Below are 115,343 nucleotides of genomic sequence, written 5' to 3'. Positions count from 1 at the left end.
GCGACCATTCAAGCAGTCATGATGCCTGGAAAAACACTAGGCGAAGGTCTAGCGTTCTTACAAAATGCCGCCAATGATACTTTGCCTAAAGGTTTTTCCGCTGATTATGGTGGTGAGTCAAGACAGTTTATCCAAGAAGGAAGCGCCCTGCTCTTTGCGTTCGTTTTTGCAATCATCATTATCTTTTTGGTACTTTCAGCTCAATATGAAAGTTTTCGCGATCCTTTAATCGTTTTAATCAGCGTGCCTATGTCCATCTGTGGCGCTTTAATTCCTTTGAATTTGGGCTTGGCAAGTATCAATATTTACACCCAGGTCGGTTTGATTACCCTAATTGGATTAATTTCTAAACATGGTATTTTAATCGTTGATTTTGCCAACCATTTACAACGTGAAAAAAATCTGGATAAACGAGCAGCAGTAGAAGAGGCTGCTGGAATCAGATTAAGACCCATTCTCATGACAACTGCCGCGATGGTATTTGGAGTATTACCTCTCTTGATTGCCAGTGGAGCAGGTGCTGTGAGTCGTTTTGATATTGGACTGGTCATTGCAACTGGCTTGTTAATCGGAACGGGATTCACTCTATTTGTAGTTCCTACTTTGTATACTTACATTGCAGAAGACCATCGCTCAAAAAAATCTGAACCTCAGTTTGATGAAGCAAAAATTCCGGATGTTCAAGTACCTCCTCAAAATCATTAAAAATAGTAACCCTGTGTGAAGCGTATCCAAACCCGGGATAATTTAAACAACCCGAAAACATAGCAACTGTCTCAACATGAAATTCAAGACAGTTGCTACAATATCCCCTTCCTTAATTTAAACACCGAGTATATTGCCCTTATTAATTCAACTTACGCTTGAATTTGTGATAATATTTCGTCTTTTATCAGTACAGGTTTAATCATGGATAAAATCTATTCCCCTGAAGCAATTGAAAAAGCATGCTATAAAAATTGGGAAAATCATCATTATTTCCAACCTCATGGTGACGGTAAAAAATATTGCATCATGCTTCCTCCTCCTAACGTCACGGGTAGTCTGCATATGGGACATGGTTTTCAGCATACGATTATGGATGCTTTGACCCGTTATCATCGAATGTTAGGTGATAGAACTTTATGGCAACCGGGTACTGATCATGCAGGAATTTCAACGCAACTTGTTGTTGAGCGTCAGCTTGAGGCTTCAGGGATTTCTAGAAAAGATCTTAGCCGCGAACAATTTTTAGAGCGCGTTTGGCAATGGAAAAATGAATCAGGTAATACCATCACGCAACAAATGAGACGTTTAGGTGCGTCTGTAGACTGGAGTCGTGAACGATTTACCATGGATGAAGGATTATCAGCTGCTGTACAAAAAGTATTTGTGCAACTCTATGACGAAGGATTGATTTATCGTGGAACCCGTTTAGTGAATTGGGATCCTAAGTTAGGGACTGCAGTATCTGATCTTGAAGTACTTTCTGAAGAGGAAGATGGTTTTCTCTGGCATATTCGCTATCCAGTTGTTAACTCAACTGAATCGCTTATTGTAGCTACGACTCGTCCTGAAACCATGTTAGGAGATACAGCAGTTGCTGTACATCCTGATGATCCACGCTTCCAACATCTTATTGGACAACAGGTCTACCTACCGCTTTGTGATCGGACTATTCCCATAATCGCTGATGAATATGTTGATAAAGAATTTGGCAGTGGCTGCGTTAAAATTACACCTGCCCATGACTTTAATGATCATGAAGTAGGTAAACGTCATACACTTCCTGTTATAAATATCTTAACCAAAAAAGCCTCTATTAATAAGAATGCTCCTTTAAAATATCAGGGTATGGATCGATTTATAGCCCGAGAACAAATTATTAATGATCTGGAGGCAGCAGGCTTATTAATTAAAACCGAACCACATAAGTTAAAAGTACCTCGTGGCGAAAAATCACATGTCATTATAGAACCCCTATTAACTGATCAATGGTATGTAAAAACTCAACCCTTAGCTGAACCAGCAATAGCCGTTGTGAAAAGCGGTGAAATTCGATTTATCCCAGAAACCTGGACCAAAACCTATTTTCAATGGATGGACAATATTGAAGACTGGTGTATTAGCCGTCAATTATGGTGGGGACATCGAATACCTGCATGGTATGACAATAATGGTAATGTTTATGTGGGTTATAGTGAAAACGATGTACGCTTTAAATACAAAATTAAAGATTCAACTGTGCTTAAGCAAGATGAAGACGTCCTAGATACCTGGTTTTCTTCTGCGCTTTGGCCTTTTTCAACTCTAGGCTGGCCTGAACGTACTCCAGAATTAGAACAGTTCTACCCCACTTCAGTACTCGTTACTGGCTTTGATATTATCTTTTTCTGGGTTGCTCGTATGATTATGATGGGCTTAAAATTTACCGGAAAAATTCCTTTTAAAGAAGTATTTATTACCGGATTAATCCGAGATAGTGAAGGACATAAAATGTCCAAATCTAAAGGTAATGTGCTTGATCCGCTGGACATTGTTGATGGAATTGATCTCGAATCACTTATTGCAAAACGAACATCTAATCTAATGTTGCAGTCGGTCCGTGACAAAATAATCAAAAACACACGTAAAGAATTCCCTGAGGGCATTAGTGCCTATGGAACAGATGCCCTTCGCTTTACTTATTGCTCTCTTGCATCTACAGGTCGTAATGTACGCTTTGATATAGGTCGAGTGGAAGGCTATCGCAATTTTTGCAACAAACTGTGGAATGCCGCACGATACGTATTGCTCAATACCGATGAGGAACAGATAGATTTCGATGATGGGGCGTTTCAGTATACCCCTGCAGATCAGTGGATTTTATCCCGTTTGCAACGCACCATAAGCAAAGTACATCATTATTTTGAAACGTATCGATTAGATTTGCTATCAAACACGATTTACGAATTTGTTTGGCACGAATATTGCGATTGGTATCTGGAGTTATCCAAGCCCGTATTACAAGATGAACATGCATTGAGTGCTTTAAAACGAGGCACTCGCAGAACCTTAATTCACGTTCTTGATCGAATTCTTAAAATATTGCACCCTTTAATGCCATTCATTACAGAAGAAATTTGGCAGCGTACTACAAAGTTAACCAGTGATAATGGCACAAGCATTATGACTAGCGCTTACCCTCAAGTGAATCATGAATTCATCAATGATACCATTGAAGAAGAATTGGAATGGCTAAAATCAGCGATTCAAGCCGTACGCACCATCCGTAGTGAAATGTCGATTTCACCGGCTAAGCTTATTCCGCTTTATATTCGTCATATTACACCAGTGCTTAAAGAGAGAGTGGAAAAATATCAGCATACTTTAAAAGCGCTGAGTAAATTAAGTCATATTCATTTTCTTGGAGCAGATGAAAAAGTACCCGTATCTGCAACTGCTGTATTAGGTGAAATTGAATTACTCATTCCAATGGCTGATTTAATTGACAAAGATGCAGAATTGATGCGTTTAACAAAGGAGTTAGCCAAATTAGATAAAGACATTGGACTTGCCGAAGGTAAATTAAACAACCCTAAATTTACTGATAAAGCACCTGCGGAAATTATTGCTAAAGAACGTGAAAAATTGGCGCAGGCACAGCAAACTAAAGAAAAGCTGTTACAACATAAAACCAGGATAGAGTCGCTATAATAATATTTTGTTTTAAAATAATTTTAAAAAAACTTACTTACCGCACGCTTTTATGCGCGCGGTATCCATGGGAGAATCCAATGAAGAGAAAGATCTCTGAAAGTGGGTCAAAGATCTTCTGGATATCGCGCATCAAGCGCTACATCGGCTAATTGGATACATAAGATACAAGTCTGGTTGCTCTTGTAATCATGCACGTATTCCTCATCAATCCTAGCTGCAAACAGCCAGGATTAATAAATTAACCATTACCTGAATCGTTATCTTTATCTTTCCCAACAACCCTATGATTGATCCAGCAAGCAAGTAACAAGGTAGATAAAACTCCCAAATACACACCTATATTTTCCCAGCCTGGACCAACCAATTGCAAAGCATCTGGGCTTTGAAAGATTGAAAAAGGAATAGCAAGCAAGACATCCATAATTGCAGAACCTGCCACCAAACCACAGGCAATAAGAGTCCCTCTTTGTTTGCGGATTGTTGCTTCTTCTTTAATAGGAGTCTTGCGTTTTAAACGTTCTTTAACGAACAATGCAATCATACCGCCAATAAACAGCGGGAATGAAGAAGAAAGTGGTAAATACATTCCTATAGCGATTCCTAAAATGGATAAATTTAAAAAACGCCTTAATTTAAAAATATAATTGAGAAAAATAATAATCAGAATAATTGCAGAACCAATCAACATCATGGTCCATGGTAATGAATTCCTGAAAACAGCTTCCGTAATAGCAGCCATTAAAGCGGCTGTTGGCGCGGGTAAAGATTGACTGATATCCATACCAGGATGAGGCATTACCCCTGCAATCCCATACACATTAAATAGTAACTGCATTACCGGTGGAATTACTAAAGAAGAAATCACCACACCCAACAACAGCATCAATTGTTGTTTCCATGGAGTTGCCCCGACAAGCTGTCCCACTTTGAGATCTTGGGTATTATCATTCGCAATTGCCGCAATGCCGGTAACTACAGCTCCAATAATAATCGTAATTGCTTCAGCTGCCTGGATTTGTTGCGTACTTAAGGGTAATGGCAATAAATGATCAATAGCGACTAACAACAACCATGCTGCAAAAAGCATTCCTGAGATTACAACAGAACTCCCTGGACTTGCTGTAACACCTACCATACCTGAAAAATAGGCAGTAATAACCGAAAAAATAAATCCGATAAATAATACATAAAGAACTGCAAGAAAAACTAGAGTTGGTGAATATTGATTATCCAATCCTACTTGATCTAAAGGCAGAACAAATTGAAAAAAGAGAAACAAGATCGCAGCAAATGTACCAGTACCTATCAAAATATAAGGCAAAGGGATGTCCTTATCAATTCGCAGCAACTGAGTACTAACGCTTCCTTTAGACATATATGTTTGCAGTGAAGTCCCAATGCTTCTCGAGAGCGGTTTAACTAATTTTAAAAAAGTCCATACACCTGCAAACAACATAGCACCTATACCCAAATAGCGCATTTCGCTGTTCCATAAAAATGTTGCAGCTTGTTCAGCAGGATAATGATTTATAAATTCGGGATAAAAGTGGCTGACTGCAGGTAATGCAACCAACCAAGAAATTACTGCTCCCAAATAGATACTGATCGCCATATCATGGCCAACAAGATAACCAGCGCCTATCATCGTAGCGGAAAAACCAGCGCCAAGACCAAATAGTGATCGTTTTATCACAAACCAATAACCCCAACTGTTAGCAATTACTTTAAATCCAGTTTGGAATAATTCAATCAGACCGCCTACTGCTCCTCCAATTAATATGTCTTTAAGGCCTGTTTTTTCCACGGACGACTTTAGTACTTCCGCAATTGCTCTCCCTTCGGGAAATTTTAAAGATTGATCATGGACCAAAATACGACGGAGTGGAATGGAAAATAATACCCCTAGAGCGCCGCCACAAACCGCAATGAAAAAATTAGTGAGGTAATCAAAATGATTCCAAAAACCAATAATAATCAATGCTGGAATGGTATAAACAATCCCTCCTGCTACAGCCTCACCAGCAGATGCTGCGGTTTGCACCGCATTATTTTCAAGAATGGTGGAATTTTTAAAAAAGCGCAAAATGCCCATGGAAATAATTGCTGCCGGAATGGATGCAGAAGTCAAAATCCCCAGCTTCAAGGCAAGATACGCATTGGACATAGCCAACAAAACAGTCAGTATTATTGCAAGAAAAACAACTCGAAAAGAAAGTTCAGCTACTTTTTTATCAGCAGCTATAAAAGGAGTATCAGCCATTAACGACCCCAAACACTATGCATTATTTCAGGATTGAGTAAAGAAGAAATTTGTGACAAAGGTATTTTTACCGTCTGCGGACCATAAACATAAGCAGCAACCTGATATGTATCAAAAATAATATTGATTCCATCTGGAGAAAAAGACCAAATCTTATAATTTTTATCTATAGGCTTAGTACCTTCTTCAATCCATTTCTTATCCGAAAAATTTTTCTCAGTAATTTTTTTGCTGCAGAAACTGGCAATAGGTTTTAAATAATTCACTTCAGGACGAAATAAATCAGATAAACTAACCTGACGGCCATTAATAAAATTTAGTACTGCCACTGTATTTGAGGGATGTGCAGCTCCCCGGTGATTAATCGAAATATTAAAAGACACACTTAAGGCATTTTTGGTTTTATAAGGCAAAGAATAAGTGACATTTAAACCCGATTTTCCTGGTGCATCAGCAGGAATATCCGAATCACCAGCAATTTCTTTAAAAAAATTTTTTTTGGATTTTTCAATGAAATCCTGTACTGCAGCATTGATGCGTGGGTCTTTAAATTCTTGTGGGTATTTGATATCAAGAATATAAACAGGAGTCTCTTTTTTAATCGATATTGGATTTATAGCCCAAGCAGTGAAGGAACTTATGAGAAAACATAAAGAGAAAAGTGTTTTTAGTGGATTCAACATCATTTTATTTCCTAGTAATTATTCTCTGTAGAAACCCATTCCCCTGCAATCATCGTACGATGTGATAAGGGATAGGCAAAATAATAACATAGTGCGGCACTGTCACTAACAGACCACAATACCAAATCAGCTTGCATACCTTGAGCAAGTGTACCCAGCGCTTTTTGCAAACCTAATGCTCTTGCCGCTTGACTTGTAACTGCCGCTAGTACTTCAGGAACAGATAATGAAAAGAATTGGCAGGCCATACTCATCATCAAACGTAATGAGGTAGTTGGCGATGAACCAGGATTACAATCGGTGGCAATTGCCATACCTACTCCAGCTCGTCGCAGTAGCTCTACTGGAGGTTTTTGTTTTTCGCGCAGAAAATAATAAGCACCTGGAAGTAAAACAGCAACTGTGTTTGCCCTTGCCATAGCATATGCCCCTTTCTCGTCCAGAAATTCCAAATGATCACAAGATAAAGCGCCAAACTCTGCCGCAAGCTCGCTTGCACCAAGATTGGATAACTGCTCAGCATGACATTTTATAGGGAGATTTAATTTGCGTGCAGCAGTAAAAACTTGCTCTGTTTGTTTAAGTGAAAAAGCAATGGACTCACAAAATACATCCACAGCATCTGCTAAATTCTCTTCACACAATGCAGGCAGCATTTCTTGACAAAGAACATCGATGTAAGCCTGGCTGTTTTCTTGAAATTCAGGACCTATTGCATGCGCGCCAAGAAATGTTTTTCTAACTCTTAATCCTGTTAACTCACCTAAACGCTTAGCTACTCGCAGCATTTTCAATTCATTAGGCAAATCCAAACCATAACCCGACTTGATCTCGACTGTTGTCACTCCATCTGCACGTAAAGCAAGAATTCTTGGTAAGGATTGTTGGAGCAATTCCTCTTCAGACGCTGCTCGTGTATGGTGCACTGTAGATAAGATTCCACCGCCTGCCTTGGCAATTTCAGCATAACTAACTCCGGCCAGTTTCATTTGAAACTCGGTTGATCGATTTCCCCCATAAACCAAATGAGTATGACAATCGATAAGCCCTGGAGTAACTAATTGCCCCTGACATTCTTCTTTATGTTGCAGTTCATAAAATTGGGAAGGCATTTGTGCTTGCGGTCCACACCATTCAATGAGGCCATTTTTAATCGCAATAGCTTGCTGAGTTAGCTGATTTCCCTGAGCATCAATGGTAGTTGCATTTAATAATAATTTTTCACATGCGGACATTAAAAATCCCAATAAAGAACTTGATGAGGGGGTTTGAGCCATGCTTTATGATGTTCTGTATCATATATATCCCACTCTTTAGATACAAAAGTTTTTTTATCCACTTCCAATAAAAGCCATACCAAGAATTCGGCAACTGTATCCGGTGAAATTAGGCGGTTTGCATCTTTCAATCGCTTATAAAAACTTATCTGCTCATAAGCAGGATTTTCATTACTTCGAGCGATCTCTTGCATTTTTGTGTCAATTATTCCTGGCATAACACTGGCAAACGCAATTGAATCAGACTCCAACTGCCAACATTTAGTTAGCATCGATAATGCTGCTTTAGAGGTACAATACGCACCCCATCCCCTAATTGCAAAATAAGCAGCTCCAGAACTGATATTTAAAACACGGCCATGAGTTAATTTATCATAGATCATTTGTGGGAGAAAAAGAGCAGCATTTAAGTTTGTATTAAATGCATGATACCAGTCTCTAGGCTCAACATCCTTAAGGAGAACCAAGGGGTTTAAAGTTCCTGCATTATTAACTAGAGCACTCACTTGATTCACATTATTGAGACGATTTTTGATTGCCTCTAAACCTTCATGTGTTGAAACATCAGCGCAAATATATTGGATTTTTGAAGAAAAAGCGGCTGTTTCCTGCAATAATTCTTCTTTTCTACCTATGATTAAGATTGATTGATCTCGTTTTGCCAAAGAAAAAGCTAATGATCTTCCTATCCCACTTCCTCCACCGGTAATAACAATCACAGTGTCCTCTTACTCTTTTGATTTGCCATGCGCAGATAATATCAGACATTGAACAAACTTGGCATAATTTTATGCGCATGCATTGCCAGATAAAGGAATTTTATTATAAATTGTAAGCAATAAATCTGTGTTGATCTCGATTTTTACGATCTTAGAAGTTCATAGAGAAAACTACTTTAAGGATTGTATCTATGTATCGATTAAGTACATTACTCAGTAAATCAGCAGAAAAGTTTCCTGATAAAATTGCCTTAGTTATTCATCAAAAGTGTTATACCTATCAGGAACTTTATGAATTAACTCAGCATCTTGCGACTTCTTTTTTAGAAAAAGGTATCTCAAAAGGAGATTGTGTTGCTTTTCTTTTACCAAACAGTATTGAAATTATTTTATGTTACTATGCTTGCTTTATGATAGGAGCTATAGCAGTCCCTGTTAATATTCAATTTAATAATGAGTTAATTCACTACGTACTGAAACACAGTGAAGCACGTATTTTTATAACCACTTCAGATTATTTTAAACAGCTACTTAATGATGAAAAAATATTAAAAGAGATTAATGAATGCTATCTTACTTCAGAAGCAAATCGCTATTCTGGAGTCCTGGACTTTCAAGAATTACTTTTACCCATGAATACGTCCGTTGCAACAACTGAAATTGAATTGGAAAAACCGGCTCTGCTTTTTTTTACATCAGGCACGACAGGATTACCCAAAACTGTTGTACATAGTCATCAAAGCCTCAGTCACGGTACGCACAACCAAATAACGCAAATTCAGATTAATCAAAGCGATCAAACATTAGTAATGTTTCCAGTATGCTATTTGATTGGTCTTGGCTCGCAAATTTTACCTTTTCACGCTGTTGGAGCTACTGTAGTGCTATTACCCAGTTTTGATCCTAAGGAAATATTAGCAAAACTTCACCTACATAGAATTACCAAAATCTATGGATTTCCCAAACTTTACCTTGAGCTCATTCATCATGCTGAGCTTTTAGATTATGAAATCAATACACTCAATTTTTGCTTTTCCGGCGGCGATGCAACACCTGTTTTTCTCCAGGAAAAATTTAACTTACTATTCCACATTGAAATTACTGAAGGATGTGGTATGTCCGAACTTCAGATCTACTCAATGAATCCCCCCTATGGAAAAAAGAAAACTGGTTCGATTGGATTGCCTATAGCAGGCATGGAAATGCAATTAATTGATGAAAAAGAGGAACCTATTTTAAAACCATATAAAACAGGCGAAATCATTGTGCGTGGTGAGAGTATGTGTTCCGGTTATTGGCAAGATACCGCATTGACAACAAAAACTATAAAGAATGGCTGGTTTCATACAGGAGATCTTGCTTATCAAGATGAAGAGGGATATTACTGGTTCGTAAGTCGTAAAGTGGATATCATTCGATGTGGAAGAGAACTTATTTCTCCCATGGAGATTGAAAATATCTTTTATCAACATGATGCGGTTAAAGAAGCTGCTGCAATTGCTTTAGCTAATCCTAATAAAAAAAATAATGATAAAATTATCGTTTATGTAGTGCTTAAAGTTAAGAGTAACCAATTAACCGCTCAGGCATTAATGGATTGGATTAATGAATCGCTCCCGACGAACAAACGTCCTTATCAAATCATTATTATGGATCAATTGCCCTATGGTTTTACAGGAAAAATTGATCGCAAGACATTGAGAGCCTTAGCGAAAAAACAACTGAGCTAGAAAAATAAAGGCAGGGCTAATAGTACTCTTGTATAACCTGTAGATTTTGCTTTAGTGCAAGACATCGCTACTTCGGAGCAGAGTTTACATGCAGTAAATGAACAGTGATAACAAAGCAATAAAGAAAAAGATATAGGTGATGCAAGAATTCTATTGAGATGGCGTCATCATGTTATAATAAATCCAATAAATAATACCTGAGGTAGATTAATGAAAGTTCCTGTTTGTATCAACTTTCTTTGTGGATTAGCTCTTTTATATCACTCAGCATATGCCGGTAAAATACAATGCCCACAGGTCATTCAAACGAATCAATCGTTACAACATGAAATAAAAGATTGGGATGTATTTACAGATAAGTTGAATGGTATTCAGCAATTTGCTCGCATTACTTTTTATTCGGGTCATCCTAAAGAAAATGCAAGTCTTGCACCCGATCATGAAAACTCTAAAGTTAAAAAACTGACTTGGACATTTGGTAAACAAGAGATTTGGGTTGCATGTGACTATACACATACTAAAATTCAATTGATTCGTAAACTTCCTGATGGAGCAAAAAGCTGTACGGTGACTTATAATGCAAATTATTCTAAAGTAGTGGCCATTAATTGCATTTAAACTCAGAATTAGGACTTGATTTTATTTAGAGAATGCAAGAGTGAATTACATAGGGGAGAATTAAATGTTTGAACATCTTTCCAATTACCAACGAGCCAATCCTGCACTTTGGCAAGGTAGAAAAGATACTATCAATGCAGAACGCTTCTTTCAAAAAATTATTTTTCCTGTGGAACAAACCGATCTCATTACCAAAGAGAAAAAAACTGTTTTCCTTGGCTTCGCCAGTGATGCAGGTGTTCGTCGAAATATGGGTAGGCCCGGAGCAAAATTAGGACCCGATCAAATCAAAACGCAATTGGCAAAATTGCCTTGCTTCATAGATAAGCCTCTTTTTGACTTGGGTACCATTTTTTGTGAAGAGAATGAACTGGAAACTGCACAAGCGCAATTTGCCAATTTAATCAGTTTTTGCCATCAACAAGGTCATCAAACTGTTGCCTTTGGTGGAGGACATGAAATTGCGTGGGCACATTATCAAGGCTTGGCACCTCATTATACCAAATTGGGTATTATTAATTTTGATGCCCATTTTGATTTAAGACCTCATCAAAAAAATCAACCAGGCACATCGGGAACTCCCTTCTCGCAAATAGCAGCCTATTGTAAAGAAAATAATCAGCCATTTCATTATTGCTGTATTGGAATCCAAAAAATGGGAAATACCCCCTCCCTTTTTGAGCGAGCTGATGAGCTTAATGTTAATTATCTGACTGCAGAAGAGTTATATGCGAACAGCTTAGCCTGGCATTTAGCTTTTCTTGATGATTTCATGCTCAATCTAGATCATATTTATCTGACTCTATGCTTGGATGTTTTAGCAGAATCATTTGCCCCAGGCGTCAGTGCACCACAACCGTTGGGGCTTAGCCCTTGGCAAATTTTACCGCTCTTGAAATACATTATTCAAAGTGGCAAAGTAGTTAGTTTTGATGTTGCTGAACTGTCACCGCCTTTGGATCACGAACAAAAAACTGCTAGACTGGCGGCCCTTATTATCGCAGAATTGCTACATACTATTTAAGGAGTCAATTTCATGAAGAACACATTACTCTGGGGTACCCTTTTTACTCTGATTGGTACCCAAGTACATGCTGATGTTACTCAGTCAGCAACGACACCTGCTCCTCAAACCCCAGGTGCCATGCAACCAATACCCGCTACACCTACTCCTCCTGGCCAAAATTTACCTTCCGTAAATCCAGCACCAGCACCAGCCGCCCCCATCAATTGTGAGTATAAAATTTCTCCAGATACCAAAACCATTGATCAATCATTGGTTATGAAATGGGCCGAAAAAGCTGTTAGCCAAGCTTTTGACTTTAATCCAAATAATTTAGATTCCCAACTGCAAAAATTACAACCCTGCTTTACTGAGCAAGGATGGACTGGTTTTAATACAGCATTACAAAAATCAGGTAATTTAGAAGCCATTAAATCACAAAAACTGACTGTAAGCAGTCAAGTAATGGGACAAGTTACAATAACAGAAGCAAAAGACAATCAATGGAAAATTAATTTACCACTGCAAGTTGTTTATCAAAATGATCAAGAAAAAGTAACACAATTACTCAGTGTTGATGTAACTATAGGACGTAAGATAACTGGAGATTTGGGAATTACTCAGATGATTGCTGCTCCAAGAGGGACAGTAACTCAAAAACTACCTCCCGATTTTAACCCAAACCCAGCTACGGTCATGAATCCAAACATTGAAACAACAACCCCAGGAACTGCACCAGAAACAACCACACCGACAACAACTGCACCTGCAGCGACTACACCAACAACTCCAGCTACGTCTCCTACTACGTCAACACAGCCAACTTCTGCAAATCCTTCGGCAACCCCAACGCCTGTAACTCCTGGACAGCCTACTTTGCCAGAAAATCGATCTACACAACCCTCACTTCCACCTAATACTCCTTAATTTGGTATAGTCTTTCTTGGTGAGAAAAAATCCTGGGTTAAGTACGCCTAAACCCTATTTGAAGTCAAACAAACCTGGGCTTTGCGACGCTTCACCCAGGTTAGAAAAGATTTGATTAAGATAACTTACCTTAACTTTGCAGATACAACGGGTTTATTGGTTCCGGACTCACTGGGGTATTCTAATACAATGACTTTTGTACCTATTTGGAAAAAGTTTTCACTTAACCACTTGGCAGCACTTGGGAAAATACGCACACAACCATGGCTTGATGGATGTTCAGGAACTTCGTATGCGGCATGGATGGTATATCCTTGATAAAAGTAGGTACAATAAGGCATTCTTGCACCACCTTTAGTATCTACAGGATATTCCCCTGACTTACAATCAACCCCTCTGCGATTATAAACTTTAAAAGTACCGGTAACAGTTCTACATGATTGATTTGAATTTTCGTCACATACATCAATACCTGCTGATCCTCCACCTGTCAGTAAACGATTACCTTCTTCATCATAAGCTGCCCATGCAGAAACCTTCGGATCGAAAATAAAACGTTTCTCACCTGTTGCCTGAATCTTCTGAGGATAATAATCACGACCCCGTTTGTCTTTTGTATAATGAATCGTCCGATGCACATAACCTGCATCATCAGTAATTAAAGTAGATGGATCATTTTCAACACAGGATGTTAACCCACCAATACACAGTAACAAACCTGCCCAAAACAACTTATTCATTAAATTTTATCTCCACTAGAATAATACTTTCTTAAAATCACTTATTTTTCCTTACGCACTGCTCCTTGAACTTGTTCACCAAAATCTACAGCATTCATACAGTCGATTGAAATTTAGGACTCTAATTTTCTGTATTTAATTCGAGATGGTCTATCTGCTGCATCACCCAAACGACGTCTTCGATCCGCTTCATAATCACTGTAATTTCCTTCAATAAAGGTAATTTGGGAATCGCCTTCGAAAGCCATTAGATGAGTACAAATTCTATCTAGAAACCATCGATCATGCGAAATCACAATAACACAACCAGGGAAATTGAGAATTGCATCTTCCAAAGCGCGTAAAGTCTCGACATCCAAATCATTACTGGGCTCGTCAAGCAATAATACATTCCCACCACTTTTCAGTAATTTTGCCAAATGAACACGATTACGCTCCCCTCCAGAAAGTTGAGCCATTTTCTTTTGTTGATCCGCACCCTTAAAGTTGAAACGTCCCACATAAGCACGTGAAGGCATTTGAAAACTTCCTACTTGCATGATGTCATGGCCACCAGAAATTTCTTCCCATACTGTTTTATTGGGATTTAATTCATCACGCATCTGATCTACATAAGATAATTGAACCGTTTCACCAACACGAATCACTCCATCATCAGGCTCTTCCTGACCGGTAATCATTTTCAAGAATGTAGACTTACCTGCCCCGTTAGGACCAATAATCCCTAGGATACCGCCTTTAGGAAGTTTAAAATCTAAATTTTCAATTAAGATTCGATCACCAAATGATTTTGTAATTTTCTCCCCTTCAAGAACCAGTTCACCCAAACGCTCACCAGGTGGGATATATATTTCATTGGTTTCATTACGCTTTTGAAATTCTTTTGAATTCATTTCTTCAAATCGAGCAAGACGTGCCTTATTTTTCGCATGACGTCCTTTAGGTGAAGTACGTACCCACTCTAATTCTGCTTTCATTGCACGCATATGAGCATCTTCTTGTTTTTGCTCCATCTCTAAACGCGCTTCTTTCTGTTCAAGCCATGAAGAGTAATTTCCTTTGTAAGGTATTCCTTCACCACGATCCAGTTCCAATATCCATTCTGCAGCGTTATCCAAGAAATATCGATCGTGGGTAATTGCGACGACTGTTCCTGGAAAACCTTCAAGGTAATGCTCTAACCAAGCTACAGATTCTGCATCCAAATGGTTGGTCGGTTCATCAAGTAACAACATATCCGGATTGGAAAGCAACAAACGACATAATGCTACCCGGCGACGCTCACCTCCAGATAATTTACCTACAACAGCATCCCAATCAGGTAGTCGCAATGCATCGGCAGCAACGTCGAGTTTTCTATCCAAATCCCAACCGCCGCCTGTCTCAATAGCATTTTGCAATTCACCTTGCTCAGCAAGTAAATTGTTCATTTCATCATCGTTCATTGGCTCTGCAAAACGCATGCTGATTTCGTCAAAGCGGGCGAGTTTTTCTTTCATATCTTTTACGCCCTCTTCAACAACTTCTCGTACTGTTTTATCTAGATCCAATTGAGGCTCTTGCTCAAGATAACCGATTTTAATTCCTGGTTGTGGTCTTGCTTCTCCTTCATATTGAGTGTCAACACCCGCCATAATACGTAATAAAGTTGACTTACCCGAACCATTCAATCCTAAAACACCAATTTTAGCGCCAGGAAAAAAACTTAATGAAATATCTTTTAAAATAAACCGCTGATTTTCAACAATTTTGCTGACACGATTCATGGTAAAAATATATTGTGACATAACTGCTCCGCCTTTTTAAAACTGTCTTTATAACCTGGGTGAGGCACAGCCGTAACCCGGGAGAAAAATGATGTTTGATATTTCCGAGTGATAATTGTACTTCAACCCGATTACTTACTTGTTTTCTACCAATCAAGAACTACTTTACCTGATTGACCTGATGCCATAATTTGAAATGCATGTTGGTACTCATCAACTGGGCAATGATGCGTAATGACGGGTGAAATATCCAATCCGCTTTGTAACATGGCAATCATTTTATACCAAGTTTCAAACATTTCACGTCCATAAATACCTTTAATCACGAGGCCTTTAAAAATAACTTGATTCCAATCAATAGCTGTTTCCTGAGGAGGAATACCTAACATAGCCACATGTCCACCATGATTCATTGCTTTCATCATATCATTTAGGGCCATAGGATTTCCTGACATCTCCAAACCTACATCAAAACCTTCGAGCATTCCTAACTCGGAAGTTACATCAGAAAGCTTTTCGTACTTAATATTTACTGCGCGAGTCACGCCCATTTTTCGAGCCAACTCCAAACGATAATCATTCACATCTGTAATAACTACGTGACGCGCTCCTATATGTCTTACAATAGCAGCTGCCATAATACCAATGGGTCCAGCACCAGTAATCAATACATCTTCACCAACGACATCAAAAGCCAAAGCACAGTGAGTAGCATTTCCAAAAGGGTCAAGAATTGAAGCTTGTTCTGCAGTAATATCATCAGGAAGGACAATAACATTACTCGCAGGTATAGATAAATACTCTGCAAAACAGCCTGGTCTATTGACACCCACACCTAAAGTATTGCGACAAAGATGGCGTTTACCTGCGCGGCAATTTCGGCAGAAACCACAGGTTATGTGCCCTTCACCAGAAACGCGCTGTCCTTCATGAAGTCCTTGTACTTCTTGGCCTACGGCAACAATTTCGCCATAAAACTCATGGCCTACCGTCATAGGTACGGGGATAGTTGCTTGTGCCCATTCATCCCAGGAATAAATATGGATGTCAGTACCGCAAATCGCTGTTTTTTTCACTTTAATTAATACATCATTGACGCCATATTCAGGTATAGCTATCTCTTCCATCCAAATTCCAGGTTCCTTTTTCGCCTTGACTAATGATTTCATACAAGTACCTCAAAATAAGATCTTCTCTGTATGATTCAGAAAAGATGACTTTGCTTTAAATAACAGAAAATTCCTTACCTACAGTTTCAAATGCCTCAATCGCTTTATCCAAATGATGTAGCTCATGTGCAGCTGACATTTGAGTGCGAATTCGCGCTAAACCCTTAGGTACTACAGGATAGGAAAAACCAACCACATAGATACCTAACTCTAACAAACGATTCGCAATACGCCCTGCCAAGCTGGCATCACCCAACATCACAGGAATAATTGGATGTTCTCCAGGAATTAATTTAAACCCTAATTGAGCCATAGCTTCGCGAAAATAACGGCTGTTACGTTTTAATTTCTCAGCCCAATGGTTATTTTTCATCAAATTATCCAGAACAACACAAGAAGTATGTGCGATCACTGGAGCTAAGGTATTTGAGAATAAGTAGGGTCTGGAACGTTGGCGCAACCACTCTACTATGGTTTGATTTGATGAAGTATACCCGCCTGAGGCACCGCCTAAAGCTTTACCTAGAGTACCTGTAATAATATCTATACGATCACTGACACCAAAATGCTCTGGAGTTCCACGGCCAGTTTCACCCATAAAACCAACGGCATGGGAATCGTCAACCATCACCATGGCATCATATTTATCGGCTAACTCACAAATTGCAGGAAGATTTGCTAAAACTCCATCCATGGAAAAAACACCGTCTGTAGCAATTAAACGAAATCGTGCATTTTTAGTGGCGATCAATTGCTCTTCCAAAGCGTTCATGTCGTTATTAGCATATCGATAGCGCGCAGCTTTACAGAGTCGAATCCCGTCAATAATACTGGCATGATTTAATGCATCACTAATAATCGCATCTTCTTCACCCAATAAAGTTTCAAAAAGACCTGTGTTCGCATCAAAACATGAAGAATATAATATCGTATCTTCTTTGCTTAAAAATTGACTGATTTTCTGCTCAAGCTGTTTGTGAGGCGTTTGCGTGCCACAAATAAAACGCACGGAAGCCATACCATAGCCGTATTGAACTAGTGCTTTTTGTCCTTCAGCAATAAGTTGAGGATCATTGGCCAAACCCAAATAATTATTAGCACATAGATTGATTACTTCTTCATGATTTACTGTGACAGCGGCTTGTTGCTGACTGGAAATAACCCGCTCTGATTTATATAAGCCTTCATTTTTAAGTGTCGCTATTTCAGTTTGCAAATAATCAGTAAATTGCTCAAGCACTGTATTCTCCTATCATTGAATTATCGTAAACTCCCCAGACTACTCACTTCATTAAGTAATCTACGGAGGTAATCAAAAATCTATTAAAAAAAACCATTAAAAATTGTGGATCATAGCAAACTTTAAACAGAGTCACCACGAAATTCGGGATTCAAGCATTATTTCTTAGCACATACGCTGTTTTTTTGCTAAGATTGTGCCAAAGTTTTTTAAGTGTGTTGACAATTCGCTTCCACAACCTCGTTTCGCAGCATATTTGCGGAATTCTAAAATCCCCAAATATGAAATTACCGCGAACACATCGCAAAAGCGGAGGATTTGTTAAATGAATTGTCAACCTTAACCTAAAACAATCAACACGGTAGAACAAATGAGTTATCAAAGCGCGCGCATTAACATGGTCAAGCAACAACTTCGAACTGGTGATGTTTTAAACGAATCCATACTTCGTTTGTATGATGTAGTACTCAGACACGAATTCGTTCCCGAACAATTTATAAATTTTGCATATTCAGATATGCAGATCCCTCTTAATCATGGTCAACGGATGCTTACTCCTTTAGAAGAAGGACAAATTTTGCAAGCCCTGGATTTACAAGGTCATGAAATAGTTTTAGAGATAGGTACAGGCAGTGGATTTTTTACCACCATGCTGAGTAAATTGTGTAAAAAAGTAATTAGCATAGATTATTATGCGGATTTCACAAACAATGCCGCCCATAAACTAAAAGAGCATCGCTGCGATAATGTTGAGTTAATCACTGGGGATGCCAACCAAGGTTGGTTAGAAGATGCTCCTTATGATGTTGTCATATTCACCGGCGCAATGGAAAAAATAACTGAGACCCAAAGATTACAGATACTCCCCGGCGGAAAATTATTTGTTATTGAAGGAACATCACCTGTAATGCAAGGTCGATTATATGAATTGGATCACCATGAAAATTGGCATAAATCACTGCTTTTTGAAACAAACATTCCTTTATTGATCAATAAATCAAAGCCAAAAGAATTTGTATTTTAGGATTTACTTTAAAATGAAAAAATTGTTGATTTGCTATCTCATGACTTTGGGTCTGATGGTGCAATCATTTGCTGCAACAGACCTAATGGATATCTATCATCAAGCTCTTGAAAATGACCCTATCTTCAAAAATGCCTATGATACTTACATGGCTAATAAAGAAGCTCTGCCTCAAGCCTGGGCTGCATTACTTCCCCAAGCGGGTCTTACGGCACAAACAACCCGCAATTTCCTGCATGTGAATGATGGTTTTTTTTCCATTCAAGACGACTATTACAAGTCCAGAGGATGGCAATTTTCTGCATCACAGACTATTTTCAATTATCAAGCTTGGGCAAAAGTACAACAAGCTAGGGCATCTGTTAAAGCAGCACAAGCCACTTTTAACGATGCAGCTCAGGATTTAATTCTTAGAACAGCTAAAGCCTATTTTGATGTGCTCTTTGCCCAAGATACCTTAAATTTTGCCGAAGCAAAAAAACGCGCAAACATGCGCCAATACGAGCAAGCAAAACAACGCTTTGAAGTAGGCCTTGATCCCATTACCTCGGTTTATGAAGCAAAAGCGGCTTATGATCAGTCAGTAGCTACAGTTATTGCCTCTCGTAACAACCAAATTAATCAAAGTGAAAATTTAAGAAAATTAACCAATCATGTTTATGAGCTCATAGCACCGCTTCGAGATGGGACAATTCCCCTCGTTAAGCCGGAACCTAATGATGTAGATGAGTGGATTGATACAGGTCTTAGGCAAAACTATAAATTATTGTCTTCCAAATACACTCTTGAAGTAGCACGACAAAATATGAAAGCACTGTCTGCAGGAAATTGGCCTACAATAGCTATCCAAGGCAATTCAACAGAAACAACAAATGAAGTCAACACATCCAGCCCTTTCTTACCAGCAAATCAAAAACAATCAAATATTGGTTTAACGCTGAATTTCCCGGCGTTTCAAGGAGGACTGGTGCGCTCGCAAACACGACAAGCACAGCATAATTTTCAGGCGACCAGTGAAAAGGTCGAACAAGCCTATAGAGATGTAGTAGTAAATAGCCGAATCGCGTTTAACACAATTACTGATGGAATTAGCAAAGTAAAGGCAGACAGACAAACTATTATTTCACAAAAAAATTCATTGGAAAGTACAGAAGCTCAATTTGAAGTAGGTACACGTACAATGGTGGATGTGGTAAATGCTCAACAACGCCTGTTTGAAGCTCAAAATCAGCTTGCTAATGACCAATATACTTTAATTAATGCAGTTTTAACTCTAAAATACCTTGCCGGAACATTAAATGTAAATGATCTCGAATTGATCAATTCATGGTTAGAAACAGCCCGAATTAACAGATTACCCCCAGCCGTAAGCAAGGCCACTAAATAACAACTTTTATTCAGGTTTTTAATAATGCCCAATCCCTCTCAAGTTGAAAAGAAATTATTACATTATACAGGTAAAGCCATTGCAGATTTTAACATGATTCAGCGTGGCGATCGGGTTATGGTCTGTTTATCAGGCGGTAAAGACTCTTTTACCCTCTTAACGATTCTGGAGCAGTTGCGCCGTCGCTCCGGGAATAAATTTGAACTTTTTTCCTTTACCCTGGATCAAGCCCAACCTGGTTGGGATGATACTGCAGTTCGTCAATGGCTTGTTGATCGCTCCATCCCTCATGAAATTCTAACTCGGGATACCTACAGTATCGTTAAAGAAAAAATTCCTGAAGGTAAAACGTATTGCTCTTTGTGCTCACGCTTGCGCCGCGGTATTATCTATCGTTATGCCGAAGAACATGGGTTCAACAAAATTGCTCTAGGCCATCATCGTGATGATCTGGTTCGTACATTAATGATGTCGATCCTCTACAATGGTGATATTCGTTCAATGCCACCTAAATTGCTTAGTGACAATAAAAAGCATATAGTTATCCGCCCATTATGTTATGTGCAAGAAAAAGACATTGTCGCGTTTGCTAAGGAACAATCTTATCCTATTATTCCATGTACTCTTTGTGGTTCACAGGAAAATTTAATGCGTAAAAAAGTAACGCATTTAATTAATCAGCTTGCTGAAGAAAATCCCAAAGTTCCAAGCAATATTCTTCATGCACTGCAAAGCATCAAACCCAGTCAACTTATGGATCAAAACATGTGGAATTTTAGAAATCTTGAACATGAACTAATTATGGCTCAGATATCCAATACAGATGAAATCTTTAGCGCAGAAGAATTTGATCCAATTGAAGCATAAGAAATAGAAATAGCCTGGGTGCAATGTAATGAAACCCAGGTTTTCAACGGTAATATCACTCCTGAATTCTCTTTAAGACTATTAAAAATATAAACCTTTTCCTTCCCTTAATCCACAAATTCATTAGTTCATTAGTTCATTTAATGAACATATCAAACCCACGTAATGTATTTATATAAGACAATAAGATAATAAGAACCACAAAACCTTAACTAATCCGTAACAATTTTATAACATTTTTGTTACAATAATGTTTTATTAAATAACAGTAATAATCTAAAATCAAAAAATAATTTATATTAATCAATTAATTATTTTTACTTAGTTCAATAGAGGAACGCAATTCATGTTTACAAATACAACGGTTGACTCGCGTATATTTCGAATTTATGCAAAACGTTATTTTAAATTTGATTTTGTAGCAGCCATAGTCGTATTTCTTGTTGCTATCCCATTATGTTTAGGTATTGCTCTCGCCTCTGACGCCCCGCTTATTTCTGGAATTTTAAGTGGAGTTATTGGAGGAGTTGTTGTCGGTTTTATAAGCGGCTCACATGTTAGTGTCAGTGGACCTGCTGCAGGCATGGCTGCTGTGGTAGTTGCTGCCATAGCTCATATTGGAGATTTCAACTCATTTTTAGTTGCCCTCTTACTTGCTGGTTTACTCCAAATCATAATAGGAAGTTTCCGAGCGGGGTTTGTAGCAGATTACGTCCCCTCTAATGTGGTTCAGGGACTACTCTGTGCAATCGGTATTTTGTTAATAATCAAACAATTACCACTAGCATTTACGCTTTCTGCAGATTTTAATGAACTCAAAAAACATTTATTAGAAACAACTGAAGAAATCACATTGAGCCCTATTCTTGCTCTATACCACCATGTCAATACCGGGGCAATGTTGATTACGGCACTTTCTCTCACTACTTTAATTTATTTTGATTTGACCAAAAATAAGGTACTAAAAGAAATACCAGCACCAATTCTTGTCGTTCTTTTAGGTGTACTGCTAAATGAGTTTTTTTTATGGACTGATTCAGGTCTGGTCCAAAATTCACCACAACTGGTTAACATTCCTAAGAGTAACGGTTTTCATGATCTATTTGGCCAATTGGAATACCCAAATTGGTCTGCCCTGACTAATCCCAAAGTCTATTTATATGCCTTTCTCATTGGCATTGTTGCTTCTCTCGAAACCTTATTGAACCTTAAAGCAGGGGAGAAGCTGGATAAAAAACGTCGTTATTCCTCCTCAAATAGAGAGTTAGTTGCTCAAGGAGTCGGAAACATGACAGCAGGTCTAATTGGAGGAATTCCAATTACCTCTGTAATCGTTAGAACATCTATTAATATCCAGGCCGGATCTAAAAGCAAAATATCTACTATTTTACATGGAATTTTTATTTTCTTTGCAGTAATGTTGATTCCAGGCATGCTAAATAAAATACCTTTATCCTCATTAGCTGCCATTTTGATCTACACAGGTTACAAACTGAATAAACCATCTATTTATCGCTCTATATATGCTCAAGGAAGTGATCGCTTTATTCCATTTTTAGCTACAGTGATTGGTATTATTGCATTTAATCTGCTAATGGGTATTTTAATTGGGCTAGCCGTCAGTTTGTTCTATATCTTAAAGTCAAACAGTCAGGTGCGGATTGATATTCTTAAGGAAATTCATCCTACTGGAGAAGTTAATCGCCTGGTCCTCCCACAGCAAATGACCTTTCTTAATAAAGCAGCACTGGTTGCTGAACTTACGTCCATACCTAGAGAATCGCAATTAATTATTGACGCACGGTATACTCAGTACATTGATAAAGAAATTTCCGAGCTGTTAAAGGAGTTTAAAGAGGAACAAGCTCCGAATAAAAAAATTTCCTTGAATCTGATTGGATTCAAAGAACATTATAAAATTCATAATTATATTGATTTTATCAATGTAACAACGTATGACGTGCAATCACATCTGTCACCAGCGCAAATATTAAAAATTTTGTATGAAGGAAATCAACGTTTCCTCAACGATAACCTGATTCACCGATCGAACCAACTGGATATTAAGTATACCGCCAAAGCACAACATCCAATTGCCATCGTTCTTGGTTGTATTGATTCTAGGGTTCCTGTAGAAACAATTTTTGATATGAGTTTTGGTGATGTTTTTTGTGTGCGAGTAGCAGGGAATGTGGTAAACAATGATATTCTGGCCAGTATTGAATATGCTTGTCATGTTGTTGGCGTCAAACTTATTATTGTTCTCGGTCATACACGTTGTGGAGCCATTCAATCTGCATGTGATGGAGTTGAAAAAGGTCACATTACGGAATTACTTGACAAAATAAAGCCCGCAATCAATGCCGAATGCGAAACGGAAACAAGCCGTCACAGTAAAAATAAAACATTTGTGAATAACGTCACTGAGTTAAACGTAGCCAATACCATACAAAAAATTTATGAGCGCAGCTCTATTCTCCATGAAATGATAGAACAAAATGATATTTCCATGGTTGGAGCCGTTTATAATGTCCAAACAGGTAAAGTTCATTTTAAAAATTATGAGTATGAACTCAGTCAACTGGGTGGAAAAAATTATGAACACCTGGCTTATAAATTAAATGGATTATTAGAAGAAGCCAAGATGAGGGTATAATATCTAAAGCCCCTACCCCATATGCCAAAATAGAACCTTGAATAAGTTTCACTGAAGACCAGCTCTACATTATCAATCGACCTCTTTCCAAACTCTTCTGAGGGGAGCTTGGAAGAGATGTCTGATGTTATCTCATCTGTTTTTGAACGCAAACTTATGTATAATGCTTCAATTAAGAACAATACTATTTCAGGAGTAGAAATGCGTGCGTCTCAATGGTTTTTAGCAACTTTAAAAGAAACTCCAAACGATGCGGAGATAGTCTCCCATCAATTGATGCTGAGAACAGGAATGATTCGTAAACTGGGCTCGGGCCTTTATACGTGGATGCCTCTAGGTTTAAAAGTCTTACGAAAAGTAGAACAAATAGTTCGCGAAGAAATGAATCGCATTCATTCCATGGAGTTGCTCATGCCTGCAGTACAACCTGCTGAACTATGGCAAGAAACTGGGCGTTGGGATACCTTTGGCGGGCTCCTTCTCACCATGAAAGATGCTAATGGAAGAGACTATTGTTTTGGCCCTACTCATGAAGAAGTCATTACTGACATCATGCGTAATGAATTACAATCCTACAAGCAATTGCCAGCAAGTTTCTATCAAATCCAAACTAAATTTCGCGACGAAATCAGACCACGTTTTGGTGTAATGCGTGCCCGTGAATTTATTATGAAAGATGCTTATTCGTTCCATTTAAATTTGGAAAGCCTGCAGATGACCTACAAAGATATGTATCAAGCTTATTGCCGGATCTTTGATCGCCTAGGGCTCAAATATCGTGCAGTTGAAGCAGATACAGGAGCTATTGGCGGCTCTGCATCTCATGAATTCCAGGTGTTGGCTGATTCTGGAGAGGATTTGATTTTCTACAGCGACCAAGGGGATTATGCAGCAAATATCGAGCAAGCTACCAGTCTAAAACCAGAAAAAGCAACCCCTACCAACCAAAAAATGATTTTGGTTGATACTCCAAACAAAAAAACCATAGCAGAAGTGGCAAAATTCCTAGTCGTCGCAAGCAGTCAAACCATCAAGACTTTGATTGTAAAGGGAAGAGAGCATCCTATGGTTGCTTTGGTTTTAAGAGGTGATGATGAGCTGAATGAAGTCAAAGCAATGAAACATCCTTCAGTACATTCCCCCTTACAATTTATAGATGAGGAAAGTGTTTTAAAAACTTTGAAAGCACCAATTGGCTCATTAGGACCGGTCAATTTATCTATTCCAGTAATTGTGGATCATCATGCACTTGCTATGGATTCTTTTATTTGTGGCGCCAATCAGGCAGATAAACACTATCAATATGCTGCTTGGGATAAAGATGTCAGTGAGTACCTTGCTGCTGATTTGCGTAATGTAAAAGAAGGCGATGTCAGTCCAGATGGCAAAGGAATACTTCATTCTTGCCGAGGCATTGAAGTTGGGCATGTCTTTCAATTAGGTGATAAATACGCTAAAGCCATGAATGCCACAGTGATTAATGAGCAAGGCCAATTAGAAACAATGTTAATGGGATGCTATGGCTTAGGTATCACCCGTGTGGTTGCAGCAGCCATTGAACAACATCATGATCAACATGGAATTATCTGGCCTCAAAATATTGCACCCTTCCAGGTAGTCATAATTCCTTTAAATAGTCATCGATCAGAGGTAGTCAAAAAACAAGCCGATGCATTATACGAACGCCTGAAGGAATTAGGAGTCGATGTATTAATTGATGATCGTAATGAGAGAGCGGGCGTATTGTTTGCAGATCACGATTTAATTGGTATTCCACATCGTATCATCATAAGCGAGCGGAACATGGAACAAAATTGTGTGGAATATAAAAGCCGAGCTACCGGAGAAACACAACAATTAAGCTTAGATAAGGCAATTGATGCAATCATGCAATTAATTTCAAAATAAGAACCTTTACCTGTACCTGTAAGCCTGGGCGTGCACCAAAGCGACACCCAGGTTTAACTAAAGTGCATGTGCCAATAGTGCTCTAATACATTCAGTCTACCTATTCAAAGAGTATTATTTTTATCCCTATTACCTTGAGTATTCAAATAAGTCGCTTTTTGTTCATTAATGATTTTTTAAATTCTCCAAGTGTCATAGTCATAAGATGATACCATTCAACTTCACTTACTTGAAAATAGTACCGGATACATAGCACCTTCGACCACCCATCCTGTAATTTTTGTTAAAGTTTTGAACATCATCTATAATGTAAAAGATAACTTTTTGAGAGATGAGTTATGTATTTGTATAAAGTTATGTATCCACTTAGTAATCCACCAAATAAATATGCACAAGACGAAGGGGTTAAATTAGGTTTAAGCCGTGAACAAGTAACCGCACGAAACTTTGGTTACCATACAATTAATGCCATTAGAACAGAGATCGAAAAAGGGACATCGCTAGAGGATGCTTTTGTAAAATATCGTGATCTGAACCTGCCCCAAATTGAAGCTATGACTGTACTAGGATTTAGTCGTGAACAAGTAACCGCACCAAACTTTGGCAACCATACTATAAGGGCAATTAGTGATATTCAAAAAAGAACCGAAGAGCTCTCCTCTAGTGATGCATTTGAAATGGTCAAAGGAAAATCATATAAAGACACACAAGAGTTCGTTGAGTCTTATCTAAAAGCTACAAAAAAGGCACAAAAACCTCTTAATGAAATGACTTTGATAAGAGTGGTAGTAAATACCGGAAGAGGTTTTGGTCACCAACGTGCCTCTATTACTTTAATGCAAAAATTGCGCGAGATGGGATTTAAAGGAATCTTTGATATTCAATGTGATGACCGGCTTGGTGCAACCCTCATGAACACTAAAACCAGAAAAATATACAGAAATGAAGAACCTTTAGTCAGCCGCCAATTAATTGGTATGATTTCGCGATTTGAATCAGCAAATCCTAACAGAGAAGGAGTCAGAATCGTTACTGGGTTGGGCGCAGTAAAAATATCATCTTTGCCTCATGATTATACTAGTAGAGACAATCTTGAATTGCCAGAAGTTGATCTTGCTGTTTGTGCTGCAGAAGATAAAAGCATTCAAGAAGAAGATAAGAAAACAAAAATGTTTAATGCAGCATCTTACATTGGGTTAGAACCAACTGACTGGCATCAAGGCTCATGCTTTGTAACAGATCAGGATGGTATTGTCACAGAACTTCCTCCTGCATCAGCTATGCGCTTGTCATCAGCAGCCGCATCTCAATTACCAGACATATCTTCTATCACCTTATCAGCAATAGAGCAAAGAATTATAGATATTACCAGTAATACTGGGATTAATAGCCAACTTGTTTACGGTTTGTATCCTGAAAAACATTACAGTACTGAATCTGGTGGTATAAAAGAGACTGGCAATTTAGATGAAGTTACAGAAATGCAGCGAATCGTAGATGCCAATCTTTTACTTAGCCAGAAAACAGGTCAACCTTCTATATTATTACTTCCACAAAAAATTGCATTGGATGCTGATTTTATAGGAATAGTAAAAGGTAAAAACGATAATATTCATCTTGTTGATCTTACAAAAGATGATTTAGACATAGGTGTATTCAAAGCTGGTGATGTTGTAGTGGCTCATACCGGACTCCTTCAACAGACAGTGTTCGATCATCTTATGTTACAGGGAACGACTTTACCCCCTGTCATTGAGGGATGTAATTCCAGAGAGTCATGTGAGTCATTTGGTAGACCTTTCATTCATGGATCAGGAAAACATGATCCTTTAAAGCAGTATGAAGTTGAAGCAGGTGATAAATTGCAACTCCATACTAAGGCTTCTCTGTGTCTGGAACAAGGTGATCCGAAATATGTGCCACAACTTGTTCAGTATATGGAAGAGAGTGTGGCGTCTAATCGTGAGTTAATGGCGTATCATGCACAACGTAGAGAAGCTTTCTTTAAAAGGCCCGACGCGTGTGAGGTTGCATTTAATGCGTTAGGTATCAAATACGAAATAGAATTTCAGAAACCTGCCAAGTTGAGGTGTGGAGCAATGTTCTTTTCTCATAAACAATCTGCCGAAGATCACGATAGTCCAAAAGCTCAACAAGAAAACGACGCTCAGCAGTTGGGATTAAAAAAATAAAAACCTTTCATTATTTTGATCAAAGCATAGAATAACTCAACCTCCAAAAGCACTATTTCTTAGCTTTTCTGGTATTTGTACTCGTCTCATGTGATACAGCATCCTTTCCGATTACTTAGTATTTAGAGGAATCTTCCATTGTAGGCTTGTTTTGTTAATCTCATTCACGGAGAATGATTATGTCAAGCATGATCGAGGGAAGAGCTCTTTTTGTCCAACAGCTGTTTTTATTTAAGGATGGCATTTTCCGCTGCTTTAATTTTTTTACCTTTATTTATAGAAAATATTTTCGTGATCTCTACACCTATAAAAAAAATTTGGGATGAATAATACACCCAAATTAAAATAATAATTAAAGAGCTTGCGGCGCCAAATATAGAATATCTAGAAAATTGCATAAGGTAGAATTCAATGAGCATTTTTCCGAAGGTAAATAACAAAGAAGTAATTAATGCCCCTAACCACACATCGCGCCAATTTAATACTACGTCCGGTAGAAACTTAAATATCATCGCAAATAATACAGTGAGAACAAAAAAAGAGATTAAGTGATTTATTATTAAATCCATTAAAATATTTGCACTAATCATATAATTTAAATAATTACTTAAGAGAGTAAAACCCGTACTTAAAATTAATGAGACTAATAATAAAAAAGCAATTCCTAAAACAATTACAAAAGAAAAAAAACGACTTTTTAATTTTGCAAACCATCCTGTATCAGGATTTGTTTTGACACCCCATATCTCATTTAATCCCACTTGAATTTCAATAAAAACTCCTGAGGCCGTAAACAAAAGAACTATAAAGCTGATTATTCTTGTTAAAGAAGAGGGGGTTGGATGAGCTCTATTTTGAATTATTTCTTTAAGTTGTAAAGCAGGCTCTTTTCCTATTAAATTGCTTGCCTGGGCTAAAATTTGATTGCGCGAAGCTTCTTCACCAAATATTGTTCCTACGATGAAAATACAAATTAATAAAATTGGAGCAAGGGAAAATAATGTATAATAAGCAAGCGCTGCGGCTTTACTTGAAACTCTATCTCGGCTCCAATTATTAAATAGTTCTTTTAAGAAACTCCAAAAGTTCATTAAAATCATTTTTTGTCCTTATAATAGGAGCTCTTTTTATAGGGAGGTACGAAATGCCTGCGTGCATCCTGGCCTACTTTTTCAGTAAGTGCTTTAAGAAAGCCACGTGTTTGTTTGCCGTTACATATTTAAATCTATTTTTAATTTTAATACTACAGATAGTGAGGGTAAGCCAAATATTTTTATTCTTTCTAAAGTACTTCCTTGAGCTGTAGTAATTCTATTGTTTACAGCAAGCGCACTTCAAAGAAAAATAGTTCAAGCTTTATTCATAGTGCGAAGTGCCCTGTTTTCACCAAGCTCTATTCCAGCGAGGGTTTCTGAAAATATATCGAAATTTTGGGAGTGTGAATTAGTATTAATTATGGGAAACATGATATGTTGGAAAAAGTGAGCTCTTTTTTCAATTTCTTCAGCATAGACTTTTGCTACAAGTTTGGGATCATTTTTAAATGCACCACACCCCCATGCACCGAGGATCGCATAAGATTGTTCCTCAAGAATTAATGTGTCCATTTGTGCTGCAATTCGTCGACGCAAATTATCTTCATATGCTTTTAACACCTTAGGCTCTTGTGATTGTGATTCAAAAACGCGTTCAGGAGCAGCCGATCTTAATTCATGAAAAGGAAAAATACTTGATGCAGGAAGAAACAAGTAACTTATATCAGGATTAGACTCATATTCACTCGACATATACTCATCTGATGACGCGACAAAATGCAGCTCCTCGCCTCTGAAGCACACTCTGGGTTCTTTACTAAAGAAGACTTTGTAACGCTCATCAGAAGAAAAGGCTGCAGGACAACGTTCTTTTAGAATATCGATTTCTACATCAGTCATTTTCTTCCTTGCCTCAAGCAGCTTTCTTCCTTCCTCAGTATATAAAAATAATTTGGTATTTTTATCAAATTCGACCCATTCATCCATCAATGAAAGTGCACACGTGGTTCGATGCCACATATTTTCTTCTTGCGCACTTCCTCCTTCTAATACAGACCCGCCGGGGTAGAGCGAGTTCGCCATATTCAATACAGAATAAAGTTCACCATGCTCTCGCGTTGCCTCGAGAGTTGCAGTTCCCCAATCTTTAGGTACAACCTCAACTTTCAAAGGGGCCCTAGATTTTTTTTTTGCCCAGCGATTTAAATTTTCTGTTGCTTGTTCTTGTAGCCTTTTTTGTTCTTCAGGAGTTGTTATCAGCTCTATGGTTTTTTCCATGCTTTTGTAGCGCCAACTATTACCTGAAAAAGCTCCGCTTATTAAACCTGGTTTTTGTGCTCTGTACGCTTCTTTGATAACGGAATAATGTGCATGATTTGAGGAAACTCGTCCGAAAAATCTAGCTCTCATAATTTAAATCCTAAATATATTTTACACTGCGTTCATTTCCGTGCTTCAATGATTATTGTTTATCTGCGATATCAAATAAGTGTGTTTTTCAATTTTCCTTATAGAAAAATTTTCCTTTCATCATGGATAATGCTTAGAGCAAACAAATTTTGTTCACAAATAAACCTATTAGGTTATACATTGATCATAGTGTATATAAATTTTAATTCAAGGAGATGCTGAAACACCCTTTTTTATATGTTGGAAAGATAGGAGTATTTTGACTTTTTAGTGTCCCAATTTTAGCCGCTTGATGCTAAGAATTCTTTTATTAAGAACAGTGGATTCGTAAAAATAACATTAGGAATTGCATCACTTATCTCAGCTTTCCTTTTCCTGTGAAGGAACTACAATTGCAAAGGGTTCGCTTGAACTACCATCTATGATTTTATTCAATAACTTAACACTTATTAAAACCCTCATCGTTTTGCTCTCCTCAGAGCATTTTATTTCCTGCAGCTCACGCTTACAATTTGCAACTTGGTGTACTGTGTCTATAGGGCTAGTATCGCTATCAATCACTTTTTGATGTTCTAAATCGATAAGAGTTAACTCCAGATGACTGAGCGCCCATTCGTTTCCTTCAGAAGTGTATCCCACACGTCGTTCATGAACTAAGGTAACCTTTTCTCCTCTTTTAAGTATGGTTTGATATTCCCAGATTGGGTTTTCTACAGTTAACTCACTTTCAATAATATTGTTTCTTTGTTGAAATGCTTTTTCCATATTGAGGTAACCCCAGCCATAAGTTCTACTCCAAGCTGAACCCATAATTTCAGAATGACCGGAATCTGCTGTACCTGCATCTGTCCAGGTATCAGCACTATTAATGAGTAACGCTTTAATGGCCATAGGATTATGAATCCCTGCATCTTGTAATAACAATGCAGAAGCACCTACATGCGGGGCTGCAGAACTGGTACCCCCCATAAGACGATATCCATCGTTGTAGTTCATTGCATTGGAGTAGATAAAGCCATACACTTTGGGGTCGGGAGCACAAGTCATTGTATCATGGCCAGGCGCAGTTAAATCCGGTTTGCGTCTACCAAAAGGTGTAGGACCTCGGCTGCTGGTATTCTTAATGCGATGTTTACTTCTATCTGCAGTTTTTACGACGGTTTCATTTTCAGAAACAAGCGTATTCATATTGGCAACAGTAATCCCATTATAATTATCGCCAGGAACAGTTAGGGTGGAGGCAAAGGTAAATTGATGTGCAGGCTCTATATATCCTGCATTCCCGGCTGATTTTACCCAGAGAATTTTTTGAGTATTCACCACATAGTCTATAACTTTTGCAAGCCCACTCCAGTCAGGACACGCAGGACAAGTTAAATCCAGCCTACCATTCCCCATACTGTAATTAATAAGCGTAGGTTTAAGTTCAGAACGGTGCAACATCCAATCCATAGTTCCCATAGTACGCATGATACTTGAAGGTTCGGCTGTTTCTTCTCCTGCTAGTCCAGAAATAATTGTAGAAGCGCCATAAGCCATACCTTTGTATTTTTCATGATTACTGGCATAAATACAGGCAACACCGGTTGCATGAGGCTCTTTTACTCCATTAATGAGATTAGAATAGCCAGAATCGATCTCTTGATGCACTATTAATCGCTTATTGGATAAAGCGGGGTGCAAAGGATCTACTCCTGTATCGATTATGCCGATAATCCCTTTTTGACCGGTATAACCATGATCCCACCAATTACTTACATTAGGATAAAAAGATGAAGGTGTCAGTTTTAAAACTTGAGCGGTCACTTCCAGCTCTGATTGAGCAGCAAAATACGAAGAAATTTGTGCTGCAGCATCAAAATTAGCAATTTGATAAAGTAAGTTACGATTCCTGGGAACTTGGATTGCTACTGCGGGCATGAAGCCTAAATCTTGAATGTGCACATCCTGAATTTTTTTTATTTCCTCTATAAACGATTCTTTTTCTGAAAGATTATGCAAAAAAACCAGAAGTGATAAAGGAGTTTGAGTAGAAGTTTTGGAATGTTTTAAAGTTTGGAAAACATCAGCATCAATAATAGCCCTGGCCGAAAGAATAGGACTTGCCGTGAGTAAAATTATCGCAAGATAAAATCTTTTGAGTTTACGCCACATAGTACCTCATGTATGGGTCAATATTTTCAGGATAATTTTAAGGCAAGGAATTAAAAGAAGAAAGCTGTCCGTGTAAAAAATTGCTTAATATGAATTCGACCTAACTGGCCAAATAACAGCCATGATCGTTTTTCTATACTAGATGGTTTCTTAGGTTTTTAAAAATAGGCAGCCAATCCTTACCAATAAATTGACCATAAAATTTAAGACAGAACGATGTCTTGAATGTTCAATGTTAGAACTATTTTTAAGCTGATCGCAATATATTATCTTCTTTAGAGCAATCCTTATACAGTTATATCGAATTCTCGTGATATTAGCTCTTAACTACGCATAATCAAGGTAGGGAGGGTACAATCTTCACTTTTCATTTGATCCAATTTTTCTTTATAAAGTCTAGAGTTTGAGAGATTCCCGTTAGGAATAGGTGAACAACTACAAATAGTTAAGTAGGCTACAGCTAAACCAGAATCTTTTAAAAGCGTCAACATTTTTGTGGATGTTTGAAATAAAAAATTATAATTAGTATGGCTATCATCAACTTGCTTGAACCTAATCGGATACTCACTTTGAGTCTCAAGTTGAGTTTGTATAGGCTCAGACTTAATATTCTTAAGGACTTCAGCAAATTTATTAATATCTGGGAATTCCCCTTCCATTAGATGGTCTGATAATGCCTTTGCTTGATCATTGAGTTTCAAAACCAATTCATTAAGATTTTTAGGATTATTTTTAGTTAATTCAATATGTTTTTTAAGCAGTAAAATCCCGCATTGGCTCATATCTGCCGAACCTTCTGAAAATAAGGATGAAATGAATGTTAATTGGGTATCCTTTTGTTTGCTGAAATCAATTATATTTTCACTGTTATTTTCCCGTTCCCAATGTCCCCCGGCTTCCGCTCCTGTAATACCACCCTGGTGAAAAATATCAATTGAAGAAATAGAATATTCAGCGGGGAGAGATTGGGGACTGCCATGTTGAGAGTGGTAAGTAAGACTTATACCTAAAGGGTTACCAATGAAAACAGCTATTTCATCAGGGGATAGGCTATCATATCTTCCAGTAGAAGCATCAATTTCGGTTTTTAGCTTTATATATTCTTGAGGTGAAACATCTATGCTTATGGCAAACAACTCAACAATATCTTCTTTTGTCATTGTTGTTTTTATATATTGCCTTAATACTGGGCCTAATAATAATTGGCAGTCATGAAGGTTATAATTCTCTAAGATATTTGAAAATTGGGCATAAGTGAATTCCTCAGGAGAGAACCCATAAAATTTGGCAAATATGTTCTTTAAAACATCGTATTGATCATTATGATTATTATTATAGGACTTATTGGCTGCAAATTTTTCAATTTCTGCTTTAATTTCAGGAGTAAATAAATGCAAAGCACAATTATTTAAAACAGCCGATATTTTTGGTTGCATCACTTTATTCTCATTTTAATTAAAATACCAACATATGGTTGATATATAACTATATATTAGAATGTTTAATCATACTGTTTATAATATGTTCAATAATTTCTTGTGTCAAGGCGAATCGTAAATGCGAGAGAAGTGCTTATTTCATATGCCCATTTTATTTAATACCTATTAAAGCTAAAACGCGCAATGACCAAAGTCGAAAAACGACGGTATGTTTACATCACCAATAAACAAGTTGCATCTGCTTTATTAGAATACATTCATTACGTCCGACAAAAAGAAAAGGAACTTTTTAATTTCAATGCTCCTTTATTTAAAACACAAAGAGGTAGCGGCTTAATCCCGATGTGTGCAAAAATGGTTTCTCAAAATTTATGATAAAGCTGGTTTAGTTGGTGTAAGTTCAATACTGGAAGAAGAGCCTTCATTACACGCCTTATTGAACAAGGTGCGGATATTAAAGCAGTCTCTCGATTAGCGGGGCATGGCCATATTGCCACAACATCTGAGTATATAGAAGATAATCCTAACCGGTTAAAACGAATTTCCAGTATAGCTATTGTATAATGTTATTTTTATTTAACATTTTTGGGTTTTCAATTAATAGAGCTTAAAAAAATCCATTTTATTATGCTCGGTTTGAAAAAGGAAATCGATACTGTGATTTCGCTTGTCTCAGGATTTATTCGGGGATTGGGTTATTATATTAATGTGAATTCGATATAACTGTATAAGGATTGCTCTAAAGAAGATAATATATTGCGATCAGCTTAAAAATAGTTCCAACATTGAACATTCAAGACATCGTTCTGTCTTAAATTTTATGGTCAATTTATTGGTAGGATTGACTGCCTATTTTTTAAAACCTAAGAAACCATCTAGTATAGAAAAACGATCATGGCTGTTATTTGGCCAGTTAGGTCGAATTACGTTTAATACAATAACGTAGACTCATTTCCCCTTTTGAGCAGAATCATTGAAGAATTTTCTAAATAAAGCTTCAGGTTCTTAAAAAACCAGTAACAAAAATGGATAATATATAACTTCCCTATTTGCCAGGAATAGCTTGTTTTAAAACAAAAAAACGTGTGAGTAAGAAGCCAATAATAATTCCTGCAAAGTTTATCCAATAAAACGGCCAGGAGAAAATTCCAAGCCCTACAACATTCGGGCCTGGGCAAATTCCAGTAATTCCCCAGCCCACACCAAAAGCTGTTGCGCCAAGAATAAGTTGCCAATCAATTTTTTCTTTTGTAGGTAACTCATAACAATTGCTTAGTAAGGGCTTAGTCAACCATTTGCGCAACTGGAACAAAAGAAAAGTAACCAATAAAGCCATAAAAAAAGTAACATATAAGTTAATCTTAAATGTATCAGCCCCAATTTTTAGACCCGCAATAATAATATCTGGACTATACATGCCCGTTAAAATTAAACCTAAACCAAATATTAAGCCGGCGATTAATGAGATCAGAGAGTTCATATTTTAACCTTTAGTGTATTAGCCAGGAAGTGATTATTGCAACAGGGAAAAAGATACTCACAGCAATTATTGAGCGTTTGCGTAAGAGTGCTATTCCACATAGCCCATGTCCACTGGTACAACCTTTACCAAGATAGGTCCCTCCACCAACTAATACTCCCCCAAGAATCAGTAGCTCATAATTCGTTTTAAAAACAGTGGCAGGATTGGGAACTGTTTGAAGAAAATTAAAGAGAACCCCACTTAAAAATAATCCTGAAATAAATGAAATATTATCAATACTTGGCCGATAAGTTGTAAAATCCCATGCGCGAAAAAGTATACCACTGCAACCAAGAATTCTACCGCGAACCAACAGCATTATTCCCGCAGCAATTCCAAGAAGGATCCCTCCTAGAATAACATTTATTTCAATTATCATTATGACAATCTCCTTTATATAAATAAGATAATTTTTTTATAATACATAGAAAATATTTCTTTGACTTTAACATGATTATTATTTTGCGCACATCTATATTATAAGCTAATCTCCAAATACTCCTTTGACCTAAAATTCCATAATAAATAAACCCAGAATCTGCACACCTAAAGAATTAAATTGACACAATGGAGTTTAATTTGATATGTTATTTTATGTAGATAAAGTTACAATCAAAACAAATATTAATATGAATCATCGCAATACGAAAAAAAGCACTAATTTTTCTGCAGTGTTTACTGCAAAGTTGCTGCTATGCCATGATTCTTTACCTACAGCAAGCTCTTCAGTAGATATTATTATTTTGCCCTCTTTACCCTAGAGCGGTCAGCTATTTCTTACTCCCGAACCTCTCTAGGGGGAACATCGGGTGTTTGGAATAACTGAATATTAATGCTGGAGGGTATCGTGACTCAAACAAACTCTTTTAACCTAAAAAGCAATTGCTTGCCCTTTGTTATGTGGTTTTTTCCACTATCGTTTTTTGCGCTTCAATTTATATTGCGTCTATGGCCAGGATTGATGATGCAAGAAATAATGACTCGATTTTCAATCGATGCAGCCAGTTTTGGACTCTTAGCTGCATTTTATTATTATGGATATGCAGGAATGCAAATTCCTATGGCATTATTGCTCGAAAAATTTGGAGCCAAAAAAGTAGTTTTTATCTTTGCACTACTTTGTGGTTTAAGCGCCCTGCTCTTTACCTCTACTCAGAATTTTTATCTGGCCTTATTCAGCAGATTTTTAATCGGGGTCAGTTCGGCTGTTGGTTTTTTGGGCGTATCCAAAGTTATTTCTGAATGGTTTCGTAGCACTCAATACTCCCAAATGGTTGGACTTTCTTTTAGTGTTGGTCTTTTAGGAGCGGTCTATGGCGGTAAACCATTAGCTCAATTACTTTCGACCTACGGCAGTCAACAGATAGGATTAGTGCTTGCACTATGCTCCATAAGTATAGGCGTATTCGCTTATTTGGTCTTGCGTACACCTAGGAATTTTAAAGCAACAATATCGAATGAGTTACACCTATCTCATTTATCTATTTTGTTCACCTCAAAAATATTATGGACTCTTGCCCTTGCTAATTTGTTAATGGTAGGTGCACTTGAAGGGTTTGCTGATGTTTGGGGAGTATCTTTTTTAACTACCGCCTATGGATTTACGAAATCGGATGCAGCCCTACTTACCTCTTTGATTTTTGTAGGTATGTTATTTGGAGGGCCATTGCTTGCGTTTCTTAGTAAAAAAATAGGAAACTATTCAGTTATAGGGTTATGTGGAATTGGATTGACCTTAGCTTTTATAATGATTCTCTCTGGAAGTATAAGCAATTGGTGGCTCCTTAGTACTTTATTTTTCACTATTGGGCTTATGTGTTGCTATCAAGTAATTGTATTTGCGGCAGGCTCCACTCTTGTTTCCAACAAACATTTAGGAATAACCATAGCCTTTTTGAATTGCATTAATATGCTTGGCGGGTCATTTTTTCATACTTTAATAGGTAAAATAATGGATTGGTACTGGGAGGGGAATCTAACTGCAAATGGACTAAAACAATACAGCCTTTCCTCCTACCTCCATGCCTTAATGGTAATACCAGCCTGTGCCCTTTTGGGAACGACACTCATTTATTTGATTCATAAACAGATTAAAGATCAGGTGAATCTAAAGCCGGCTGAGCCTGCTGTGGTTTCTGAAGCTTCATTTTGAAAATATTTTGCAAGTTAACTAGAGCACCCCATTAAATTAATGAGTAGGGTCTGTTGAAAATTCACTGGATTGAGCCAAAATGGTAGAATAGTCAGCAGTCCCTAATTGATTTGAGTTGAGTTGAGTTGCATTATAAAATCTTCTTCAATTTTATAATGAAGGCAATTGTTTTTTATTTTTTCAATATAACCCAATTCTTCCAATCTATTTAGAGCAGGGAGAAGATCTGTAGACAATTCATAGCGAAACCTAGGCACAAACGAATTCAATATAGCCTCTTTTTCAACCACGAGAAACTCTCTTATATTCTTATTATTAGGGTTAGTCACATCATTTTTAATGATATTCATAAAATGAGAATAATCATTAAAAAGTTTATCCAAACCCAATATTTTTTTATTTTTTATATTTTTAGTATTTTTTCTATTATTTATGAATTTTTGTACGTGCCATCCAGCTAGAGCAGTAGTAAGACAACCCGTTAAAAATCCAAATAAAAATGAGGTATCCATAGACATTATTTCAATTAAAATTTTGATGGTACAAAAACAGGATTATCGATGCAATCATAAGTTGGTTAATTATATAACAAAAAATAATTAAAAGTAACAACACTTTTTTAGATCCCAAACCAGGGTCCTAACGTTTGCAAATAGGTACCCAGCTTGCTTTTTCAATTGGGCATGAATAAAATACACTTAATTTGTTCTGTTTGACACTAGTCTGCATACATCACGACCACTATGCCAGAACTATTGCTTCACATAACTCATCAAAAGAGGATAATATGCTAAAAAAATTCTTCACTCTTTCAATTATAGTTCTAGTTGGCATGTTAACTGCCTGTGGTCCTATCTATAATACTGAATACAGTTTTGTTCCGCCAAAATCTGATATTGCAAAAATGTGCACAGCCCAGTGTATTCAAAGTAAAAATAATTGCGAACAAAGTTGTCGCGTGGACAATGACAATTGCCGTATGAGAGCACACCAAAACGCGATGTTTGAATACAAACAATATAAAAAAGATCGAAAAAGAATGGATTTACCGATTAATAAATCAGTGAATGATTTTGATCGAAGCAGCAGTTGTACCAGCTCGTGCCAATGTGAGTCAACCTATAGAGCATGTTATTCAGCTTGTGGCGGTGAAGTCAGAGAACATAAAGTATGCGTCGCTTTCTGTGACAAGCATCAATAAAAAATAAGAATTCTCAGACTTTAGGTAAAACCATTTAGGCAAACCAGCAATTTTTAATTCAACAATTGCTGGTTTTTTACTTCTTTACTGGATCTTCGAGCTTAATATGAATAGCATTAAATGAATCATTGCTTGGTAGTCCAAAATGTTTGAAAAACTATCTCTAGCGAAGCAAAAAATTCTTGAACACCTAAAAACTGATTATCACATCGATACACTCACCCTTACCTATCTCCCAATCGGTGCAGATATGAATGCTTCAGTTTACAAAGCGGATACAAAAAATCAGTCTTATTTTGTCAAAATAAAAAAAGGTTATCATCATGATGTAGCGATTGATATTTTGGAGTTTTTACACGATAACGGAATTCAGCAAATTATAAAACCCATTAACACTGCTGCAAATCAATCCATTTTATATGCTGATGGATTTAGCCTCATCGTTTATCCCTTTATTCACGGACATAATGGCTTTAATCAGGCCTTAACAAAAGAACAATGGATTACGCTTGGGACCACTTTAAAGCAAATTCATGAAATCGATGTACCGGTATTCATTCAACAACGACTTCGACACGAATCGTATGCATCGACATGGAGAAAGAGTGTACGAGCACTTTGGGAGCATATTGAAAAATCATCTGCTGTGGATGAGTACGCGCTAAAACTGATCACATTCATGAGAAAAAACCGTGAAGTGATTGTCAACTTAGTAGAACGCGCGGAACATCTCGCCCTAAAGATACAAAACGATTCGCCTCAATTGGTCTTATGTCATTCTGATATCCATGCTGGCAACATATTAATAAGTCCTCATCATTCTATCTACATTGTAGATTGGGATGATCCAATAATGGCGCCAAAAGAACGCGATCTGATGTTTATAGGGGGCGGAGTTGCCAATGTTTGGAATGAACCTTATCAAGAAGCTCTTTTCTATAAAGGCTATGGCAAAACCGAAATTAATAAAGCACTTTTAGCCTATTACCGATATGAACGCATCGTAGAGGATATCGCTGTTTATACTGAAGAGATTCTTTCTGTCACATCAGATCATGGAAATAAAGCTCAAGCTTATAAACATTTTATCAGTATGTTTGCTACAAATGGAGTAATTGATATCGCCTTAAACACTGCAGAAATATGACGTCAACAGAACAGTATATTTATTTTACAATTTAAAGAACCTTTGCCACACTTTATATGACTATTCTTGTGAGAGCAAAATAATAATGAAGAAAATCATCCTTTATTTTTTAGCATTCATTGGCACCATAGCCCTATTATTTCTTATCTCCGAATGGTTTGGCAGAAGCGGGAAAACAATGTATACAGGAAGTCCCATGTCAATGAAAGCGGCAGTTGGAAAACCTGATTACGCTGTTGGCTCGATGGCAATGCACGTTAAAAACCAGTCTAATGCAAGCCAGCCTACAGAAAATGTAATGCGCGGCATGATTATTCGTAATGCAAATATTTCCTTGCAAGTTAATAACATTAATTCAGCAATGGAGAAAATCTCTCAATTAGCGGAAAGCTCAGGAGGCTACGTTGTAAACTCCAATTTAATGCAAGATAATAATGATGTAAGCAATACCACTGCAAATATCAGCATAAGAGTACCTGCTCAAGGCTTAAATAATGCATTAAGTGCATTGAAATTATTAGCAACACAAGTAACCCAAGAATCAATAACAGGCGAAGACATTACGCAACAATTTGTCGATTTACAAAGCCAGCTTAACAACTTACAAACTGCTAAAGAGCAGCTATCCAAGATTATGGCCAAAGCAAAAGAAACATCAGATGTTCTTAGTGTGTTTAAACAATTAAGTGATATACAGGGACAAATTGATGTAATTCAAGGACAGATTAAATATTACAAAGAATCGGTGGCTTATTCATTAATCAATATTAACTTGAGTATGAATCCAATAATTCAAACAGGGCAACAAAAACAATGGAAAATAACAGAAGCATTTATTAATTCCTACCATGCCTTAGTAGATCAATTACGTCATTTTACATACGGTTTGATTGAATTTTTTGTGTATTTTTTACCGTTAATTTTGTTATGGATTTGTATCTGCCTCATTATTTTTTGGATAGGAAAAAAAGTTTGGAATAATTTAAAAAAAAACTAGCATCACCCACATAATCTATTGTTTTATATAAGAAAAAATCAGGTTTCCTTCACTAACTCACTATAGGGCCTATCCCAAAAAAGGAACAAATACAGGCTATTATTTTTTAATACATAAGATAAAACTAAAGGAGAGATTACTCTGTGTTCTATTATTTTAAATCAAAACAATTTATTGCTTTTTTAATGGCAGGAGCAATAGCAGTTACCGTAAACTTTTGTAGCAGAATCATCTATAGTTATTCATTCAGTTATTCAACATCCATTATTTTAGCCTACATTACTGGAATGGTTGTATCGTTTATTCTTGCCAAACTGTATGTATTTAAAACAAGCGGGCAAACATTTACTCGATCCATTATTTTTTTTATTCTGATTAATTTAATTGGTATGTCGCAAACCTTGCTTATAAGTTTATTATTTGCCTATTATCTTTTGCCCGCTATGGATATTAAATCTTTAGAAATTGCGCACGCAATTGGACTCGCCTCTCCTACATTTACCACTTATCTGGGACATAAGTTTTTAACTTTTCGAGAAAAAATTTAGGCATTTCGGCTTAAGCGAAACAAAACCTAATTGCTTTAATCATTTGGATAATAAACTCTATAATTTAATTTGAGCAATCTATTTCACTGGATTCCTATTACATACAATTTATTTCATGACCTATACTTATTTAATAGTAATACTGAACCTTTGTGAGACTGAAAAATGGAAAACTCATGGAAAGATCAGTTGGATCAAGAACTAATAAGACAATTAGGCCGTAAAAAAGGAAAGAAATTTGTCGAAAAATACCTCCCGTCATTATCAATGAGTTATTGTGAACAACATACTGTTGAGGAAGCAATCACCGATCTCTTGCAAATTGATAAACTATCTCTGCAGGAACCATTAACGATTGTTTTTTTTGAATCACCACGGGGTGAATATACATTACATATTAAATTGTATCGATATGGCACACCCATCGCTCTCTCCGATATCCTACCTATGATTGAAAATATGGGTCTAAGAACTTACACGGAAAGACCGTATAAAATTTCTATTGCACCCAATCAATTTGTTTGGATCAGTGATTTTAATGTTACCTATGCCCATTCCAACCTCCTCACCCTCGACCAGGTAAAAAATATTTTTAATGAAGCCCTAATAAAAATAAGTGTTGGAATTTGTGAGAATGATGGTTTTAATAAATTAGTTTTAGGCGCAGGATTATCCTGGCGAGAGATTGTTATTATTCGCGCTTATGCCAAATACATGCAACAAATTGGATTTCGCTTTAGCCAACAGTATATTGAAAAAACCATTGCCACTTATGCTGCAATTGTCAAAAAACTAGTTCAACTTTTTTATTTAAAATTTGGTCTGAAGCAAAATACTACAAATAAAAATAAAAAGACCGAACTGGAAAAAGAAATTCGAACCGATATTGATGCCATTACCAGCTTAGATGAAGACCACATCATCCGTTTTTTCTGGTCTTTAATTAAAGCGACCCTTCGGACCAACTATTTTCAGTTAGGTTCCGATGGCCAGCCTAAAGACTATTTGTCATTTAAAATCAACTCAGCCAAAGTACCTGATTTACCTCCCGGACAACCCATGTATGAGATTTTTGTTTATTCAACACGATTTGAGGGCATACATTTACGCAGTGCTAAAGTAGCACGTGGGGGTCTCCGCTGGTCTGACCGTCCAGAGGATTTTCGTACTGAAGTTCTCGGTTTGATGAAAGCTCAAAAAGTAAAAAACTCAGTGATCGTGCCTTCTGGAGCTAAAGGAGGTTTTATTTTAAAAAAATCAATCAACATGCTCGATCGCGACCAGATAAAACAAGAAGTCATTTACTGTTATAAATCATTTATACGAGGACTACTTGATCTGACTGATAATCTTGAAGATGACCGAGTTATTTCACCCCAAAATACCGTTTGTTATGACGAGGCTGATCCTTATCTTGTTGTAGCAGCAGACAAAGGAACGTCAACTTTTTCTGATATTGCAAATGGTATTGCTAAAGAATACAACTTCTGGCTTGGCGACGCTTTTGCTTCCGGGGGATCTGCGGGCTATGATCATAAAAAAATGGGAATTACTGCTCGCGGTGCATGGGAATCAGTTAAACGGCATTTCCGCGAATTGGATATTAACATCGAGGAGCAGGATTTTACTGTTGTGGGTATTGGTGACATGAGTGGTGATGTATTTGGGAATGGGCTTATCTATACCAGTCATTCTCTTTTGCTTGCAGCATTTGATCATCGTCATATATTTCTTGATCCTAATCCTAACGGCCCCAAAACCTTTGCAGAACGTCAACGCTTATTTAATTTGGCTACTTCATCATGGGAAGACTTCAATCCTCGATTAATTTCCAAAGGTGGAGGAGTTTACCCTCGTTCAAGCAAATCCATTACCATCACCCCTGAAGTGAAAAAAGCACTTTCGATTACAGCCGATTCATTGACACCCAATGAATTGATCCGCGAAATCTTAAAAGCACCGGTTGATTTATTATTTAATGGGGGTATTGGTACCTATGTTAAAGCATCAACTCAATCACATGCTGATGTTGGCGATAAAACGAATGAGTTTTGTCGGGTTAATGGCAATGAATTACGTTGCAAAATTGTAGGTGAAGGAGGTAATCTCGGTTTTACTCAACTTGGAAGAGTTGAGTTTGCGCTTCAAGGCGGTTTAATTAATACTGATTCAATTGATAACTCCGCAGGAGTAAATTGCTCTGACCATGAAGTGAATATCAAAATCCTTCTGAATAAGGAAATGATCCAGGGAAAACTTACGGAGAAAAAGCGCAATCAATTACTAACAAAAATGACTGAAGAGGTTGCTCAGCTCGTTTTAAATGATAATTACAATCAAGCATTGGTTTTGAGCTTTTCTGCTACAAATGCCTTAGCTTATAGCGGTTTATACCAAGCATATATTAAAGAACTGGAAGGATCGGTGCACTTAGACCGAAGCGTTGAATTCCTTCCTGATGAGAAGCATCTTCTGGAACGTAAAGCTGCAGGCCAAGCACTGACGCGTCCCGAATTATCCATTATTATGGCCTATACAAAGATTTATATTACAGGTGAATTATTAAAATCTGACTTACCTGACGATCCCTATTTTGCAACCATACTCGAGACGGGATTTCCTTCAATGTTAATCAAATTGTATGCCAAATCCATGCAAACACATCGTTTGCGACGTGAGATTATTGCAACGCAACTCAGTAATCAAATTGTTAACAGTATGGGTATTACCTTCATGTACCGACTGCAGATGGAAACTGGACAAACAATAGCAGATATTGCTCGTGCTTATCTTATTGCAGCGAAAGCCTATCGAATAGATGATTTATATCGATTGATTGATTCGCTTAATTATAAAGTGACAATACACACTCAATATGAGTTACTTCACCACGTCAGGCAATTAATGAATTTAGCAACTCGGTGGTTTTTACATCATAAACGTCTTGCCGGTGAAATTACCAATAATATTGCTCATTACAGTCAATCTATAGCTAAACTTGAAAAATCGATTCCTGATTTAATGGCGGGGGTCACTAAAGAATATCTTAATCAAATTGTTATTCAGTTTGTAGATATTGGTTTGCCCGAAGAGGCTGCGAAAAAAATTGCTACTACCCGAGCTATGTATACCGTACTAAATGTAGTGGAGGTAGCAACACAAAATAAATTTGACTTAGGAAAAACCGCCGAAGTTTATTTTAAAGTAGGCAGTAAATTTAGTCTGGTCTGGTTTCGTGATCAAATTGGTAATGACTCTCGTGAAGGCCACTGGAATAGTCTGGCACGATTGTCTTTACGTGATGAACTTGATAACTTGCAACGTCGTTTGACTATTGTCATTTTAATGAATAATCAAAAAGCACTTAACTCGGATGAGCTCATTGCCTATTGGTTCGAAAAAAATCCTTTCATTCACCAGCGATGGGAAAAACTGCTGGAGATGCTGCTTGGTAGTTCAAGTATTGATTACACAATTTTCTTTATTGCTCTTCGCGAATTATCAACCCTAATCACAGTAGAGTAAAAAGAAAAACAACATACAAAAATCATAACCCGAGCCCGCATGGGAGCTCGGGAATTTCTTTTGACAACAACTCAAATTCATTCACATACTCCCATTTTTAAATACAAAGAGTACTCATTGTTTTTTTATATCTGTTAATGATACGGTGATGGTGAAGTCAATTAATGAAATTAATGGAGAGCTTAAATTATGGACGAAGAATACCGCAAACATGCCAAATCAAAAATTACAAATGCTAAATATCTAGAACGTAAACATGCTGCAAAAAAAATAATAATCGATGAATACACACAAGGTATCAATTCATTTTTACGGATCATCAATAAAACAGCGGTTGACTTTCATGATCTTGCCGATGCCTATTATGATCTGGCTACCTTTTATTTTAATATAACGGAATACGTAAAAGCAGGCCAATGTTATCTGGATGCCATAAAACAACTCCTGCAAACTGAGTTAGATGATGAAAGTTATAGAAAATTAGTAGAACTGTATATTGATTTAGCCGATGCGTGTTATGAGTCGTTCAATCAACCTGCAGGAGATGAAGCAATGTCAAATGCCATAAAAGCATTTGGTCTGATTAAAAATAAAACTGTTGCGGAACAGAAAATCGGTGATCCAGTAGCAAATTTCAGGAAATTTCATGAGCATTATGAAAGAACACTTTCAACAGACTCATATATCGGGTCATCCAAATTTGCAAATCATGAGCTTTTACTGGGTGAAGGACAAGCTACAAGACAACAAGAACAAGCTCTTTTCACACAATTTGAAGCCATATCAATTAGTGAAATTCAACAAATTGATCTCAGTATAGAGAACATGTTAAGCCAATTGTCTCTATCTGCTGAGAAGCCTTTATTTAACCCTGTTGTAATCAATGAAACACCAAGCGATGGTGTATGTCGTAATATGGCAATGCAGCTTTTAGCACTGGCCAAATCTCATATTCAAAACAAATTAATACCAGAAACCATTGCGACTTATAGACAAACCATTAAATCACTTCAAATGATCAAAACCCCACAACAAAGTGACTATCAGATAATCCAGCACTTGGAGGGACAGATAAAGTATTTGCAAAGAAAGAAAAGTGTCCCAGAAACACAATCTTATTTTACATCCCCCTCCATGCCCCTAGAGAGTCAAAGATCTGTTTCAGTTACTCAGTCAGGGAGAGGTTTCTTTGCTGAATCGTTACAGGAGGAAACAAAGGAAGAGTTTTCTATGGATTTTGAGAAGGATGTTGAAATGTTTGATGAAACTAATGGCAATGGAATGAATATGTATTCTTAACTCTGTTTTTTTACACTGATACTATTTAAATGTGATTTTAAATTAAGCCTGTTACAGGCTTAATTTATATCTCTGTACTATTACGATTACTCACGTGTCTGTTGGGTTCAAAGCTTCTACTTCAAGTACCAAAGCTCTTATTAACTCATTTGCACTCGTATTTCTGCATAATTGCGCAGATTGACCGGCCCACATTGACATAAACTCAATGTTGTTTTGTTCCTTTGCTTTCTTTCGCATCATGCTTGTTAAGGTATTTTGAATGGGGTAGTCAAGAATATTTATTATTCTTGACTCCATGCGTTCAATAAATTGATTGCGTATTCCTCGGGCTAATTTTCCAGAGAAAGCCCGTGCAAGCACAGTATTATCGTGTTGCTGTGTCAGTAAAACCTGTTTATATGCATCTGGAATACCGGATTCAAAACAACTGAGAAAAGCAGTTCCCATTTGTATTCCTTCAGCACCTAAATAAGTCGCGGCAATGATTCCTCTTCCATCCATAATTCCACCCGCCGCAATAATAGGAATTTTGATTTGATCCACGAATTGAGGTATTAGGCTAAACAAGCCAATTAATCCATCTTCCGCTTTACCGATAAAAGTCCCCCTGTGTCCACCTGCTTCACTTCCTTGAGCAACAATTGCATCAATGCCGCTTTCTTCAAGCATCCGTGCTTCAGTTAAGGTTGTCGCTGTACCGATTAAAATGGTATGACTTTTCTTTAATTTTGATATCCATTCAGAATCCAACAAACCAAATGCATAGCTAAAAACAGGAATTTTTTCTTCGAGAATTATATTGATTTGTTCCTCAAAAGATTGTGCATAAGGTTTTGTAACTGGCTCAATCTCTATTTTTAATTCAGGGCAGGACTGTTTAATATCCGCACAGGACTTTTGAATTTGCTCTTCAGAAGCATAATGCGCTTCTGGAATAAAAAGATTAACTGCAAAAGGTTTATTCGTTAATTTACGAATTGTTTTTAGAGCATGTCTTATCTCAGCAGGAGTCATATATCCTGCACCTAACGAGCCTAGACCTCCTGAATTACTTACAGCAGCAACTAACTCAGGAGTAGTAGCACCACCTGCCATAGGGGCCTGTATAATTGGAAACTTTAAACCAATTTTTTCAGTCAATCGAGTCCGCCGCATGGATTGCATCCTTTTTAAATTTCCTAATCATAAACTTGATGTTTAACGAATACTATAGTGCAATTAAGCACAATTGTTCTAATCGTTCACTGCTAATTTATCCATGTTATTTAGTTGCCGAAACTTAAAATGGTATTGAACAATAGATTTGGAAATGGATTATTGCCTCGAAAAATCAATCAGATAATCAACAGTTACTGGAAAATGTTCTGCGATTTTTTTAGAATGTTATTTCTTACATGAAGATGAATTTATTCTCTTCACAATTTTTAATAAAAATTTCTGGTGCATCAAGTTAGGAGAACGCTATGAAAGCACAAGCTATATCATCTTTTGGTGATTCTTCAGTTTTTGAAACAATTGAACTTCCCAAACCAAAAATTAAACCTGGCTATGTGCTCATTCGCGTTGTCGCAACGAGTGTTAATCCTGTTGACTGTAAAGTTCGCTCGGGTAAATACAGTCAGATTTCACCTCAATTCCCAGCAGTCCTGCATAGTGACGTAGCAGGTATCGTTGACGAAGTGGGTGAAGGAGTTATTGAGTTTACAGCTGGCGATGAGGTTTATGGATGTGCAGGTGGTTTCCTCAATGAAAGTGGAGCTTTGGCTGAATTTATGCTTGCTGATGCGAAGTTAATTGCAAAAAAACCAAAGAAACTGAGTATGGTTGAGGCCGCTGCATTACCTCTGGTGTCAATCACTGCCTGGGAAGCATTATTTGAAAAGATTAAAATTAAATCTGGACAAAAAGTGCTAATTCATGCAGGTACAGGCGGGGTTGGGCATATTGCAATTCAGCTGGCAAAATGGGCTGGAGCAGAAGTATACACCACTGTATCTTCTTCAGATAAAGCAGATATCGCAAAATCGCTTGGAGCCAAAGAAGTGATCAACTACCGGATTGATTCAGTTCAAGATTATGTGAACCGCTTTACCAATGGTGCTGGATTTGATGTAGTATTTGATACAATTGGCGGGGAAAATCTTGATAAATCATTGGCTGCTGTTGCCATGTATGGAAACGTAATCAGCATTCAAGCAGCGTCTCAGCACGATCTTTCACCTTTACATAGCAAATCAGCCAGTCTGCATGCTGTTTTAATGTTATTGCCATTATTACATAATGTACAACGCGATCGGCACGGCAGAATTTTAAAAGAAATCGCAAGCTTGGTAGAGGATGGTCATTTAAATCCGCTCATTGACCCTCATCTTTTTTACTTCGAGAATATTGATAAAGCCCATTCGCTCCTCGAGTCGGGGAAAGCAGTAGGAAAAATTGTAGTCCAAGCTTATTAATTTCTTGGGTTGTCGCACATACAGTACAGAGAAACCCAGGTTTAACTAATACCACCCTGGCAGCCTCTGTACTCCACTTTTTCCACAATATTTATAGTATTCTTTGTAAACGCCCCTAATTTATACGTTTAAGGGTTTCAGTAAGTGTTTATTGAGTTCACAGCAAAGCATAGTACCTCCTATAACTGCTGCAGGCAAGGTCAATATATTTAAGATGGGTATAAAACTGACTAGATTTATAGAAAAGCCTAATCCAAGTGAATGCATTTTGCTGCTGGCGACTTTCTTACGTGTTTCTTTGAAGCTAATAAGATTATTATCCATAGCAAAATCTTGATATTGAATACTCAGTATCCATGCATTAAATAGAAACCATAAAAAAGGATAAATAGGCTGTAGAAAAGGTATAAAAAATAAACCTCCTATTACTAAAAAACGGGGTAAAAAATAACTAAGAAATTCAATTTGACGTTTTATGCTACGAAGCACAATTTTATAAAATGGTAAAGATGGAATTGCACTTCCAAAAAAAATATTTTGTGTTTTCTCAGCCAAGAGTCCATTTAGAGGTGCAGCGATTAAATTAAAAAATACCGTAAAAAGTGACAAAAACATTAAGAAAAAGCTTAGGATAAAAATGATAAAAAAGATATTGCTGAGAAAGCTTAACCAAGAAGGAAGTTGATTGATATAGTGATAAGCATAGGGCAACAAATAATGATAAATAAGATAAAATAAGCCCGCAAACATTATAAAATTAATTACTAAAGGCAATAGAACAAAACGTTTCAATCCTCGAGTAAAAAGATGACGAACTCCACGTAGCATATAGCTCATACCATGAAAAAAATCCTTCATTTTTCTCTCCAATCTTGAGTTCGTACTCGACGTTCATAATGTTGAATCCAATCATATAACTTAAGATACATTAGAGCATCATATATTTATTTAATTTTCTTTTTAAATTTTGAACAAAACAATGACACAATAACTTATTAATATATAATGGGAATTTCTCAGTTAAAGATAAGGTACGATAGATGTTTGGAAATAAAGCGCAACCAAAACAAGTCCCCAAATTAATCACTCTGGCAGCAGAAACAATCAAAAAAACAAACCCTCATCTTTTTTTTACTTTATACAAGAATAAAACACTTTCCCACGAAATCGAAAATAAATATGTCAATCCTCCTGTACAGGAATTAGTTAAGCAACATGAACAGATTTATTTGACTAATGTAGAAGAACGTAATGAAAACGTTAAATACTGCTCTTCCCGTATTGAAGCGGATTGTTGTTTTAAAAAATGCGCAAGTCTTACAATGATGGCCTTAGGTGGCGGCATACATCTTGGTATCTATTTCATACTACGTTCAAGTGGTGTACCTTATTCAACAACATTAACATATCTTGCAACCTTACCTGTCACTCTATGCGTTACAGCGTGTTTTAGTCCCTGTGCTGCTATTTTGTTAGCAAAAGGGATTGCACATTGTGTCACTCCTGACGTTCCCGAAGAGACTGTCGATTTAAATGAAATAGTAACTAACATGGCCAATCTTGAAGAAGAAAAACGACAAATGGCAATGACGTTCTCTTAAAATACTGTTATACATAGTACCTGGTGCAACAATGTCAACAAGTAATGATTTATGTACATTTCCTAGCTTCCTCTACACTGCACCAGACTACAGTATATTTTATATCCCTTTGTAACAACCTTGTTACAATTACAGTGTGCCTTGTTATATCCCTGTTACATTTGTTATTTAGACTAGTCTTCAGATAACAATCTACAAGGGGAATACAAGATGATTAAAAAATTATTGCTGTGCGGGATATTAAGCGCAGCTACTTTATTTTCCACTACAACGGCCTTCGCTTATCATCATTCACATCATCATGATTATCCACGATTTAAGTTCTTTCATCGTCACCATCATCATTCAAGATGGAAAAACGCTTATCGATGGTCACCACCACCAAGCGTTATAGTGGAAAACAATGCTCCATATCCGCGATATCATCAACACTACTGATTTTAAAGACAGTTCTTAAGATTGGGCCAATCCGGCCCATTTACATGATTAAGTAATAAGATTTTTGCTTGTTCTTTCAATTCAACAGCCATACAATGATGATAAAATTTTTCAGGGACTGACCCTATTATTTAATTGTATTTAGAGTACTTCATGAAACTTCTCATGCAAACAGGTATTTTTGCTTTACTCACATTCATTATTGTTTATTCTTTTCTTGCTCTTTATATTATGAAAAATGCAGAAAAAGATGAAAAAAAAAAGGCAGATGTTATTTTAGTCCTTGGAGCAAAGGCTTATCGTAATAACTCATACAATCTTTGTCTTGTAGCTCGCATAAAACATGCAGTGGATTTATATAAGGCCAACTATGCACCTAAGCTTCTTTTCACGGGAGGTACTGACATCGAAGACGGAGCCAACGAAGCACAAACCATGAAAAAAATTGCACTCTCTTTGGGCGTACCCTCCAAAGACATCCTGCTGGAGCCCGCCTCAACGTCTACTTATGAAAATTTTCTTTTTTCCCAAAAGATACTGCAAACGAATCAATTTAAAACCATTATATTAGTAACTGAACCTTTTCACTCACCCAGAGCCATTCTAGTCGCGCAAAAGCTGGGGATTAAAGTGATCAGCTCGCCCGCAGTAAAAAGCACATGTTGGACAAAGAACAAATATCTCTCACATTATTTTCTCAAAGAACCCCTTGCCATTCTTTATTATAAAATGAGAAATAGATTATGAATTCTGTTTCTTCACATAATAAGGGGGTTATACTTGATGGTAACCCCCTTTTATTTTGCGGATTATGAAAAAACTTAATTACTTGCTTCGAATACACGTCTCTGAGCCAACTTGATTGTCTGTTTGTACTACCCAATTGGATTGTAATGAACCATCTGGCTTGATTTCAATCATTTGAACACCAATTGTATCCGGCTTTCTAGGATCCCAAAATGAAGTAGCAACAACATTAGTCATATTGGGATGCATAACTCCTGTGCCATAAAGAACCGGATCTCCATTACTATTTTCCCATTGTAAGGTATAAGTATCCCCTGATTTTGAAACTGTAAGAGGATAAGAGTCTGTTTTATTTGAGGGATCAACACGTTGACATTGATAATCACCCAAAAAAGAAGAGGCACTAACGCCAGTATTGCTTATCGAATTAGTAGTATCACTTGTTGCAGTACCAGTGTTCGTTGTCGGAGTATTGGTATTGCTTGTACTGGCGTTATCTGCATAGGCTGTTAATGTGGGTAGAGATAATGCAGCAACTAAATAAACACTTTTAATCACGGTTTTCATAATAAAATTCCTTTTCTCATCATCATCTTATGCGAATAACTCTCTATTATTGTTGTGCTGATTTAGTACATGTTTCAGTACCACTCTTGTCTTTATTACTTTCTGCAAAAACACCATCCAAAGAACCATCAGGTTTAATTGTAAACAGTTGGATCGTTGTTACGGATGGAGATTTTGGTTGCCAAAAGATATAGCCAATCGCATTACCTACATTTTTATTAAATATGCCTTTACCAACATAATATGGAAATACACTTCCTGTAGGAATTCCTGAAATTTTATAAACATCTCCATTTTTTTTGAACACTACAGTTTCGGTTCCATCATTTGGAGTAGTAAAGGGATCATGATATGAACATTTATATGATCCAGAAATATCAGGGATGTCCGCAGAGTAAACACTAGGTGAAACTGACAAAATACCTAACACTGTTGCTAGTGAAAGCTTATTAATCACGCGCATAAGAACTCCTTTTCTAAATAACTTAAAAATGATTTTAAGGTACTGAAGCTAATAATAAATATATGTTACACACTATTGAAAAGCAAATTTCAAATGGAAAAATTTTTATATAAAACAGTTATCTTAATCGGATTTATTAATTATGTATTTAACTCATGCCGAGCTCATTTTAATTAAGCCAGGAAATAGGATCTGTATGATTTTCTAAATCTGGCACCTGATCTACTTCAAGAAAATCAACCAATTTTTTCAAACGTCCTTGATTTATAGCTAAAGTTTCAAAAAAACCAAGTTTGACAGGACTCCCAAGAATAGCCAACTTTCTTTTTTCAGCGGCATGGCATTTTGTCTCTCCAGAGAGCGATAAAAAAGAATGTTTGTCCCCGCGCGGATCTTCTTCACGATGTTTTATGTATTTGTTAAGACAAAATAAATAAACTGCAGAATGAACAAGCTTTGTCTCCTCATGTGTTAAGATACCTGCTTGTCTTTTGACTGCAGCGGTAAAACTCAAGGCACCTGTAAAAGATTGATCTTTTCGAGTCACAAAATCTGCTTCTAATAAATGAAGTGTTTTATTTATTAAATCATCTCCGGTATCTATTTGAGTAAACCTGACCTGCTGAATAAAAGGATAAATCCAACGATTTCGGTTTGTAGCACTTAGAAAATCCGAACGATTCGTGGGCATCCAAGTAGATACATCCCGCAAGGCTTCAATTAGAGTGATTGAGCGGGTATCAATGTATTCATCATAAGTATTAAAAAACTCGATGCAACCTGCTGTATTTTGGGTTAAATAATCAAAAATCGCGAATTCAGAACGCCGCTCTTCATCTGTGGTAGGATTTCGAAAATAAATCAGAAAAGGCATTAACTTTAATTGCTCCACAGTGCAGTATTTATAAATTAAATAAAAAGCTGCTCTCAGCAAAAACATGATATCTTTTATTTTTGTAATTTCTTGTGGCATGTGTGCAGTGATTCGTGCATCTAATTTTACAAAAGGATAACCATCCTCAGTGGGCATCATATAACCAAGCATTCGACTGGCACGAATCAGTAAAGGCATAAGCTCCGTTATTTTCAAGCGATTTTCTGCCAGGTGATTAAACTGATTTTTAAGTGCTTCATATAAAATAGGATGATGAAAATCAGCAACTAATAAACTCTCTTTAACTAAAAGCTGTTGTAAAGAAAGCCAAGAAGTGGCATAAGTTCCCTCTTTCCATTGATCATACGGTATATTACATATAGCCCAATGCCAAAATTGCTCAATGAGCTCTCTAACAGGAGACAGCATCCCAGAATTAACATCATCCACATCATCAAATGGTTCAAGTACCTTAACTAATTTCGAGATGAGGTCAATGATTTCTTTGGGGACTTTTAATGGATCAATCTTGCTTTTGAGCAGTTGCTCAATGTGTATTCTTAACTCATAGACTTTCATCCTTTTCACTCCATGTCTTAGTGAGTAGGTAATTACAAAAATTATGAACAGAAAAAACTAAAGCATGACAAATTCTAGTCAACAATCAATGCAAATTATTGACATTTTTTCTAAAAATATAACAAAACAACTATTTTAAATCTAGAACAACATACCGCCATCACATTATTCTTATTAATACTTCCTGAGTGTATTTCACCAATTATTATGGCAATATAACGGGCTTTGCTATTATCTAGAATTTTATTGTCGCAAAACAAGGACACTTACTCAAATGTTTGATTTCACAGGAAGTTATACTGATCAATATCAACTAACTATGGCACAGGTTTATTTTTTGAAAGGACACCAAAATAATACCGCTGTGTTTGATTATTTTTTCAGAAAACTTCCATTTGGTTCGGGATATGCCGTTTTTGCTGGCTTAGAAGACTTATTGGAACTATTGGAAAACTATCATTTCAACGAACGTGATATTCGTTTTTTACAAAGTAAAGGAATGCATCCTGACTTTCTCGAGTATCTGAAAAACTTTCGCTTCAAAGGAACTGTTTATGCTCCATTTGAAGGAGATTTAGTGTTCCCCACATGTCCCGTAGTCACTGTTGAAGCGAGTATGATTGAAGCACAGCTCATCGAAACAATTCTGCTGAACATACTTAATTTTCAAACGCTGATTGCAACAAAAGCAAGTCGTATTCGCCACGTTGCAGGTGATTGCCAATTAGTTGATTTTGGTTTGCGCAGAGCTCAAGGTCCGGGAGGCTATTATGCCAGTCGTGCTGCAATTATTGGTGGGTTTGATGCAACAAGCAATGTATGTGCAGGGCGTGATTATGGTATCCCTATCTCCGGAACTATGGCACATTCATTTATCCAAAGTTACGATAGTGAATTAGCTGCATTTCGTGATTTTGCTGAAATCTGGCCTGATAATTGTACTCTTCTGGTTGATACGTACAGCACTCTGGAAAGCGGTGTACCTAATGCAATTCGTGTAGGCAAAGAAATGGAACAGTGCGGTCATCGATTGCACGCCATACGATTAGACAGTGGAGATTTGGAGGATTTGGCAAAAAAAACACGCCAATTGTTGGATGAAGCAGATTTACATTATGTAAAAATTGTAGCCTCCAATCAATTGGATGAAAAGAAAATAAAAACCCTTCGTGATCAGAAAACACCTATTGATATTTTTGGGGTTGGCACAAATTTAGTTGTTGGCGCTCCGGATGCTGCTTTGGATGGCGTATATAAATTGGCTTTTGCTAATAACAAACCCCGGCTTAAACTGTCTGAATCAAAAAATAAAATCACCTTGCCTTATAAAAAACAGGTTTTCAGGTTATTACATGAAAACACTTTTTTAGGTTTTGATGTTGTTGGCTTAATGAATGAGACGAATTTAGATGAAGTTTATGCTCCTTTTGAAACCGAAAAGCTATTGTCGCTTGATCATGATCAGCAAGAGCCTTTATTGCAAAAAGTCATGGAAAACGGCAAACGATTAATGCCATCGAAAACACTGGAACAAATTGCAGAATACAGCAGAAAAAGGTTAAGTCAGCTTCCTGAAGAGTACAAACGGTTTGAAAAACCAAGTTCCTATCAGGTAGGCTTAAGCAAGCAGCTTAAAATAAAACGAAATGAGTTAATTAAAAGATATAGAAAATAACATGCATATGAACACCTTAATTATTCTGGATGTACAAAATGATTTTATGCCGGGTGGCTCCCTAGCAGTTCCACACGCGGACTCTATTGTTCCAGTAATTAATCAGCTACTTCCTAAGTTCGACTTGATTGTTGCCACTCAGGATTGGCATCCGCAAAATCATAAAAGTTTTGCTTCCGTTTATCCTGGAAAAAAACCCTTTGAAAAAATTATGTTGCACGGAGTAGAGCAAATACTATGGCCTGATCATTGTGTCCAGGGAACCTTTGGTGCAGAATTTTATCCTACACTTGATACACGGCCTGTAGCTGCTATTTTTCGAAAAGCCATGGATCCTGAAATCGACAGTTACAGCGGTTTTTATGACAATGACCATAAAAGAGACATTGGCTTAGGTGGTTATCTTCACGCAAAAGGTATCAAAAAACTCTATTTTTGTGGTTTATGCGCCGATATTTGTGTTTACTTCACGATAAAAGATGCACTTCAGAAAGGTTTTACATGTTATTTAATTGAAGATGCTACCAAACCCCTAAATGAAAATGATTTTAAAAAAATAAAATCCGAACTTTTACATAAGGGGGTCACATTCTTACATAGCCATGAAATTAAATCATGAAATATGTAATGCGGCTTGGATACTACACGTGTCAAGCAACTTGCCCTCCAATTAATCGTATCTCCGATTTTATCGCTGCAGAAACTCGCTCGCCTGGCAATACAATTCCTACTAAGTTCAAAGGATCCACAGATGAAATAGTTTGTGGTATCGCCTCAAGCTCCTCATTCCGCATAGCTCGTAAGGAATCCACAGCATAAGGTAGTGCAAATTGTTCGCCTAAAAATCCATCAATAAAACGACCGCCACGCACTTCACCACGTAATTCAAGACGTCGCAAGAAAATCAATAAATCTCGCCAACGCGGAATATTTTTTTCACGCGCAAGTAAATCACGAAATACTACACCGTAGCGTTTCAGCAGCATCCAGCACGCAGCTTCCACTCGTTTTTCATGGTCAGCTTGTGCATGTACATGCAATAAAGACCAACGGCCTGTACTGAGTGGAAAAAGTGGTCTGCGTCGATGACGGCTGTGGTATTTACGTTTTGTACTCATTAGGGTACGTACATTATCAAAACTATCTGCTGTGACCATACCCGCTGCAACCAATTCCCATAAGCCATTTTCCACTTCAACTTTTAGATTGCCCGTACCGCGAACGATGTCTGCATAAAATGAAGCCCCATATTTTTGTAAGAATTGATAAATATTACGTGCAGGATGGCTTAAACTATTCACCCCCTCGATATTATCCACTAGTGCATGCGGTGGGATCCACTCGGATTCCTCGCGGACGAAAAACGTAATCGGTGCACTCCGCGTTGGTGATAGGCGTCTTGATTTTTTCACCTCCTCTTCGATTACAACTACAGAGGGATGAGGAGATATGCGTCCCCAACCTACAAGACCACTCATACACAGTTTATCAAGCATCAACAAATCATAATCTTGGACACGCGCAGGAAAAATATCAGACTCCCATGCATTTGCAGCAAGTTCAAAACCTTGAAGTTGCTTGATTACCTCCAACAACCCGCTCTCGCCACGCATCTGATTTCCTTTTGCTACATGTTGCCACTTGAGTAGCCAAACCATAAATTGTGCTCGAGTCACGGGTTTGATTTGTTTACGTAAAGATTCTGTAGTGTAACGATGGATACGTGCCAGCAAACGACGTTCACACCATTCGATTTCACCAGCATACTCTGCCCGAAAATTTCCGCGCAATAAATAACCACTGGCTTCCAATTTTAATAAAGCATGTTCCACATCCAGTGAAGAAAGTTGCAAACATTCAACAAGTATCTTTTGGGTGACTGGACCTGTATGCAAAAGCCAACCACGTAAAGTTTTCAGAATGACCTCATCTTGTGAACTTGACTCTTCCTCAATAACAACCATCTCATTAGCAAATGTTGCTTGCGGAAAAATACTGCAAAAAGTCTTCTTTTTTTCAGCAGATACATAATAATTCTTTCCTGTAACCGTGGCTAATGCCGCTCTTCCTGCGTGCTGTAATTCGATAAAATACTGTTTCCATATTGGTGAAGTATACTGATACTCTGACAAATGAATTGTTTCAGGAAAAACAATCACAGTGTGTAAGACATCATGTAACTCATCTGCGGAGCGAATATCTGGCCAGGCTTGCTCTTGAACCTCGATTACTGCTTTGGGATCCAGCTTCCCCACCTCTTCCAACAAAGCCTCAGGGAGTACACGCCGCATTTCAACTGCTCTCGATCGCCGCTCTTCTAAAGGAGCATCGTCCAAAAATGCATAGGGGTTGGCATTTAAAATTTCATGAGAAAATACCGAAGGTACTGGAGTATCTACTGCCAGACACGTAATGTGCTTAGATTCAATAGCATGAATCACCGCAGCAAATCCATCAATGTCTAAAGCCTCGGTAAGAATATCTTTCATTGTCTCTTCGATGAGTGGGTGCTCAGGCAATATGACATCACGGCCACCCAAATTATCCTGGCACGCTGCGGCATCCGGGAAAACAGCTGCCAATAAATCATCTGCAAGCATACGTTGAATGTTTGGAGGAATTTTTTTGCCGCCGCGAAAACGTAATAAAGACAAGGAGCGTGCGGCCACTGCGCGAAATCGCACACCTAATAAAGGAGATTGCAATACTGCTTGGGTCACAACCTCTTTTAACGTGTTTGTATGCAAAAAATGAAACACATCAGACAAAGGAAAACTGTGTTGCTCTGCCAAAGCGATATTTAGCCCGTTATCGGTAGCTGCAGCTTGTAATTCAAAATTAAATGATCGACAAAATTTCTTACGTAAAGCCAATCCCCAAGCCTTATTAATACGAGCACCAAAAGGTGCATGAATTATTAACTGCATCCCACCGCTTTCATCAAAGAAACGTTCGGCAATGATTGTTTTTTGTGTAGGAACCGCCCCTAGAATTTGTTTCCCCAAACGGACATACTCCAGTATCTGCTCTGCAGCAGAATGATCCAGGCCACAATGACTCATCAACCATTGAATGGCTTCCTTAACTTCGGGGGAATGTTTTATATCAACAACTTGTGGACTTTTTTCCGGCAACAATTCATCTATTTTTTCGCGCAACTGCGAAACCTGTAATGATAACTCAATGCTTCGCGCAGGCGCTTCTCCTAACCAAAAAGGTACGCTAGGTGGAGCACCATGTGCGTCCTCCACAAGCACGCGCCCATTTTCAATGCGAAGTATTTTCCAAGAGTTTGTCCCCAATAAAAAAATGTCGCCGCGATTACTTTCTACTGCGAAATCCTCATCCAAAGTACCTACCATGGCATTGTCAGGCAGTGCAATAACCGTAAACAATCCATTGTCTGGGATGGCTCCTCCACTTGTAATCGCCGCAAGACGGCTGCCACGTCGTGCTTTTATAACATGATTTACCTGATCTCTATGAATATACACCCCGTAACGCCCCCGCGAACCAGCAATTCCTTCGGATAACATCGTAAGAATTTCATCAAACTTTTCTCGGGTTAAATGCTGATATGGATAAGCGTTTTTAAAATAGCGAAAGAGTGCATTCTCTTCCCAATCCTCAGTAGCACATGCAGCCACAATTTGTTGTGCCAAAATATCCAGAGGCTCTTTGGGAACAATTAACTGATCCAAATCCCCGTCACGTATTGCATAAACCAATGCAGCGCACTCTAACAACTCATCACGCGTAGTCGCAAAAATACGTCCTTTAGAAATTGCCGCATGCCAGTGTCCTGCTCGACCGATTCGTTGCAATGTCGTAGCAATGGCACGCGGTGATCCTATTTGGCATACCAGATCGATACTTCCTATATCGATGCCTAATTCTAAAGATGCGGTAGCAACTAATACTTGCAACTCACCTTTTTTTAATTTTGTCTCTGCTTCAAGCCTCAATTTTCGCGATAGGCTTCCATGATGAGCTAAAACCTTGTGCTCACCTAAACGTTGTTCCAAATGATGGGCTAAGCGTTCTGCTAATTTTCGTGTATTAACAAATACCAAGGTAGAGCGATTTTCCCGTGCAAAAGCAGCAATTTTTTCATAAATTTCATCCCACATTTCATTGGAAGCAACGGCAGTTAACTCACTGTCTGGCACAATAACCTGCAAATCAAGTTGGCGTGCATGTCCTATATTGACCAATTTTACTTTGGTTTTTTTAGCACCTGTTAAGAAATGTGCCACTTTTTCCAAAGGCTTTTGGGTCGCTGATAATCCAATGCGAATAAACGGTTTTAAAGTGAGTACTTCCAAACGCTCAAGAGATAAAGCTAAATGCGTTCCTCGTTTGTTATTTGCTAAAGCATGAATTTCATCAACGATCACCGTATGGATGTTTACCAAATTGATGCGGCTTTTTTCAGCGGTTAATAAAATATAAAAGGATTCAGGAGTGGTAATTAAAATATGTGGCGGCTGTTTCAGCATTTTTTGGCGCTCACCAGTAGGTGTATCTCCTGTCCTCACTGCCACTCGAATTTCTGGCAAATGCATACCGCGTTCCCTGGCTAATTCAGTAATTTCCTCCAGCGGCATAAGTAAATTTTTTTGCACATCATTACTGAGCGCTTTAAGCGGTGAAACATACAAGACCTCCGTTATATCCTGTAAATTGCCGGATTCAGCTTTACGAACTAATCCATCCAAGCACGCTAAAAATGCAGCCAGAGTTTTCCCTGAACCCGTTGGTGAGGAAATAAGCGTATCATGACCTGCTAAAATAAATGGCCATCCTTGCTTCTGGGGTTCAGTAGGGTTACCTACTTTCTGGATAAACCAATCTTGTACAAGCGGATGGGCCCAACTCAGGCTTTGATAAATTGGTGAATTCATAAGATAAGTGATAAATGAGTAAATTCAATACATAGTATAGGCAATATTACTCGGAGCTATAGACCAATCGCATCTTTCATTTTATCGAGCTAATATTCATTATTCAGCGTCTATAAGAATTTGCTCAATTTCACTATTTTTAAATACAACATGTTGATGCAAACCTATAGCGATTACTCCTGGAGCTAACTCTTGCATAGCCCTCATTGCTTCCTGCTTTTGCTTTTTCGTACTGTCTTGTTTTTCAAAAATCGCAACATTAGCTAAAAAAGCAGCAATTGTACCTTTTCTTACTATTTTGCCATTAATGGATGTGCAATCAACTCCCTCGGGCAATATATCTTCAGGACGAATCGAACTATAATATGACATACTTTTTTCCTTTTATTCTATGTAATAGCCAGCTGTTTATCTATCTCTTCAAACTCATGCCATTAGATATTTCGGACTCATCAGGTTTGGGCTGTTCTGTTGCCATCTTTTCCCGTAACTCCACCATTAATTTATTTTGCTTGACGGCCCACAATGAGGATGAGGTATAAATTTTAGTGTACTCGGAAATGATTTCCTTAACTTTTTCTTTTGTTTGTTGTACTAAAGTAGAATCACTTTTTCCTTCATTTGCTTGTTTCACCAACTTTATTCCTGCATCTAATGTTTCTTCTGCTCTTTTAAAATCGATACCTTTATGCAAATATTTTTCTAACACCAACATCACTCTGTTCCTTTGTTGATTAAATAAATAACGGCATACTTTAGCATCATTTGAGCATTAATTAAAAACAACTTATCGTTAAGTAGAACGTTCATGTCCCATGGCTTTACGCTAGCATTAAAAATTTGGCATTCCAAAAAAACCAATCTCATTTTCCATCGCAATTGCCCAACCCGAACGTGTCGGAAAAATAATTTTTCTTGATATTTTGGGACCAACAGTCAATTTGATAGAACAGGCCACAATAAACCTCCCTCGAGATGTGGCGACCTATTTATCTTATAATCAATACCAACGCACTCTATTTGATAATCGCATCGCTGCAATCCATGATCGTATGAAAATCGGACCGATTAGTTATCAAGCAGCTGAAGCTTTAGTTTATCGATGTACCGTAAAAAGTAAGGAATGATGGCATTGGACTTTTGATAAACGATTACGCTGTGTTGGTTTTACACTTCCTTATGAAGACGAAATAAGTGTGATGTTTCGTACCCTAGAAATCCCTACCTGTCTTATCCGCGCCAAGCAAGAAGTGCCTTATCCTGAAAACATCTTTCAAGATAGAATGTAATCAATAAAAAATTTGACTCTTCATGAGATCCAAGGCGGTAATCATGTACATATGGATAGTCCTGAACTTATAGCAGATATTGTTTTTCAATTTCTGAACAATTAGATTATTAATAAATCAACAAATGATTTTATTATGACTTTGACTATCATTTTATAACCTATTTGGCTAAAATTAGTTAGCTTTCTGCGCTTTGCGGAAAGTAAAAAAGAAATAGAATTCTAAAGAGGGTAACTAAAATGGGGTTTAATTTTTTTAAAAGATATTATGATAAAGCAAACACTGCATTCGATGAGAAGGCGACCAACAACCCGCCAATTTACTCTACAGTTCGAAAGTTAATTGATGAATTAGCCAACGTAGAAAGATTAGCTAAGGATCATGAAGAACCACTTCATCCAGACATCTTAAATGCGGTACAGCAATTAAAAGCCCAATTAAATGAAAGCAAAAGACAGTTTGACAACGATTTTAAAAAAGGGATACCGCTGTTTCTATTCCAACGCCGCGTTCGAGATTTTGCTAATGAATGTCGTTCAGCAATCTATAGATACGAGCCAACATTAATAGCTGCTCCTGGATTTTTGAATAAAGTTAAAGCATACTTCAATGCTTTTCTGGAAGAGTATTTTGCAGTTTCATATTTTAACACAGAGAAAAATGCTCTTGGCTTGAACACGGAGTTCAGTAAAAATTATAACAACAGAAAAAGTGAACTCACCCAAGAAGTTTTTCAAAGTGATGGTTCTGAGGATACTTGCGGTCTAGGACTTTTCTGATAGAACAAATTCCAAACAGCTCCCGGGTTTCGCTATGATGCGCCCGGGACTCTATAAATCTTCAGACGCATTTGAAAATCAACCCTTTAATCTTTATTTTTAAATTCTTATCCCGCCTAATCAATGCTAATATCAGTGAATAAATAATCCAAAAGGAATTGTCTCATGCGCCGAAATGAACCCAGAATAATCAACGTCATTCAGCTCAACCAACTCATTTTTTAGGAGTTAACATTATGAGCCAAACTCTTATCTTTACATCGGGATTAATCATTATTTGGTTAGTGGGTTACCTTCTAATTGTAGGAAGCCATGTGCTGATCCCTTTTGTGCTTGCAGTTTTTATTTGGCATCTTCTTAATACAATAAGTAACAACATTCAACGAATACCCAAAGTAGGTGCCTATCTTCCCAATTGGCTAAGTATGATTTTCGCTTTTGTAATAGTAGCCGTATTTATTTTTATTTTTATTTTTATCATTACGGATAATGTCAATGATGTCATTGCAGCATCCAGCCGCTATCAAGAAAATTTATTAAAAATTTTCAATAATATTGATCAAAAATTTAATATAAAAGTATTGGCAAGTATGAATAGCATAATCAAAAGCCTGAACCTCCAAACGATTTTTGTTAACGTTTATGGGGTGTTTACGACACTAATGGGCTCAACGGTACTTATTTTATTGTATGTTGTCTTTTTATTTGTTGAACAACACTTTTTTCTAAAAAAAATTGATGCCTTATTTCCTACTTTGGAAAGCCGTATGCTTATGAATAACATCATTAGTCATATCGTAAATAACACACAGACTTATCTGGGACTTAAATCCATTTTAAGTATTTGCACCGCGATTTCCAGCTGGGTAGTCATGAAGTGGGTAGGATTAGATTTCGCAAAGTTTTGGGCGCTGCTTATCTTTTTCCTTAATTTTATCCCTAATATAGGCGCGATTATTGCCATCGCTTTTCCAACCGCTTTGGCAGCCTTACAATTTACCGGTTGGATTCCTTTTATTGAAGTTATCCTAGGTCTGGGAGCAATTCAATTTATTATAGGGAATCTGATTGAGCCGCGCTTCTTAAGTAATTCATTGAACTTAAGTCCATTAGTCATTTTAATTTCATTAGCCGTTTGGGGAGCAATATGGGGGATATTAGGAATGTTCCTCGCAGTGCCAATCACAGTCATGATGATGATTATTTTTGCTCATTTTGAAAAAACCAGGTCTATAGCAATTCTTTTATCTCAGGATGGGGATGTTTTCAAAACGTACGAACTGTTACCCATGGAAAATCTACCTGAACAAGATTGGGTTCAATATTAGGGATCCTAAGAATTATCTGTACTTTTAAATATCTTTAACTCTAAGGACTTTAAGAATGGATTTTATAAAAAAAACTATCGAATTAGCTAAAGAGAATGTAAAACAAGGAGGAAGACCCTTTGCCTGTTTAATCGTAGAAAGCGGTAAAATCATTGCTGAGGGCACTAATTTGGTAGCTCAAACCAATGACCCTACTGCGCATGCAGAAATTGTGGCTATAAGAAAAGCTACTGCGAAACTGCATACAGAACATCTTCTTAATTGTGAGTTTTATATTTTAGCTCATCCGTGCCCCATGTGTTTGGCCGCGATGTATTATTGCAGTCCGCTAAAGGTAACATTTATTACTTTAAGAGATGATTATAAAAAATATTATATTGACGATCGCAAATATTTCACACTGGATAATTTTTATGATGAATTTGCTAAATCCTGGCAGGAAAGAAATTTGCCAATGACTTATCACACACACCCTGAAGCAATCGAAATATATAAGCTTTGGCAAGAACTCAATCAAAAAAATAAAAGTTAGGAGCAAAAAATTACTGGATGAAGCGAATCCTGAGTTGTTATGTCATCAACGACAGGATTCGCTTCATTCACTGCTTTATTATTTTGATTCCCAAAATGCAATATGGGCCCCAGTAGGATCTTTAATAATCGCAAAAAGCCCCATATCTCCAGCATGGGTAACTCCTTTTATTTCTTGAGCTCCATTTTGTTTTGCTTTTGCTAAAGTATCAGCAGCATCATTCACTAAAATATAAGCCATCCAATGGGGTGGAATTTCATTTTGTTGATCTGTAGGGATTTGCCATATACCTGCAAATTCTTTATCATTAGCTTGGATTAGTGTGTATGTCATTTCACCAGAATGGATTTCTTTAAATTGCCAACCTAATACTTTACTGTAAAATTCTTTAGCTTTTTTCACATCCGCAGTAGCTAATTCATTCCAACAGAATTGGCCTATAGAATTTTGTGACATGATAATCTCCTTATTTATTTTGGGTTTTTGAATAATAGCCTATAATTCCATGAGATGTTAGAAAAATTTACCATTACAATTAAAGAATTTATTAATAATCAATTAACTGCAACAATCCATCTCGAAGTCGCGCGCCTGTCTAGAGTGGAACTTATTTGAAATCATGTTAATAGGAAAATTGTAAAGAAGATTCCTCTAAATACTCCGGATTTAAAAGACGATAAACATCTTGAGAAATGCTTTCCTGATTATGCAGTTGCTTTTGATACGCATCGTTTAATCGATAAGCCACATAAACAAGTGTTAAACCCACAACAAGAGGCCATGAAGCTACGGCTGCAGTTATAATAAATGCAACTCCGCCCACATTGAATGCCAAACTTTTCCAAAATTCACAGTAATTTTTGTTGCACTCTTCATTGAGTTTTCTTAAGAGTTGGTGATGATGCTCGTCATTCAGAATATGGCCATTTGCTAATTCACGTCGCACGGTAATAGAGGATTTCTGATATTTTTTATATTCTTCTGAAGTATTATACAATGCATTACCCAGCATACTAAATAACGCAAGTCCAGCTAAAGTAAGTGGACCGGTACAAAAGAGACTGATTGCAAAGCAGGTAGCAATTATATTTGCTCCCAAAACGTTAATTGCAAAATAGGTACATTGAGTCTCCCATTCATCACTTAGTATATCAATTTGGCGCTGAATAACCGCTCGCTCCCAGACTGTTGCATTTTTTAATTGCCCCTGCAATTCATACATATGATCATGATATTGACTCGCTTCAAAAATCCATTGGGCTAAAAGTAAAAGTGTATCAAACGTCAAAAAAGCAAGCGTAATGAGTGGAACAACTGTCTCTGAAATATGAAAAAAATTATTATATGTCGTCAATAAACCCACTATAGCCCAAACTAAATCATTAGCCATCATAAAACCACGCTTTTCCATTTCTTGCCTCAGCACTTTTCTTACTGATAACTCATCACTTATTGCTGACTCGACGATATGTTTGATCATAAGTATTAAATTGATGAAAAAGCGAAGTGCATAAAGCAAAATACCCAAATCAGTAATGGCTTCTCGCGATTTGTTTAAAAGATTAATGCCCTCTACAAAACTGTACTGATTACCAAAAAATTTATTAATCTCTTGAATCAACTCAGAAATAGAACTCTTTTGCAGGTAAATAATTGCATAATTTGCTAAACCACGACTGTAGGCAAATTGAGAACGCTTGGTATTTATAGTACCAACATATTGACGTAGCTTAGAAATACTAATCAATGAAGACAGAAAATCCAGGATGCTCTTTTGTACTTCCTCTCGTATAAATTCAGAAAAGCCCTCAATCGATTTTTGCTTTTCTCGTACGTGGTCTATTTTATAAAATACTTCTATTTTTTTGCGGAATTGTTTTAATTTTTCCAGATCAGAACCGACATAATCCAAATGATAATAAGAAATCAGTAAATCACACAAAAAGTACAAATAAAGAACTATGAAACTCTCTTCTGTCCAATGCGACTTATTAGAAACAAATACTTGATATAAAGACGAAAACTCATATTTTAATTGGTCTAAACAAAACTCTTTTTCTTTAAAAGAAAAATCGATTTTTTTAAATGAATTGTTAAAAAAAGAATGTTTTATGAGACCAATTTTTGATTTTCCCATAAAAAACTTATTGAGATGAATTGAGAGAAATTATTGAATTGTACTATGGATTACCAATAACAGATTAAAACAATAGTGTTAATTTTTTGCAAAAAAATAGTTAAAAATAACCGAACTCAACATAAGAAAGAATCTATATTGATGAAAGATTGTTGGGTTACTTCGTCAAGATTCACATAACGAATACGAGTACATCAAAAGTTGCTACTTATGCAAAAAATACGTAGTTCCGCAAAACAAATCATAATCTTTATTGATTATTATTTGGACACCTAGGAATATATTTATACTGATGTGGAAGGAACGCGATGGAGTAATCGCTTACAGGAGTATCACCTTGTGTTTTGTTCACGAACTTTTAGTTTATTTATTAAACTTAAAAATTTATTAGATATGGGAGATTTAAAATGAGAACTAAAGTAATACTTAGAGGAGGAGCTAGGGGGCCGAGGCAGGCAGAGCCAAGAAAACCATCCAGCCCAAAAGAACGAAGCGAAGCAAACAGAGTACGCTTCTATTCAACTGGGCGGGATTGTCGCAGTAATAGCTAACATCTGAAGCATATAAGGTATCGGGGGTTGTCGTTATGTTACTGAAAATCTGCGTGGCAAATAAATCATTTTTAAAGAAAACATCGAGCAGCCACTTATCAGACATCAATTGCAGACAACGTCCATTCAAATCATAGTAGAAATAGCCCCAGGTAGAGATGGGAGTATTTGTAAAAATATGCTGGTAGAGGCCTTCTAAATAAGAAGTATACATTTTCATATTCTTAAAAACCTTCATAGAGATATCCCATTTAAAAACAAAAGCTGGCTTATTTATTAGTATAGACTCCACTCGATGTTCTAGGCTCGATTACATCGAGTGGATGTTAAAAATAGAAAAAATGATTAAAATCAAAAGTAGGAGTTCAGAACAGAAATACCCTCTTTTTTTTCTAAAAACTAATTGATACACTCATTGCCTCAAATATCCATAAATCCGAGATAAAAAGTTGATTTTTGATGCAAATAATCCCCCTGATTCCATGGAAAAGAATTCATCAGGAAAAGAGAAAGTAGTTATTATCATTCCGACGCATAATGAGGCGTCAGTCATTCAAACAACAATAGAACAAGTTTTTACATCAGTAGCACTCATTGAGCAATATGACATACATATTTTAATTTTTGACAGTGCCTCTACGGACAATACGCAACAAATCGTTACTTCATTACAGAAAAATTACTCGAAATTACACTTGCAAAATGAACCCTCAAAATCTGGACTTGGTTCTGCTTATTTGCAAGCCATGAATTATGCGTTAGTTTCTTTGAATGCGGACATTATCTTTGAATTTGATGCAGATCTTTCCCATCAACCCAAATATATTCTTCCGATGTTAGAAATGTTGCAAACCTGTGATTGTGTGCTGGGAAGCCGTTATGTAGATGGAGGAAGTATTCCAAGAAACTGGGAATTTCATCGGAAATTATTCTCTATTTTGGGTAACTATGTTGCCAGAGCGGCGCTTACCCCCAAATATAAGGATTTTACCAGCGGTTTTCGTGCTACTCGCCGCCAACAACTTATAAAAATTCTACCTCATCGATTTCTTACGAATCACTATGCATATAAAATGCAGTTACTTTGGCTTTTACATAAAAATAAAGCAAAGATTCGTGAGTATCCCATTGATTTCATCGACCGAAATGCTGGATACAGCAAGCTACCTAAAAACAGTATTGTCGATTCATTACGCGTTGTTTTTACTTTGCGTTATCATGAAATCAAACGTTATTTAAAGATGTGTCTGATTGGCTCTCTGGGTATTTTTGTACAATTTATTACCTACAATGTATTGCGCGAATATTTTCATTTTTCACCTTTTGATGCCTCGCAAATTGCAGTATGTACAGCAATTATTAATAATTTCATTTTAAATAGCAGGCTTACTTTTAGTGTCAAGCATAAGTCATCTTGGTCTTTAAAAATAAAACGCCTCATCCTTTTCGCTATTTATTCAGTGTTTATAATTAATTTGCAAAGTTATTGGTTGCGACTTGGAGTCCTTTGCTTTGGCAGTGGGGCATTACGCGAAAATATAATCATGGGTATCGGCATAGGTTTAATCTCACTTTTAAATTACTATACTTATTCTCGTCATATCTGGGCAGAAAAACTTGTCCCTAGTAATTAAAGGCAGACTTGCTCATGATAAAGAACCTGAAGAAAATTATTTCACCTTTAGGTATCCAACTGGGTAATAGAGGTACACCCAAGAAGCGGCTAAATAGCGAGGTTATTTCATGGAAGTTTTTTAATTCTCGTAGTATTTACCTGTACTTAACCCTCTATTTTGTCATCCTGCTATCGATTGCACCCATTAACATATTGTCTTTTGATACTTACTATTATTGGGACTGGAGCCGTCATTTGGCGTTATCCTATTATGATGGATCACCCATGATTGCTTATTTTATTAGGCTTGCAACTTCGTTGTTTGGAAATAACCTGTTTGCCTTGAGTTGTGTAGGCATCACAGTAATTGTACTTAGCAGTTGGTTTATTTATAAAAGTGCCCGATTTTTTTTATCCCAGGAGGCAAGTTTTATTGCCATGTTATCATGGCTATTTTCTCCGCTTGTCACCTTAGATATTTTACAACAAACCACCTATGACACACCCCTTACTTTATTTTGGGCATCAACTTTGTATTTCACTATAAAATTTATCCAAACGAATAGAGTAAGAGATATCTATTTAATCGGGATCAGTGCCGGATTTATGATGTTATCCAAATACTCCGGTATTGTTTTAATTCTTTCCTTGCTTATTTTTTTAATTTTCACTTACCGATCAATTTTTAAAACAAAACATTTTTATTTTGCTACTCTGCTGGCCATTATTATTTTTAGTCCAGTTATTTTCTGGAATTATCAAAATCATTGGCAATCATTTATCTATCAGTTAACAACTCATAAACTCCACCATGAGGTAAACCCCTTTTATCATGCGATAAAAGCATTTTTTACCCTGTTTTTGCCCTCGCTCAATATAATGCTTCTCCCTCCCTTTTTAGTACGAAACCATATAATGGAGGAGAAAAGTGCATTAATTGTGACCTTGTGCCGTATCATTTGTATTACTATTCTTTGTTTTTACTTATACACAGCCAGTAAAGCTGAGATCCGAGAATTCTGGCTGACACCGTATCTAATGAGCAGTGCTATTTTATTGGGATATTGGGCCACCACAGCCCATAAGCGTAGACTCGCCATTTTATTGATTATTTCTTATGCCATAATTAGCCTCCTCGTTTTAATTGATAACACAAGCAAATTTAATTTTGTCAAATCAAAAAAACTTATTTTGTATCATTTAATCCAAAGATTTAATGCTACATACCCTCAAGTACCCGACACGATTTTTACATCAGGCTGGTTTGAAGCACGCATGCTTTTTTTCCTCCCAAATAAACCTACCATTTATACTTTGGGTTGTGGCACAGCTCAAAATCAATATGCTTTATGGGGCACCGACATCAATAAAAAAATTGCCAATAAAACATTAAAAGAAGCATTGTATGTCGATCGATACGACAGGCAGAGCTGCCTAGAACAATATTTTGATCACTGTCAAAAAATACCTACTCATACGTACCCTTTTAGACATAAGGAATACGCACTTAATGTTTATAAATGTCAGAATTTTTAAAAACTCATTGACGATACATTCACACATGAATGCAAAGTTATGCCCAATCATTTAACTCATTGCATTATAAAATTTTCAGTTAACCAATCTTCTTTTTAACGTATTCATCGAATTATGTTACCATCCTGTTACTAGAATTTGATAAGGACCATCGATGCTTAAATTACTCTTTGTTTTTATTGCATTGTTTTCTTCAGTTTGTTTTGCTGATGAAAAAGAAATTGCAATTACTATAGATGATTTGCCTCTTGTTGCATCAAGAATGAATACCCCAGGAAATCGGGAGCGTTCAACAGAGCGTTTTACGCAAATTGTGCAAACATTCCAAAAATATAAAGTTCCAGTCACAGGTTTTGTGATTGCAGGGGCTATAGAAAAAGGTCAATGGGATTTTCTTGAGCAATTTCGACAAGCAGGCTTTATGTTAGGCAATCATACTTACTCACATTATAATCTGAATCAAATAAGTGCCGAAAAATACATTGCCGATTTGGAGCGTGCCGATAAAATTCTTACCCCAATCATGACCCAGCCAAAATATTTTCGCTATCCCTATCTTGCAGAGGGAAATAAAGGAAAAAAGCAAGAAGTATTTGACTACCTAAAAGAGCATAATTACACTATTGCACCAGTAACCATTGATAGTAAAGATTTTGACTTTAATGCAATGCTTTATAAAGTTCCATATCGCTCTCGAGTAGAGTATGTTCAGAAATTAAAACCCCGCTATTTGGCTTATATATGGCAGCAAACATTAAAAGCCGAAAAACGCGCTAAAGGAAAGAATGCCAAACAAATATTATTAATTCATGCAAATCTTCTAAATAGTTATTTATTAGGTGATGTTTTGGAAATGTATCAAAAAAATGGATATAAATTTATCAGTTTGACTGAAGCACTGAAAAACCCTGCTCCAATCATCAATTTCTCTCCTTCTCTGAAAAAAGATACTTTGGGTGAAAAGTTAGAAAACGAGCTTTTAAATCTCCCTAAGTCAAAAGAAAATTATGTGACACCCGATTAAAACCAACCGTATTTTGTAGCCTGGGTGCAGCGAAGCGGAAACCAGGTATTTCTGAACCGCAGTGTTCCCGGGTTCCGCTTCGCTGCACCCAGGCTAGAATGTTATGAGATATGATTTTTTAAACAGGAGGTTGTAATGTTAATACTCGCTATTGTTTTATTTCTTGCTGCAGTGGGCTGTGGTTTTTTTCTTTTGACCGCGATATTGCAAGATAGGCCTGTTAATCAAAAAATAAAGGCTCTTCACGGAGTTTTTGCAGGATTAGGGCTACTTATTATGATTGTATACATGCTTACATTTATGTCAGGTCAGCCCTCCTTCCTTATTGCAAGCCTAGTTATCTTGATTGTCGCTGCATTAGGTGGATTAACTTTGGTTACGCTTGCCAGGAAGGGGAAACCGCTCCCCAAATTAGCAGTCATAGTTCATCCAATCATTGCCATTGCCGGTTTAATTGCTTTGATAATCTATGTCATGCCCTAAATTATTCCGGTTCAAACCTATTTTTTAACAAGCGTTCACGAAGAGATTGAACCAGTGCTTCTGGTGCTTTCTCTGGTGACCCAGAATTAAAAGGTGGTTCAGGATCATACTCCAAGCCAAGTTGTAAACTTTGCGCTACGTTTTCATTAGTAAGTTTTGCTGCGAGATAAAAAGCCATATCAATACCTGCTGAAACACCAGCTGCGGTAATGATTTTACCCTCTTCAACAAATCGCTTGTGAGTCGGTATTGCCCCCCAATTTTTCAATCGATCCATTACTGCCCAATGGGTTGTCGCATGCACTCCCGATAAAATCCCTGCCGCGCCTAAGATCAAACTTCCAGTACAGACTGAGGTAGTCCATAGCGTATGTTCATGAATTGTTTTAACCCATGCAAGAATTTCAGGAAATTCACGCAATGCGGTTGCATTACCGGCCCCAGGAACCAACAGAACATCGCTATGTGAAATATCGGTCAACGCATGCTCAGCAATCAGCGTCACCCCGGAGCATGTACGTACTGGTCCGCAATTTAGACTAACCCTCTGTACCGCAACTTCTGGCAAACGACTTAGTACTTCATAAGGACCAATTGAATCCAGAACAGTCATTCCATCATAAAATAAAAAAGTAATGTGCAGTGGTTTAGGCATCACCATCTATCCCTTCTTAACAAATTGAGATTTTAATTTCATAGCGCCAATTCCATCAATTTTACAATCAATATCATGATCGCCATCAACCAAACGAATGTTTTTTACTTTAGTACCCACTTTTACTACTTGTGATGACCCTTTTATCTTTAAATCTTTAATTACTGTCACTGTATCCCCATCTTGGAGAATCTGACCATGCGCGTCTTTGATAATACGTTGCTCATTTACGTGCTCCTCTATTCCATCTTTTGCCCATTCATAAGAACATTCCGGACAAATGAATTGACTACCATCTTCATAAGTATATTCTGAATTACATTTTGGGCATTGAGGTATCTGAGGCATATTTTTTCCAATTCAAAAAAATTAATAGTTAGGGCTGTTGGCATACATAAAGCGTGTGAGTTCGGAACACATTAAAAGCACACCATTTTGACCAAACATAGTAGAGTCGTCTACAGAACCCTAATAGTATACCAAAAACGTTTTTTTAGTCTCCTACAACAGTAGTAACCAGATGACGTTTTTGTGATTGATAGCGATGTTCGTAAAGATAAATTCCTTGCCATGTCCCCAATGCTAATTTCCCATTTTGGATGGGGATGGTTAAGCTTGTTTGAGTTAAGACGGTACGAACATGTGCTGGCATATCATCCTTACCTTCAATCACATGTTTAAAAAGAGGGTCACCATCAGGAACTAATCGAACCAAAAAATGTTCCAAATCCATACGAACCTGAGGATCATAATTTTCACAAAGCATCAAAGAAGCACTAGTATGTTTGAGAAACAAATGGCATAAACCCTGTTGTATTGTGACTTTTGATAGGATATTTTTTATTTCATCTGTTACATCCTGCGTACCTCGGCCTGAGGTATTAAAGGAGATGGGGAACTGTTCAATTTTCATAGAATTCAAATGATTAAGTGTTATCCTTACTATCGCAAAATTCACGCTTCGATTCAAAACAAATCATCAGGTGCTACCTTACTGCAGATAACCCTAAGTATTTTATGTCTTGATTTATCCCCACGCTGTAACTCAACTTTTCTTATGGGTACCTTAAATATTTGCGCAATATACTTCAACAATGCTTTATTGGCACGACCGTCAATGGGTGGGGTATTTAAGCGAATTTTAAGTTCACCCTCATGAATCCCGACAATCTCTGTTTTTTTGGCTCCTGGCTGAACATATAAATGAATGATTAAGCCTTCAGCATCATGTTGATACCACACAGTATAATTATCCCTGGAATTTTTTTAATAGAGCAAATTAAATGATTTATTGATGGCTTAAGAGATAAATTAGAATGAAGAAGTGTAGCAATTCCTAGCCATTGTTTTCACTTCGCGTCATTAGGCTAGTTCTGCTCCCACAACGTGTTCCTGAGATATCATTAAAAAGCTATAAGCAATCTACCTACCTACGTGCCGCACATAAAGCGCGGTACGTAGACATTTATTAAATACATCTCTATTTTGTAACTAACTTTCGATCCCGCAGACAAGCCCTTAGACCGTAGAGGCATTCGTGAACTTACTTAACTTCGCGCACTCACCCAGGTTATATTAAATTAATTTAATTTGAGAGACTAATAGTGTTCACAACCTTTTCCATACTTTCTAAGGTACTCGTATAAGTCTGATCGAGCAATTTGGTATCATCTTCCAATTTACGACGGTTCAGTTCATCCATTTGTTCTTTTGTTTTTTGCATTTCATAAGTATGAGAAAAAAATGAATCAACACGCATCGTAATACTCGTCCCATCTTTTCCAATTTGAGATTGAAACCATGATTTCACTCTAGGAGCAGGATTCTCTTTAGTGATTAAACGTACGGGTAGTTTTCCATCGCTCAACGTTTCGGACAGATTATCTCCTGCTTTTTCTAACCGCTCGAGTAAGCTGGGGTCATCGGTTGCAATGGCATGACGTATGGTCGCATCACGAATGATGGTAAGCATTTTTTTGTAGTTTTCTACCTTGCCTTTTGCTGCACTTTCCAAATTTTTCTTAGCTATTGTGTAGGCTAATTTATCACCATCAAAAATAATGCGTGCATCTTTAGCAAAAATGTCCAATATATCAGAGCGTCCTGTAGATAGAATTGCTCCAACAGTTGTTTGGGTAGTCTCAGGACTTTTATTTTCAAAACTAAGCTCAGGATGTTTTGCAATAAATTGAATTAGGTCTAACGGTGGAACGAGAGCAAGAACAACTCTCATAAGCAGAGTTCTGCCATTGGTATTTACTGCATTCACCAACTCTGGATGGTCTTTAATCAGTGTTTTAACTTTTTCATATTCTTTTTTACTTACAGCTTCCCATAATGCATCTTCATCAATTGACGGCATTTATTATCTCCCTATCATAAAAAATTGGTCACATTATACAAAAAAAAGGGCATGCTGTCATATAATATTCCGATGATTAGTCAAAATTACTACATTCCCGCACTGTTTTGATGGTTATTTTGGAAATGAAACATTGAGGCAAGATTGTCTTTTACATGACTTAAAGGTTCATAATCAATGCCTAAATCACATGCATCACAAATTTTTTGAATATGTGATGGACTTGCCTTATCAAATCCCATTGATTTTGCATCTTTAATAAGAATTTCGATTTTTTTTATTTTTTCTGAAATTTCTGGCTCGACTTCTTCATTCAAGTCGCTTAAAACACTGGATAACTCTTTTAGTGCCGACGCATAATTGCGTTGTTTCTCCGAATCAAACTCTATAAGCTCAGTCCCATCTCTTATAGAGTTCATAAAAAATCGATATCGTCCAACCTCTGAATTTTCCGGATCTTCGGACCCATGCTGTTTCGTACGTGTAAACTCAATAGTAGGTTTACTTGATCCTGCCTCAATTTTTTGCTTTTCGAATAAATGAATCGTTTCAGGTTTTTCGTCCTCAGAAAACTCTGGTTGATGCTGTTCTATCGCCACACGCTCAATAGCAGGTGTACTTGATTTTACATCAATGGATTGTGCTTCAAGCGAAGTATCAGTAACGTTGGGTTTAGGCAAAGACTCAGCCCCCCTATCTAGAGTTTCTTGTAATAAATTATCTGGAGTCGGAATCAAATGCTCAACACTATCTTGTGGTGCAACAAACATTTGTTTCATTAGGCTTATATTGAGATCAAAACACTTTTGGGCTTCTTCTGATAATACAGGTCTAATAATACTTGCTATTGTTTCTAAGTCTTTATTGCATGCGCTTAACAAAATTTGGGTAGACTCATAACACTCAACTGTTTTTAGTTTCTCTTTATACTCTTGTAATTGAATCAACGTAACATCCAATCTGTTTATTTGTTCTTCATTCAGTTCATCAACAGGGCATTTTTTTAATTCATCAATGATGAAACTCAAACTACTGTCTATATCTTCTAAAGCATGAGCACGTGCTTTTTCATATTGAGTAGATAGCGTCTCCATCTCTTGCTTCCACTCAACTTGAATTGCCTGGCTCTCTTTTTCGAAGTTTCTGACAATTTCTTGATGTTCCTCATAAATTATTTGCAATTGCGGCGCTTCGTGACGAACCTCTTCAAAAAAAACCTTGAGAGCCTCCTGAGCTTCTTTAAGTTTTTCTTGTTTCACTTGGTACTGTTTCTCAATGACCTCTATTTCTGAGACTGCATCCAATAGAGTCACTTGAGGATACTCCATTTCCATTTCATTTTTTATTGCAATTAACTTATTATAAAGTGTTTTCGCCTTCTGTTTTGTTTCTTCAGGAATATTTTCATCTTGGGAAACAAAGTTTAATGCCTTTTGCATCAAGGTAATATGTTCCTCATAAGATGTATCAATGAGTTTAATTTGTTTTATGTGATGAATGTAAGTAATTCGTTTCATTTCTTCTTCATAATATTGATACAAACTCATATTCGTTATGCCATAAAGCGATTTTTCCCATTCAGATGTAAGAAGATGTAGTGGTTTAGGTACTTCAGATTGGAGTATTGATGATTCTTTTTTTCTGGGGATAAACACAAAATTTTGTAGATTTGCTGCTGCGGCTTGAGCTTGCTCTTTTTCAATTTCCTCAAGCAATGCAACTTCTTTTGCCAATAAATCTTTATCTTTGAAAAGCTCGCGAATGATATCAAAACGACCACTAACAGTCAGAAAAAAGAGTAAATTATGTTCGCACAAGTACATGAACTCATTTAAAAATTGTTCATTTTGACGAATTACATCATTTTTATTTTGCATCACATTTAGTCTTCTGAGCCATCCTAAATAAGAAACCAAAAGAGGATAAGTAGCCTCAGATAACTCACGTTGTTTTAGGATTAAATCACTTGGATTGCCCATTACCCGTTTTAAATGTTCATCTGGTGATATATGAAGGCTTCCCATCATCCACTACCTGATTTGTGATTATATTTTATAAAAGTATAGTATTTTTTATATTTACTGCATTTATTTTGACAAGAATGTAATGTATTTGATAAAAAGATAAGAGGTGGACATATAAAAATTAAGAGCAACTGAGGTTCAGTGCCGTACGTTTTTGGGCAGGTAATTCATCACGCAGTAACTCAAACATTTAGCATTGGTAATTTCAAGATCACGAAAATAGGTAATTTCTTTTAAATAAAAATCGAAAGTTTCCTGAATTGCTTCAAAATATCCTTTAATTACCACTGAATAGCGCATTTTTGCTGTATAGTGTATTTTGAGCAATTTAGAGTATAAGAAAGTAATTTCATAAGCACATTGTGTATGTGCTGTTAGAGCAATATCAAAACAATTTGCTTCAAGTAATTTATTTTTTAGCTTATTTATGTTGCCAAGCATATTGGAAATGTAAAAGTTAATTTTTTCCATTTCTTCTTTATAAACTGCACCTAATACATCAGGTACTGAATGGACCATTTCACGTAAAAAATCTAAATCCGCAATGTAATTTCCTAACACATTGCTTTTCTTCATTTCTATAAATCGTGCTTGCCATTCTACTAAGTGCATCACGGTACGTTTATATGCAATCAGTTCTTTTTCTTTGGAGTTATCCGCGGTAGAGATTTGACTGTTGGCTTTCAAATGTTCTATCTGTCCCATCACCGTAAAACACGCATTTTTAATATCTTCAAAAGTTAATGATTCAAAATTATTTGTTTCAATTTTTTTACTAATGGTATCAATAACCTTTACTACCTCTGGAGATAACATTGCAGTTCCAAAGTTCAACATCACCTGATCTGATTATAGTTCAATATTTGAACAAAAAGAAACTCGGGTTTTGAATGATTTGTGATAATTAATACATGGATCGTTTCTGTGACTTAAGTAGCGCTTTTACTCTGCGCTACAAAATTTATTACATAACAAATTCCACTTTGTTTACGTCATCAGATCGATCAACTTGCGGATGCATGATTTCTGAAGATTTCGGATCTATTTGGAAAAAAGGTTTCGCTTCTTGTTTCATTTTAATGGTCGATAGTTGCTTCTCAAACTCCAAAAGCTCATATGGGTTAGTAATCCGCATCATATAAACCCCACCTTTTTTTACTTCCTCATCAATTTTCTCATTGAGAAATGCAACTTGTTGTTTCAACGACTCAACTTGTTCTGCTGTTTGTTGATGCAATTTACCAAGCTGAGTGGCCAATATACTTTGTTTATTTTCAATATCCGGACCGAAGGTATCGGTCAAATTTCTTTCCGGTCTTCTTAGCAAGTCATTAAAATCCAAACGCCAGTCTTCCATATCTTCTGGAGTAAAAACATAGCTTGCGATATAAGAAGAAACACTACCCCAAACAGTTTTTGGTTTCATTCCATCAACCATTCGCTCATGCAAATCTCTAAATCCGATTTTTAATATGATATCCTGAATTTTATCGATTTCTTCTGCTTGCAAATCAGGAAATTTAAAGGTTTTAATTAACTCTCTATCGAGAAAACTATTGCGGATTTTTTCAGAAAAAGAACTTAAATCTGTAGGCTTTTTCTCTGCTACCCATTCTTTTAAAATCAGAATTTCATTGACCTGATCCTGAAATTGATTAGGGAATTGCTCCGTATCCGGCTTATCTTTTGCGCTAAATTGAAGGAGAGGTAATTGCTCTTTTATCAATCGCTCCGAAGTTAAAAGTTGCTCATTAGCTTGAACTAGTCTTAATTTCAAAGCTTCTCGCTCTTCGGTTAGCTCGTGAGCGCGCGAATTATATTGGGTAAAACTATGGAGTAAAGGGTGTGAACCAGCACCTTTGATCACTAAATCAAAATAATCACTAAAACCATTATGCCCTTCTTTGAGCGTAACCTCTTTCACAGTAAATCCATTTAATCTATTAAGTTTTTCTTTAAGATTATCTGCCTTACATGTCAAAAACTTAGTCGTATTAAGAAGTTCTTTATGATCCTGGCTAATTTTTTCACAAATATTACGAGCCTCTCCTCGCAGACGAACTCCAAACTCTTGAAACTTGGAACCTTTTCTCGCCAACTCTTCTACTTTATTCGCGAGAAAATAATACATTTCATAAAAACAATAAAGCGTGTTGTTTTCAGCCTGCATGCCAATTAATGCGTTTTTAATCGATTTCCATTCATTATTTCTTTGTAAATGAGGCTCTTCCTCCTCAATAACTTGAATCGCAGAATCCAGTTCTCCTTTCATTACTTCATAAAAAGACGCCTCTTTACAATCATGTACGAAATCAGCATCCAGTTCATTTTCATTTGAACTCATCGCCGCCAATCCATCAAGTGTAGCCAAAGTTTCTTTAATTAAAGTACGTGTATTCTTATGACCCAAAGAGAATATCCATAAACCTTCCAGTCGCGCTTCATGCATTGTCAATACTTGATACAAATTCTTAATTGCAATTTGCCGATCAGGTAACGTTTTAGCACTTTTTAAAATGTGGGCAGCATTCAATATAGCATCAGCAGCAGCTGTAACAGCAGAACGCTCAAGTAAATATCCCAAGCCGCGCTGTTCTTTCATTGCCCAAGATAGGGTGTTTTCCAAATCATCAGCAATTTCAGCGGCTACTTGATCCAAATAAATTGTTTTTAATTCCTTCAACTCTGTTGTTTCTTCAAGACCGGCTTGTTGATACACCCATAACAATTCTTGAATTATTGGCTGCATGGCATATTTTTCAGCGAATCGATCTTCAGGAAGATAGTTAGCATAATCAACCAAAAGGTCAACGAGAATATCTAAATTGGTTGCACGCTCAATTTGCTTAACCAATAATGATCGCGTGATTTTATTTAAATAAAAATTATTTTTTATAATACGACAAATGTCTGCAGCAAATAATTTTACTTGGCTTTTAACAAAATCATCGCGATAGACCTCTACATCACCATCAGCAAACCGCAGCATCGCTCCGTTTACTTCCAATCCAGATTCAACATATCGACGCGTCTTTTTCTTCTGAACAAGCAGTTCTTTTTGGCTTTCATGTTCTGCCAATCGACGAAGCCGCAATTGTTCACTTAATGATACTCCATCCAGATAATGAAAACGCAGCGCATTGACAGAGCCTTCTGCAATGAAAGGCATAACTTTTCCTTTAAAAAATGCGCGTTGCTGATTCCAAATCGAATTTACAGCAACTTCATAGGAAGCCACTGCTTCATCCAGTTCTATAGTGCGTAACTCTCTATTTGCATTTCGACGTACATATGGATTGAGGTATTTTTTTTGCGGGTCAGAATGCGCAAGACATTCACCCCATTGTTCGTTCAAAGTAAGAATTAAAGCATCTCTTTGGATTAATAACTCAGCATCCAATGTTCTCCATGCAGATTTTGGATAAACAAGATGCAAAAACTCTTTCCATTCCTGGAATTGCTGTAGAACAACTTGTTGTATACTAGAAATGGATTGAATGTAATGACGCTCAATCGCAATATCCTCATTTCGCTTTCTTCTTAAATGAACTTCTTTATTTGCAGTTTCTTTTGCAGCTAATTCTTTACGTTTATTTTTTTGATGAGGTGGTATTTGGCACGCAACATTCATATCAAACTTGCTGCATTGTTCGACTAATTCATCGTGTCTTTCTAAAGCTCTGGAAATACTAATAATACGCCCTTGTTTTTTATAATCATCAATGAAATCTTTAATTGAAACAGAATCAACAAAACGCATCTCTGAGGCAATAACGAATTCCCACTCGGGATGTGCTACTTGTAACCGCGCATGCAAAAATTGATGCTCCATAAAGGTTAAACCGCTTTGGAGTGTTTTTTGATTTATGGGAATAGCAAAATGCCGTGCTGTTTCAGAAGGTGGAATAACAAAATCTTCGCCTTCAACAAAACGTTGAGCTGCTATAGCTGAATTAATCCATAAGTTAAATTTATCCTTTGGTACAGTATTTAACTGTGCTTTATGCAAACCTGTAGGAGCATTTCTGTACAAAAATTCTTTTAACAGCGCGACATCCTGATCTTCGCTCCAACCATTATTCATGTGTAGAGTTTTAAATTGTTCCTGAGTAATAAATTCATTAACTAAAAGATAGATCCATGCATAAGGGTTACTCGCATTACCTTCATCATCTTCGGCCCTGATAGCAAGATTAAATAAAATCCTTTCATCTAATTCTGAAAAATCAGATCCATAAAGAATTAAGTTACTTGATGCAACATGACCATCCTTGTAAGCAATCAAGTTTTCATTCTCAGCTTTTGCCCGAGAACGATATAACGCCAAGTCACCTATAGTAGAATAGTTTATCCCGCCCACTTTATAGGTCCCTTTGGGGGCATCTATCTCAATACTACTCGAGGCAATGCCCAAGGAGGCAAAAAAATCTTTGGCATGATCTTTATAACTTTGGGCCATCAAATCACGACTGGGAGCACACACATCAACTGTTCCCCCATCAACCTCAACCCATTGCATTACTGCAAATAAGGCAGCTGCAATACTATTATCTTTCTTATTATCAATTTCCATCAGCATATTGCTTTGCTGATTTTTTAGTGACATTAAAATGCCAATAAGCTGTGTGGTGTCAACAAATTTTCCTGTAGCCCGAAAATATTGTTCACGCAATACAGCAAGCAATCTTAATTGGATTTTGAGTTTTGCATGAGTCTCAAGATCCGGTTTTCTTAGTGCAGCAATCAATGTATCTGATAATTCACGTAACTCCACACGACTGACTTGAGTTAAATTTTTATAGGCTTTTATTTGTTTCGTCGTAGGCTCATCACCTACAACCAAAGTTAAAGGTTTATCTCTCCCTATTGCATTGATATAGGTAATTTGTTGGGCTAAATCATATTGCTCCTGACTACTTAAAGAAGTTCCTGCAAAAATATTTTTAATGTCGGTAATGACTCGCTTCACTTGTGAGGTCTCAAATTGCTCATCAAGAACTTGGCCAGAGTCTTTTAGAGCGACATCAAATACATTTTTTTGAGGAGCACGTCCTGATTTTGGATCTTTATCAAATGCATCAACATAATCTCCGAGATCCTTAACGTACCCATTTAATATTTTGATAAATGAGTCTATCTCTGGGTAAGGAGGATAATCAAATAATGCAGTAATTTCCTGTAGATATTGGTGATTTAATTCAAGCCCTACTAGCACGTCCAATAGGCGATGAATGTTTTTATCGGTTACACGCTCACCCAATATAAGCAATATTTTTACCCAATTATTTAAGTCTGAATCTTCTGTAGCCTCCAACTTATTGACTACGGTATAAAAGCGGGTTAATTCAGCCTTGTTGCATTGGGTACACGTTTTCATTAATAAAGTAAGCAATGGCACCAACGACTGTACTGTTGTTTTTGTTTGGGTAATTGAGGTGATTTTGTCAATGATTTTTTGAAGTATTTCCGCATCAACATCTAAATCCGCTTTTTTTATTACCTGAATCAGTGCTGCGAATAAAGCTTCGGAATGTTTTTCATCTACATCAGTTAAGGACTTCAATCCCATCATTTCTTTTAATGGAAATAAGGATTTCTGGGTTAAATTATGAGTGAATGAACAACGTAATAAGTTTTCATACGCCTCTTGCCCAAGATCTTCTTGGTATTTTGTTAAATAAGTAACCGTGTTCAAAGCATCACGTAACTGCTCCGCTGTATACCTTGGCGTTTCTTTTAATATTTTACATAAAATAGCTAAGGGCGATGTAACTGAAAGTGTTTTTCCTTGACTTAAAGTATCCAGCAAATCCTTCATCTGAAGTGCAGTTAAAAAAGTTTTTTCAGGTGCTATAGACTTAACTCCATCAGTTAATAATGAAATGCAACGGTGAAATTCAATGTTATTTTGGTTTTTAATGCGAGTTAAGGAATTAATTAAACCATTTACCACATCTAATTGCTGTCCTAATTCTTGCAGTGCCTCGTCGATAGGCCGATCGGTATTTAATTCTTTAATTTGCTTCAATAGGAAATTATCAAAATCCTGATTTATTTGTAATGGTTTTAAAGCAGCAATTAAGCTGGATTGAAAACTCGCTTCAATTTTAGGTTTCAACACAGACAGGTAGGATTTCTTTGTAAAAAATTCGCCCCCGAGCACTTGAGTCATTTGTGCTCTTTCTTGAGGAAATCCAGATAAAGTCCAAGCAAACCATCTACTACCCGACAAATTTTTAACTTCCTGCTCTTCTTCAGCCAAAAACTCGAAGACCATTCCGGTGTTAACTGGTTTTTTCAAATAATACAGCACTACTTGATGAGCATCCATCCAAGATTCAAAATATCCTTTTAGTTTTTCTGGTAAATCCGCAAGCTTACTTTCAAGTTGCCATTCCTCATAACTTTGCCTCAGCATACTGAAAAGATTAATCGCTGTTTCGTTAACTGGATCTTCCCCTACTTTTAGATCCGGTAATTCAGCGCGAACAATTTCAAGAATACCTGCTTTTTGATTTTCAACCATTGGCAGCACACCTAATTTTTCTTCCGCCTTGGTAACTGAATCAACAGTTTTTATCAGTTGCTCCAGTGAAGGTAAACGATAAGAAGCTTCTATATTAATATCAGCGAGAATTGATAATAACTGTCCCCTACGTTCGGGCTGCATGTGATATACAGCTTGTGCTAGATTTTTTATTTTTGTCTCAAATTCGCTATCGTCTTGCTCATGGCCTGTACCTTTCGGTATTTCATCATTAAATAATGAAAGGAGTACCACAAACTGAGAGAGTGACTCGGGTTGATCGTGAAAAAGATCCGGTAGAAATTGATTCAGTTTAGAAGGAGTAACCAAATGCTTTAACAAAATTGACAAAGAAAATTTCTGAATAGGAACAGTATTTGTCTGCTCTATGGCAAAACGTCTTTGATAATTATCGATAACTATTGATGCCGCATTGTTATATTCACCCATTAGCTTCAAAGCAAGTGGACCCATTTCCAGAAAATCATGACGTGCTACATCTGAGACTTTTGCTTTTTGCATAGGTAATAAGATTGCAATAAGCTTATTCAACTCATCAGCAGTGGGCATTGATTCCCAACTGCAATGCTCCAGTTCTCCCAAAAAAGCAAGAAGTACTGTCGACAATTGACTGTTCAAGTGCTCGTTAAAATCTTCAGTTATTGTAATCAATTGATTCAGCAAATTCTTAACCTGGGTACAGGGATCTTCGGTTTTAGTGCAAGCCCGTTGTCCCGTAGTTACCAAAGCAACCATACTGAGTAATAATATTTTATTCTGCTTATTCAGCTTTTGATTGTTACTAATTTCCTGTTCGATTTTTTGATATACATCCAGTGTAAATGCCCATTCCTGCCCACCAATAAAACGATAAAACCGTGATATAACCTCCCCGTATGACTCATCCAAGCGAGTTAACCATGCATACATTTCATTCGGCATCGCAGGGACCGTATAATCAAGAACCGCTTCATGAACGTTCGGTCTTAAATTCATATACCGTGATAGCAACTTATACCCGTCATAACGACTGGCATAATAAGCGCCATAGATGCCACAATCCAATCCATCAAGACAAGTAAGCTGCTCTTCTGGATCGCTGCTGTTGTTGATGATAAACAATAAGCGATCTAATGCTGGTTTCATGTGTCTAATATTTTTTAAAGCACATGCTAAAGGTAACTGCAACTTCTTATTTTCCAGCTGTCTCAGAAAATAGTCATAAGCAGCAAATAGCTCATTAAACTCAGTACGGGCCCCTGCTGCTTTATGTTGCTCAACTAAAGAATTCCACCAAATCCGCTGTTCGCTGTTTAATTCACTCAACTTTTTAAGGTTTGCAAAACCTTGAGATGACATTAATGCAAGGTAATTCTCTGGTTTATCCAGGAACATCTTGTTAAAATCTTTAAAAAGATCCTTATCCTGTAAAGTCTTAAATTGTTGCAATAAAAGTATAACACCATCAGCCCCAGTATGAATTAACACTTGTGCCAAACCACGATAGTTAAGATCAGATAAGGGTAAAGTTTGTAATAATCTTTTTACGCGTTTCAATTTTGGCGCATCATTTTCTGTCAATTCATACAAGAAAAAAACAAAAGCTTCTTCGCGTCGTTTTGGAGTGCATTTTCTACTCAATAGATAATCAAATTCAGCTTGATAACGCCCCACATTTTTAGAATCTTTTTCTAAGACACTAAATTGGCGGTAAGAACCAACAATATTGCGGGCATTTATTGGAGAAAGTTCAGGGACGAGTGTCAGAGGGGTTATTTGTTCGAGATGTTGATATTCTGGTGCTTCACTAAAGCACAATACGTTTTTGCCATCCTGAGTTTGTTGCAGATAAAATCCTGAAGGTAAATTTTCAAAAAACAAGCCGTAAGAAAACTCAGGAAAATTTCGGATAATTTTCTCCATGGCAGCCGCCTGCACATGAGTGATTTTCCTATCCAGCGCTTTAACTTGATTGGCCCCCTTACCTACCAGCCTATCCCATATGGAAAGTAATAGTTTATCTGATATGGAGAGTTGGTTTGGATTCAATTGCTTTTTTAGAAAATCCAGCCACTTCCTACTATCTAAACTGGCGCGATCAACTAACTCGCCCAAGTCTTCCGAGTCTACCTTTTCTGCTTCAACAACAGCACCTGCTGCCAGGTTCTCTTTTCGTTTTCTCTGAGTTGCCTTTTGGAGTCGTTCTTGTTGAGAGTGCTCTTGCTGGGATTGAATCTGATATTGCAGTTGCAGACTAATACGAGGACCTTTTGTCCCCTCAATCCAATTCTTTTTTGTTTTTCGTATCTTATGGATGGGTGATTGAAAAGAAATTGATGAGTCAGCTAACTCTGCCACCTGATTTCGGAATTCAAGAGAAAATTTTTGTCGTTTATTCATTAGATATACATTATCAAAAGGCAATTGATAGTGACTCTGCTGAGGAGGAAATTCGAATTTATAAAGTCTGGGGCGCTCAGGTTTTAAAAGAAAATCGGCCAAATCATTGAGCTCTTCTTGGATTAATTCATCACATTCCAAAGACAAAGTAACTTCTCCAAAAGCCAACTTATCTTGCTCAAAAGTGGTTTCCAAATAAGTGATAAAATCTTTGACATTATTAAAATTATCTTTGCCCACAGTGATTTTCATACAACCATGTCCCCCAAAAAATCCTAGAAAAGTAGTTGAGGCCGTAGCGAGCAGAGCAAAGGTGCTGAAGATGTTGGATTTGAGCTTTTTCGCAAAACAGCAACAACACTAGGTGAGTGAAAAAATTCAAAAAAATCCGGCAGATTCGGAACCTTTAGTTTGCGCAATAGGCTTCAACTGCTTTTTTCTAGGATAATAATACTTAAGACTTTATTATCCAAATAGTGCGCAAATATATCACATTTTTTATGAATAAAATATGAAAAAGATAAATCGCGGTGACTTGAAAATTTGATTAAAAAACATCTAAAACAGCATTTAAAAGCTGCTGTGTATACACTTCTTTAGGATTTTTAAAAAGAGATTTACAACTTCCAAACTCAACCGCTACACCATTCTTCATGACTAATACTTCATCAGCAATATAGGAGACTACGCCCATGTTATGGGTAATAAATAAATAAGAAATACCCGTTTCCTGCTGTAATTCCTTTAATAAATTGAGGATTTGTGCCTGCACAGAAACATCTAAAGCACTGGTTGGTTCATCACAAATCAAAACATCCGGTCCTGTTGCCAAAGCACGCGCAATACAAATTCGTTGTCTTTGGCCACCAGAAAATTGATGTGGATAACGCTGCAAACTACTACTAGGCAAGTTGACCTGGTTTAACAATTCCTTTTGCCTTATGTTAATTACGGAACGCTTCATCCCTTGGGCATGCATGCCCTCGGCTATTATTTCACCTACCGTCATTCGTGGATTCATAGATGAAAAAGGATCTTGGAAAATAATTTGTACTTTTTTTCTGTACTCTCTTAATGAACGTCCCTTTAATGCCAGTACATCGTTTTCTTTATAATGTATTTCGCCTCCAGAAATATGCAATAAACGTAACAGAGCACGACTGGCCGTAGTTTTTCCACATCCAGACTCACCTACTAAAGCTAATGTTTTTCCTTGCAGCAAACGAAATGAAAGACCATCAACCGCTTTAAATATAACTTTATGACGGCTAAATACTCCTTGTTTCTGGACAAAACCAACAGATAAATCATTCACTGTGAGTATTGTTTTTGCTTCAGAGGCGGCAACATTCCAGGCTATTTTATTTTTCTGCAAAGGAGGTAATTCATCTAAATCAGGATATAAATGACATCGTACCAATCGGCCATCTTGTTCTTGTAATTGCGGCTCTTCTACTGAACAACGCTCAAATGCATACATACACCGCGGGTGAAAACGACAACCTGAAGGCATTTCCTCTAAAGCAGGTACAAATCCACGAATTACTGACAATCGTTCCTCACGTTTTGCGAAAGAAGGAACAGAAGCCAACAACTGCTGCACATAAGGATGTTGCTTTATTCGTGAAAAAAAATCATCTACAGAAGATTGCGCCACCACTTGCCCAGCATACATCACACATACTCGCGATGCCATAGCTCGAAGTACTCCCAGATCATGGGTAATTAGCAGTAAACTCATCTGATGGTTTACTTGTACTTTTTTTAGTAATGCAAGGATTTGCGCCTGGATTGTAACATCCAAAGCTGTCGTTGGTTCATCAGCAACTAAAATATCGGGTTTACAAGCCAAAGCCATAGCAATGACCACGCGTTGTTTCTGTCCACCGGACAATTGATGTGGATATTGATGGATTTTAACCTCTGGCTGAGGCATTTCCACCTCATAAAGTAAGGATAATAATGCCTCTTGCAATTCCTGTTTGGTAAAGGAATTACATTTTATCAAAGCTTCTGTTAACTGTTCACCTATAGTCATCACCGGATTTAGTGCCGTCATTGGCTCTTGGAAAATCATTGCAATCTTGCGGCCTCTCAATTGCCGCATCATCTGTTCCGGTAAATCGAGAATGTCTTGTCCATCCATATGAATTAAACTATCAATCCCATAGACACCGGATTTTGGTAACAAACGCATTAACGCCAAAGAAGTTAAGGATTTCCCACAGCCAGACTCTCCCAATAAAACCAAAGTTTCACCAGGATGTAAATTAAAACTGACCTTATCCAAAGCAGATATCGTTTTATGGTGATTTTGAAAAGCTACGGACAATTGATGAATTTCAACACTATTTTTTTGCATATGTTTTCTGTTTCGCTTGAATTAAGCAATACGTAATCCAGAAAGCGTTTTTATTCATTTCCTAGACTAAGCCCCATTGCCATTAAGTTAAGTTGATGCCTATGTAAAATTTTCATCCCCGCATAGCTGCGATCCAACTCTAATCGAACACCAAAACCAAACTCAGAGATGGATTCCCTACGCGAAAACGACAAAACTCCTTAACTTAATGGCAGTGAGAAAGCCCCTCAAATCCAGGGGGCAGTGACGACCTTCTGATCTTCTTCCGCTTGCAGAGCAGGGGATCTTTATAATAGATTACAAAAGGAATATTCGTCTTTCCACTACTGTATCATAATATATGGTAAAATAAACCTAACTTTTATTTGAGAAATACCATGTCAGAAAACTATACTGCCCAAGCAATTGAAGTCTTAAGTGGATTGGAACCTGTTCAACGGCGCCCCGGCATGTATACCGATACAATGCGCCCTAACCATTTGGCCCAAGAGGTGATTGATAACAGTGTGGATGAAGTATTAGCAGGCTTTGCAAGCAATATCCGCGTCACACTTCATGAAGATGGCTCTATTGAAGTAGAGGATGATGGTCGCGGTATGCCAGTGGATTTGCATCCACAATTAGGCTTAAGTGGTGTTGAAGTCATTATGACTCGCTTGCATGCCGGAGGTAAGTTTTCTGATAAAAGTTACAGCTTTTCTGGTGGACTACATGGAGTAGGTGTTTCTGTAGTGAATGCCCTTTCCGAGCGTCTTGATGTCACGATTAAACGCAACGGAATTATTTATCAAATGTCGTTCGCCAATGGCGATAAATTATGCGAATTAAATGAAGCAGGCCTTACTAAAAAAAGGGATACAGGTACAATTATCCGTTTTTGGCCCAATCCTAAGTATTTTGATACCACACGTATTTCAGTAAAACATCTTACTCACGTGCTTAGAGCCAAAGCTGTGCTTTGCACTGGCCTATCCATGACTTTTGTCAATAAGGCAAGCAATGAAGAAATTCATTGGTGCTATGAGCAAGGGCTTATTGATTATTTAAACCAATCATTACCTGATGGCGATTACCTACCTGAGGAACCCTTTACAGGTGAATTCAAAAGTGATGAAGCAACTGTTGACTGGGCTTTGGTTTGGTCTAATGGGGCAAACAGCGGTTTTAATGAAAGTTATGTGAATTTAATTCCAACTGTTCAGGGCGGTACCCACGTTAACGGTTTACGGTCCGGTTTATTTGATGCCATGGCTGAATTTTGTGAACTAAGAAATTTACTGCCTCGAGGAGTGAAACTTACCGCAGATGACCTGTGGGAACCTTGCCAGTATGTATTATCAGTTAAAATGAAAGAACCACAATTCGCAGGCCAAACTAAAGAGCGCTTAAGTTCACGCCAAATTTCAGCATTTGTCAGTAATGTGGTTAAAGATGCTTTTGCATTGTGGCTCAATCAACATCGCAACCAAGGTGAAACGATTGCCTCTTTGGCAATAGATCGTGCACAAAAACGCTTAAGACAAGCCAAGCAAGTAGCACGCAAACGAGTAAGTCAAGGACCTGCTCTCCCAGGTAAATTGGCTGACTGCTTGCTCACTGACTTAAACCAAGCTGAATTATTTTTAGTAGAAGGTGATTCAGCAGGTGGATCAGCAAAGCAAGCACGTAATAAAGACTTCCAAGCAATTTTGCCCTTGCGTGGAAAGATTCTTAATTCCTGGGAAGTGGATTCATCACAGGTCTTAGCATCTCAGGAAATTCATGATATTTCCGTAGCGATCGGGGTAGATCCCGGTTCTTCTGATCTGAGTGGACTTCGATACGGTAAATTATGCATTCTCGCAGATGCAGATTCCGATGGCGCACACATTGCAACGTTGATTTGTGCCTTATTTTTACGCCATTTTAAACCACTGGTTCAGGCAGGACATGTATTTGTTGCTATGCCCCCACTTTATCGAATTGATGCTGGCAAAGAGGTTTATTATGCTCTGGATGATGAAGAAAAAAATCGTATCCTCAACCACTTGGCACAAACAACTCGAGCTAAAGCCAACGTTCAACGCTTCAAAGGTTTAGGAGAAATGAATCCTATACAATTACGTGAAACCACTATGGATCCAAATACCAGACGCCTGGTTCAATTAACCATGGATGATGAAGAAGGAGCTGAGGCTGTTATGGATATGATGTTAAATAAAAAACGGGCAGGCGACAGAAAAGTCTGGTTGGAGACTAAAGGAAACTTAGCCGAAATATAGAGTCTGTTTACATTTCGCTAGCTTGAGTCAAAATCGTTTGATTTTCGAGCACTGAAGTATGTAAGCATCGGAGCACAGAAAATCAAACGATTTTAGCCAAGATAGTAGAAATGCAAACAGACCCTAATTACCACTTGAATAATGGGATCAAGTTAGAATAATCATCAGTCCATAAGAATTGTTCGCCACTTTCATTAAACTGCCAATTTGTCCCTCTTATCAATTGCGAAGCCAGATTTGCATTAGAAGTCAAAAAGGCCCACTCTGAATTAAACTGGCCCTGCGCCAGAACACCTTTATTATTTACATAAAGCACCATCAATTTCAAAGACCTGCCAGCAGCATTGACGACCGGCAATAATTGTAAATGTCGATTACTTAAATGAATCAGTATGCCGCCATCTTCGGTAATTTTCTGTTTATATAGAGTAAATGCCTCTAGAGTTAATAAATGGGTAGGAATTGCATCTGAAGTGAAAGCATCTATAACTAATAAATTTTGTGAGTGATCAGGTAATTGTTCCGCAGCTAATCTTCCATCATTTCTCATAATGGTCACACGCGGAGGACAATCACGTAAGTAGCTAAATAATTGCGGATTTTTTGCAAGATCAATAACCTGGTTATCAATTTCAACTACATTCACTTGATCTTCATTTCTAAATTGACAGAGCATTGTACCAATGCCTAATCCAATGATTGTTACTGACAACGAACTCCATTTTTGTTGCATTACGGCAACCACCGTCTTACTTACCCCATAATAAGTAGTCAATCCATTAGGTTTTGTCTCCCCCCTAATTTGCAAGCCATGCACAGTAGACTGATTGATTAGGACATGTATTCCTTGTTTATCTACTACTTTTTTTACCCCATAAAAATCACGTACTTGCACTAAAATTGTATCATCTTGTAATAATGGAAAGAAAATAAACCCAAATAAAATCGATAAAGATAAAATCAAACTGGTTTTACTTTTTTGCCAAACAACGATAATAATTAATGCCAAGATAGCGCACACTTGAAAAGATGAAAAACCTCCAGGCCAATGAATACCGAGAAAAGTGTAATGAAGAAGCATAAGAATCAGCACAAGCATAGGGACCCACCAACCGTAATTTCTTGACAATTGAGGCAAAGCAAAAAGACTTAGTAAGATTGCTATAGGATATTCATAAATCTGGTTGAACCAACGTGGAGCCAAAATTCCATTGAACACTCCTGCAAGCACCCCCCCAAGAGCCAAGCAAAAATAAAATAACGTAAGTGACTGTGGTTTCGGCCTGCTTAAAAATAACTGACTATGACAAAGCAATGCTAACATGAAGAAACTCAACAAATGAAACAAGATATTTTGCCAAGCCTTTATTTGCCCTGCATTTAAAATAAAGCTAATAATCGGAAAAATGAGAAAAAATACACTATTTCGTGCTACCCATGAAAATGAAATCAAGGGTTTGTTAGTGAATACAAGCACAAAAGTAAGCAGATACAAAGCCAAAGGCAATACCCAAAATAAAGGTGTTGCTGCAATATCTGTAGTAATATACAAAGTCACTCCCAGCATTAAACTGCACGGAACAAAACTTAAAAAAATCCAATACAGTATTTTCCCCCAAGGCCAGAATGCAGCTATTTCATTTTGTTTTTCCAACGGTTGATAGCGATTAGCAATGAGAATAAAAAACAACAGAGCTACATAGATTACATAACCTATGTTCCATAAATAAAATTGATTTTTTAACCCAATAAAACGTTCTATTACCCAAGGATAGAGTAATAAAGACAAGAGACTACCCATGTTAGAAGCTGCATACAAAAAATAAGGATCGGCATAGCCTTTTTCCTTAGTCTGACTGTACGCAAATTGCAATAAAGGTGCTGAGGCACCAATAACAAGTAAGGGCAATCCCAATTGTATAAATAAATTAGATAAAATACTCCATTCAGGAGATTCATGAAGAATCAAGGGCTGAAATGCCAGAGGTAACGCAATAAAGCTCAAGAAAACGAGTGCAATGTGTGTCACTCGCCATACACTCGGTTTATTAAAAAAACCAAGCACCACAGCATAGCCATAAGCAAACAGCAAAACAACCTGAAAAAAAAGCATGCATACGGTCCAAACTGCCGGCGTCCCTCCATAAACTGGCAATAAAGATTTAGCAACCATAGGTTGAATGCTAAATAAAAGAATAGCACTTAAGAACAAACCGATAGGGAATAAAAAACGCACAAACCATCCTTGGCTAGAAAACTCCACCCATAAAAATCCATTGTAAGATTACCGAAATGGTTATTCAACTTATTGTGACTGATTAGAGTCTGTTCCCATTTCGCCATTTTGTAGTCAAGATAGTAGAAATGGGGACAGACTCTACTTTTAAAAGCTGGAAGCAAAGGTTATATTTGCCATTATTTTCCTTTATCCTGGAAGTAGCTATGGAAGGTTTTCCTCATGTAGATGTAAATGGTTATGAACAAATAAGAGGTACAATCAAAACAGGAGATCTTCTATTTGCTTCAGGAAACTCCTTAATGTCTACCATGATTAAAGGGGCAACAAATAGTGTGTGGAGTCATGTCGCATTTATTGTACGCCTGGAAGCCATTGGTCGAGTCATGGTTATGGAAAGTGTTGAAACCCTTGGGGTACGTACCGTTCCCTTAAGCAATTATGTACGTAATTATAATGGAAGTGGTCAGGGATATCCTGGAAGGTTAATGCTGGCTCGTCATCAGGATTTTCCTACGGACTCTCATACAAATCTCTCAAAACAAGCAGTTGATTTGCTTGGATATCCTTATGATACGGAGGAAATACTCAAAATTGCCGCTCTGACCATTTTATCAATAGCCGTGAGTTGTTACATTGTATCGTTACACTGACCAACTTGATTCATTCCTTGAATGACTCACCAATTCGTTTAAAATCTTTTTCACCAAAAATGGCTGAACCAAATTGATAATATTTAAATTCCAACAAATTATTACTGGGATCCTTCAAAAAAAAGGATTGATGTTCTATTCGAGTGTCTTTAAATCGTGTTTTTAGAGCAATCTCAAATGAAATTTGCTCCTTTTTAATTTTTGCTAAAAAGGCATCAAATTCATGTCGCTCGAGAAAAATTAAGCCAAAATGTCTTGGATAAATACCTTCTTGTAAAGGAAGAATTGTATCAACTTTATGTGCCACAATTTGATGATTGCCAAACTCTAAAATCAATGCATGCTCAGATTCACGTCCTAATGAAAAACCCAATTTATGGTGATAAAAATCTTTTGCCAGGGCAAGATCATGTACCGGAAATGCAAGATGAAATAAAGTATTCATGACTTAATTTCTTAATCGTTTTTTGTTTTCCCATCTTCCATTCTTCTGAGTCATATGTGTTCCTTGTATTGGTCTATTTTATAAAGATAGCAAAAGCAGGCACGCTGAAGATATAAAATTTATATTAATTAAGAACTAAGTATGTAAGAATATTTACCTTTATTTAACTCAATTTCAATATAAAATGCTTTTAAACACTATTTTTGATTATATTATTCATATTGATGTTTATCTAAATACCATTGTTTCAACTTATGGATTCTGGACTTATTTGCTTTTATTTGCAGTGATTTTCTGCGAAACAGGGCTTATTGTGATGCCTTTTTTACCAGGAGACTCTTTACTTTTTGCTGCAGGTAGTATCGCGGCACAACCTGGGAATCCATTAAATATTTCAATTTTGCTGTTGTTGCTTTTTCTCGCCTCAGTTTTGGGAAACCAGATCAATTTCCTGGTTGGTCGACTGTTAGGCCCTCGTATTTTTTCTACCGATAAATCCTGGCTGCTTAATAAAAAACACTTACAGGAAACTCATGCATTTTATGAAAAACATGGAGGTAAAACGATAATTTTTGCGCGTTTTCTTCCAATCATACGTACTTTTGCACCTTTTGTTGCAGGTATAGGGACAATGCGAATTTTCCATTTTTCGTTGTATAATTTGATCAGTGCTTTAATATGGATTGCCAGTCTATTGAGCTTAGGCTATTTTCTTGGCTCAATTCCATTAGTAAAAGAAAATTTCTCTTTAGTAATTTACGGCATCATTTTTATTTCCGTATTACCACCTCTGCTTGCTTTATTAAGTCGAAAACGAACCTACTCAGATGAATAAAAATGTACTCGGATTTCCCTAGTTGTATTGACAATTCAGGTATGTTTAAATAAATGTGAATACAGTTTCTAAGTAATTTTAACTGGCTTAAACAATTACCAGTTCATCAGCAATTAACTCCTCTCGAAACTCCTCCAAAAGCGTCAAATAGTTTTTAGAAATATATTTTAAATCCTTTTTATTATGCGACTCATTTGCAGCTAATAACCCTTGTAATAACATAGTTCTGAATGAATGGGGGTGAGTATTGCCGTTTTTACTATCTTCTAGAAAATCCATTAACATATTCTTGGCTTGCTCAAGGTCTTCAACTAAAGAAAACTGCTCATCAAACATACTCGCTCTTATCCTACCGGATTCACCATGTCTGTGAAAAAGTGAAAAAATAATTCCATCACTATAAGTACAATACGCTATTACTGCACGATGGACTATATGAATTAATCGATTTAATTCTTTTTGATCTGTCTTTGAACTCATTAACGTTAAAGGTATCGCATCACTTTGATTAAAAAGAGTTTGTTTTTTGAGGAAGTGAAGTTGTGTATTCGTCTTTTCTAAATTCATTACTTCAGGCTGAGTTTTCTTTTGTTTACCTACTTCCCTTTTTGAAAAATATTGCTCTTGAATAGGTAATTTTTTTGTAACAGTATCTTCATCTTTTACTTGTTGCTTTTTAGGAAGAGTCCTGGTTTCAAACGCTGCTCTTTTACTGCTTGAGCCAAACTCAGAATGACTTATTGGAGCTAAAGTTTTTGACACTTTTTTTGCCATTATTACCCTTGTAGTCCAATGAATATTGGACTGATTATCTATGGTAATTGTATTTCGATAAGGTAAGTCATGGAATTCATAAGGATTAACCCCATTCTTCAGTACATGCAGATTAACCTCAAATTCATTAGCTAAATAATCCAGCTCCAAGTGAGTCGCCCAAACAAAATCTTGAGTAATATTTTGCAATGCCTGAATTACAGGTGAGTCCAATTTGGGTTTGGTCAGTACGTTAATGGTTTCTAGAGCTCCCTCACCATAAATTAACGACATAAATAATGGGGCTAGCACTAGAGCCTCATGCCCAGGTCTAATTACATGAGGATCAATTTTAGCAAGAGCGGTTTTAATGGCAGGAGAGGAAACAAATTGGTTAAAATGGGGGTCTACATTTGTGCCATAATACATTTCAGCAAATTTTTTATAAGTGCTGGTTGCTACCAATGCTCTATATTCATTTTTTTTCTGGGCAGATGTGCATGCCCAACGTAACTCCTCAACCTGCGCATTATAAGTAATTAATCTTAATGATCTTTGCAATACTTCGAGTAAGTCGTTATTAGGTTTGTCAAAGTCAAAATTGCAAATAGCATCATAATAACCAATTATAGAAGGATCCAAATGAACCCATTTCCCAAAAGTTGCTCCAGTTCCTTCTTGCTGAATAATATTAATTAATCCAATTGCAAAGGCATAGTAACCACAATTCCCTTTGGCTGGATTATCGACAGTCCTTTCTTGTAACTCTAAAGTTAGCGTTTCATCCAGAACTTCGGAGTGTGGATGAGTCTTAGATCGTTCCGTGCCAATTTCAATTTTGGTTCCAGACATTAATATGCTCCCCCGGTTGCACTCTATAGAATACCAAAAATGTTCACATATTATGCTACGAGAGAATTTAACTCGCAATAGAAAGTATCTATTTGAAATAAGTGGTTAATCTACAATCAATAATTGCGATAGCATGCCATTTTGAATCCAACCCTTCAGAAAAGAAGCAGCCTTCATACCCACCTCTTCTGGCTTTATCCACTGGCAAAGCCCTTCACAAAGTGCGCCAAAAGAGAATCTTTGTGATATTCGGTCTAAAGCCCAAGCTTCTTCGTCAGACAAGCTATAAAATTGAATTATGTATTCTGGTGAGCGCCATAAAACCCAGGATGTAGGTGCTGGGTTTTGTTGCAATTCAGGCAGTTCCCAATCACGAGTTAAAGCTTGCCAAAGAGGAACTGTATTTCCTGAATAATTAGCTCGCTGCAGAGATGGATGGAGAACAAATTGAAGATTGGGCCATGCCTCTGCTGGAATAACCGCCATATCTTCAACTCGTACTACCTGCTCATCGGCAGCATCAAACGCCAAACCCATTTTCCACTCAAAATCAGCAAGCTCAGATAAATGAGGATAGTGCGGATAATTATGCTTAATGAAATCTGCCAATACATCACCAAACCAACGAATAGAGCGATAATAAGAAGGATGGGCATCAATATAATAAGTTGATAACTTATTAAATTCTTCGGTTCCCAAATAAGCATACAAGGCAGGAAAGTTAGTACTCAAACTTTCAATAAGCCGAAGTTTATACGCATCACGATAAATACCTAAACGAGTATCCACTGATACCAAATCAGTTTGAACTATGGAACCATGAATCTCAGCATGCCCTAATAATAGAAATTTTTGAAACTGACCTTGTAACTGAGGAAGCTCGGTCATACAAGTACCTCTTCAACCAAAATTGATTCCGCAATCCGTCGTGCCTGATTGATTTCTGCGAGCAACTCTGCCAAAGGAGGCATATTGTCATCCCGTTCAATCATAGATGATATCGGACCCAAACGTTGTAATGCCGCCGCGTATAGATCCCAAACAGGTTGAATTACGGGTGCATCATGCGTATCAATAATGTAATTACCGTGATTTGAGTGGCCAGCTAAATGAATTTGAGCTACACGTTCAGCAGGCATAGCCAAAATATAATCTATAGGATTAAACTGATGATTTACAGAACTCACATAAATATTATTTATATCTAATAAAATATAACAATCCGCTTGCTTTACAATTTCCCGGATAAATTCCCACTCGGTCATTTCAGACTGTTTGTAAGTAAGATAACTGGAAACGTTTTCGATTAAGATGGGGCGTCCTAAAAAATCCTGTACTTGCTGAATTCGTGATGCAATGTGGTTTACTGTTTCACGTGTATAGGGGACAGGTAACAAATCATGGACATTAATCCCATTAACCCCTGTCCAGCATAAATGATCAGATACCCATACTGGTTCAACACGAGTTATTAACGCTTTCAATTGATTTAAATAGTCACAATCCAGCGGGTCTGTACTTCCTAATGAAAGAGATACTCCATGCATCACTACAGGATAGTGAGCTCGTATTTGATCAAGATAATAAAGTGGCTTGCCACCCAGAACCATATAATTTTCGGTGAGTATCTCAAACCAATCCAAGTTGGGTTTTTGTTCTAAGATTTCTTCATAATAATCAGGTCGTAATCCCAATCCAAAACCTAAAAAAGGCATTTTTTCAGTTGCTTTATACTTTGGGATATCCATATTCAGTCCGGAAATGATGTAAAACCAGGCATGCAAAAACATGCCTGGATTAATACAAAACTCAAATTGAAACTATTGAACAACAGTACCACCAGCTTTATCGCAGTCTTCTTGAGACATTTCAGCTATGCCTTTGCCTTTACAAGCGTTTTGGCCTTTGCAAGCGTTATCAGCAGTTTTGCAAGAACCTTGACCTTTACATGCATTACCGCCTTGGCATTTTACCATACCCTCTGAAGTATCAGCAGCAAAAGCAGGGGTTAAAGCAAACATAGAAGCAGCACCCATTGCAAGAGCAACGCCTGTTAATTGTAATTTGTTCATTACTTAAATTCCTTTTAGAGTTAGTTAAATAAAGCTATAAGGCAAAATATAATTTAGCCATTTGCATTTTAGAAAGCTATATTTAATTTTGTCAAGTTCACCTTTGAAAACAATGGCTTTCCTTAGTATTAGTCCAAATATCACCAATAAAATAGCAAGATGAGCGTACCCCTCTCATCACCTAACTTTCGAAAACAAAGTCTATAATTAAGAATAATTGATTTAATTTCAAAGTAACAATAAAGACATGGATCAACCATTACTTACACACAAAGAAATTTTTGAATTCATTAAACAACATGAACCTTTTAGTTGTATGAGTGATGCATGTCTTTCAAAACTTTCTCGTGTTTTGGAAATAGAATCTCGAGCCAGTGATTCTCTTTTGATTAAAAAAGGGGAAAATATGAATGACCTTTACATTTTAATCAAAGGTCGTCTTTACTATCAAATAACCGATACAGAAGGCAATGTGACGTTTCAAGGTGAGTTACATGAAGGGTCAATTATAGGTGAAATGGCGCTTTTATCTGATTTACCACGCTCTGCGAATGTCTATACCTTGCGTGACAGCATTATCTTGAAATTATCGAAAAAATATTTTTTGAAATTATGCAGAACATTTCCTGAACTGCTGAATAAAATAACCCAATTCACCATTCAGCGACTAACCAATTCACTGCAGGGAATTCATGGACCTTCCACACGTGATAAATCCATTGCTCTAATCCCTATAAGACCAATACAAGGCCTCGAATTTCAATTGCAAGAAATGATTTCCCGCTTCTCTTATGGAGAAAAAATTCTTTTATTAAACAGCAGTTATCTGGAAAAAAGAAAAAATCTACTGGATGCGAATGGAAATATGAGTAATGAAGGGATTTTATGGATTAACCAACTAGAAAAAGAGTACTCGTTTATTTTCTATCTAGCCGATGAAACAATAACAAACTGGACTAAATTTTGTGTGCGTCAAGCAGATTCACTCGCATTTTTAGCGCTTGCTGAAGAACATGATCCTGCTTTATCCGAAGTAGAGAATTACGTCTTAACGATACAAAGCAATTTTATTAAACGAAACGTATTAGTACTTCTTCATCAAACGGCAAACCCGCCAAAAAATACTCAAAGCTGGTTAGAAAAACGTTCTGTCAACAGTCATTTTCATGTTCGAAGCAATACAGAGGAAGGTACTTCTCGAATGATGCGTATCTTTACTGACAATACCATTTCCTTAGTATTCAGTGGCGGTGGAGCACGAGGTCTTGCTCATATAGGTGTTTATCGCTTATTAGAAGAAAGAGGAATACCTGTAGATTACATTGCCGGAACAAGTATGGGAGCCATGCTCGCGGCTGTTTTTGCTATGGGATACTCCTCTAGTGATGTTTTGAACTATGTGGAAGAGTATCTAATCAAAGGGGCCAAAATTGATTTTACCTTCCCCTATATCGCAATTGCTACAGGCAGAAGAGCCACAGACAGTCTTATTGAGCTCTATGGTGAAAAGAGTCAAATCGAAGATTTATGGCTTAACTATTTTTGCGTATCAACGGATTTAATCAGCAAAAATTTATATGTCCATGACAGAGGACTATTATGGGAATCCATTCGCTCTAGCATATCCCTACCTTTTATTTATCCACCTGTATCTTTTAATGACAAGCTTCTAATTGATGGTGGAATACTCAATAATATACCCACTAATGTCATGAGGCAGTACTCACATTGCAGTAAAATTATTGCTTCCAATATTAATACTAACAATGTATTTAAATTATCACCAATACCCTATTCGCTTTCTGGTTGGAAACTGCTTTACAATAAATTTATGGGGAAAGAGTCGATATTACCCATTAACTTAGGTGAATTGGTGTTGAGACTATTAACAATCAGTTCCCATCAAAATACCTCGAAAATGATGGCCATGGCAGATTATGGCATTACTTTAAAAACAGACCAATACGGCATTCTGGATTTCAAAAAATACAAAGAAATTGCTGAAACAGGTTATGAACAAGCAAAAGCTCAGTTTACCGCTCAAAATTTAACTGAGCTATTAAAAAACGCTCCTCAATATAATTCTGACGAAATAATATAAATTTAATTTTTAACTCAAGGTTATTTTTTGGTCTTTCGTGCAATAACCTGATCAAAAAGCGCTCTTTTCTCTGGGGGTAAAGATTCTCGCCGCAAAGCCATCATTTCCTCTACTGAACCTTGTATACACTCTGGAGTAAGTCGGTCGAGAATTAAAAAACCATTTAAATGATCAATTTCATGTTGTAAAACCCGAGCATAAAATCCCTCTTCAATTTGTTGATGAAAATGACCTGACTCATCATAATAACTTGTACTGATTTGCTCATAACGAGGAACCTTCCCGGATTTGCTGGAAACAGAATAGCAACTTTCAAAATCCTGACGCATTTCAGAGCCTGCTATCGGTTCGTAACTTGGATTAATCATAATATGCATGGGATAGAATTTTTTAACATTATCTCGCAATAAGGCCGCTTCTTCGGGAATATAGACTGCGATTATTTTTTTTGCACAGTTTACCTGAGGTGCAGCCAAGCCAACTCCGCCCAATCCAAGCAATTTAGTCTTCATTGCAGCAATTAATTCTTTATCTTCCTGGCTTAAAGGAAACTGGACTTCTTGAGCTTTACTCATGAGAACCTGACGGTATTCAGGTTGTTCTACAGTTACTATATCCATAGCCATACTCGCGGTACTCCCTAGTAATAAAAAGTATAATGTGAGCCCCAAAAACACTCTATCCATAGACTTAATTCATTTTCTTCATGTGTGCTGTTTGAACTGCAAAATAATCTTGAGCCTGATAAATATGCATTCACCCAAGCTATATAAATACACATTACCAAACCCTAGCCAATAACTGTCTATACCCTGTAACGACATTGTCCGCAATTAAAAATTGATGTTTGTCATAGCTCGTCGTCAAACCAATTACTTGCATCCCTGCCGCTTTAGCTGCTTTGACTCCATGCAAAGTATCTTCAATGACCACACAACGTCCAGGAGCAACATTTAAACGTTTTGCAGCGAGTAAATAACCTTCAGGAGATGGTTTTCCGCTCTGCACATCTTCTGTTGTAACAATGGTATCAAAATAAGCGTGTAATTTTCCCTGTCTTACTTTAGAGAGTACTGCAATGATTTCGCTGCGGCTGGATCCACTACAAATGGCAATTTTATTAATTTTAGGAGCAATTTTAAAAATAAATTGCTCAAAATCTACAATCAGAGGTAAGGGGTTTTGATTACTAATAATATGGATGTAGGCTCTGGTTTTTTGTTGAATCAAGTGTTTGATTTCCCTATCGGAATAACTCAATCCCTCATTGAGCAATAACCTAGGGAACATGTCTTTGTCAGAAAAACCCAAGTATTTTTTCATATATTCAGAATAGCTTATCGTTATCCCTAATGACTTAAGTACGTGACAGCATGCTTCATAGTGAATGGGTTCGCTGTCTAAAATAACTCCATCAAAATCAAAGATTATCGCATCATACATAGTATTTCGGATCCATTTTATCTCGTTGTACTTCATAGGGGATGTTCATTTTTTTATTACATTTAACCCTTAAATTTAAAAAATAAATGCCCTCATTTGGTAATAAATGAATTATAAACTAGTCACTAGACATTGATCTGCATGTAAAAGAACCTCTTTACCAGTAGACTCCCGCCAAAATGTTACTTTACAATTATCTTATTTATTCTAAATAACCCCAAAATAATACTTTGTTTTCTTCAAGCAATCGAGAGCCTGATTTGATAAACTTGACAAAGTGAGAAGATGAACCAAAATTTAAGAACCATAAAAGGAATTATTTTGATGTTATGAAGAAACATCCATGTCTGACAGAAATTTATCATCTACAAACAATTCATGGCTCCTGGAAAAGGAGTTCTCCTGGTTGCCAAAAAACAAGCAAAACAAACTCCCAGAAATCGCCGCATTTAAAAAACTGTTATTTTTCCCGCGATTATATAGATCACGGGGTTTAAATGGAGAAAATTATGGCTACTTCAAAAAAAACCAAGGAAGAAAAAGCCCTAATGCATGAAATTGAAATAATTTATAAACGCCGATCAATACGTAATTACACGTCACAAAAACTTGATCGGACAACTATCAATTCATTACTTGATGCCGCAGTTCAAGCACCTACTGCCATGCATGAAGAACCATGGTCTTTTGCTGTAATTCAAGATCAGGACACACTCGATCGCTTATCAGATAGTGTGAAAGCGCTGGTTTACACAGAAACCCTTAATTATTCAAAAATACAGATGAGATATCTGCAAGAACTTATAAATGATCCTGATTTTCATGCGTTTTATAATGCAAGCACCCTCATCATTATTTACAGCAAATATCATGGCTATTTTGTAACTGCAGATTGTTGGTTAGCCGCTGAAAACTTAATACTTGCTGCTTGTGCTCAAGGGCTGGGTACTTGTGTTATCGGCCTTGCGGTTTCGGCATTGAATACTCCTGAATGGAAGACAAAACTAAATATTCCCTCTGATATAACAGCAATTGCTCCCATTATTGTAGGGGTTCCGGCTGCCACGCAACCGATAGTGCCTCGTAAATCACCAGAAATTCTCGTATGGAAATAAAAACATAAATAAGGAACACAAAAAACATGAAAAAAAATCTATTTATACTTTTATTATTGACATTTACTTTCCCCATAAGTGCTAAAACCTCCGATTTTACCCTGTGTAAAAGCAAATTTGCTTTATGTACTACAGCACCATGTAAACCAATGCCCGGAAAAAAAAGTTGGGTATCGTGTCATTGCAGTGTACACAATGGATATTCCGTCGGTACAAAACCATGTTCTAGCGTAAAGAAAACTAATAAAGGAAAAGTCATTCAATCGCGCTATTATCCTATTAAATCCTATGCAATTTGTAAAAATGATCGTCCTTGGGCGTGGTGTTTGGATAGCCCATGTGTCATTGATAAAAAAGACCCTGCAAAAGCAAAATGTCTCTGCTCCGTGGTACGCAATAAAGGGCCCTATATGATTGTTACCGACAAGTATACTAAAAATACATGTACTACTGGGCTGTATTCATCTGCAACAGTTAAAGATGGAGAGCAAGTAACAGACTTTTTAAAAGCCCATAAGGAACTGCCTCCGCTTCCTATTAAAGTGCTTAATGAGTAAACCTTAAGGCTCATCATATTAAAGTTCTTAAGAAAGATGATGAAAAACTATTGGATTTATTTTATTAATTCCTAAAGCATTCATTTTTTACCCATTGATTCATAGGGAAAGATCACCCTTTTATATTGTTCTTCTGGAATAAATCAGACATAATTTCATCAATCAATTATCAAAGAGTAATGATTTAATTATGCCAAATAAATACACAAAAAAGAATAATCGAGCTCTGCCACAGTACAACAGCGAGTCCTGAAAAATTCGCTTAATTCTGTACATTTCAGTTCAGTAGGCAATAGTAACAAGAGAAGGGTTTAGAAAGGACAACTTTTTTATGCAATGGAAAGGAATACTGCATTTTTGTTTTAGCTTAACATTCGTATCGGCCGCTTCATCAGTGCTGGCTTATGATCAACCAGTTGTTAATCTGGGTTATACCAGTTTTTATGATGGAAGCCCTCCTTCTGGCCCAGGTTTTTATTTTCAAGACTATTTTCAGTACTACACTTCCAATCGCTTTAATGATAACAAAGGCAATAAGCTTCCTTTACCACGTACTGAACTCGATGTTGTTGCAAATGTGACGCAGTTTATCTATGTAACGACAAAAAAAATTTTCGGGGCTAATTTAGGTTTTTCCACGCTTTTACCCTGGGTAGTTAATGCTCGTGTGGACGACGGATTGGGAAATGCCGTGTTAAAAGCTGAAAATGGACCTGGCGATTTGTGGGTCGGGCCTGCACTGCAATTTGACCCAATTATGCGCAAAGATGGAAAAGGACCTTTATTTGTCTCTCGTATTGAACTGGATATAATTGCTCCAATAGGACGATACAGCAGGATCAACGCAATTAATGCCAGCAGCAACTTTTGGTCTTTAAATCCCTATTGGGCCTTCACGTTTTGGATGACTCCTAAATGGTCCACTGCTGCACGACTGCATTATCTGTGGAATGGTGTCAATCATAGCCCTAGTGTTTCCTTTGGCCCCAATGTTCACACCATTCAAGCAGGACAAGCTATTTTTGCGGATATTGCTGTAGGTTATGCAATCATTGAAAAGCTTACAGTGGGTGTAAATGGCTATTTTTTCAACCAAATAACCGATACTCTGGTAAATGGAGTTGCAGCCCCGGATCGCAGAGAAAGTATATGGGCGATTGGTCCAGGGATGGTATACAGTCTTAGCAAAAATCACTTTATCTTTTTAAACGTGTACTCTGAGCAAGATGCCAGAAATCGCCCCCAAGGTACCAACGGAGTACTGCGCTTTGTGGCTCATTTTTAATAGATTCTTTTCAAGCCACCTATTAAAGAGACATGTCGAAGAAAAAAAAATCTCTTTCAAACTCGCCAAGGAGAGTAAAGTGCGAGGAGGAGCAGAGAACCGGAGTGTACACACAGTCACATGTGGATGCGAACAACCGCATCGATGAAACAATTCGCCTTCTCAGTTGAGTTTGGAAAGAGATTTACTGCAGTTTGGTTATGGTTTACCAAATCCACCACCCCCAGGTGTTTCAATAATGAAAACATCACCAGGATGCATTTCCACACGTGCACAGCCCCCTAATTCTTCTATTTGACCATTTGCACGTTGAACCCAATTGTGCCCAGGCTTACCCGAAGCCCCTCCTTGCACTCCATATGGAGGGATGACACGATGACTGGAAATAATATTTACGATCATATTCTCTAAAAAACGAATCCGTCGAACGACACCATCCCCGCCACAATGTAAACCTACCCCCCCGCTTCCTTTGCGAATGGAAAATTCCTCGAGCAGTATTGGAAAACGTAATTCTAGAATTTCTGGATCGGTAAGATACGTATTAGTCATATGAGTATGAACTGCTGAAGCTCCATCAAAATCAGCTCCAGCTCCAGCACCACCACAAATCGTTTCATAATATTGATACTTTTTATTGCCAAAAGTGAAATTATTACACGTTCCTTGGGATGCAGCGACCACTCCTAATGCACCAAACAAGGCATCAACAATGCATTGGGAAGTTTCAACGTTACCTGCAACAACCGCAGCAGGATAACTTGGATTTAAAATGCTTTTTTCAGGGATAAGTAGCTCAATCGGTACAAAGCAGCCACTATTTAACGGAATATTTTCAGCAATCAGACAGCGCAGAACATATAAAACAGCAGCCTTACAAATCGCTGTGGGTGCATTAAAGTTACCCGGGTGTTGTTTGCAACTTCCGGTAAAATCAATGTGCATCCGTTTTGTTTGTTGATTAATACTCAATGCAACCTTAATTTGGCTGCCATCATCTAATGCATAAGCAAAATGACCATTACTCAGTTTACCCAATAAACGTTCTACCGATGAAGTCGCATTAGCACGTACGTGCTTCATATAAGCATGTACTACATCCAAACCAAATTGCGCAACTAGATCCAATAAACTCTGCACACCGGAGGCATTTGCTGCAATTTGTGCTTTGAAATCCTCTAAATTTTGATGGGGGTTACGCGCTGGATATTTCGCTTTGGTGAGTAAGTTTAATGTCGACTTTTCTAAAAAACGACCTTGATCCATGATTTTAAAATTATTGATCAATACCCCTTCTTCCTCGACAACCTTGCTTTCTGCAGGGATAGATCCCGGAGTAATCCCTCCAATATCCGCATGATGTCCGCGTGAACCAACCAGAAATAACAAATTATTTCCTTGCTTATCAAAAACTGGGGAGATCAAAGTGATATCCGGCAAATGGGTTCCACCATTGTAGGGCGCATTTAAGGCATAGACATCATGAGGATGAATCTGGGAGTTGTTTTTTAATATAGATTTTACGCTTTCACTCATTGAGCCTAGATGCACCGGAATATGAGGTGCATTGGCAACGAGCTCGCCCTGCTCATCAAAAATAGCGCAGGAAAAATCGAGGCGTTCTTTGATATTAACCGAACTTGCTGTTTTTCGCAGAACTTCCCCCATTTGCTCCGCGATACTCATGAAACGATTCTTAAATATCTCCAACATGGCAGGATCAATTTGAGTAGTTACTTTTTTGGTAGTCAGGGTTTGATATCGTGTTAATAATAAGTATTTTTGCGCAGTTACCTCTGCTTGCCAACCTGGTTCCACAATGGTGGTCGCATTAGCATCGATAATTACGGCACAACCTTGAATGCAATCCCCAGGAATTAATTCACCTCGATCATATACTGGCGCTTTCTGATAAGAACCCTGAGTAAAAATTTTAACTGTTTCACGTCGTGGGATTTCAGGACGGTGTTGGAGGGGGGCTTCCGTTAATTCAATAGAAGTTTTACTGGGAATGGCACATTCTATAGAAATTGCTTCAACAGTCAGCGCCTTTCTGGATGAGGCGAATCCAAAAGTTTTACGATGTTGCTTTATAAATGTCTGCCGCATGGATTTAATGGTTGCAAATGCAACTGGTAATGTAGTATCTGAGCCTTCATAACGTAAGTGCACTTGCCGTTTGCATGTTACAGTCTTATTGGTTAATCCCTGGAATTTTAATGCTTTATGTGCCTTTTGCTCAATTTTCTCAAATTTTGGACGCAAAAAAGAAAGAATGCCGCGCTGCAATGCTTGTTCAATTGCTTGCTCATGCATTGCGCTAATTTCCGCCAATCCCATTCCGTATGCAGAAAGCACTCCTGCTAAGGGATGAATTAATATCTTCTTGATTCCTAAGTTATCAGCAACCATGCACGCATGCTGTCCTGCAGCCCCACCAAAACAATTTAAGACATACTGCCTCACATCATAACCACGTTGTATGGAAATTTTTTTTATCGCATTCGCCATATTTTCCACTGCGATGTTGAGATAACCTTCTGCAACTTCTTCAACCGTTTTTTTACTTCCTATTTCTTTTTGAATTTTTTCTGCTAAAGCCTGAAAATGCTCATTCACTACGAGCGTATCAATTTCTTGATTGGCTTCAGAACCAAAGATTTTAGGGAAAAACTGGGGTTGTATTTTACCAAGCATCACATTGCAATCGGTTATAGTGAGTGGACCGCCTCGACGATAACAGGCAGGCCCTGGATTTGCCCCTGCTGATTGAGGTCCTACTGTATAACGTTGATTATCAAAATTAAGAATTGACCCTCCTCCCGCTGCTATAGTATGGATCAACATCATTGGCGTTCGGATATGTGCTCCACTAAACTCATAATCATAACTACGTTCGTATTCGCCTGCGAAATGAGAAACATCGGTTGATGTTCCCCCCATATCAAAGCCAATAACCTGATTAAAACCAGCGAATTGACTGGTTTTAATCATACCAATCACTCCTCCTGCTGGACCTGAAAAAAGGCTGTCTTTCCCCCGAAAAAGCTTTGCATTCACCAATCCCCCATTAGATTGCATAAAAAACAACGGGATTTTTCCTAATTTATTTTGCAGACTTTGAATGTAGCGTTGTAACACTGGAGAAAGATAAGCATCAACAACAGTAGTCTCACCGCGACTTACCAATTTCATGATAGGTGTCACTTCATGACTTACCGAAATTTGTGTGAATCCTATTTTCTCGGCAATTTTCTTTAATTTTTTTTCATGCTGATTAAAGTGATAGGCATGCATCAATACAATAGCAAGTGTGCGATATCCTTGAGCATAGGCTTGCTCCATTTTTTTTCGCGACGCTTCTACATCTAAGACGTGTAAAACTGTGCCTTTTGCATCAACTCGCTCCTTAATTTCAATCACTTCTTCATAAAGTAAGGTAGGTAATCTAATATTTAGCGCAAAAAGTTCAGGACGATTTTGATACCCAATTCGCAATGCATCAGCATAACCTTGAGTAATTGCTAAAAGCACCTTCGCTCCTTTTCGCTCAAGTAAGGTATTCGTTGCTACTGTTGTTCCCATTTTAATAAATGCAATTTCATCTGCTGGAATGGAAGTACATTTGAGAATATCTTGAATACCTTGGATAGCCGCATCTGGATAGCGTTCAGGATTTTCAGATAGTAATTTATGGCTGCTTACGCGCCCTTCGGGACTGAATGCGACAACATCAGTAAACGTGCCGCCTCTATCAATCCAAAACTCCCATTTATTTTTTTCCATCATGCCTAAGTCCATGGCCACTCATTGTTATTAATTATACTACACAACAACCTACACCAAATTGTAGCTGAATCTCATACTCCTAGGTCAGAGACGTGCTCAAGCTCTATACAAACCATGTGAGATATAACCCGGATAACATGAGTAGGAATGAATAAAAAAGTAATTATTTGAGTGTTTATTTTGGACATCTCCGTTTTCCCCTCCTAAAATTACAATGATTGGATCGTTTTAAGCCTCGACAAGGACAAAATTATGTGTCGATTTGTAGCTTATATAGGAAAAGAAAATATTTTATTAGCGGATCTTTTAATTAAACCTAATAATTCGCTTATAAAACAAAGCCTCCTTGCTCGTGAATCTCGTACCCTGACCAATGGGGATGGATTTGGCTTAGGATGGTACACTTCTTTCGATAAAATGCCTGCTTTATTCACTTCACTTTTTCCCGCATGGAATGATCAAAACTTTTCCTATTTGGCAAAGAAAACCATGGCCCCACTTTTTTTTGCTCATATACGCGCAGCAAGTACTGGAGGGGTTTCTCATTTTAATTGCCATCCTTTTATATATAAAAACTGGCTGTTTATGCATAATGGATGGATTCCTTACTTCAAAAAAATTAAACGCCAAATTCATAATTTATTGGATGATGATATTTATAATTGGGTTAAAGGAAGTACTGACTCAGAATTGATTTTTGCATTATTTTTACAACTAGCAAAAAATTCAAAAATTAAGAACTCTTATGATATATATAATATTTTACTGAAAACATTAAAAATAATTGATGAATTAGTAAAAAAACATCATAAAAAAGGTGTGAGCTACTTTAATATTTGCGCTACAGATGGAAAGCGTATCGTTGCATTTCGTTATTGTACTTCTTCACGAAGCAAACCTGAAACAATGTATTTCTCTTTAGGTGAAAATATTGTACAAAGCACAACAAAAGAAACCATTTACAAATATGTAATTATTGCTTCTGAAAAATTATCAACCAATGGATTTAAATGGCAAATCATTCCAGTGAACCATTGTTTCATGATTGAATCAAATTTAAGTATTTCATTAAAAAAGCTTTAGTTGTAATACCAAGGACTAGGTAATGCGCATTAAAAAAATTGAAAACTATAAAATTGATTGTGAATTATTTAAAAGAAATTTAATTGCCGAAACCCAGATTTTAGAAAAATGGTTTACAAAAAATTATTTTAAATCGGAACTTATGAATGCAGGTGCTGAAATTGAATTTCTAATTTTGGATGAAGAATATCAATTAACGCCTCATAACATTTTTTTTACTAAAAAATTAAAAAATCAAGAATTGGTAGGAGAAGCAGGAGGGACTCAACTGGAAATTAATACTCCAGTTTTTCCTTTAAAAGATAATTTTTTATCTCTTCTGCATCAAAATATTTTAACGAACTGGAATAAATGTTGTGACATGGCGCTTAACACCCAACATCACTTGGCATTGATAGGCTCAATACCGCAAGCAGACCCCACTCTTTTTAAATCTTCCTATATTACACCTAAAAATGCTTTTCTTTTAATGAATGAGTTCGTAACCAACTATCGCCAAGAAGAGCCTTTATTTATTCATATAAAAGGAAAAAGAGAAAATCTTCTGTTATCTCCAGAATCTTTAGCTATAGAAGGTTTAATATGCGCTTTGCAACTTCATATAGAAGTTCCTCAGCATCAAGCAGCTCTTTATTTTAATATTATTCAAGTATTATCAGCGCCCTTATTAGCCCTTAGTAGTAATTCACCTTACTTTTGCGGAAAAAATTTATGGAGCGAAACACGAATTAGTATTTTTGAACAACTTTATACATTTCCTCATCCATTGCAGCAAACCGTTTTTTTTGAGCCTAAGTATATGCAAGAAACTCTATTTCCCATTTTTGAAAATAATTTAAAAAACTTTCCTTATCTCTTGCCTCTGGCAGCTTATGAAGAACCGATTCACCATATGTTCCATGTTCGATGTCAAAATAGCTGCATTTTTCGTTGGAACAGGCCTATTTTAGATTTTAACAAACAGAATGAACCTTATCTGAGAATAGAGCACCGCGCATTATCTACGGGCCCCACTGTCATCGATATGATAGCAAATGCTGCATTTTTTTATGGCATAACTTATTATTATGCAAACACATCCCCTTCTTTAACTTCTTTAATAACTCAAGAATCTACTTTAAAAAATTTTTATGAGTCAGCTCGTTATGGATTAGAAGCAAGATTAAATTGGAGTACCGGCAAGATTAAGGCAAGAACTCTTTTAAAAAACTTATTACCTCTCGCTTTAAAAGGACTTGAGGATTTGGGAATAAACTCTGTTGATGCTCATTTTTATTTAGATATCATTAAAACCAGGCTTTATAAAAATCAAAATGGAAGTATCTGGCAAAAGAAACATCTTACGAAACACAAAGATTTTAATTATATGCTGGAGCAGTATATTAAAAATCAATATTCAGAAACTCCGGTTGCTGATTGGAGCTTTAATTAATTTGAAATAAATACCTCAGAACAGAGATAAGTAAAAACCCTATTTTCCTTTTCGCAAAATTATGGCAAAACATAAGAACGTATTGTTCTTTTGAGAATCGAATGACTTTTCCATTTAAGATCATTGACATGACCCATACACTTTCGCCTGTAAGCCCCTCCTGGGATATAGGCTGTGGTTTTAGTCATAAAACAATCCTAAATTATGACGAGTGTTCTACTGCAGTACAATTTAAAGTGCAAGAAATGAGCATGCCAGCAGGAATTGGCACCCATATCGACGCTCCAGCTCATTGCATCAAAAATGGGCTTCATGTTGTGGAGCTTGATCTTATTGCTCATCATTTAATTACGCAATGTGTGGTTATTGATGTAAGTCATCAGTCTCATGAGCGCTACAGTATTACCAGAAAAGATATCCTTGATTTCGAGAAAAAACATCAAACAATTGCTGAACATTCGTTTGTTATTTTTTATACTGGCTGGGAAAGATATTGGCACGATGCCCAAAAATATAGAAATAATTTGGTTTTTCCCTGTATTAGTGAAGAAGCTGCTCAATTAATCCTGGATCGAAATTGCGCAGGTATCGGGATCGATACCTTGTCTCCGGATAGACCGGAAAATGACTATATCGTTCACCAATTGATGCTCGAAAACAAGAAATATATTGTTGAAAATGTTTTTAATGGAACAAAGTTACCTGCGTTAGGTGCCTACAGCATGATTTTACCCATGAAAATTGCTGATTTAACCGAAGCCCCTGTGCGTTTAATTGGTCTTTATTGATTTTGTTTTGTTACTTTATATAATCCATCGTATTCATTCAATTTCCTGCAAGGAATTATATTGAAAATTGCTATTATTGGAGGCTCTATAGCAGGTTGTACTCTAGGCTTATTATTGAAAGACCAGTTTCCAGTTACAGTTTTTGAGCGAGTACCTGATTTAAAATCTCGTGGGGCGGGTATTACCCTCTCTATTGAATTACTGAACACCTTAATCGCCCAAAATATTATTGATCCAGATACGTTGGCCCATACATTCACCACTCGCAGTTTTTATTGCCAAGCAGATAATGAGCCGGTTTATGGACGATGTTTATGGAAACAGGGAATTTCCATGGCAAGTCTCCACTGGGATACTTTATTCACTAACTTAAGAAAAAGAATACCAAACTCGATATATCATCATGGAATTAAAGTCGTTGACGTACAGCTCCATGATGAAGACCCTGGCCAAGTCACTTTAGAGTCTGGAGAAACACTGCTCTTTGATCTAATTGTTTTTGCTGACGGCGTTCAATCTCTGGGAAGAAAATTGATATCCAATGTACAGCCGGAATATTCGGGTTATGTTGCATGGCGTGGAACACTGGAATTTGAAAGGATAAAAAATAAAACTCTTTTCAATGATCAGGGGCTTTATTACTGTTATAACAAAGGACATTTATTAACTTATCCGGTATATCATCATCAAACGAATAAGTTAAATTGGGTTTTTTATGAAAAATTAGTGCTTGAAGACTTAGAGGATTTAGGCCCTACCTCTTTAACCGACTTTTCTGCAAAAGCAAAAGAACATCTACACCAATTAGCACGTGAAAAATTACCTGGGGTTGCGGCACAAATAATCCTCGATACCCCTTCTCCTTTCATGCAGAAAATTGTTGATGTTTGCGTCAATCGTCTTGTGACTCAGGGGGCTCTTTTATTGGGTGATGCAAGTGCAGTATTACGTCCTCATGTGGGAAATGGTGCTTCTTTAGCCATTCAGGATGCACTAAGCCTCAGTGAGTATCTCAAGAACTATGATGATTTCCATAACGCAATTTCCTCATGGGAGAAAGACTCTCTTCCTAAACGACTTGCCATGTATGATTTATCAAAACGAATGGCCGATGCTTTAGTGCTGCATCCTGTTGAGTGGAAGGAAATGACTGAGTCCAAAATGCCTGGCTGGTGGGAGCAAATCATTCTTGGAGAAAAATGGTATACAACTACCACACAAAAAAATCTTTAAGGAGTTCACTATGAACGTGGATGAGATGCTGATTGATTTAATTAATATCATCAAGCAAATGATTTACAGAAAACATGGTTGCAAACAATCAGGCTCCATTAAACTTCTTCGTTTTTTTTGTGAATCAGTCCTCTTAGACCCCAAAGTAATATGCCGCAGACACTAACCATTGCAAGCGACAAAGAAATTAATCCCAATTTAATGAGTACTTCTTGCCAGCCTACTCCATAAAAATTACCTCCAGCAATTGGCATCATTTCTGCACCAACGCCCCAAATCCCTGCTAAAAAAGTGGTTGTCCAATTAGTATAGGTACCAAATAGAGAAAGAACGAACACCCAACTAAGTGTACGTGTTGATAAATTTAATTGAGGCCATATTAATCCTAAAAGAACTAAGAACATGCCATTGAGTATTCCTTCAAGATGGCTGGAGAGACCCATTCTAGGATTATGCATTAGAGGTAATATAAAGCCGGTTATTAATCCTAATAAAAATAGAAAAACACCATATCTTATCAATTTGCGACTGAATTTTATTCCGGCATTATTGTTCAATATTATCCTCTCAGATATAAGATCACTCTTTATTTATAGTCCAACTATCACGCCAAATTAGGTTTTCTTTAAGGAAATCCTTATACCATCATCCATTCTTATAGAAACCTTGAGGGGAAAAGACTCCTAAAAAAATCCCCTCTCCCATTTTTAAAGAAGAATCAAGCTTTAACAAAATCTGTAGAATTGCTCGCGCTCCATCGACTCCATGTACCTTGGTACCCCTTCAAAAACTGCTGAGCAAACTGATAAAAATGAGAAAGAAAAAGAAGCCTTTGTTCATAATAAGGAGTAAGAAACGGATCGGCTCGATTCACTTCAAACAAATTATAATATGGCGGTATTGACGCATGCCGTGCAATAATTTCTTCGAAACTCACTTTATCTGCATTTTTTAACATGTCATACATTACAAAGAAGCTTGTTGTGCGGCCTTTTCCTCCCCTGCAATGTATATGAAACCACGTATCTTTAGGCGCATTTTTTATTATAGTTAAAAACGCATCAACTTCTGAATCAAAGGGCGCTGCATGATCGGTAACATAGAGTCGATGATATTCAAAACCTAATCCAGAAACCAAATCCTTTTCATTTTTTACCACTTTAACAGAAACGGTTCTACCATTGGAATACTCCTTGGCTGCGAACTGTTGTGAGGATAAAACTCCCCTTATCTTTTTCTGAACTCTTAATGACTTAAGCCAATTTTCTTGATCTGTAAGACTTTGGTTATTGCCTTTTCCTTTATTTATCCAATCGTATTCACTCACTAACGTAATCGCTTTGCCATTAAGATAACCATGACTCTCTTGGCGCAAGTCCAGTACCAAGACGGGCTGACTCCTCGAGCTCTTATGCCTGGAAATATAATCAGAAATATCTTTCCATCCCTTTTCACTCGGTTCCTCACTACCTGAAATGGCAAGCTCTTTAATACCTACTGTATTCCCTTGGTATGCATCGGCAATCATGGAGGAATCACGCAATACCTTTAAGGGAGAAGAAGAATACTCTGTATCCTGCACAATACAAGGATTATGGATGCTGGCATCGCATATCTGAGTTCCTGTATTTGCTTTTGCTAAAACTAATCTCGGAGCCAACGATAGAATGATGGAAATAAATACAATACGCTTCAAATAGGTCATCCATAACCCCTGAACAAGAAACATAATGCATTCTATGTTAATTTTTTTTCCTACCGCAATACTGTTGGCTCAAAAAAATTACCAAAATTTTAATCATGAATAGTCCGCTAATGCCCTCAGGTTTTTTCGTAGAAATAAAAATTTAATGCGTCATTGTTTCTGAATTTCCATCCGTTTTCTGTACAATCGTTGCCAAGCATCTTTATTTTCGGGATTGACCCAATTATATCCTATTAATTTCCAATCCTGATCCTCGGAATTAAAGCCAAGATTACGGATATAGTCTGCATCACAAATAAAAAATTGATTTTTAAATGACAATAAAAAACCACCTGAAATCCTCCGCGAATAAAGGGCAATTGGCATTTTAATCCGTTTGTAACCTGGATTTTCACCTTGTTTCACCCAGAGGGCTACAAGGATATTACTTATTTTGTGTTCACCTTAAACTCAGGCCCACAATAAGTATTAATAAAATGAATAATTATCTGAGCAAAATGTTCATCCCATAAGTTATGATGTC

Annotated in this window: 94 protein-coding genes and 3 pseudogenes (2 of these 97 only partly in view); 48 read left to right on the top strand and 49 right to left on the bottom strand. The window is 37.0% G+C overall.

The genetic code is table 11. From position 1 onward, the window contains the following. Both Ltuc_RS02915 and Ltuc_RS02910 read left to right on the top strand, forming a co-directional pair. Window positions 1-705 carry the final stretch of an efflux RND transporter permease subunit gene (locus Ltuc_RS02915; protein WP_058519846.1) on the top strand. Its footprint begins 2,385 nt before the window's first position, so the window shows 705 of its 3,090 coding nt (coding positions 2,386-3,090); its start codon lies off the left edge, out of view; it ends in the stop codon at window positions 703-705. A gap of 204 nt (window positions 706-909) precedes the next feature. Then, on the top strand, window positions 910-3,675 hold the full coding sequence (locus tag Ltuc_RS02910) for a valine--tRNA ligase (protein WP_058519845.1): 2,766 nt from the start codon (window positions 910-912) through the stop codon (window positions 3,673-3,675). Between the two features lie 241 nt (window positions 3,676-3,916). On the opposite strand, the gene Ltuc_RS02905 is transcribed toward Ltuc_RS02910, so the two are convergent. Genes Ltuc_RS02905 through Ltuc_RS02890 form a run of 4 tightly spaced genes read right to left on the bottom strand, consistent with a single transcriptional unit; the run spans window position 3,917 to window position 8,617 of the window. Continuing rightward, window positions 3,917-5,938, bottom strand: a complete 2,022-nt coding sequence (locus Ltuc_RS02905; protein WP_058519844.1) for an OPT family oligopeptide transporter — start codon at window positions 5,936-5,938, stop codon at window positions 3,917-3,919. Next, window positions 5,938-6,621, bottom strand: coding sequence for a DUF3298 and DUF4163 domain-containing protein (locus Ltuc_RS02900; protein WP_058521583.1), 684 nt, complete (start codon window positions 6,619-6,621; stop codon window positions 5,938-5,940). The genes Ltuc_RS02905 and Ltuc_RS02900 overlap by 1 nt, the downstream gene beginning before the upstream one ends. Window positions 6,622-6,632: 11 nt before the next feature. Continuing rightward, window positions 6,633-7,856 (bottom strand): imidazolonepropionase, encoded by a 1,224-nt coding sequence (hutI, locus tag Ltuc_RS02895; RefSeq protein ID WP_058521582.1) that lies wholly within the window; start codon window positions 7,854-7,856, stop codon window positions 6,633-6,635. After that, the gene (locus tag Ltuc_RS02890; RefSeq protein ID WP_058519843.1) at window positions 7,856-8,617 is read right to left on the bottom strand and encodes an SDR family NAD(P)-dependent oxidoreductase; all 762 of its coding nucleotides are present in this window, start codon (window positions 8,615-8,617) and stop codon (window positions 7,856-7,858) included. The genes hutI and Ltuc_RS02890 overlap by 1 nt, the downstream gene beginning before the upstream one ends. 191 nt (window positions 8,618-8,808) lie before the next feature. Between Ltuc_RS02890 and Ltuc_RS02885 the strand changes: the two genes are divergently transcribed. The 4 genes from Ltuc_RS02885 to Ltuc_RS02870 all read left to right on the top strand — a co-directional run bounded on the left by Ltuc_RS02885 (window position 8,809) and on the right by Ltuc_RS02870 (window position 12,895). Then, window positions 8,809-10,347: a class I adenylate-forming enzyme family protein gene (locus tag Ltuc_RS02885; protein ID WP_058519842.1), complete on the top strand. Its 1,539-nt coding sequence runs from the start codon at window positions 8,809-8,811 to the stop codon at window positions 10,345-10,347. 210 nt (window positions 10,348-10,557) lie between these two features. Beyond that, window positions 10,558-10,965: an STY0301 family protein gene (locus Ltuc_RS02880; RefSeq protein WP_058519841.1), complete on the top strand. Its 408-nt coding sequence runs from the start codon at window positions 10,558-10,560 to the stop codon at window positions 10,963-10,965. Between the two features lie 64 nt (window positions 10,966-11,029). Continuing rightward, complete coding sequence (gene hutG / locus Ltuc_RS02875) at window positions 11,030-11,989, top strand: formimidoylglutamase (protein WP_058519840.1); 960 nt, start codon at window positions 11,030-11,032, stop codon at window positions 11,987-11,989. Window positions 11,990-12,001: 12 nt separating this feature from the next. Continuing rightward, entirely contained in the window at window positions 12,002-12,895 is an 894-nt protein-coding gene (locus tag Ltuc_RS02870; RefSeq protein WP_058519839.1) for a DotI/IcmL family type IV secretion protein, read from the top strand. A 125-nt stretch (window positions 12,896-13,020) separates the two neighbouring features. Here Ltuc_RS02870 and Ltuc_RS02865 read toward each other — a convergent pair whose 3' ends face one another. The 4 genes from Ltuc_RS02865 to Ltuc_RS02850 form a co-directional block, all read right to left on the bottom strand. Further along, the gene (locus Ltuc_RS02865; protein WP_058519838.1) at window positions 13,021-13,635 is read right to left on the bottom strand and encodes a L,D-transpeptidase; all 615 of its coding nucleotides are present in this window, start codon (window positions 13,633-13,635) and stop codon (window positions 13,021-13,023) included. Between the two features lie 113 nt (window positions 13,636-13,748). Further along, on the bottom strand, window positions 13,749-15,422 hold the full coding sequence (ettA, locus tag Ltuc_RS02860; protein WP_058519837.1) for an energy-dependent translational throttle protein EttA: 1,674 nt from the start codon (window positions 15,420-15,422) through the stop codon (window positions 13,749-13,751). Window positions 15,423-15,547: 125 nt separating this feature from the next. Further along, on the bottom strand, window positions 15,548-16,570 hold the full coding sequence (gene tdh, locus Ltuc_RS02855) for an L-threonine 3-dehydrogenase (protein WP_058519836.1): 1,023 nt from the start codon (window positions 16,568-16,570) through the stop codon (window positions 15,548-15,550). Between the two features lie 55 nt (window positions 16,571-16,625). After that, window positions 16,626-17,810 carry a glycine C-acetyltransferase gene (locus Ltuc_RS02850; RefSeq protein WP_058519835.1) on the bottom strand — a complete coding sequence of 395 codons (1,185 nt, stop codon included), beginning with the start codon at window positions 17,808-17,810 and terminating at the stop codon, window positions 16,626-16,628. Between the two features lie 370 nt (window positions 17,811-18,180). Here Ltuc_RS02850 and Ltuc_RS02845 point away from each other — a divergent pair, with 370 nt between their 5' ends. The 6 genes from Ltuc_RS02845 (at window position 18,181) to Ltuc_RS02820 (ending at window position 27,844) form a co-directional block, all read left to right on the top strand. After that, window positions 18,181-18,834 carry a protein-L-isoaspartate O-methyltransferase family protein gene (locus Ltuc_RS02845; protein ID WP_058519834.1) on the top strand — a complete coding sequence of 218 codons (654 nt, stop codon included), beginning with the start codon at window positions 18,181-18,183 and terminating at the stop codon, window positions 18,832-18,834. Between the two features lie 13 nt (window positions 18,835-18,847). After that, a complete protein-coding gene (locus Ltuc_RS02840) occupies window positions 18,848-20,221 on the top strand; it encodes a TolC family outer membrane protein (protein WP_058519833.1) in 1,374 nt (457 codons plus the stop codon). A 24-nt stretch (window positions 20,222-20,245) separates the two neighbouring features. Continuing rightward, the gene (gene ttcA / locus Ltuc_RS02835; protein WP_058519832.1) at window positions 20,246-21,088 is read left to right on the top strand and encodes a tRNA 2-thiocytidine(32) synthetase TtcA; all 843 of its coding nucleotides are present in this window, start codon (window positions 20,246-20,248) and stop codon (window positions 21,086-21,088) included. 346 nt (window positions 21,089-21,434) lie between these two features. Continuing rightward, entirely contained in the window at window positions 21,435-23,744 is a 2,310-nt protein-coding gene (locus Ltuc_RS02830) for a bifunctional SulP family inorganic anion transporter/carbonic anhydrase (protein ID WP_058519831.1), read from the top strand. A gap of 201 nt (window positions 23,745-23,945) precedes the next feature. Then, window positions 23,946-25,652: a proline--tRNA ligase gene (locus tag Ltuc_RS02825; RefSeq protein WP_058521581.1), complete on the top strand. Its 1,707-nt coding sequence runs from the start codon at window positions 23,946-23,948 to the stop codon at window positions 25,650-25,652. A gap of 338 nt (window positions 25,653-25,990) precedes the next feature. Then, on the top strand, window positions 25,991-27,844 hold the full coding sequence (locus Ltuc_RS02820) for a hypothetical protein (protein WP_058519830.1): 1,854 nt from the start codon (window positions 25,991-25,993) through the stop codon (window positions 27,842-27,844). Between the two features lie 227 nt (window positions 27,845-28,071). Here Ltuc_RS02820 and Ltuc_RS02815 read toward each other — a convergent pair whose 3' ends face one another. The 5 genes and pseudogenes from Ltuc_RS02815 to Ltuc_RS02800 form a co-directional block, all read right to left on the bottom strand. After that, complete coding sequence (locus tag Ltuc_RS02815) at window positions 28,072-28,944, bottom strand: YihY/virulence factor BrkB family protein (RefSeq protein ID WP_065236204.1); 873 nt, start codon at window positions 28,942-28,944, stop codon at window positions 28,072-28,074. 249 nt (window positions 28,945-29,193) lie between these two features. Continuing rightward, window positions 29,194-30,288 carry a poly(ADP-ribose) glycohydrolase domain-containing protein gene (locus tag Ltuc_RS02810; RefSeq protein WP_058519829.1) on the bottom strand — a complete coding sequence of 365 codons (1,095 nt, stop codon included), beginning with the start codon at window positions 30,286-30,288 and terminating at the stop codon, window positions 29,194-29,196. A gap of 360 nt (window positions 30,289-30,648) precedes the next feature. After that, entirely contained in the window at window positions 30,649-32,442 is a 1,794-nt protein-coding gene (locus tag Ltuc_RS02805) for a S8 family serine peptidase (protein ID WP_058519828.1), read from the bottom strand. Window positions 32,443-32,592: 150 nt separating this feature from the next. Next, a pseudogene (locus Ltuc_RS15650) lies at window positions 32,593-32,700 on the bottom strand (IS982 family transposase); the annotation flags it as partial. A gap of 65 nt (window positions 32,701-32,765) precedes the next feature. Beyond that, the gene (locus tag Ltuc_RS02800) at window positions 32,766-33,881 is read right to left on the bottom strand and encodes a hypothetical protein (RefSeq protein ID WP_133138249.1); all 1,116 of its coding nucleotides are present in this window, start codon (window positions 33,879-33,881) and stop codon (window positions 32,766-32,768) included. 183 nt (window positions 33,882-34,064) lie between these two features. Between Ltuc_RS02800 and Ltuc_RS02795 the strand changes: the two genes are divergently transcribed. From Ltuc_RS02795 to Ltuc_RS15645, 3 genes and pseudogenes are all read left to right on the top strand, one after another. After that, window positions 34,065-34,256 carry a hypothetical protein gene (locus Ltuc_RS02795; RefSeq protein WP_058519826.1) on the top strand — a complete coding sequence of 64 codons (192 nt, stop codon included), beginning with the start codon at window positions 34,065-34,067 and terminating at the stop codon, window positions 34,254-34,256. Window positions 34,257-34,292: 36 nt separating this feature from the next. After that, a pseudogene (locus Ltuc_RS15845) lies at window positions 34,293-34,445 on the top strand (tyrosine-type recombinase/integrase); the annotation flags it as partial. A gap of 196 nt (window positions 34,446-34,641) precedes the next feature. Further along, window positions 34,642-34,827 (top strand): annotated as a pseudogene (locus Ltuc_RS15645) (hypothetical protein); the annotation flags it as partial. Between the two features lie 99 nt (window positions 34,828-34,926). Here Ltuc_RS15645 and Ltuc_RS02790 read toward each other — a convergent pair. Together Ltuc_RS02790 and Ltuc_RS02785 are read right to left on the bottom strand one after the other, a co-directional pair. Further along, window positions 34,927-35,361 carry a DUF6691 family protein gene (locus Ltuc_RS02790; protein WP_058519825.1) on the bottom strand — a complete coding sequence of 145 codons (435 nt, stop codon included), beginning with the start codon at window positions 35,359-35,361 and terminating at the stop codon, window positions 34,927-34,929. A 10-nt stretch (window positions 35,362-35,371) separates the two neighbouring features. Then, window positions 35,372-35,782 (bottom strand): YeeE/YedE family protein, encoded by a 411-nt coding sequence (locus Ltuc_RS02785; RefSeq protein WP_058519824.1) that lies wholly within the window; start codon window positions 35,780-35,782, stop codon window positions 35,372-35,374. A gap of 205 nt (window positions 35,783-35,987) precedes the next feature. Here Ltuc_RS02785 and Ltuc_RS15230 point away from each other — a divergent pair, with 205 nt between their 5' ends. Next, complete coding sequence (locus Ltuc_RS15230) at window positions 35,988-36,164, top strand: hypothetical protein (RefSeq protein ID WP_157064594.1); 177 nt, start codon at window positions 35,988-35,990, stop codon at window positions 36,162-36,164. A gap of 71 nt (window positions 36,165-36,235) precedes the next feature. After that, window positions 36,236-37,555, top strand: a complete 1,320-nt coding sequence (locus Ltuc_RS02780) for an MFS transporter (protein WP_133138248.1) — start codon at window positions 36,236-36,238, stop codon at window positions 37,553-37,555. 101 nt (window positions 37,556-37,656) lie between these two features. On the opposite strand, the gene Ltuc_RS02775 is transcribed toward Ltuc_RS02780, so the two are convergent. After that, window positions 37,657-38,067, bottom strand: coding sequence for a hypothetical protein (locus Ltuc_RS02775; RefSeq protein ID WP_058519823.1), 411 nt, complete (start codon window positions 38,065-38,067; stop codon window positions 37,657-37,659). Window positions 38,068-38,342: 275 nt separating this feature from the next. Between Ltuc_RS02775 and Ltuc_RS02770 the strand changes: the two genes are divergently transcribed. The 6 genes from Ltuc_RS02770 to Ltuc_RS02745 all read left to right on the top strand — a co-directional run bounded on the left by Ltuc_RS02770 (window position 38,343) and on the right by Ltuc_RS02745 (window position 46,272). Further along, complete coding sequence (locus Ltuc_RS02770) at window positions 38,343-38,756, top strand: hypothetical protein (RefSeq protein ID WP_058519822.1); 414 nt, start codon at window positions 38,343-38,345, stop codon at window positions 38,754-38,756. A 145-nt stretch (window positions 38,757-38,901) separates the two neighbouring features. Then, a complete protein-coding gene (locus tag Ltuc_RS02765) occupies window positions 38,902-39,903 on the top strand; it encodes a phosphotransferase (protein ID WP_058519821.1) in 1,002 nt (333 codons plus the stop codon). Between the two features lie 85 nt (window positions 39,904-39,988). Beyond that, window positions 39,989-40,900, top strand: a complete 912-nt coding sequence (locus Ltuc_RS02760; RefSeq protein ID WP_058519820.1) for a DUF4349 domain-containing protein — start codon at window positions 39,989-39,991, stop codon at window positions 40,898-40,900. A gap of 143 nt (window positions 40,901-41,043) precedes the next feature. Beyond that, a complete protein-coding gene (locus Ltuc_RS02755; RefSeq protein WP_133138247.1) occupies window positions 41,044-41,448 on the top strand; it encodes a GtrA family protein in 405 nt (134 codons plus the stop codon). Window positions 41,449-41,613: 165 nt separating this feature from the next. After that, the gene (locus tag Ltuc_RS02750; RefSeq protein ID WP_058519819.1) at window positions 41,614-44,973 is read left to right on the top strand and encodes an NAD-glutamate dehydrogenase; all 3,360 of its coding nucleotides are present in this window, start codon (window positions 41,614-41,616) and stop codon (window positions 44,971-44,973) included. 189 nt (window positions 44,974-45,162) lie between these two features. Continuing rightward, on the top strand, window positions 45,163-46,272 hold the full coding sequence (locus tag Ltuc_RS02745) for a hypothetical protein (RefSeq protein WP_065236203.1): 1,110 nt from the start codon (window positions 45,163-45,165) through the stop codon (window positions 46,270-46,272). Between the two features lie 90 nt (window positions 46,273-46,362). Here the strand turns inward: Ltuc_RS02745 and Ltuc_RS02740 are convergent, their stop codons facing one another. Then, complete coding sequence (locus tag Ltuc_RS02740; protein ID WP_058519818.1) at window positions 46,363-47,430, bottom strand: NAD(P)H-dependent flavin oxidoreductase; 1,068 nt, start codon at window positions 47,428-47,430, stop codon at window positions 46,363-46,365. Between the two features lie 308 nt (window positions 47,431-47,738). Between Ltuc_RS02740 and Ltuc_RS02735 the strand changes: the two genes are divergently transcribed. Continuing rightward, window positions 47,739-48,731: a zinc-dependent alcohol dehydrogenase family protein gene (locus Ltuc_RS02735; protein WP_058519817.1), complete on the top strand. Its 993-nt coding sequence runs from the start codon at window positions 47,739-47,741 to the stop codon at window positions 48,729-48,731. Between the two features lie 120 nt (window positions 48,732-48,851). On the opposite strand, the gene cysZ is transcribed toward Ltuc_RS02735, so the two are convergent. Then, complete coding sequence (gene cysZ, locus Ltuc_RS02730; protein ID WP_058519816.1) at window positions 48,852-49,589, bottom strand: sulfate transporter CysZ; 738 nt, start codon at window positions 49,587-49,589, stop codon at window positions 48,852-48,854. 182 nt (window positions 49,590-49,771) lie between these two features. On the opposite strand from cysZ, the gene Ltuc_RS02725 reads away from it, so the two are divergent. The 3 genes from Ltuc_RS02725 to Ltuc_RS02720 all read left to right on the top strand — a co-directional run bounded on the left by Ltuc_RS02725 (window position 49,772) and on the right by Ltuc_RS02720 (window position 51,517). Beyond that, window positions 49,772-50,332, top strand: coding sequence for a hypothetical protein (locus Ltuc_RS02725; protein WP_058519815.1), 561 nt, complete (start codon window positions 49,772-49,774; stop codon window positions 50,330-50,332). Between the two features lie 210 nt (window positions 50,333-50,542). Then, a complete protein-coding gene (locus tag Ltuc_RS14900) occupies window positions 50,543-50,770 on the top strand; it encodes a hypothetical protein (RefSeq protein WP_083498029.1) in 228 nt (75 codons plus the stop codon). A 153-nt stretch (window positions 50,771-50,923) separates the two neighbouring features. Beyond that, the gene (locus Ltuc_RS02720) at window positions 50,924-51,517 is read left to right on the top strand and encodes a YdcF family protein (protein ID WP_058519814.1); all 594 of its coding nucleotides are present in this window, start codon (window positions 50,924-50,926) and stop codon (window positions 51,515-51,517) included. Between the two features lie 78 nt (window positions 51,518-51,595). Here Ltuc_RS02720 and Ltuc_RS02715 read toward each other — a convergent pair whose 3' ends face one another. From Ltuc_RS02715 to Ltuc_RS02705, 3 genes are all read right to left on the bottom strand, one after another. Next, window positions 51,596-52,084, bottom strand: coding sequence for a hypothetical protein (locus Ltuc_RS02715; protein ID WP_058519813.1), 489 nt, complete (start codon window positions 52,082-52,084; stop codon window positions 51,596-51,598). A gap of 46 nt (window positions 52,085-52,130) precedes the next feature. Beyond that, entirely contained in the window at window positions 52,131-52,547 is a 417-nt protein-coding gene (locus Ltuc_RS02710; protein WP_058519812.1) for a hypothetical protein, read from the bottom strand. Between the two features lie 169 nt (window positions 52,548-52,716). Beyond that, window positions 52,717-54,000, bottom strand: a complete 1,284-nt coding sequence (locus Ltuc_RS02705; RefSeq protein ID WP_058519811.1) for a hypothetical protein — start codon at window positions 53,998-54,000, stop codon at window positions 52,717-52,719. Window positions 54,001-54,274: 274 nt separating this feature from the next. Between Ltuc_RS02705 and Ltuc_RS02700 the strand changes: the two genes are divergently transcribed. Further along, window positions 54,275-55,675 carry a nicotinate phosphoribosyltransferase gene (locus Ltuc_RS02700; RefSeq protein WP_058519810.1) on the top strand — a complete coding sequence of 467 codons (1,401 nt, stop codon included), beginning with the start codon at window positions 54,275-54,277 and terminating at the stop codon, window positions 55,673-55,675. Window positions 55,676-55,682: 7 nt separating this feature from the next. Further along, a complete protein-coding gene (gene pncA, locus Ltuc_RS02695) occupies window positions 55,683-56,294 on the top strand; it encodes a bifunctional nicotinamidase/pyrazinamidase (RefSeq protein WP_058521577.1) in 612 nt (203 codons plus the stop codon). A gap of 31 nt (window positions 56,295-56,325) precedes the next feature. On the opposite strand, the gene Ltuc_RS02690 is transcribed toward pncA, so the two are convergent. From Ltuc_RS02690 to Ltuc_RS02680, 3 genes are all read right to left on the bottom strand, one after another. Next, complete coding sequence (locus Ltuc_RS02690) at window positions 56,326-60,579, bottom strand: DEAD/DEAH box helicase (RefSeq protein WP_058519809.1); 4,254 nt, start codon at window positions 60,577-60,579, stop codon at window positions 56,326-56,328. 99 nt (window positions 60,580-60,678) lie between these two features. After that, entirely contained in the window at window positions 60,679-60,951 is a 273-nt protein-coding gene (locus Ltuc_RS02685) for a hypothetical protein (RefSeq protein WP_058519808.1), read from the bottom strand. A 40-nt stretch (window positions 60,952-60,991) separates the two neighbouring features. Continuing rightward, window positions 60,992-61,297: a hypothetical protein gene (locus Ltuc_RS02680; RefSeq protein ID WP_133138246.1), complete on the bottom strand. Its 306-nt coding sequence runs from the start codon at window positions 61,295-61,297 to the stop codon at window positions 60,992-60,994. Between the two features lie 223 nt (window positions 61,298-61,520). Between Ltuc_RS02680 and Ltuc_RS15225 the strand changes: the two genes are divergently transcribed. From Ltuc_RS15225 to Ltuc_RS02665, 4 genes are all read left to right on the top strand, one after another. Then, window positions 61,521-61,706 (top strand): hypothetical protein, encoded by a 186-nt coding sequence (locus Ltuc_RS15225; RefSeq protein WP_133138245.1) that lies wholly within the window; start codon window positions 61,521-61,523, stop codon window positions 61,704-61,706. 401 nt (window positions 61,707-62,107) lie between these two features. Next, on the top strand, window positions 62,108-62,647 hold the full coding sequence (locus tag Ltuc_RS02675) for a hypothetical protein (protein WP_058519806.1): 540 nt from the start codon (window positions 62,108-62,110) through the stop codon (window positions 62,645-62,647). 236 nt (window positions 62,648-62,883) lie between these two features. Beyond that, on the top strand, window positions 62,884-63,975 hold the full coding sequence (locus Ltuc_RS02670) for an AI-2E family transporter (RefSeq protein ID WP_058519805.1): 1,092 nt from the start codon (window positions 62,884-62,886) through the stop codon (window positions 63,973-63,975). A 55-nt stretch (window positions 63,976-64,030) separates the two neighbouring features. Next, on the top strand, window positions 64,031-64,507 hold the full coding sequence (locus tag Ltuc_RS02665; protein ID WP_058519804.1) for a nucleoside deaminase: 477 nt from the start codon (window positions 64,031-64,033) through the stop codon (window positions 64,505-64,507). A 78-nt stretch (window positions 64,508-64,585) separates the two neighbouring features. Here Ltuc_RS02665 and Ltuc_RS02660 read toward each other — a convergent pair whose 3' ends face one another. The 3 genes from Ltuc_RS02660 to Ltuc_RS02650 form a co-directional block, all read right to left on the bottom strand. After that, the gene (locus Ltuc_RS02660; RefSeq protein WP_058519803.1) at window positions 64,586-64,963 is read right to left on the bottom strand and encodes a VOC family protein; all 378 of its coding nucleotides are present in this window, start codon (window positions 64,961-64,963) and stop codon (window positions 64,586-64,588) included. A 166-nt stretch (window positions 64,964-65,129) separates the two neighbouring features. Continuing rightward, a complete protein-coding gene (locus Ltuc_RS02655) occupies window positions 65,130-66,644 on the bottom strand; it encodes a hypothetical protein (RefSeq protein ID WP_058519802.1) in 1,515 nt (504 codons plus the stop codon). Between the two features lie 438 nt (window positions 66,645-67,082). Beyond that, window positions 67,083-67,433, bottom strand: a complete 351-nt coding sequence (locus tag Ltuc_RS02650; protein ID WP_058519801.1) for a hypothetical protein — start codon at window positions 67,431-67,433, stop codon at window positions 67,083-67,085. A 211-nt stretch (window positions 67,434-67,644) separates the two neighbouring features. Here Ltuc_RS02650 and Ltuc_RS02645 point away from each other — a divergent pair, with 211 nt between their 5' ends. From Ltuc_RS02645 to Ltuc_RS02630, 4 genes are all read left to right on the top strand, one after another. Beyond that, window positions 67,645-68,829: a glycosyltransferase family 2 protein gene (locus Ltuc_RS02645; protein WP_058519800.1), complete on the top strand. Its 1,185-nt coding sequence runs from the start codon at window positions 67,645-67,647 to the stop codon at window positions 68,827-68,829. A 14-nt stretch (window positions 68,830-68,843) separates the two neighbouring features. After that, window positions 68,844-70,346, top strand: coding sequence for a glycosyltransferase family 39 protein (locus Ltuc_RS02640; RefSeq protein WP_058519799.1), 1,503 nt, complete (start codon window positions 68,844-68,846; stop codon window positions 70,344-70,346). Between the two features lie 154 nt (window positions 70,347-70,500). After that, window positions 70,501-71,370 (top strand): polysaccharide deacetylase family protein, encoded by an 870-nt coding sequence (locus Ltuc_RS02635; RefSeq protein WP_058519798.1) that lies wholly within the window; start codon window positions 70,501-70,503, stop codon window positions 71,368-71,370. Window positions 71,371-71,505: 135 nt separating this feature from the next. After that, on the top strand, window positions 71,506-71,853 hold the full coding sequence (locus Ltuc_RS02630) for a hypothetical protein (protein ID WP_058519797.1): 348 nt from the start codon (window positions 71,506-71,508) through the stop codon (window positions 71,851-71,853). A gap of 1 nt (window position 71,854) precedes the next feature. On the opposite strand, the gene Ltuc_RS02625 is transcribed toward Ltuc_RS02630, so the two are convergent. From Ltuc_RS02625 to Ltuc_RS02585, 9 genes are all read right to left on the bottom strand, one after another. Further along, a complete protein-coding gene (locus Ltuc_RS02625; protein ID WP_058521576.1) occupies window positions 71,855-72,508 on the bottom strand; it encodes a DJ-1/PfpI family protein in 654 nt (217 codons plus the stop codon). Window positions 72,509-72,514: 6 nt separating this feature from the next. After that, on the bottom strand, window positions 72,515-72,856 hold the full coding sequence (locus Ltuc_RS02620) for a zinc ribbon domain-containing protein YjdM (RefSeq protein WP_058519796.1): 342 nt from the start codon (window positions 72,854-72,856) through the stop codon (window positions 72,515-72,517). Window positions 72,857-73,001: 145 nt separating this feature from the next. After that, window positions 73,002-73,421, bottom strand: a complete 420-nt coding sequence (locus tag Ltuc_RS02615) for a secondary thiamine-phosphate synthase enzyme YjbQ (RefSeq protein WP_058519795.1) — start codon at window positions 73,419-73,421, stop codon at window positions 73,002-73,004. A gap of 53 nt (window positions 73,422-73,474) precedes the next feature. Beyond that, on the bottom strand, window positions 73,475-73,750 hold the full coding sequence (locus Ltuc_RS02610) for a DUF167 domain-containing protein (protein WP_058519794.1): 276 nt from the start codon (window positions 73,748-73,750) through the stop codon (window positions 73,475-73,477). A 343-nt stretch (window positions 73,751-74,093) separates the two neighbouring features. Continuing rightward, entirely contained in the window at window positions 74,094-74,870 is a 777-nt protein-coding gene (locus Ltuc_RS02605; protein WP_058519793.1) for a hypothetical protein, read from the bottom strand. Window positions 74,871-74,959: 89 nt separating this feature from the next. Continuing rightward, on the bottom strand, window positions 74,960-76,897 hold the full coding sequence (locus Ltuc_RS02600; protein WP_238584059.1) for a hypothetical protein: 1,938 nt from the start codon (window positions 76,895-76,897) through the stop codon (window positions 74,960-74,962). A 135-nt stretch (window positions 76,898-77,032) separates the two neighbouring features. Then, complete coding sequence (locus tag Ltuc_RS02595) at window positions 77,033-77,731, bottom strand: hypothetical protein (protein WP_238584129.1); 699 nt, start codon at window positions 77,729-77,731, stop codon at window positions 77,033-77,035. Window positions 77,732-77,858: 127 nt separating this feature from the next. Next, window positions 77,859-86,072, bottom strand: a complete 8,214-nt coding sequence (locus tag Ltuc_RS02590; RefSeq protein WP_058519790.1) for a hypothetical protein — start codon at window positions 86,070-86,072, stop codon at window positions 77,859-77,861. A 295-nt stretch (window positions 86,073-86,367) separates the two neighbouring features. Beyond that, entirely contained in the window at window positions 86,368-88,182 is a 1,815-nt protein-coding gene (locus Ltuc_RS02585) for an ABC transporter ATP-binding protein (protein ID WP_058519789.1), read from the bottom strand. Window positions 88,183-88,559: 377 nt separating this feature from the next. Between Ltuc_RS02585 and parE the strand changes: the two genes are divergently transcribed. Then, window positions 88,560-90,443 (top strand): DNA topoisomerase IV subunit B, encoded by a 1,884-nt coding sequence (gene parE, locus Ltuc_RS02580; RefSeq protein WP_058519788.1) that lies wholly within the window; start codon window positions 88,560-88,562, stop codon window positions 90,441-90,443. Between the two features lie 127 nt (window positions 90,444-90,570). On the opposite strand, the gene Ltuc_RS02575 is transcribed toward parE, so the two are convergent. Further along, window positions 90,571-92,679 (bottom strand): spermidine synthase, encoded by a 2,109-nt coding sequence (locus Ltuc_RS02575; RefSeq protein WP_133138281.1) that lies wholly within the window; start codon window positions 92,677-92,679, stop codon window positions 90,571-90,573. A gap of 206 nt (window positions 92,680-92,885) precedes the next feature. On the opposite strand from Ltuc_RS02575, the gene Ltuc_RS02570 reads away from it, so the two are divergent. Continuing rightward, window positions 92,886-93,332, top strand: a complete 447-nt coding sequence (locus Ltuc_RS02570; protein ID WP_083498091.1) for a YiiX/YebB-like N1pC/P60 family cysteine hydrolase — start codon at window positions 92,886-92,888, stop codon at window positions 93,330-93,332. A gap of 10 nt (window positions 93,333-93,342) precedes the next feature. Here Ltuc_RS02570 and Ltuc_RS02565 read toward each other — a convergent pair whose 3' ends face one another. Then, window positions 93,343-93,777 (bottom strand): VOC family protein, encoded by a 435-nt coding sequence (locus Ltuc_RS02565; protein ID WP_058519786.1) that lies wholly within the window; start codon window positions 93,775-93,777, stop codon window positions 93,343-93,345. Window positions 93,778-93,961: 184 nt separating this feature from the next. Between Ltuc_RS02565 and Ltuc_RS02560 the strand changes: the two genes are divergently transcribed. Then, window positions 93,962-94,612: a DedA family protein gene (locus Ltuc_RS02560; protein ID WP_058519785.1), complete on the top strand. Its 651-nt coding sequence runs from the start codon at window positions 93,962-93,964 to the stop codon at window positions 94,610-94,612. Between the two features lie 87 nt (window positions 94,613-94,699). Here the strand turns inward: Ltuc_RS02560 and Ltuc_RS02555 are convergent, their stop codons facing one another. From Ltuc_RS02555 to bufA2, 4 genes are all read right to left on the bottom strand, one after another. Continuing rightward, window positions 94,700-96,217: a hypothetical protein gene (locus Ltuc_RS02555; RefSeq protein WP_058519784.1), complete on the bottom strand. Its 1,518-nt coding sequence runs from the start codon at window positions 96,215-96,217 to the stop codon at window positions 94,700-94,702. Between the two features lie 105 nt (window positions 96,218-96,322). Further along, the gene (locus tag Ltuc_RS02550) at window positions 96,323-97,105 is read right to left on the bottom strand and encodes an HvfC/BufC N-terminal domain-containing protein (protein ID WP_058519783.1); all 783 of its coding nucleotides are present in this window, start codon (window positions 97,103-97,105) and stop codon (window positions 96,323-96,325) included. Next, window positions 97,102-97,965 (bottom strand): MNIO family bufferin maturase, encoded by an 864-nt coding sequence (bufB, locus tag Ltuc_RS02545; RefSeq protein ID WP_058521575.1) that lies wholly within the window; start codon window positions 97,963-97,965, stop codon window positions 97,102-97,104. The genes Ltuc_RS02550 and bufB overlap by 4 nt, the downstream gene beginning before the upstream one ends. Before the next feature lie 72 nt (window positions 97,966-98,037). Next, window positions 98,038-98,289, bottom strand: a complete 252-nt coding sequence (gene bufA2, locus Ltuc_RS02540) for a BufA2 family periplasmic bufferin-type metallophore (protein ID WP_058519782.1) — start codon at window positions 98,287-98,289, stop codon at window positions 98,038-98,040. A gap of 247 nt (window positions 98,290-98,536) precedes the next feature. On the opposite strand from bufA2, the gene Ltuc_RS02535 reads away from it, so the two are divergent. Continuing rightward, a complete protein-coding gene (locus Ltuc_RS02535) occupies window positions 98,537-100,390 on the top strand; it encodes a cyclic nucleotide-binding and patatin-like phospholipase domain-containing protein (RefSeq protein WP_058519781.1) in 1,854 nt (617 codons plus the stop codon). 20 nt (window positions 100,391-100,410) lie between these two features. On the opposite strand, the gene Ltuc_RS02530 is transcribed toward Ltuc_RS02535, so the two are convergent. Next, window positions 100,411-101,016, bottom strand: coding sequence for a peptide deformylase (locus Ltuc_RS02530; RefSeq protein WP_058519780.1), 606 nt, complete (start codon window positions 101,014-101,016; stop codon window positions 100,411-100,413). A gap of 154 nt (window positions 101,017-101,170) precedes the next feature. After that, a complete protein-coding gene (locus Ltuc_RS02525) occupies window positions 101,171-101,833 on the bottom strand; it encodes an HAD family hydrolase (protein ID WP_058519779.1) in 663 nt (220 codons plus the stop codon). Between the two features lie 509 nt (window positions 101,834-102,342). Here Ltuc_RS02525 and Ltuc_RS02520 point away from each other — a divergent pair. The 3 genes from Ltuc_RS02520 to Ltuc_RS02510 all read left to right on the top strand — a co-directional run bounded on the left by Ltuc_RS02520 (window position 102,343) and on the right by Ltuc_RS02510 (window position 104,790). After that, a complete protein-coding gene (locus Ltuc_RS02520; protein WP_058519778.1) occupies window positions 102,343-102,948 on the top strand; it encodes a nitroreductase family protein in 606 nt (201 codons plus the stop codon). Between the two features lie 26 nt (window positions 102,949-102,974). Then, entirely contained in the window at window positions 102,975-103,505 is a 531-nt protein-coding gene (locus Ltuc_RS02515; RefSeq protein ID WP_058519777.1) for a hypothetical protein, read from the top strand. Window positions 103,506-103,836: 331 nt separating this feature from the next. Continuing rightward, a complete protein-coding gene (locus Ltuc_RS02510; protein ID WP_058519776.1) occupies window positions 103,837-104,790 on the top strand; it encodes a SphA family protein in 954 nt (317 codons plus the stop codon). Between the two features lie 198 nt (window positions 104,791-104,988). Here Ltuc_RS02510 and Ltuc_RS02505 read toward each other — a convergent pair whose 3' ends face one another. Further along, window positions 104,989-108,579, bottom strand: coding sequence for a hydantoinase B/oxoprolinase family protein (locus Ltuc_RS02505; protein WP_165480980.1), 3,591 nt, complete (start codon window positions 108,577-108,579; stop codon window positions 104,989-104,991). A 252-nt stretch (window positions 108,580-108,831) separates the two neighbouring features. Here Ltuc_RS02505 and Ltuc_RS02500 point away from each other — a divergent pair, with 252 nt between their 5' ends. The 4 genes from Ltuc_RS02500 (at window position 108,832) to Ltuc_RS02485 (ending at window position 113,115) form a co-directional block, all read left to right on the top strand. After that, window positions 108,832-109,662, top strand: coding sequence for a class II glutamine amidotransferase (locus Ltuc_RS02500; RefSeq protein WP_058519774.1), 831 nt, complete (start codon window positions 108,832-108,834; stop codon window positions 109,660-109,662). 22 nt (window positions 109,663-109,684) lie between these two features. Beyond that, window positions 109,685-111,094, top strand: a complete 1,410-nt coding sequence (locus Ltuc_RS02495; protein ID WP_058519773.1) for a glutamate-cysteine ligase family protein — start codon at window positions 109,685-109,687, stop codon at window positions 111,092-111,094. 101 nt (window positions 111,095-111,195) lie between these two features. Beyond that, a complete protein-coding gene (locus tag Ltuc_RS02490; RefSeq protein ID WP_058519772.1) occupies window positions 111,196-111,882 on the top strand; it encodes a cyclase family protein in 687 nt (228 codons plus the stop codon). Window positions 111,883-111,942: 60 nt separating this feature from the next. Continuing rightward, window positions 111,943-113,115 (top strand): FAD binding domain-containing protein, encoded by a 1,173-nt coding sequence (locus Ltuc_RS02485; protein ID WP_058519771.1) that lies wholly within the window; start codon window positions 111,943-111,945, stop codon window positions 113,113-113,115. Window positions 113,116-113,213: 98 nt separating this feature from the next. Here Ltuc_RS02485 and Ltuc_RS02480 read toward each other — a convergent pair whose 3' ends face one another. The 4 genes from Ltuc_RS02480 to Ltuc_RS02465 all read right to left on the bottom strand — a co-directional run. After that, window positions 113,214-113,672 (bottom strand): styrene oxide isomerase, encoded by a 459-nt coding sequence (locus tag Ltuc_RS02480; protein ID WP_202972325.1) that lies wholly within the window; start codon window positions 113,670-113,672, stop codon window positions 113,214-113,216. A gap of 161 nt (window positions 113,673-113,833) precedes the next feature. Continuing rightward, a complete protein-coding gene (locus Ltuc_RS02475; RefSeq protein WP_058519770.1) occupies window positions 113,834-114,820 on the bottom strand; it encodes a phosphatase domain-containing protein in 987 nt (328 codons plus the stop codon). A gap of 150 nt (window positions 114,821-114,970) precedes the next feature. Then, window positions 114,971-115,225: a hypothetical protein gene (locus Ltuc_RS02470; RefSeq protein ID WP_193786836.1), complete on the bottom strand. Its 255-nt coding sequence runs from the start codon at window positions 115,223-115,225 to the stop codon at window positions 114,971-114,973. Between the two features lie 23 nt (window positions 115,226-115,248). Next, window positions 115,249-115,343, bottom strand: the 3' end of a protein-coding gene (locus tag Ltuc_RS02465) for an alpha/beta hydrolase (protein WP_058521573.1). The gene runs 718 nt beyond the window's last position; only the last 95 of its 813 coding nucleotides appear in the window; the start codon falls outside the window, past its right edge — the gene reads right to left on this strand; it ends in the stop codon at window positions 115,249-115,251.

Source organism: Legionella tucsonensis (assembly GCF_001468035.1).
GTDB classification, from domain to species: domain Bacteria; phylum Pseudomonadota; class Gammaproteobacteria; order Legionellales; family Legionellaceae; genus Legionella; species Legionella tucsonensis.
Note: the sequence above shows the minus strand (reverse complement) of the source record. Positions and strands in the feature narration are given on the sequence as shown.

What these genes read in the sequence shown, in the direction of transcription:
- parE (WP_058519788.1), top strand. Translation starts at nt 88,560, where the DNA reads ATGTCAGAAAACTATACTGCCCAAGCAATTGAAGTCTTAAGTGGATTG.
- Ltuc_RS02585 (WP_058519789.1), bottom strand. Translation starts at nt 88,182, where the DNA reads ATGCAAAAAAATAGTGTTGAAATTCATCAATTGTCCGTAGCTTTTCAA.
- Ltuc_RS02635 (WP_058519798.1), top strand. Translation starts at nt 70,501, where the DNA reads ATGCTTAAATTACTCTTTGTTTTTATTGCATTGTTTTCTTCAGTTTGT.
- Ltuc_RS02520 (WP_058519778.1), top strand. Translation starts at nt 102,343, where the DNA reads ATGGCTACTTCAAAAAAAACCAAGGAAGAAAAAGCCCTAATGCATGAA.
- tdh (WP_058519836.1), bottom strand. Translation starts at nt 16,570, where the DNA reads ATGAAATCATTAGTCAAGGCGAAAAAGGAACCTGGAATTTGGATGGAA.
- pncA (WP_058521577.1), top strand. Translation starts at nt 55,683, where the DNA reads ATGAACACCTTAATTATTCTGGATGTACAAAATGATTTTATGCCGGGT.
- Ltuc_RS02690 (WP_058519809.1), bottom strand. Translation starts at nt 60,579, where the DNA reads ATGAATTCACCAATTTATCAAAGCCTGAGTTGGGCCCATCCGCTTGTA.
- ttcA (WP_058519832.1), top strand. Translation starts at nt 20,246, where the DNA reads ATGCCCAATCCCTCTCAAGTTGAAAAGAAATTATTACATTATACAGGT.
- Ltuc_RS02535 (WP_058519781.1), top strand. Translation starts at nt 98,537, where the DNA reads ATGGATCAACCATTACTTACACACAAAGAAATTTTTGAATTCATTAAA.
- Ltuc_RS02640 (WP_058519799.1), top strand. Translation starts at nt 68,844, where the DNA reads ATGATAAAGAACCTGAAGAAAATTATTTCACCTTTAGGTATCCAACTG.
- Ltuc_RS02510 (WP_058519776.1), top strand. Translation starts at nt 103,837, where the DNA reads ATGCAATGGAAAGGAATACTGCATTTTTGTTTTAGCTTAACATTCGTA.
- Ltuc_RS02840 (WP_058519833.1), top strand. Translation starts at nt 18,848, where the DNA reads ATGAAAAAATTGTTGATTTGCTATCTCATGACTTTGGGTCTGATGGTG.
- Ltuc_RS02625 (WP_058521576.1), bottom strand. Translation starts at nt 72,508, where the DNA reads ATGCCTAAACCACTGCACATTACTTTTTTATTTTATGATGGAATGACT.
- Ltuc_RS02565 (WP_058519786.1), bottom strand. Translation starts at nt 93,777, where the DNA reads ATGAATACTTTATTTCATCTTGCATTTCCGGTACATGATCTTGCCCTG.
- Ltuc_RS02705 (WP_058519811.1), bottom strand. Translation starts at nt 54,000, where the DNA reads ATGAAAGTCTATGAGTTAAGAATACACATTGAGCAACTGCTCAAAAGC.
- bufB (WP_058521575.1), bottom strand. Translation starts at nt 97,965, where the DNA reads ATGGATATCCCAAAGTATAAAGCAACTGAAAAAATGCCTTTTTTAGGT.
- Ltuc_RS02760 (WP_058519820.1), top strand. Translation starts at nt 39,989, where the DNA reads ATGAAGAAAATCATCCTTTATTTTTTAGCATTCATTGGCACCATAGCC.
- Ltuc_RS02715 (WP_058519813.1), bottom strand. Translation starts at nt 52,084, where the DNA reads ATGAAAACCGTGATTAAAAGTGTTTATTTAGTTGCTGCATTATCTCTA.
- Ltuc_RS02880 (WP_058519841.1), top strand. Translation starts at nt 10,558, where the DNA reads ATGAAAGTTCCTGTTTGTATCAACTTTCTTTGTGGATTAGCTCTTTTA.
- Ltuc_RS15230 (WP_157064594.1), top strand. Translation starts at nt 35,988, where the DNA reads ATGTTATTTTATGTAGATAAAGTTACAATCAAAACAAATATTAATATG.
- Ltuc_RS02560 (WP_058519785.1), top strand. Translation starts at nt 93,962, where the DNA reads ATGCTTTTAAACACTATTTTTGATTATATTATTCATATTGATGTTTAT.
- ettA (WP_058519837.1), bottom strand. Translation starts at nt 15,422, where the DNA reads ATGTCACAATATATTTTTACCATGAATCGTGTCAGCAAAATTGTTGAA.
- Ltuc_RS02605 (WP_058519793.1), bottom strand. Translation starts at nt 74,870, where the DNA reads ATGCCGTCAATTGATGAAGATGCATTATGGGAAGCTGTAAGTAAAAAA.
- Ltuc_RS02905 (WP_058519844.1), bottom strand. Translation starts at nt 5,938, where the DNA reads ATGGCTGATACTCCTTTTATAGCTGCTGATAAAAAAGTAGCTGAACTT.
- Ltuc_RS02795 (WP_058519826.1), top strand. Translation starts at nt 34,065, where the DNA reads ATGACCAAAGTCGAAAAACGACGGTATGTTTACATCACCAATAAACAA.
- Ltuc_RS02490 (WP_058519772.1), top strand. Translation starts at nt 111,196, where the DNA reads ATGACTTTTCCATTTAAGATCATTGACATGACCCATACACTTTCGCCT.
- Ltuc_RS02595 (WP_238584129.1), bottom strand. Translation starts at nt 77,731, where the DNA reads ATGTTGAACTTTGGAACTGCAATGTTATCTCCAGAGGTAGTAAAGGTT.
- Ltuc_RS02745 (WP_065236203.1), top strand. Translation starts at nt 45,163, where the DNA reads ATGGACGAAGAATACCGCAAACATGCCAAATCAAAAATTACAAATGCT.
- cysZ (WP_058519816.1), bottom strand. Translation starts at nt 49,589, where the DNA reads ATGAAGGATTTTTTTCATGGTATGAGCTATATGCTACGTGGAGTTCGT.
- Ltuc_RS02845 (WP_058519834.1), top strand. Translation starts at nt 18,181, where the DNA reads ATGAGTTATCAAAGCGCGCGCATTAACATGGTCAAGCAACAACTTCGA.
- Ltuc_RS02505 (WP_165480980.1), bottom strand. Translation starts at nt 108,579, where the DNA reads ATGATGGAAAAAAATAAATGGGAGTTTTGGATTGATAGAGGCGGCACG.
- Ltuc_RS02530 (WP_058519780.1), bottom strand. Translation starts at nt 101,016, where the DNA reads ATGGCTATGGATATAGTAACTGTAGAACAACCTGAATACCGTCAGGTT.
- Ltuc_RS02650 (WP_058519801.1), bottom strand. Translation starts at nt 67,433, where the DNA reads ATGAAGGTTTTTAAGAATATGAAAATGTATACTTCTTATTTAGAAGGC.
- Ltuc_RS02770 (WP_058519822.1), top strand. Translation starts at nt 38,343, where the DNA reads ATGCTAAAAAAATTCTTCACTCTTTCAATTATAGTTCTAGTTGGCATG.
- hutG (WP_058519840.1), top strand. Translation starts at nt 11,030, where the DNA reads ATGTTTGAACATCTTTCCAATTACCAACGAGCCAATCCTGCACTTTGG.
- Ltuc_RS02630 (WP_058519797.1), top strand. Translation starts at nt 71,506, where the DNA reads ATGTTAATACTCGCTATTGTTTTATTTCTTGCTGCAGTGGGCTGTGGT.
- bufA2 (WP_058519782.1), bottom strand. Translation starts at nt 98,289, where the DNA reads ATGAACAAATTACAATTAACAGGCGTTGCTCTTGCAATGGGTGCTGCT.
- Ltuc_RS02865 (WP_058519838.1), bottom strand. Translation starts at nt 13,635, where the DNA reads ATGAATAAGTTGTTTTGGGCAGGTTTGTTACTGTGTATTGGTGGGTTA.
- Ltuc_RS02815 (WP_065236204.1), bottom strand. Translation starts at nt 28,944, where the DNA reads ATGATTTTAATGAACTTTTGGAGTTTCTTAAAAGAACTATTTAATAAT.
- Ltuc_RS02685 (WP_058519808.1), bottom strand. Translation starts at nt 60,951, where the DNA reads ATGTCATATTATAGTTCGATTCGTCCTGAAGATATATTGCCCGAGGGA.
- Ltuc_RS02700 (WP_058519810.1), top strand. Translation starts at nt 54,275, where the DNA reads ATGTTTGATTTCACAGGAAGTTATACTGATCAATATCAACTAACTATG.
- hutI (WP_058521582.1), bottom strand. Translation starts at nt 7,856, where the DNA reads ATGTCCGCATGTGAAAAATTATTATTAAATGCAACTACCATTGATGCT.
- Ltuc_RS02675 (WP_058519806.1), top strand. Translation starts at nt 62,108, where the DNA reads ATGGGGTTTAATTTTTTTAAAAGATATTATGATAAAGCAAACACTGCA.
- Ltuc_RS02525 (WP_058519779.1), bottom strand. Translation starts at nt 101,833, where the DNA reads ATGTATGATGCGATAATCTTTGATTTTGATGGAGTTATTTTAGACAGC.
- Ltuc_RS02570 (WP_083498091.1), top strand. Translation starts at nt 92,886, where the DNA reads ATGGAAGGTTTTCCTCATGTAGATGTAAATGGTTATGAACAAATAAGA.
- Ltuc_RS02775 (WP_058519823.1), bottom strand. Translation starts at nt 38,067, where the DNA reads ATGGATACCTCATTTTTATTTGGATTTTTAACGGGTTGTCTTACTACT.
- Ltuc_RS02710 (WP_058519812.1), bottom strand. Translation starts at nt 52,547, where the DNA reads ATGCGCGTGATTAATAAGCTTTCACTAGCAACAGTGTTAGGTATTTTG.
- Ltuc_RS02885 (WP_058519842.1), top strand. Translation starts at nt 8,809, where the DNA reads ATGTATCGATTAAGTACATTACTCAGTAAATCAGCAGAAAAGTTTCCT.
- Ltuc_RS02805 (WP_058519828.1), bottom strand. Translation starts at nt 32,442, where the DNA reads ATGTGGCGTAAACTCAAAAGATTTTATCTTGCGATAATTTTACTCACG.
- Ltuc_RS02615 (WP_058519795.1), bottom strand. Translation starts at nt 73,421, where the DNA reads ATGAAAATTGAACAGTTCCCCATCTCCTTTAATACCTCAGGCCGAGGT.
- Ltuc_RS02900 (WP_058521583.1), bottom strand. Translation starts at nt 6,621, where the DNA reads ATGTTGAATCCACTAAAAACACTTTTCTCTTTATGTTTTCTCATAAGT.
- Ltuc_RS02810 (WP_058519829.1), bottom strand. Translation starts at nt 30,288, where the DNA reads ATGAGAGCTAGATTTTTCGGACGAGTTTCCTCAAATCATGCACATTAT.
- Ltuc_RS02780 (WP_133138248.1), top strand. Translation starts at nt 36,236, where the DNA reads ATGCTGGAGGGTATCGTGACTCAAACAAACTCTTTTAACCTAAAAAGC.
- Ltuc_RS02725 (WP_058519815.1), top strand. Translation starts at nt 49,772, where the DNA reads ATGTTTGGAAATAAAGCGCAACCAAAACAAGTCCCCAAATTAATCACT.
- Ltuc_RS02555 (WP_058519784.1), bottom strand. Translation starts at nt 96,217, where the DNA reads ATGTCTGGAACCAAAATTGAAATTGGCACGGAACGATCTAAGACTCAT.
- Ltuc_RS02785 (WP_058519824.1), bottom strand. Translation starts at nt 35,782, where the DNA reads ATGATAATTGAAATAAATGTTATTCTAGGAGGGATCCTTCTTGGAATT.
- Ltuc_RS02825 (WP_058521581.1), top strand. Translation starts at nt 23,946, where the DNA reads ATGCGTGCGTCTCAATGGTTTTTAGCAACTTTAAAAGAAACTCCAAAC.
- Ltuc_RS02660 (WP_058519803.1), bottom strand. Translation starts at nt 64,963, where the DNA reads ATGTCACAAAATTCTATAGGCCAATTCTGTTGGAATGAATTAGCTACT.
- Ltuc_RS02590 (WP_058519790.1), bottom strand. Translation starts at nt 86,072, where the DNA reads ATGAAAATCACTGTGGGCAAAGATAATTTTAATAATGTCAAAGATTTT.
- Ltuc_RS02735 (WP_058519817.1), top strand. Translation starts at nt 47,739, where the DNA reads ATGAAAGCACAAGCTATATCATCTTTTGGTGATTCTTCAGTTTTTGAA.
- Ltuc_RS02790 (WP_058519825.1), bottom strand. Translation starts at nt 35,361, where the DNA reads ATGAACTCTCTGATCTCATTAATCGCCGGCTTAATATTTGGTTTAGGT.
- Ltuc_RS02665 (WP_058519804.1), top strand. Translation starts at nt 64,031, where the DNA reads ATGGATTTTATAAAAAAAACTATCGAATTAGCTAAAGAGAATGTAAAA.
- Ltuc_RS02720 (WP_058519814.1), top strand. Translation starts at nt 50,924, where the DNA reads ATGAAACTTCTCATGCAAACAGGTATTTTTGCTTTACTCACATTCATT.
- Ltuc_RS14900 (WP_083498029.1), top strand. Translation starts at nt 50,543, where the DNA reads ATGATTAAAAAATTATTGCTGTGCGGGATATTAAGCGCAGCTACTTTA.
- Ltuc_RS02870 (WP_058519839.1), top strand. Translation starts at nt 12,002, where the DNA reads ATGAAGAACACATTACTCTGGGGTACCCTTTTTACTCTGATTGGTACC.
- Ltuc_RS02600 (WP_238584059.1), bottom strand. Translation starts at nt 76,897, where the DNA reads ATGATGGGAAGCCTTCATATATCACCAGATGAACATTTAAAACGGGTA.
- Ltuc_RS02830 (WP_058519831.1), top strand. Translation starts at nt 21,435, where the DNA reads ATGTTTACAAATACAACGGTTGACTCGCGTATATTTCGAATTTATGCA.
- Ltuc_RS02820 (WP_058519830.1), top strand. Translation starts at nt 25,991, where the DNA reads ATGTATTTGTATAAAGTTATGTATCCACTTAGTAATCCACCAAATAAA.
- Ltuc_RS02910 (WP_058519845.1), top strand. Translation starts at nt 910, where the DNA reads ATGGATAAAATCTATTCCCCTGAAGCAATTGAAAAAGCATGCTATAAA.
- Ltuc_RS02475 (WP_058519770.1), bottom strand. Translation starts at nt 114,820, where the DNA reads ATGACCTATTTGAAGCGTATTGTATTTATTTCCATCATTCTATCGTTG.
- Ltuc_RS02655 (WP_058519802.1), bottom strand. Translation starts at nt 66,644, where the DNA reads ATGGGAAAATCAAAAATTGGTCTCATAAAACATTCTTTTTTTAACAAT.
- Ltuc_RS02740 (WP_058519818.1), bottom strand. Translation starts at nt 47,430, where the DNA reads ATGCGGCGGACTCGATTGACTGAAAAAATTGGTTTAAAGTTTCCAATT.
- Ltuc_RS02515 (WP_058519777.1), top strand. Translation starts at nt 102,975, where the DNA reads ATGAAAAAAAATCTATTTATACTTTTATTATTGACATTTACTTTCCCC.
- Ltuc_RS02750 (WP_058519819.1), top strand. Translation starts at nt 41,614, where the DNA reads ATGGAAAACTCATGGAAAGATCAGTTGGATCAAGAACTAATAAGACAA.
- Ltuc_RS02765 (WP_058519821.1), top strand. Translation starts at nt 38,902, where the DNA reads ATGTTTGAAAAACTATCTCTAGCGAAGCAAAAAATTCTTGAACACCTA.
- Ltuc_RS02550 (WP_058519783.1), bottom strand. Translation starts at nt 97,105, where the DNA reads ATGACCGAGCTTCCTCAGTTACAAGGTCAGTTTCAAAAATTTCTATTA.
- Ltuc_RS02620 (WP_058519796.1), bottom strand. Translation starts at nt 72,856, where the DNA reads ATGCCTCAGATACCTCAATGCCCAAAATGTAATTCAGAATATACTTAT.
- Ltuc_RS02495 (WP_058519773.1), top strand. Translation starts at nt 109,685, where the DNA reads ATGCGCATTAAAAAAATTGAAAACTATAAAATTGATTGTGAATTATTT.
- Ltuc_RS02670 (WP_058519805.1), top strand. Translation starts at nt 62,884, where the DNA reads ATGAGCCAAACTCTTATCTTTACATCGGGATTAATCATTATTTGGTTA.
- Ltuc_RS02500 (WP_058519774.1), top strand. Translation starts at nt 108,832, where the DNA reads ATGTGTCGATTTGTAGCTTATATAGGAAAAGAAAATATTTTATTAGCG.